This is a genomic window from Nocardia anocheti (assembly GCF_029675105.1).
Taxonomy (GTDB): domain Bacteria; phylum Actinomycetota; class Actinomycetes; order Mycobacteriales; family Mycobacteriaceae; genus Nocardia.
This window is the reverse complement of sequence record NZ_JAQQFV010000004.1, coordinates 456,587-571,929: the sequence shown is the minus strand read 5'-3', so window position 1 is coordinate 571,929 and position 115,343 is coordinate 456,587. Positions and strand designations below refer to the sequence as shown.

Genomic DNA, 115,343 nt, shown 5'->3' with positions numbered 1-115,343 from the left:
GGACGCTGATGCGGACGGGATCTCTGCTGCTGCGCGTGACGGTGGCCCTGGTGCTGACCGGGGTGGCGCTGGCCGGGGTGCTGCGGGTCATCGAGCGGCCCGTCGACGGCGAGACAGTCACCTACACCGCGCTGTTCACCGATGCCAACGGACTGCGCGGCGGCGATGACGTGCGGCTGTACGGGGTGCAGGTCGGCAAGGTGCTCGGCGTCGATCTCGACGGCGCGCTCGCGCGAGTGCGGTTCACGGTCACGCGGGACCGGGCGCTGTTCGACAACAGCAGGATCGCCCTGCGCTACCAGAACCTCACCGGCTTCCGATATCTCGACGTCCAGCAGCCCGAACAGCCTGCGGGCCGCCGTGATCCGGCGACGGTCTTCGGGACGAACGAGACGGTGCCGGACTTCGATATCACCCGACTGTTCAAGGGTCTACAGCCCGTGCTGGCGGAACTTTCGCCCGATGACCTCGATCGCTTCGCCACCAGCATGCTCGCCGTGATCCAGGGTGACGGCTCCGGTGTGGGCCAGGCACTGGCCGCCATCGACATCCTCGCCCGCTACGCCACCGACCGGCAGGCGGTGCTGTCGACATTGGCGGGCAACCTCGCCCAGGTCGCCGACCACCTGGGCGGCAGGTCGGGCAATGCCATGCGGCTGCTCACCAATCTGACCAACCTGTTCATCACCATCACCGAAAAGCTGCCCGGCCTGGTCGATTTCGCGAACGGCATCCCCGACGTGCTGAAGCCGCTGCGCAGCATGCTCACCGTGTTCGGGGTGACCGGTGCACCCGGACGCGATCTCGATGCCGCACTGCGCCAGGCGTTTCCCAGCCCCGCCGACGCGGTGGTCGTCTTCGACCGGCTGCCCGGCCTCATCCAGGCGATGAGCCGCGCCGTCCCGGCCAGTGGTCCCGGTCTCACCTGCACGCACGGCACCGCCGACGCTCCCGCACCGCTCCAGGTACTCGTCGCCGGTCAGGGGGTCGTGCTGTGTCATCGCTGATCGAACCCCGAGCCGCCGAAATACGCTGGGGGATAGGGGGAATCTGCGCCGCTGTGCTGCTGCTGGTGGCGATCGGCGTCGTGTCCGTCACCGGGACTTCCGCGCAGCGCACCTATGTCGCCGAGCTGAGTCAGGCGGGGTCGGTCCGTCCCGGTGACGATGTACGGCTGGCGGGGATCCCGGTCGGGAAGGTGCGGTCGCTGACCCTGCTGGCCGACCGGGTACGGATGGAGTTCACCGTCGACGCCGAGGCGTTCCTCGGTGACGCGACCACTCTCGACATCCGGATGCTCACCTTCGTCGGCGGCTACTACGTCGCCGTGCTCCCCGCGGGCGACGAGCCCTTGGACGCGAACGTGATTCCGCGTGAGCGGGTGATCGTGCCCTACAACCTGACCCAGGCGTTCCAGGATGCCGTCGACCCGGTCCGGCGCATCGACGGGACGGTGATCCGGCGGGATCTGGCCGCGCTGTCGGCCTCGCTCGAGCGGAGCCCGGACGCCGTGCGCTCGGCCGTGCGCGCCGCCGGTGACCTGGTGACGATCCTGGACCGACAGAGCGCCGACATCTCGCGCACGCTGACGCTGGCCGACGAATACCTCACCGCGCTGGAGGCGAACGCCCAGGTGCTGGCGAATCTGATCGTCACCCTGGGCACGCTCGAGCAGATCATCCAGACCAACAAGACACAGGTCGCCGATTCGCTCCGAGATCTCGCGGTGGTCCTGCGCGATCTCACGCCACTGGGTGTGGCCTGGGACGAATCGCTGAAACAGCGCGCGCGGCCGCTCGCGGATGCCGTTCCCGCGCTGGAAGACCTCGGCGGCAGGCTCGGCACGCTGCTGGACGCCGTGCGCGCGCTGCGACAGAAGCTGCTGCCGCTGCTGCCGCCCGAGGGCGGGGTGCGCGTCGATCAGTCCGGCGCGACGATCGAAGTGCCCGCCCTGTGCGTGCCGCTGCCGGGAGGTGGGTGCTGATGGGGAAGGCCGTGCTGGGTTCGCGTGCGTTCATGTCGGTGGCGGTGGTCGTCACGCTGGTGCTGGTCGGGGCGCTGGGGCTGCGGCTGAGCAGGCCGGACGCGCCGACGCGGGCCTACTGCGCCGAGCTGCCCGACGCCATCGGGCTGTACGAGGGCAGTGCGGTGACGGTGCTGGGCGTGCCGGTCGGCCGGGTCACCGGAATCCGCGTCGCCGGAGCCACCGCCCATGTCGAGTTCACGGTCCGCGCCGACCGGAAGCTGCCGCCCGATGTCGGCGCGGTGACGGTGAGCGACACCCTGGTCGCCGACCGCCGCCTCGCCCTGATCGGCGCCGAACCCACGGGCCCGGCATGGAACCCGGCGAGTTGCATCACCAGAACCCTGACCCCCAAGAGCCTCTCGCAGACCTTCGACGCGCTCGCCCGGCTGGCCGACCAGCTCAACGGCGCCGACTCCACCACGCGCGGCGAACTCGGCGCCGGAATCGACGCACTCGACCGTGCCACGGCGGGCACCGGCGGCCAGATCAACGACATCGTCCTGGCCCTGAGCCGGGCACTGTCCGCCCCGGACGCCGCCATCGGCCACTTCGGCGAACTCCTCGACGCCCTCGCCGCCCTGGCCCAGCGCGCCCGTGGCGGCTGGGGACAGGTGGAGACCACCGTCAGCGGGCTGCCACAGACCTTCGAGGACATCGTCGTCATCGCCTTCCCCCCGATCATCGAGATCGTCGACACCCTCTCGGACCTGCTACCCCAACTCAACGACGTGATCCTGATGTTCGGCGCTCCGGCCCTGCGCGCGGTGAACAGCGTCCCCGACCTCCCGCGCCTGATCGCGGCGGGCGTCGCCTCCCTGTCGGAGGTGATCGCGATGACCCCCACCATCGCCACCGCCCTCACCAGCGCCGTCGACCCCCACACCGGCGCCCTCACCATCGACTACTACCCACCGAAACTCGCCCTGTCCCACCAGGACAGCGACCGGTTCTGTACCGCCCTCGCCGCACTCACCGGCAAGGGCTGCGTGTTCGCCGAGGGCGGCGTGCCCACGATCCCGCCACTGCCCGTGCTGCTCGCGGGGGTGAGTGCCCGATGAGGCGGGCCCTGTTGGCGATGCTGGTCGCGGTGCTGGCCGGATGTGGGTTCGGGCCGGAGGACCTGCCCGTGCCGGGCGCCGGGGTGGACGGGCCGACCTATGCGCTGCGCATCGAATTCGCGAATGTGCTGAATCTTCCCCAGGGCGCGAAGGTGATCGCCTCGGGCGTGCGCGTGGGCAGCCTCACCGGGGTCACCCTGGTCGACCCGACCACCGCCACCGCTGACCACCCGGCCCGGCCGGGGTATGCCGTGGCCGAGGTCGCCATCGACCGGTCGGTGCGGCTGCGGCAGGGCACCACCGCCACCCTGCGTCAGGAGACCCCGCTCGGTGACGTGCACATCGCCCTGACCGAACCCGCTACGGCGACACCGGAACTCGCCCCGGACGCGACCATCCCGCTCACCGACACCACCCAGTCCCCACCGATCGAGGACATCCTCGCCGGACTGTCCACCTTCCTCGGCAGCGGCGCGGTGGGCGACTTCCAGCACATCGTGCGCACGATGAACGGCGTCTTCCCGGACGACCCCCGCGACACCGCCCGCATCGCCGAGATCCTGCGCGGTGACACCATCGACCTCGGCACCCACCTGGACGCCGTCGACGCGCTGCTCGACGGCATGGAGGACACCGTGGAAGACGGCCTCCGACACAATGTGGCGATCCTCGACGAGTTGCTCACCCCGTACGGCGTCGACCACACCACCGAGGCGGTGAACGCGCAGATCGGCGTCATCTTCGTGCTCACCGCCCTCGGCCCGGTCGCGCCCAGCGCGCAGTGGCTCGGCCCGCTGCTGTCCTCCCTCGACGACACCGCCAGGGCCCTGGTCCCGATGCTGCTGGGCCGCAGCCCCCTCGACACCGGCGCGCCCTCGAACATGAAGGCATTGCTCGACCTCATCGCGACGGATCTGGTTCCGTTCGCGCGCGCACCGAAGGTCGAGCTCGCGCTCACCCCGGACGAGCGCGGTGCGCGTGTCGTCGACACCCTGCGGATGATCGGGCTGGTGCGATGAATCTGCGGGCGACGATGTCCCTGACCGCCATCGCGGCCGTGCTGGTCTTCGGCGTGGCCTACATGTCGCTCGGGGTCCTGCGGCTGGGCCCGCGCCTCGGCTACCGCACCGCCGAGTTGGCCCTGGACGAGACGGGCGGGCTCGGCCCCCACGCGCCGGTGCTGCTGGCGGGCGTGCGGGTGGGCGAGGTCGAGTCGGTACGTCGACAGGCCGACGGGGTGCGGGTGCGCCTGCGCGTCGAGGACCGCTACCGCATCCCGCTGTCCGGCACGGTCCGCATCGAACAGCTCTCCGCCCTCGGCGAACCCTATGTCGCCTTCGCGCCGGAATCCGGCGACGGCCCCTATCTCGAAGACGGACAGGTGATTCCGGCCGATCGCGTCCACCCGCCGATGACCGTGACGGCGCTCTCGGCCCGGCTGGTGACGCTGCTCGACCAGCTCGACCCCGCAGCGATCGCCCGCCTGGTCGGCACCGTAGACCAGGCCCTGGCCGGAACCGACACGGCGGTGCGTACCCTGCGACGCTCCTCGACCCTGCTCGCGGCCACCCTGCTCAGCCGTACCGCCACCATCCGCCAGCTGCTGGCCGACATGCAGGCGCTCGGCGGGGACATGGCCTGGCTGGGTCCGTCGCTGGGGTCGGCGGGCCCGAACTTCGGCGAATTCGGCGTCACCCTGAGCGCCATCGTCGAATCCGGTTCGGCACTGGTCGAGAGCAGGCCCCTGGACGACTACTTCACCGGCGACGGCCTGGTGCCCTTCCTGGACCGGCTCACCACGCTGATCACCGAGATCGGCCCGAGCCTCGCGCCGCTGGAACAGGTGCTCGGCCCGGTCGTCGCCGACGCGGTGCGTCGGACACCGGTCATCGACATCAGCACGCTCATCACCCAAGCCCTGCAGAACGTCGACGCCGAGGGCACCGTGCACTTCCGGCTCGGCGTCAAATAGCCCGATCGAGGAACGCCCATGCCTGCTGCCACCACCCCGCGACCGCGCACCGTCTCCCTCCGGCTCTCGACCGTGCCGATCGTGATCGCGCTCGTCACGCTGACCCTCGCGACCGCCACCTTCGCCTGGCTCTACCTCGCGGCCAGGGGAACCATCGCCGAGCGCGACGCCCGCGCCGCCGACGACCGACACGTCACCCAGCTCGCCACCGACTACGCCGTGGGCGCCTCCACCATCGACTACCGCGAGGTGCCCGCCTGGCTGGGTCGTCTCAAGACCGGCACCACCGGACAGCTCGCGACAAAATTCGACGCCACCGCACCGCAATTGGAGCAGATCCTGCTGCCACTGCAATGGACCTCCACCGCCACTCCGCTCTCGGCCGCGGTGGTCTCGGAGTCCGGGGGCGTCTACCGGGTGAACGCCTATCTCGACGTCGTCTCCACCAGCGCGCAGACCCCTGAGGGCACCCGCGCCACGGTCGCGTACGCGCTGACCATCGACCGTGGGGCGGGCTGGCGGATCACCGAGGTCGGCGGACTGCAGAACACGCTGCCCACCAAATAGGGCTCAGTAGGCGATGAACAGGATCTCGTCGGGGGTGTAGTCGTGGCCGGGATGATTGGCGGCCAGGTGCTCCTGGGTCAGCGCGATGAGGTTCTCCTCGTCGGTGCCGCGGATCTGTTCGCCGCAGGGGCAGTTCAGGCGGGTCTTCATGCTGCTCTCCTTATTTCTGGACAGTAGTCCGGATTGTATTCCAGGTGGTGTGCTAGCGTCACCGCATGGGTGCTGTGGACGAGATCTCCGCCGAGGCCAGCGAGCTGTTCGCGTTCGCCGAGCGGGTCACCGGATTCATGCCCGCCGACGAAGGCCGCGCCCTCTACCGGGCGGCCCGCGACCACGCGGGTGACGGCCTCATCGTGGAGATCGGGACGTACTGCGGGAAGTCGACCGTCTACCTCGGCGCCGCCGCGCGCGAGACCGGCGCGGCCGTGATCACCGTCGACCACCACCGGGGCTCGGAGGAACACCAGCCGGGCTGGGAGTATCACGACGCGAGCCTGGTCGACCCGGAGACCGGCGTCTTCGACACCCTGACGGCCTTCCGGCGCACCATGATTCGCGCGGATCTCGGCGAGACCGTCACCGCGATCGTCGGCTCGTCCTCGGCCGCCGCGCGGATCTGGCGCACACCGATCCGCCTGCTGTTCATCGACGGCGGCCACACCGAGGACGCCGCCCAGCGCGACTACGACAACTGGGTGCACTGGATCGCCGGTGGGGGCCTGCTCGCCATTCATGATGTGTTCCCCGATCCCGCCGACGGTGGTCGTCCGCCCTTCCATATCTATCGTCGCGCACTCGACAGTGGCAAGTTCCGCGAAGTCTCGGTCACCGGGTCGTTGCGGATCCTGCAACGCGAAGCGGCCTGCGGCTGACCGGTCAGCGAGCGTCGCGGAAGATGCCGTTGCCCGCGCTGGTGCGCGAGAGGGCGTCGGCGGCCAGGACCACAGCGGCCGCGGTCCAGGTGGTGCGTTCGACCGGCCAGCGTTGGCCGTCGGTGAAAACCAGTCCGGTCCAATAGGACCCGTCGTCCTCACGTAGGTGCTGCATGGCGGTGAACAGCCGGGTGGCGTTGGCGGTGTCGCCGATGGCGTCCAGCGCGAGCACCAGTTCGCAGGTCTCCGCACCGGTCACCCACGGGGCGTCGGACACACAGCGGATGCCCAGGTCGGGGACCACGAAGGTGTCCCAGTGCTCGGCGAGCCGGTCGTGGGCGGCCGCGCCGCGCACCGCGCCGCCGAGCACCGGGTAGTACCAGTCCATCGAATAGCGGCTCTTGTCCAGGAACGCCTGGGGATGCTGGCGCAGCGCGTGTCCGAGCCGGGCTCGGGCCGCCGCCCAGTCGGGGCGGGGGTCGCCGACGAGTTCGGCCAGGGCGACCGCGCATCCGAGGCTGTGGAAGACGCTCGAACAGCCGGTCAGCAGGGCATCGCCGGTGGACCCGGATTCCCCGGCCGACCAGTGGATCTCGCCGCGCTCGGTCTGCCAGCCGAGCACGAAGTCGATTCCCGCGCGCACCGTCGGCCACAGCTCGACCGCGAAGTCGTGGTCGCCGGTGACGGCGAGCGCGTGCCGGATACCGGTGGCCAGGTAGGCGCAGAAGTTGGTGTCGGCGTCGTGGTTCTCGATCGTGCCCGCACGCAGCTGCGTCGGCCACGACCCGTCGTCACGCTGGGTCTTGGCCGACCAGATGTAGGCCGCGCGGGCGACATCCCAGTGGTCGGTGACCGTCAGCGCCATGGCCGACTCGATGTGGTCCCACGGGTCGGTGTGGCCGCCGGGGAACCAGGGCAGCGCGCCATCGGGTTCCTGTGCGGCGGCGATGGATTCGCCCGTGCGCCGGATCTCCCGCGCCGACAGGACACCGGGCAGGGCGGGGAGTTCAGCGGGCATCGGCGTGTTCCGGCTTGGTGAAGTACAGGGCGACGGACTTGCCGATCAGCGGGTTCAGCAGGCGTTCGGCGGTGCGGGTCAGGGTCGGCGCGGACATCATGTCCCACACCAGCATCCGGTGATAGGCGCGGACCAGGGGATGGTCGTCGTCGCGGACGCCGACCGCGCATTTGAGCCACCAGTACGGGGAATGCAGGGCGTGGGCGAAATCCTGGTCGCGGTAGCGCAGACCACGGGCGGTGACGGCGGCGCGGAGTTCGTCGGCGCGGTAGATGCGCACGTGCCCGCCCTCGTTGGCGTGGTACTCGTCGGACAGCGCCCAGCAGATGCGTTCGGGCAGCCAGCGTGGGACCGTGACCGCCAGGGCGCCACCGGGTTTGAGCACCCGTGCGAGTTCGGCGATGGCCCGCTCGTCCCGGGGGACGTGCTCGAGGATCTCCGAGGCGATGACCACATCGAATTCGCCGTCACCGTAGGGCAGGTCGAGCGCGTCACCGCGCACGGTCTCGGCCTTGGCGTAGTCCGGGACCTGGCCCTCGGCCGCCATGGCCTCGAACATCACCGCGACCTCGGCGAGGTCGTCGGCGTTCTGGTCGAAGGCGACGATGTCGGCGCCGCGCCGGTACGCCTCGAAGGCGTGTCGGCCCGCGCCGCACCCGACATCGATCACCCGGGTGCCGGGGCCTACGCCCAACTGGTCGAAGTCGACGGTCAGCACGATGCCTCCTGGAGACGGTGGTGACCGGCGATCGCCCGGTCGTAGACGGCGACGGTCTGCGCGGCGACCGCGGGCCAGCTGAACCGGGCCAGCGCGCGCGTCCGGCCCGCCGCGCTCAACCGCTCACGCTGGTCGGCGTCGCGCAGCAACTCGCCGAGGACCTCGGTCATCGCTGGCACGTCACCGGGGTCGACCAGCCGGGCGCAGTCGCCGACGACCTCGGGGAGCGCGCCCGCCCGGCTCGCGACCAGGGGCGTCCCGCTGGCCATGGCCTCCACGGCGGGCAGCGAAAACCCTTCGTACAGAGAAGGAATGCAGGCGATCTCGGCCGAGGCCAGCAGTTCGGCGAGCTGTTCGTCGCACAACCCGCTGACCGGCGTGACGATATCGGCCAGGCCCAGTTCGGCGATCAGTTTCTCGGTGGGCCCGTTGGGTTCGAGCTTGGCGACCAGCCGCAGTTCGACCTCGTGGGAATGCCGCAGTCGGGCAACGGCATCGAGCAGGTGCGCGATGCCCTTGAGTGGCTTGTCGGCACTGGCGACGGCCACGATCCGCCCCGGCACCCGGGGCGTCGCGCGCGGTCGGAACAGCGTGGTGTCGACGCCGAGTGGAACCGTGTGCAGCCGTGCGGGGTCCACGCCGAAGTCGGTGGCGATATCGGCGGCCGAGGACGCCGAGACTGTGATCAGTTCGGGAATCCGGCGGGCCACCCGCTGCTGCATGCCGAGGAAGCCGTACCAGCGCCGCACGAACAGCTTGCGCCGCCAGGGCGCGGCGGCGAGGTCGACCGCGCGGTCGCGGGTGATCGGGTGGTGCACCGTGGCCACCAGGGGGAATCGCCCGGCGATGTCGAGCAGGCCGGAGCCCAGGCACTGATTGTCGTGCACCACATCGAAATCCGCCGTGCGCGCGGCCAGCAGCCGGGCCACGCGCAGGCTGAAGGTACGCGGTTCGGGGAACCCGGCGGTCCACATGGTGGCCAGTTCCAGCAGGTCCACGCGGCCGCGCAGTTCGCTCGGACGCGGGGTGCGGAACGGGTCGTCGTCGCGGTAGAGGTCCAGGCTGGGCACCTTCGTCAACCGCACGCGGGGGTCGAGGTCCTCGGGATAGGGCTGGCCGGAGAACACCTCCACCCGGTGACCGAGGTCGGCCAGGCCCTGGCTCAGATACCGGACGTACACACCTTGACCACCGCAGTGCGCCTTGCTCCGATAGGACAGCAGCGCTATCCGCATCACGACCCCGTTCCGCTCGCGTAGTCGACCTGCCAGTGTTTGACGCCGTTGATCCAGCCCGACCGTAGCCGTTGCGGCTCGGCCAGCTGGGTCAGATCGGGCATCACCTCGGCCACGGCTTGCAAGATCAGGTCGATCTCGAGCCGGGCCAGATTCGCCCCGACGCAGAAGTGCGCGCCGGTCCCGCCGAAACCCAGGTGCGGATTGGGATCGCGCAGGATGTCGAAACGGAACGGCTCGTCGAAGGCGGCCTCGTCGAAATTGGCCGAACTGTAGAACAGGCCGAGGCGCTGGCCAGCGCGGATGTGCTGGCCGCCGAGTTCGGTGTCGGCGGTCGCGGTGCGCTGGAAGACCGTCACCGGGGTAGCCCAGCGCACGATCTCGTCGGGCGCGGTGCGCGGGCGCTGCCGCCGGTAGAGCTCCCACTGGTCCGGATGGTCGACGAACGCCTTCATGCCGTGGGTGATCGCGTTGCGGGTGGTCTCGTTGCCCGCCACCGCCAGCAGGATGACGAAGAAGCCGAACTCGTCGGAGCCGAGGGCCTCGCCGTCCAGGTCGGCGTGCACGAGCTTGCTGACGATGTCGCCGGTGGGTTCGGCGCGCCGCTGTTCGGCCAGGTTCCAGGCGTAGCCGAGGAGTTCGGCGCTGGCCTGGGTGGAGGCGTCGGTGGTGGTGGCGTCGCCGTATTCCGGGTCGTCGTAGTTGAGCATCTGATTGGACCAGTCGAACAGCGTGCGCCGGTCCTCCTGCGGCACCCCGAGGAGTTCGGCGATCGCCTGGAGCGGCAGCTCGCAGGCGACCTGTTCGACGAAGTCGCCGCCCCCGGTCTCGGCGGCGGCGCGCACGATCGCCGCCGCGCGCTCGGTCAGCGCCGCGCGCAACCCCTCGACCGCGCGCGGGGTGAAGCCCTGGGAGATGATCCGCCGGATCTTGGTGTGTCGGGGCGGGTCCATGTTCAGCAGCAGCGCGCCGGTGAGCTCGATCTGTTCGGGGGTCACCTCGCCGGGCAGCCGGATGACCGAGCCCTTGCGCCGGGAGGAGAACAGCGCGGCATCGCGGGAGACGGCTTTGATGTCGGCGTGGGTGGAGACCACCCAGTAGCCGCCGTCGCGGAATCCGCCGGACTGCGCGTCGGTCTGGGCGTTCCACCACACCGGGGCGGTGCGGCGCAGTTCGGCGAACTCCGCGACGGGATTGCGGGTGGCCCACAGGGCCGGGTCGGTGAAATCGAATCCGGGTGGGATCACGGCCTGGCTCCTCGCCGCGCTCAGCGCTGCCTGCGGCGGTAGCGCACCCGGCAGGGTTGCTGGAGCTGCACCACCATCTTGGAATGATCGTTGCGGTAGGTCTGCGGCGGCTGGGACAGCTCGAACTCCCAGTCCCGCAACAGGATCGAGAAGATCGCCTTGAGCTGCATGAGCGCGAACGGCGCGCCGACGCAGCGGTGTCGGCCCGCGCCGAAGGGAATCCAGGTCCAGCGGTTGACGATGTCGTCCTGGCGCGGATCGAGATAGCGGCCGGGATCGAAGGTGTCCGGATCGGGGAAGTCCTCGGGAATCCGGTTGGACACCGCGGGCGTGGCCGCCACCATGTCACCGGGGGCGATGCGGTGCCCGCACACCTCGAACTCGGCTCGCGCCACCCGCATCAGCACGATCAGCGGCGGGTGCAGCCGCAGCGTCTCCTTGAGCGCGGCCTCCAGCTTCGGGATCTGGCGCAGCGCGTGGTGACTCACGTCGGCGCCGTCGGCGTAGAGCTCGTCGAGTTCGGTCACCACCCCGGCCAGCGTCTCGGGATGACGCAGCAGTTCGATGATGGTCCACGCGGCGGTGCCGGAGGTGGTGTGGTGCCCGGCGAACATCATCGAGATGAAGATGCCGGTGATCTCACTGGCCGAGAAGCGCGGTACGCCCTGCTCGTCGGTGATCGACACCAGCACGTCGAGCATGTCCCGATCGTCTTTGCCCGCAGGGGGATTCGCGACGCGCTGGTCCATGATCGCCCGCACCAGCTCCACCAGGGCGGCCCGCGCGGCATCGCGGCGGGTGAAACTCTCGATGGGGGCGTAGGGGTCGACGTAGGCCAGCGCGTCGGTGCCCTGCTCGAGCTCGTGGTAGAGGTGGGCGAACCGGCCGTCGAGCTGATCGCGGAACTTGCGGCCGATCAGGCAGGCCGAGGAGGTGTAGATGGTCAGCTCGGCGAAGAACTCGAGCAGGTCGATCTCGCCCGCGTCGTCCCAGCCCGCGACCATCCGGTCCACCTCGGCGGCGATGGTGCCCGCGTGCCCGCGCATGTGGTCGGCGCGCAGGGCCTGGTTGTGCAGCATCTCCTTGCGGCGTTCCGGCGGCGCGTCGAACACCACGCCCTCGCCGAAGATCGGTTTCATGAACGGGTAGGCGGCGCCCTGATCCAGATCGTCGTCACCGGCCCGGAAGAAGAACTCGTTGGCCTCGGCGCCGGAGAGCAGCACCACGTCGCGACCGGCGAGCTCGAAGGTGCCGACATCGCCGCATTCCGCGCGTACTCGGCGCATGAGCGCGATCGGATCGGTGCGGAATTCGCCGAGGTGCCCGTGTTCGTCCGCGCCGCCGGACACGCGCCGAGGTTCGACCAGCGTCATGGGGAGATCCTTCCCGGAATACTGTCCAGATATGTGATGGACATGTGTCTGGACAGTACTACGGTTACCGGGTCCGCGACAAGGTTCGCGCGGTCAGTGCTCGCTGGACGGATCGGTCAGCAATCGCCGCGCGCACGCGGCGAGCAGGTCGGCGACCTGGGCATAGGAGAGCAGGCCCATGCCGCCCTGGAGCAGCGCGCCGGAGTACAGCAATTCGAGCGCGGCCAGGCGCTCGGGGTCGGGGCCGCCGAGGGCGTCGCCGAGTCTGCGCCGGATCTCCTTGCCGATGCGCAGGCGCAGGTGGCGCACATCGGGGTCGTCGCCGAGTAGCGCGCTGCTGACCGCGCCCGCCAGCGCGGGTTCGTCGGCGACCAGCATCGACACCTCGCGCAGGACCGCGACCACGCGCGTGGCCGGGTCGTCGGCGGTGTCCGTCGGGGTGGGCAGGGCTACCAGGCGACGCCAGTAGACCTCCGAGATGAGGTGTTCCTTGGAGGAGAAGTAGGTGTACGCGGTGGCGGTGCCGACCCCGGCCTCGGTGGCCACCAGCCGGATGGTGGTGCCCGAGTAGCCAGCCCTGGCCAGGACGCGCACCGCCGCGACGGTGAGCCGGTCGACGGTGTCGGCCTGCTTCTCGGTCAGCCGTCGCCGGGTCGCTTCGATGCCGGTCGGCGCGTTGTCGGACATGTGTCCGGATATTACTACAGTCAGTTGTACAGACAACGGTGGTCGTCATGGTCTATATTCCGAACACCTGTCCAGACACCGTATCGGAGTCTTGCTATGAACGGCCTCGTCCCCGCCGGAGGCACGCCCCTGCTGATCGGCGGCACGCTGATCCCGGGTGGGTCCGGCGTCTTCCCGACCGTCGATCCCGCCACCGAGGAGGTGCTCGGCTACGCCGCCGACGCCGCGCCCGCCGACATGGACGCCGCCATCGCCGCGGCCCGCACCGCCTTCGACGAGACGGACTGGTCGCGCGATCCGGCGCTGCGGGCCCGCTGCCTGCGTCAATTGCGCGAGGTCATGACCGCGCACCTGGAGCCGCTGCGCGAGCTCACCGTCGCCGAGGTCGGCACCCCGATCATGCTCACCAGCGGACCGCAGCTGGAGGGGCCGATCGCGGACCTGTCCTACGCGGCCGACCTGGCCGAGAGTTACGAGTGGGAGACCGATCTCGGCACCAGGGACCTGATGGGGGTGGCCAGCAGGCGGGTCATCCGGCGCGAGGCGGTCGGCGTGGTCGGCGCGATCACGCCGTGGAACTTCCCGCACCAGATCAATCTGGCCAAGATCGGTCCCGCGCTGGCCGCCGGGAACACCGTGGTGCTCAAGCCCGCGCCGGATACGCCGTGGTGCGCGGCAGTGCTCGGACCGCTCATCGCCGAGCACACCGACTTCCCGCCCGGGGTGCTCAATATCGTCACCTCCTCCGATCACGCGCTCGGCGCCCAACTGGTCACCGATCCGCGCGTCGACATGATCACCTTCACCGGCTCCACCCGCACCGGGCGAGCGGTGATGGCCAGCGCGGCGGCCACCCTCAAGCGCACCTTCCTCGAACTGGGCGGCAAGTCCGCGGCCATCGTGCTCGACGACGCCGATATCGCCGCGGCCGCCAGCTACACCGCGTTCACCGTGGCGGTGCACGCCGGTCAGGGCTGCGCGCTCACCACCCGGCTGCTGGTGCCGCGCGAGTCCTACGACCTCGCCGTGGCCGCGGCGGCGGGCGCGATGGCCGGACTCGCCGCCGACGACCCGCGCAAGCCCGGAACCGTCTGCGGTCCGGTGGTGTCCGCGCAGCAGCGCGCACGGGTCGAGCGCTATCTCGAGATCGCGAAGGCCGAAGGTGGACGCGTCGAGACCGGCGGCGGCAGGCCAGCGGGCCAGGATCGCGGGTTCTTCGTCGAGCCCACGGTGATCAGCGGGCTGGACAACTCCGCGACCGTCGCGCAGGAGGAGATCTTCGGCCCGGTGCTGGTGGTGATCGCCCACGACGGCGACGCCGACGCGGTCCGGCTGGCCAACGAATCACCGTACGGGCTCTCGGGTTCGGTGTGGGGCACCGATCCGGACCGGGTGAATGCCGTGGTCAGCGGCGTGCGCACCGGGACGATCAGCGTCAACGGCGGGCTCTGGTACCACGCCGACGCGCCCTTCGGCGGCTACAAGCAATCAGGGATCGGCCGGGAGATGGGCGTCGCCGGTTTCGAGGAATACCTCGAGACCAAGGTCGTCGCCACCCCCGCCTGACCCACTCGAAACACGCAGGAGCTGAACACCATGGCACGTTTCACCGGCCGCACCGCGATCGTCACCGGCGCCGCACAGGGGATCGGCGCGGTCTACGCCGAGGCGCTCGCCGCCGAAGGCGCGAATGTCGTCGTCGCCGACCTCAATGCCGAACGCGGGGAGGAGGTGGTGAAACGGATCGTGGCCGACGGCGGCAGTGCGGTCTTCCGGCGCGTCGATGTGGCCGATCCGGATTCGGCGGCCGCGCTGGCGGAGTTCACCGTCGCCGAGTTCGGGGCCATCCACCACCTGGTCAACAATGCCGCCATCTACGGCGAGATGAAGCTGGACCTGCTGCTCACCGTGCCGTGGGACTACTACAAGAAGTTCATGAGCGTGAACTTCGACGGCGCGCTCAATGTGACGCGGGCGGTGTGGCAGCCGATGATCGCGGCGGGCGGCGGGTCGATCGTCAACCAGTCGTCCACGGCGGCCTGGCTCTACTCCGGCTTCTACGGGCTGGCCAAGATCGGCGTCAACGGACTCACCCAGCAGTTGGCCACCGAGCTGGGCGGTTCGCGCATCCGGATCAACGCCATCGCGCCCGGACCCATCGACACCGAGGCCACCCAGACCGTCACGCCGGGAAACCTGGTGAAGGACATGGTCTCCCGCATTCCCATCAAGCGGATGGGCACGCCGCAGGACCTCGTCGGCGCGTGCCTGTATCTGCTCTCCGACGAGGCGAGCTGGGTCACCGGGCAGATCCTCAATGTCGACGGCGGGCAGATCATCCGATGAGCGAGGACACCGCCGACGTGCCGGTCGGATTCATCGGCCTGGGCAATATGGGCGCGCCGATCGCGCAGCGGCTGCTGGAGTGGCCGGGCGGGCTCACCGTCTGCGATGTGCGGTCCGAGGCCGTCGAACCGTTCGCCACGGCGGGGGCTCGGGTGGCCGCCGACCCGGCCGAGCTGGCCACACACGCGCGGGTCGTCTGTGTGACGGTGATCGACGACGCCCAGGTGCGCGAGGTCGTCACCGGACCGGCGGGAATCCTGCGAACCGCGATGCCGGGCACGGTGATCGCGGTGCACTCGACCATCAGCGACCGGACCGCCGGGGAACTGGCCGAACGCTGTGCCGAGCAGGGGGTGGAGTTCGTCGACGCGCCGGTCAGCGGGGGTGGGCCGGGGGCGACCAGCGGCAGGCTGGCGGTGATGATCGGCGGCAGCGCGGCGGCGCTCGCGCGGGTACGCGGGCCGTTCGGGTGCTTCGCCGATCTGGTCGTGCACGCCGGGGAGGTGGGCGCGGGCACACGAATGAAGCTGGCGCGCAATCTGTTGCACTTCGTCTCCTTCACCGCCGCTACTGAGGCACAACGGCTGGCCGAGGCGGCCGGACTGAGTCTCACCGCGCTGGGCAAGGTGGTGCGGCATTCCGACGCGGTCACCGGCGGACCCGGCGCGATCATGCTGCGCGACACCGCCGCTCCGGTCGAAGAAGACGACTTCTGGTTCCCGATCCTCGGCCACGTCCGCGACCTCGGCGAGAAGGATCTCTCGCTCGCCCTCGACCTCGGCGAGCGACTCGGCGTCGACCTGCCACTGACTCGGCGGGCCCGCGCCGACCTGGCCGCCGGACTCGGCGTCGCCCCACCCGCCCTCGACAAGGAGACACGATGAGCACCAACGGTTCCACGCCCGACGCGGCCAGGCAGCGCGGGCTGGACAAGATGAGCGAGGTCTACGGCTGGGAGTTCACCGACGGCCCCGGCGACTACTTCGCCGTCACCGCCGATCACCTCTTCGGCGAGATCTGGTCGCGCCCGGCGCTGACGGTGCGCGAACGGCGCCTGCTGCTGCTCGGCGCGCTGACCGCGCAGGGCCACCTCGATGTCGCCGAGATCCAGATCGGGGCGGCATTGCGCAACGGGGAGCTCTCCGAGGAGCAGTTGCGCGAGGTCGCGCTGTTCCTGTGCCACTACGTGGGCTGGCCCGCTGGCACGAAGCTCGACGGCGCGGTGGGCAGGGTCCTCGCGCAGGAGCGCAAGAAGAAGTAGCCGCGCACCGGACGTGGGTCACCGCCACGGGGGTGGGACAGAGTACCATCCGGACGCATGTCCGAAAGCGATTCCATCAATGTCGAAGCGACCCGGCGGCGGCTCAGCGGTAAACAGGCCGACACCGTCGACCGGCTCACCCGGGCCGCGCTGGTGGTGCTGGCGCGCGATGGGTTCGCCGGGATGACGATCCGGCTGGTCGCGGCCGAGGCGGGCGTGGCCACGGCGACGGCCTACACCTACTTCTCCTCCAAGGAACACCTGGTCGCCGAGATCTTCTGGCGGCGGCTGGTGGCCTCGCCCTCGCCGGTCAGCGAGGATCCCGACGCCACCGTGCGCGTGCTCGCCGAGCTTCGCAATATCGCACTGCTGGTGGCCGACGAAGAGGAACTCTCCGGCGCGGTCACCAGCGCGCTGCTGGGACATGATCCCGACGTCGAACACCTGCGCACCCGCATCGGTATCGAGATCCGCGCCCGGCTCGTGCGCGCGCTGGGTCCGGAGGCCGACGACGAGATCGTCGAACTCCTGGAGATCATCTACGCCGGTGCGCTGGTGCGGGCCGGGATGGGCTACGAGTCGTACTCGCAGATCGCCGACCGGATCGAACGGGCCGCGCTGCGTATCCTGCGCCCCGCCTGAACGATTCCGGTCTCAGGCCGGGGTGTCCGCGCGCCGGGCGCGCGTGCCGAGGGGGACGGCGTAGGCGGCGCCGTCGCGGATGCCGAATTCGAAGCGGCAGGGGAACAGCGAGGGCAGACCGGTCGCGCGCAGGTCGTAGTTCGCGGCCAGGGTCTGCATCGCCCAGTTCTGCAGGGAGTCCGGTAGTCGCAGGGTGGTGCCGTCGACGGTGCGGACATAGGCCTGCGTCCGTTCCCCGTCGACGGGCAGGGGATTGCGCAGACCCACCGCGCCGATCTCGAGGATCCGTCCGGCGGTGTGCGACGAAGCGACGCTCGGCAAATCCAACTCGATGTCGTCCATGCCGGAAACGGTAGCGCAGCAACTATTCAGGGAACATCGAAATCGCGTCCCCTTGACCGAAGTTCGCACACGCTGCGAAGGCCCCCGCCGCACCCCTTCGCCGTCACACCATCGCAAAGAACAGGCAAGGTTCCCGTTCCTGGACCTTCATCGGCGGGCCGTCGCGCCGTTCTCGGCACGCCATCGGACCGGGCGATGCTCGCTGCGAGCCTTCGAGGCGATCTTGCTCGAACCTGATGAGGGGAAGTATGAGAATCAACCGCTCCAACGGCGCGCGTGCGCTGGGCGCCACCGCGGCCGTCGCACTCGCACTCGGTGGTTTCGCCGCCGGTACCGCGGGCGCCGATGCCCACGTTCCGCTGCCGGACGGCCAGCGCGACGGTCCCGGCGTCACCATCACGCGCACCGGTGAGCACGCCGTGATCTCGCCGTCGCTGGCGGCCAACGGCGCGGGCCGGGTGGCCTGGGTCTCGGGCACCGTCACCGCCGATGTCACCGCCACCCCTGAGGGCGAGGTCGGCCCCTACAACGGTCCCGCGGGCAAGGAGGGCTCCAACAACTCCTCCACCCACGGTGCCTCCCAGCTCAACACCGGCTACATCATCGGCTGCCAGGTGGCCATCGGTGACGACGCCATCTCCGCGGGCATCTCCGGCGGCATCGACCTGTCCGGCGGCAGCCTCGGCGGCTCGGTCGGCCTCGACATCGGGCCCGGTGAAGTCAAGTTCGTGCAGATCGAGAAGAAGGACATCCTGAAGGCGGGCGTCTACTCGGTCGAGTACCAGGACGTCGAGATCGAGGTCCAGGGCTGCGGTGGTTACGCGCAGGCTCGCTCGTACTCCGTCGTGGAGATCATCGGCGACCACTACTCCAAGACCACGCTCTACGGTGCCCCGTTCAGCATCGGCTGAGCCCACCGACCCATCGATGACGAGGAATGACATACATGATCGACCGTAAGAATGTGGCGCGGCTGGCCGGTGTGGTCGGTGCCGCCGCCGTGACGTTCGGGCTGCTGTCCACCGGCGCCGCGAACGCCGACACCTTCGTCCCGTTGCCCGGTGGCGAGATCGTCAAGACGCTGTCCGACGGCACCGTCGTCACCGTGCGGCTGGTGGGCGAGTCGGCCAACATCAACCCGTCGATGGGCTCGACCCCGGTGCACCGCAACGTGTGGGTCTCCGGCAGCGCGCAGGTCGAGGTCGCGGGCGAGAACGCCGAGGGCGGCAAGATCTACCCCGGGTATGTGGTGGGCTGCCAGGTGAACATCGACGGCGGCGGCGTCGAGGGTGGCGTCGAGGGCGAATCCAGCTGGGACGGCGAGGATGTCAGCGTCGGGGCCAGCAGCGGTGCCGAACTGAGCCTGGGCCCCGGCCAGGCCACGTCGTTCTACGTGCTCGACATCGAGAAGGCCGACGACTACGGCAACGAGGACCACGGCACCAACAACAAGTTCAAGGGTGACTCCGGCTCGGTGACCTGGGCCGACTCCACCATCGGCCTGAGCGGCTGCGCGGGCTACGCCCAGGCGCGCGCGTTCGTGAAGGTGAAGGTCGAGACCGCCAACGTGAATTCGGTGGTCACGCTCTGGGGCCAGCCGTTCAGCATCGGCTGACCCGGTAGGGGACACAGCGGCCCGGCGCCACGTGCGCCGGGCCGCTGCCGTGTCCGGCGACACCCTCATCGTGCCTCGGCACCGGTAGAGGATGGCCAGCCATCATTGCGTCGGGCCGGGCGGCTGGTTTGCGATCTCGTGACGATCGGGGAGCAGAGCCGGGAGGGTGACGACGAAACGCGCGCCGCCGCCGGGACGTTCGGTGCACGACAGGCCGCCCTGATGTCCGGCGACGGTCTCGGCCACCAGGGCCAGGCCGATGCCGGTGCCCGCGGTGGTGCGCGAGGCGGTGACGAACCGGTGGAAGATCCGCTCCCGGTCCGCCAGCGGCACACCGGGCCCCGCGTCGTCGATGGTCACCCGCAGGTCGGCGCCGTCGCGGTCGACGGTGACGCCCACCAGCCCGCCGCCGTGGCGTTCGGCGTTGTCGAGCAGATTCACCAGGGCGCGTTCGAGTTCCATCCGTCGTCCACGTATCCGGTCCTCGGAACGCACCGTCAGCAGTTCGGGCGCGGTGCCGCGTCCGGCGAGCAGATGGGTGAGCAGTTCGGCGGGCGAGAGCGGCGCGACATCGGAGCGGTGGATGCCCGCCTCGGCGCGGGCCAGGGCGAGCATGTCGTCGAGCAGCCTGCGCAGGTAGGTCGTCTCCTCCACCAGCAGACCCAGTGCGGCGCGGGGCCGTTCGGAGAGTTCGTCGCGATGTCCGGCCAGGACGGTCGCGGTGGTGGTCAGTGTGGTCAGGGGCGTGCGCAGTTCGTGGCTGAGATCGGAGACCAGGCGTCGCTCGTGTTCGATGCGGCGCTGGAGCGAGTCGACCATGGCGTTGAACGAGTCGACGGTGGTGGACAGGTCGTCGTCGGCGGTGCGCGGCAGCCGCAGATCGTGTTCGCCCGAGGCGATCCGCGAGGCGGTGCCCGCGACCTGGCGCAGCGGGCGCAGCACGTGCTGGGCCGCCCAGGCCCCCAGCGCCGCGGCGACGGCCACGGCGACGATCGCGCAGGCCAGCACGATGGTGCGCAGCATCCGCATGGTCGAGACGAGTTCCTGCAGTGGCGCGTATTCGTAGAGCACGGCTCGGGTGTCCACGCGCGCGCCCGCTCGCAGGTAGGGCTGGCCGCCGACGCGGACCTCGGTGGCCTCGATCGGGTGTCGGCCGATCACCTCGGCCAGCGGCGGGGGCGCGACATCGCTGCCGACGATGGTCCACTCGTCGTCCCAGCGCAGCAGGGCCATGGTGCCGGTGGGCAGGTGCAGGGTCTGCAACGCCTGCTCCCCGGTGACACCGAGCTTGTCCAGCCGCAGCCGCAACAACTCCGCGTGCACACCGGCGGCCCGCTCGACGGTGCGAATACGCTGCGACTCCATGTAACTGGTGCTGATCCCGTACACCGACCCGGCCAGCACCACCGCGAGCAGACCGGCGCCGACCACGAACGCGGCCATGACGCGACCCCGCAGACCACGGAATCGCGAGGGTAATCGGCCGCGCGCGTCAGGGCCGGACATCGAGGCGGTAGCCGAGCCCGCGCACGGTGACGATCAGGCGCGGGTCGGCGGGATCGCGTTCGATCTTGGTGCGCAGGCGGCGCACGTGCACGTCGACGATGCGTTCGTCGCCGAAGAACCCACGGTCCCAGATCTTGTCGAGCAGCACCTGCCTGCTCAGCACCAGGCTGTCGTTGGCGGCCAGTTCGCACAGCAGCCGGAACTCGGTGAGCGTGAGGTGCACGTCGTGGCCGTCGAGCTGTACCGAGCCGCGCTCCTGGCTCAGTACCAGCCGCCGCTCGGCGTCGAGGACCAGTTCGGTGCTGTCGCGTTCGATCGCGGTGCGGGTGCGTCGGCGCAGCGCCCTGATCCGCGCGGTGAGCTCTTTGACCTCGAACGGCTTGGTGACGAAGTCGTCGGCGCCCGCCTCGAGCGCCGCGACCACGTCATGGGTGTCGTCGCGCGCGCTGACCACGATGATCGGCACGTCGTGATCGCGGCGGACCTCCCGGATACAGCTGTAACCGTCCATCCCGCCGCCGAGCATGAGGTCCACGATCATCACATCGGGCACCCCGTGTGCCCGGACCTGATCCAACGCGACCTCGGCGATCTCCGCCTCGGCGACGACGTACCCTTCGTCTTCCATCGCCAACCGCAGCGACGTCCGAACCCGGGTGTCGTCCTCCACGATCATCAACTGTGCGCTCATAACAAATGCCTCCGGTCCCGCATCCCCACCGTAGCGGGCGCGGGCGGCGGCCCGGTTACGCGATGGCGAAGCGCAGCAGGGCCTGGCGGTCGCCCTGCTTGATCTTGCCCTTGCGGTCGAGGACCTCGAGCTGCCAGACCGGGCCGTTGCGGAAGGCGCGGGCGATGGCGTTGGCGTTCTCCGCGCCGAGCAGCGAGGGCCAGATGTCGGCCACCGGCTGGCTGTCGGCGCCGGTGGCGTCGTAGATCTTGAACGAGACGTTGTTGGCCTTCTCGAAGGAGCTGCCCTTCTTGAACGCCGCGGCGACGAAGACGATGGAGTCGATGGGCGCGGGGACGTCGGCGAAGGTGACGTGCACGGTCTCGTCGTCGCCCGCGGCGGCGCCGGTCTGTTCGTCACCGCTGTGCAGTACCGCGCTGTTGCCGATGGGGTCGAGGGAGTCGAGTCCGGCGAAGCGCACCGGCTCGCCGCCCTGCAGCAGCACGGCGATCAGGTCCAGGTCCACCCCGCGCTTGCGCCGGGCGATGCCGAGCAGGCCGCCGCTGGAACCGGCCGACGGGTCCCAGCTCACCCCCACGCTCATCTTGGTGATGCCCGCGAGATCGGCCGCGCCGTCTTCTTTCTTGAGAGTGATCACGCTTCGAGGCTACCGACTTCCGGCGGTGACGGTGGCGGCCAAGGGAATTCACCACCACCCGAGAATCGGTCGCAGCGCGCGGCCCAATGCCCCGGCGAGCGACCGCGAATAGCTGGCGGTGAGGTGATGTTCGTCGTGGTAGATCAGGGTGTTGCCCTCGGCGACCGCGCACAGCGTGGGACGGCAGACCGCGTCGCTGAGGTCGATCGGGAACACGCTCGGAAAGCGCGAAGCCGGTTCCCGCTGTGGGCTGATCGGGCTGAGCGCGTCGATCCGGCGCATCCCGCAGCTCGCGCGGTCCCCACCGGCGGCCAGGCAGTCGGCGGCGCGATAGCGCACGGTGCCGCGCCGCAGCCACGGGGTGTCGCGCACGGTGATCACGTTGAGGCCCTTGGCCGACAGCGCCGACCAGACGTCGAGGTACTCGGCGGGGGTCTCGTCGCCGCCCTCGTCACGCGGGCGGGTGCCGATGGTGAACACCCAGTCCGGGCGGTCGGTGCCGAGCCGGTCGATGACCTCGCGCGACCAGTCCCGGCAGTCCGGAATCGGTTCGCCGACGGCGCTGGCGTCCTCGGCGACGGTGAGCGGGCAGCCCATCTTCAGATACACCTGGACGCGGAAGGAGTGCTCGGCCGCGAGCACCTGCAGTGCGGGCAGCCAGTGCTCGGCGTGCGAACTGCCCACCAGCGCGAGGGTGCGCTCGGCGTCGGGGTCACCGTAGACACAGGTGATCACCTCGCGGGTGTCCCAGTCCGCGATGCAACCGTCGACGGTCGGCGGTGGCAGATCGCTGGGCGCGTCCAGCACGCTCGGGCGCATCGGCTCGTCCGGGACCGGCGCACCGGCCGCCAGCGCCTCGGCGCCCGGATACGCCTCGATCGCGAGTTCGGCCGTGGTGACCGGGGTTTCGGAGCGCACCACGCCGTACTGCCACACCGAGGTGACGGCCAGCATGGCGACCAGCAGCACTGTCACCGTCGCGCCCGCCAGCTGCCGGGGCAGCGCGGCCCCGACGCCCGGCCTGCGCAGCGGTTCCTCGATCCACCGGTGGGTCAGCCAGGCCAGGCCCAGCGACACCGCGATCACCCCGCCGCCACCGAGCAGATCGATCTCGGCGTCGCCACGATCGGCGAGGAAGAAGATCAGGATCGGCCAGTGCCACAGGTACAGCGGATAGGCGATGTCGCCGAGCCACCGCGTCACCGGGTGGGCCAGCAGCCGGTTCGGGCCGGTCCACGCGGTGGCGGGCACCCCGTTGACCGACAGGATCACCGCCGCCGCCGCACCCACCGGCAGCAGCGCCCACGGCCCGGGAAAACGGTTGGCGCCGTCGGCGATCAGCCAGCCGCACAGCACCACCCCGGCCACCCCGAGCAGCGCGGCGATCCCGCGCAGCCAGCGCGGCAGCGACACCCACGGCGCCACCACGGCCAGCGCGGCACCGACGGCGAGTTCCCAACCGCGCGCGGCGGTGTCGTAGTAGTTCCAGCCCTGATGGGTCGCCGCGCCTGCCATCGCGTACTCGAACGACAGCACCGCCGCCGCCACCACGATCAAGCCAACCAGCGGCCGGATCGCGCCCGGCCGGGACAGTCCCGCGCACACCCGCGCCACCAGCGCGACCACCACCAGCGCCGCCAGATAGAACTGCCCCTGCACCGACATCGACCACAGGTGTTGCAGCGGGCTCACCGACGGATCGGCGGCCAGATAGTCCGCCCAGCTCAGCGCCAGTTCCCAATTCTGGTGGTAGAACAGCGAAGCCACCGTCTGCCCCGCGATGGCCGACCATTGCGTGTAGGGCAGCAGCAGCGTGGTGGCCACGACCACCGCCGCCAGCACCACCGCCATGGCGGGTACCAGCCGACGCACCGTGCGCCGCAGCACCGACCACTCCCACGCCGTCTCCCCGCGTTCGGCGCGGCGCAGCAGCAGCCCGGTGAAGAAGAAGCCCGACAGCACCAGGAACACGTCGACGCCGCCGGAGACCCGGCCCATCCACACGTGGAAGACCACCACCAGGGTGATGGCCAACCCGCGCAGTCCGTCCAGATCGGCGCGGTAGGAGTGCGTCGCCGCTGGGACCGCGGTGGCCGGACCGGACCCGGTGACCGTCACCGGCGCGAACACGACGCTGCGCCCCCGCCGACGGCAAGTGAACCGGCATTCCGGAGAACGGCGAGCGACAAAAGCATGTCGAATCTCCTACCACGCGCCGAACCCGGTGTCACATCGTCGGCGGCCGAGGGGGCTGGGCCACAGGGTTTCCGGCGGCCGGTCCGGAGTCGAGCGCGCGGATGGCGCCCTCCACCGCGCCGAGCCGGTCGGCGAGCAGCCCGAGCCCGCCGATCGCGCGGACGAGCGGATCGTCCGCGCTGCCACCCAGCGCCTGGTCGCGCAGGTAGGCGGCCTTGACCGCCGCCCAGCGCTGGGCCAGCGCCGGGGTGAGCCCGCCGCGCAGTTCCGCGAGCCGCAGCAGATTCGCCTCGGCGTCGGCGGCCAGGGTCTGGGCCTCCCCGCGATAGTGGTCGTCGATGAGCGCCTCGAGTTCCCGCTCGTTCATGACCGGGACGAGACGGCTGGTGAGCGCGTTCATGTCCCGGTAGGAGCCCTGCAATCGGAACGGCGGTTCGGTGCGCGCGGCGTCGGTGGTGGCGGCCGAGGCCAGGTAGGCCCGGTTCACCGCCATCACCACCTCGCGCACCCGCAGCACCTTGCCCAGCACCGAGGTGATGTCGGTGAGTTCGGCGGGGGAGTAGGGGTGGGCGAGTTGGTCGGCGCGCGCGGTGTCGTCGCCGTCGGCCAGGCGCAGCAGCAGGTCCAGCTCGTCGCGCTCACACGAAGCCAGTGGCGCGAGAACGGGATTGGTGGCCAGCGCGTTCTCCACATAGCTCAGCGCGAACAGGTCCTCGCGCCCGGACAGCACATCGCCGAGGTTCCACACATCGGCGCGGTTGGCGAGCATGTCCGGAATCCGGAACCGCCTGCCCTGCTCGGTGTACGGATTGCCCGCCATGCACACCGCGAACCGCTTGCCGCGCAAGTCGTAGGTGCGGGTCTGCCCGTTCCACACACCGTCGATGCGGCGCTGTCCGTCACACAGCGACAGGAACTTCTGCAGCAGTTCCGGTGACGTGTGCTGGATGTCGTCGAGGTAGAGCAGCACATTGTTGCCCAGCTCGAGCGCGAAGTCGATCTTCTCCACCTCCCGGCGCGCGGTCGCGTCGGGCGCGGCAGCCGGGTCCAGCGAGTGCACGAGGTTGCCGAGGGCGGGCCCGTCGACCTTGACGAAGATCAGCCCCAGCCGCGCGGCTACGTACTCCATCAGGGTGGTCTTGCCGTAGCCCGGCGGCGAGATCAGCAGCAGCAGACCGGATCGCACCGCCGCGGCGGCCGCGTCGGCGGTGCCGAGCTGACGGGCCAGATTGTCCCCGATCAACGGCAGGTAGACCTCGTCGAGCAACCGGTTGCGCACGAACCCGCTCAGCACGGCGGGCTGGTAGTCGTCCAGGCGCAACCGCGCGCGCTGGGCCGCGAGCAACTCGCCACGGCGGCGCAGATGCGCGCGGAACACCGGCATCTCCTCGGTGCGGAACCGGTGGGTCCGCGCGGTCAGCTCGGCCAGGCGCACCTCGAGCCTGCCACCGAGGACACGGGGATGGTCACCGAGCAATCCGTCGACGGTGATGTCCAGCGGTGTGGCACAGTCGAATCGGGTCACCGCCGCACCGCACAGGGCGATCGCGACCGCTTCCGGGAGGTGTTCGAGCTGGGCCGGATCGCCGGTGCTCTCGGCGTAGGCGGCCAGCCAGGTGGCGACCAGGTGATATCGCTCCGCCGGATCGGCGGCGAGACTGGCCGCCGCCGACTCGAATTCGGCATGGGCTGTGGGATGGGCGGCATCGAGCCTGCGGCGGAAACCATCCAGCAGCTCCCTGGCGACCGCCGCGGTGGCGAAACCCTCGGGCTCGGTGGCGATCTCGTGGAACAGGTAGCTCCCGGCGGCGGCCGCGTCCACGTCGTCGAGGCCGAGCAGCGCACCGAATTCCGCGATGGCGCCGGTGAGTTCGCCGACGACCCGGACCCGCGCGGTCGGCTCGGCGAAGATCGTCGCCGCCCTGGCGGTCGAGACGACGCGCGTCGTGAGTCGCGCGCGGCTCGCGTCGGTGAGGTCGGTGCCGAAGCACCACCACAGCTGGGCGGCGGCACGATCGACCGGCCGATAGCGCAACAGTTCGGCGCCCGAGTGCAATGCGAGCAGCGCGGTGAGGATCACCGTAGCGTCGTGGTCGTGCACGCCGAGCTGATAGCCCTCGTCGTAGCGCTGTCGCGCCACCTCCCGGACGATCCCGTCGAGCTTGCCCGCCGCCGCGGCCTCGTGCAGATCCTCCAGCCCGGCCGCCGCCTCCGCGTCGGCCAGGATCGAGGCGGCCAGATGCTCGCCCCGATACACGCGCGGCGTCTCCGAGACCACCAATTGCGACCACAGCTCCGCCGCCTCGGCACCGAAGTCGGTCTCGGCCCCCGGCTCGAGATAGTCGGTGCCGCCGATGCTGTAGACCAGCCCGCCCTCGTGCGGCACCAGCGCGAGATCCGCCCGCGCGCTGGTCACCGCGAACCGGTGCCTGCCCAGCCGGATCGTCTCGCCGCCGTCGGCGTAGAGATCCCGCCGGTCGCGCAGCGTTCGACCGGCCTCCTGCCGGGCCGTGGTGATCCGCCCGTCGAGTTCTTCGGCGGCCACCACCTCGCCCGCGCCGCGCAGGTCGGTGATCGCGGCGCGCAACCGCAGCACCATCGGATCGGCGGCGAAGTAGGCGTTCACCTCGTCGGCCGACGTCAGTGCGGCACCGCGCCGTTCGATGCTCGACAGCATCCTGTGCGCCGCCTCGACCAGGCGCCGCGAGCGCTGGGACCGTTCGTCGAGCAGGGCCTGGCGGCGGGTGGCGAACGCCTCGTAGAGGTCCTCGCGGGTGCCCGCGATCCGCTCGGCGAAATCGTCGATCCCGCCGAAGCGGGTCTCCAGGTCCTCGACCGTCCCCAGCAGGGTCGCGACCAGATCGTCGCAGGTCTGCGGGGTGTCGGCCCGCGCGAGCGCGCTGGTGACGGCCTGACCCAACAGCGCGTACTCGGCGGCGAACTCCGCGCGGCCCTCCGCGGCCGCCAGTTCGCTACGGCGGGCTTCCACGGTGGCCCCGGCCCGATTGGCCGCCGCCAGCACCGTCGAGACCCGCTCCAGGATGCCGGTGCGCAGAGTCGCGTCGCCCACCTCGAGGCCCGTGACCACCTCGACGACGGTCTGGAGCTCGGCGGTCCGCTCGGCCAGCCACTCCCGCAGCGGGAGGGCCTCGGCGACCGTCGACGCCGCGGCCGCACGCGTGCGAGTCTCCTCGATCGAGGACAGATAGTCCTCGAAAGCATCGGGGCCGCTGAGGAACTCGACGCAGGCACGGCCGGTGTCGGCCAGCGCCGTGGTCACCGAGGCCGCCAGTTCGTCCAGCCGGGCGAGGTCGACATAGCGCAGCTCGCGCAGCGACTCGACCCGTCCGGCGGCCCGGTGCAGCGCGGTGAGCTCTTCCACCCAGCCGCGCGCGGTCGTGTGCCCGCCGCCGGTACGGCGCAGCGTCGCGATCCGCTCGGCCGCCTCGGTGACGGCGGCGGCGGCCTGCTCGGTGCGGGCGGTGACCTTCGCGAACTCGTCCACCACCCGCTCGGCGGTGTCGCGCAGCGCGTTCAGCGGCGTGGCCAGCTCGCCGAACTCGGCCTCGGCGAGCCAGTGATGGTGATCGGCGGTGCGTCCGCAGGCCGCGATGACGGCCTCGAACACGGCGGTGGTCGGCGTCAGGTCCTCGACCATGCGGCTCACCGACAGGCAGTCCGCCAGCCCGCGCACCAGCTCGGCATTGCCCAGGCGGGCCAGCGGGCCGTCGCCGACGGGCTGCCGGGCGGCGTGGGTGTCGGAGACGAACGGCGTCTGCCACACCTGCATGGTGTGCACACGCGCCGGTTCCTCGGACACCGCGCGGAAGACCACCAGCGTGCCGTCCTCGAACAGCGAGTACCCGTGGCAGCTGATCGGCGTCGCCACCTGCTCGCGAATCATGTTGTAGGGCAACAGCAGTGTGCGCCCGCGCTCCCTGGCGTGGAACACGTAGAGTACGTCCTCGCCATTGGGCGCGCGCACCGTACGTTCGTAGACCAGATCGTCGACCTCGGTGTCGAAGGTCTTGTGCACCCCGGTCGCCAGGTAGTACCCGCCGGGGAACACGATGCCCTGGTCCTCGGGCAGCAGACGGCACGACCGGCCGATCCCGTCGAGACGGGTCACGGTGCGGGTCCTGGTGTCGAACACCAGGTGACGGTGGACCGTCTCCTTGTAGGGACGCACCCGCAGCAGGATCAGCGCGCCCACCTCGGCGTAGTGCACCTCGGCGTCGGCCAGGCTCTGCAACGGCTCGGCCACCGGCTCCGCGTAGACGCCGGTGCCGGTCTCGGTGTCGTTGTCCACCTTCACCGTCAGCGTGCCGCCGAGCGTGTCGACGAACACCTTGCCCAGGATCGACAGGTGCGGATGCCGCCCCGGCACCTGATCGTCGCGGGTGGCCTCGATCCAGGCGAACTCGTGCGGATCGGGGAACACGTGATCACGTTCGCCCCGGCTGTCGAGGTACTCGACCGTGCCGCCGGAATCCACGCCCCAGCGCAGCACCTTGATGTCATCGGTGCGCTGCCCGGTCTGGAACACCGCGAGCAGACGCCCGTCGACCCGGCGCAGCCGCGACAGCCGGGTCTGCGCGTAGTACCGGTACAGCTCGGCGAAATCGCGGCCGAAGCGCGGGTCATCCAGCAGTCCGGCCGGATCGGCGGCCGTGAAGCCGAAACCGTGCTCGTCCCGCTGGAACCGGTGTACGGCGAACACATCGCCCACCTCGGTGCTCGGCTTGAGCCCGATGAAGACGTTGTAGCCGAACAGCATCCGACCGTCGGCCAGGGCGACGATGTCACGCGGCACGCAGTGGTGCTCGGTGCGGATCTGCTCGGTGCCCACCAGCTTCAGTTCCACGCCACCGAAGTCGGCGACGCGGCGCGCGTCGAGTTCGGCACAGCGCGTGGCCAATTCACGCGCCTGCTCGCGCAGGCGGGTGCGCAGCACCTCGTAGGTGCCGCCGTCGAGGGCGGCACCCGCGGCCGGGGTGGTGGTGTCCACCCCGGCCGTGGCGTCCCGGTGCCGCGTCTGCGGCGCGCTCACTTGTCCAGCAGGATGTCGGGCGCGGCGCCGTTGCCCGGCGTGGCACCGTTGCGCGTGAGCAGCGAACCGACCATCGCGGTGGCGGCGGCACCGGTGTCGGAGTGCAGGATCCGGTCCAGGCCCTTACCGAGCCCGATCGAGCCGACCAGCCGGTCCAGGAACATCGATTCCCCGCCGACGATGTCGATCTTGGCATTGCCCAGCCCGGTGGCCAGCACCTCGGCCTGGGCCTGGGCCACGTCGACCTGGGCCCGCACGGTCGCCAGTTCGACCTCCTTCTCCAACTCGAGGCGCAGCCGGAATTCCTCGTGCTGACGGGTGGCGTCGTCGAGCACCGCCATGGCCGCGGCCTTCTCGTGCAGGCCCTCGGCCTCGCCCTTGAGCTTGTCGCGCAGCCCCTCGGCCTCCACCTGGTTGCGCTCGCGCAGCACCGCGGCCTCGGCCAGCCCGACCTTCTCGATCGCGTCGGCCTCGCGCTCGCGCACCTGGGCGGCACCGAGCCCGGGTGCGGCCGCCTCGGCCTGGGTGGCCTCGGCGAGCCGGATCTTGGCCTTGGCCTTGAGTTCGGCCGCCTCGACCTCGGCCTCGGCCAGCGTGATCGACTCCTTGGCCAGGAACTTCGCCGCCGCCTCGGCTGCCTCGGCGGCCTTGATGTCCTTGACCAGGTGCTCCTGCGCCTCGGCCTCGGCGCGGATGATGATGGCCTGCCGCTCGCGCTCGGCCGCCTCGGTCGCGCGCAGTCGGTTGATCTGCTCCTCCTGCTCGGCCACGGTCTTGTCCACCGCGACCCGCTCGCGCACCACCTCGGCCACGGTGCGCCGCTCGGTCTCCACCTCGCGCTCGTTGGCGATGTGGGCCAGCGACACCGCGCGGTCGCGGTCCGCCACCTCGAGCAGCCGGTCCTTCTCGATCCGCTCGGACTCGATGGCGATCACCCGTTCGCGGTTCTTCTCCGCCACGGCCACTTCGCGGTCCTTGTTCTGCGACTGCACGGCCAGGGCTTCCTCGGTGCGCAGGAACGCGGTCTGCGCCTTGAGCCGCTCCTCGGCCTGCACCCGCAGGATCTCGGCCTCCTCGCGCGCCCGCAGCGTCTCCACCTCGCGGCGCTGCCGGTTCTCGGCGTCGGCCTGCTGACGTTCCAGTTCCAGCACCGCTTCCCGCGCCTCCACGTTCTGGCGGGTGATCTCCTTCTCCTCGTGGCGGCGGAACTCGTTGGTGCGCACATGCTCGATCGCGGTGAGCTCGGTGATCTTGCGGATGCCCTGGGCATCGAGGATGTTCTGGCTGTCGAGCTGGATCAGCGGGGTCTGTTCGAGGTAGTCGATGGCGGCGTCCTCGAGGCTGTAGCCGTTGAGGTCGGTGCCGATCACCGCCATGATCCGGTCACGGAATTCATTGCGATGGGTGTAGAGGTCGACGAAGTCGAGGTGCTTGCCCACGGTCTTGAGCGCCTCGGAGAACTTGGCGCTGAACAGTTCCTGCAGCGTGGCCTGGTCGCTGGCGCGCTGGGTGCCGATGGCCTGGGCCACCTTGATCACATCCTCGACGGTCTTGTTGACCCGCACGAAGAAGGTGATCCGGATGTCGGCGCGGATGTTGTCGCGGCAGATCAGCCCGTCGCGCCCGAGCCGGGCCACCTCGATGGTCTTGACCGAGATGTCCATGTACTCGGCCTTGTGCAGCACCGGCAGCACGACCGCGCCGGTGAAGGTCACATCGACCTTGCGCATCTTGGAGATGATCAGCGCGCGCCCCTGGCTGACCTTCTTGAACAACCGGCTCACCAGGAACAACACGGCGAGTCCGGCGAGCAGGACCAGGGCGATGAGCACCCCGAGTCCGATGGCGATGGTTGACATCAGTTCCCCTCCCATGCGGCCACCCAGAACGTGCCGGAGGCCGGGTCGTAGTCGTAGACAACGGCGGAATCCCCCTGTGCCAGGGGAGCGGTCGCGGCGTGCAATGCGCTCTGCCGGACCTGGATGACCGCCGACGATCCGTCGGCGGCGGTGAGCTCGGCCTGACCGAACCCCTCGTCGACGCGGCCGGTGCGCACCCGACACATCCGGCCGACGAAATCCTGGTGCGAGGTTGCCGCGGCGGCCCCGAACACCCGGCGCAGCGGCAGCACCACCAGGCGCGTACCCGCCACGGCGACCGGCACCGCGACGATCAGCACCCCGCAGCGCGCGAGTGCCCCCGCGAGCCCGGACAGCCCGCCGACCGCCACGGTGCCCGCCAAGGTGGTGAACCAGGACAGCCCGACCAGCCCCGTCACGGCGACGGTCACCGGCACCCCGCCGAGCCCCAGCGCGTCGAGACCCTGTGTCGCGGAATCGGTCTCGACGGCGTCGGGCTCGGTACCCCCGACGAGCACCAGTAGCCAGAACCCGATGACGACGAGCAGCGCGAAGGTGAACAGCACCACCGGAAACGACAGTGCCACGTGAACGAACTCGAACAACCCCCACGATGCCATCGGATTTTCCCCTCGCCGAACGACCCCCGGGTCCGAGTGGAATCCGGGGATTGCCGACCAGACTTCCCGGCGCACCTGAGGTAAAGGTATCGTAAAGCCCGAGCTCCCGCAACCGAATTGCCTGATCGCCGTGGTGTTTCCGGACGGCACGAACTGCGCGGCCTTCGCCGTCCACTAGGGTTGTCCGCGTGGCCGACGACACCCCCGCTCCCGAGCGGCGCGCCGACTGTCTGGCCGTGGTGCGGGCCGGTCTCGGGCTCGGGCTGGACGACATCGTCGACCTGCGCGTGCAGAGCGGTGGTCTGTTCAACTACCTGCTCCGCGTCGAAACCCGCTCCGGGACCTACTTTTTCAAGCAGTACCTCGATGGCGTCGACAACCCGCTGTACTCCCCGCCGGAGATTCCCGCGATCCAGCGCGCGGAACTGGCCGAACGGGTGCAGCGACTGGCGGCGGACGGCAGCGCGGCGGTCCCCGAGATCATCGCCTTCGATCGCGAACGCCGCGCCTTCCTGATGACGGCGGCCGCCGGGGACCAGTCGCTCAACGACCAGCTCGCACGCGGTGACCTGCCCGCCGGATTCCTGACCAGGCTCCCGGCGGTCCTGGCCGGGCTGCATCAACGCACCTATCGGCGCTTCGCCCCGGACTCGATCTTCGCCAATGCCGCGTTCCGCGATTTCAAACTGGGCCTGCAATACGACGACATCACCGCCCGGCTCACCGCGACCGAAGCGGATCGCGTGCTGCGCTGTCGTCGCGAATACCAGCGGCGCACCGATTGCGTCACCCACGGCGATATCAACTCGCGCAATATCCTCGCCTCCGAGACCGCGCTCGGCGTCATCGATTTCGAGCAGTCACACCTCGGCACCCCCGCCTACGACCTGGCCTACATCCTGTGCGAGGTGCTCATCAGCCTGGAGGCTTGCGGCTCCGGTGATCGGGCGGCGTCGGTGATCGGGGAATTCCTCGATCGGTATTTCCGGGATTTCACCGCGGCGAGCCGGGATTCGGTGGAGACGGAACTGACCCAGCACCTGGCCGTGCAGACGCTGTACCGGTTCTGGGGGCCCAGCCGCGCGGCGTGGACCAGTTATGTCGACGAGGTCGACGGCGCCCGCGTCCTCGCGCGGGCCAGGGCGCTGCTGCTGGCGGACGGCCCGGTCACCACCCTGCTCGACGGCTAGCGCTCGCGATCGGCCGGGGTGTAGGGGATATTCGCGGCGCGATTCCGGTCGACGCGGATCGCCCGCCCCAGCTGCGGGAACGCGCGCTGCGCGCAGGCGGGTCGCTCACAGATCTTGCAGCCAGCGCCGATCGGCACGGCGGTGGTCTCGTCGTGGATCGGCAGCCCGTGTGAATACACCAGCTTCTCGGCATAGGCCAGATCGCAACCGAGTCCGATCGCGAAATCCCTTTTCGGGGAAAGGTATCCGGGCGTGCTCTCGTCGGTGGTGCGGGCCAGCCACAGGTATTTGCGGCCGTCGGGCATCTCGGCGATCTGGGTGCGGATGCGGCCGGGTGTGGTGAACGCCTCGTGGACCACCCACAGCGGGCAACTCCCGCCCACCCGCGAGAAATGGAAAGCGGTGGCGGACTGGCGTTTCGAGATATTTCCCGCGCGGTCGGTGCGCACGAAGAAGAACGGCACGCCACGCTGATTCGGCCGCTGCAAGGTCGAGAGCCGATGACACACCGTCTCGAAACCGACCTCGAACATCGACGACAGCAGATCGATGTCGTAGTGCAATTCCTCGGCGGCGTTGCGGAAGCGGGTGTAGGGCAGGATCAGCGCGCCAGCGAAGTAGTTGGCCAGGCCGATGCGCAGCAGATCGCGCGAGCCCGCGGGCATGGTCACCGCCGAGACCAGCGACTCGATGGTGTCGGCGTGGGTGAGGAAGGCCAGCTGGGTGGCCAACTGGAAGGCGCGCTGGCCGGGAGAGAGTCTGCGGGCCAAGACGATTCGGCGGGTGTCGGGATCGTAGACGCGTTTGGGGCCGGGATCGGTGGGGTCGTCGGTGCGGATGGTGACCCCGATGCCGTGGCGCTGGTGCAGCAGGCGGGTGAGCTGGAGATCGAGGCCGCCCAGGGTGAGCCGGTTGTCGGTGAACAGGTGCTCGGCGGCGTGGTCGAGTTCGGGGATGTGGTTGCGGCGGTCGTAGAAGAAATCGCGGACGTCCTCGTAGGGCGTGGCGGTGCCGGGCTCCACGGTGACGCCCTCGACGTCGGCGGAGAACTGCTCCATCTGCTGGGTCGCGCCGCGCAACCGGCGGTGCAGGCTCACCAGCAGGCGGGCGGCGGCGGGGGTGCGGGTCATCAGGTCGTCGAGTTCGGCGGTGGAGACCGCGGCCGCGTCGGGGTCCTCGGCGAAGACGTCCTGGAGATCGGCCAGTAGCCGCGCGTCGGTGTCGGCGGCGAAGAAACCCATGTCCAGATCGAAGGTGGCATTGAGCCGCAGCAGCACCTGCACGGTGAGCGGGCGCTGGTCGTTCTCGAGCTGGTTGACGTAACTCACCGATAGCCCGAGCACCTTGGCCATCCCCGATTGGGACAGCCCCCGTTGTTCGCGCAGCGTCCGCAGCCGGGCACCCGCGTACATCTTCTGCATTCCGCCAATGTAGCAGCACGACCTTTCACAACTTACACAAATTTGCTGGTCTACGTCCACAATATTTGGCATTTGCGGTGTATTTCGCGGTATTCACCGCGTGTGTAACGTGCGAAACAGATCAGTGAAATTCCCGCGTCTGGAGGCCGCCACCGTGAAGAACCATCTCGTCCGCACTCACCGCTCCGCTGAGGACTTCCCCCGCGAAGACCACCTCGCGTGGCGGATCGCCGAGGTTGCCGCCGACGCGGTCGAGGTGCCCGCCGATACCGAGGAGATGATCGTCAACCGGATCATCGACAACGCCTCGGTCGCGGCGGCCTCGATCACCCGCCGCCCGGTGGCCAACGCCCGCGCCCAGGCCCTGGCGCATCCGTACGGTCCCGGCGCCGCGGTGTTCGGTGTGCCCGGCCGGTTCTCCCCGGAGTGGGCCGCGTGGGCCAATGGTGTGGCGGTGCGTGAGCTCGACTTCCACGACACCTTCCTGGCCGCGGAGTACTCCCACCCCGGTGACAACATCCCCTCGATCCTGGCCGTGGCCCAGCACGCGGGCCGTACCGGTCGCGAGCTGATCCGCGGTCTGGCCACCGGCTACGAGATCCAGGTTGACTTGGTCCGGGCCATCTGCCTGCACGAACACAAGATCGACCACGTCGCTCACCTGGGCCCCTCGGCCGCCGCGGGCATCGGCACCCTGCTCGGCCTGGACACCGAGACGATCTACCAGGCCATCGGCCAGGCCCTGCACACCACCACCGCGACCCGTCAGTCCCGTAAGGGTGAGATCTCGAGTTGGAAGGCCTACGCTCCGGCTTTCGCCGGGAAGATGGCGGTGGAGTCGGTGGACCGCGCGTTGCGTGGGGAGGGTGCGCCGTCGCCGATCTGGGAGGGCGAGGACGGTGTGATCGCCTGGCTGCTCGGTGGTCCGAAGGCGGAGTACTCGGTGCCGCTGCCGGGTCCGGGTGAGGCCAAGCGCGGCATCCTCGACACCTACACCAAGGAGCACTCGGCCGAGTACCAGAGCCAGGCCCCGATCGACCTGGCCTTCCGCCTGCGCGAGCGCGTCGGTGATCTGGACCAGATCGCGACCGTCGTGCTGCACACCAGCCACCACACGCACTACGTGATCGGCACCGGCTCCAACGACCCGCAGAAGTTCGACCCGAAGGCGTCGCGCGAGACGCTGGATCACTCGATCATGTACATCTTCGCGGTCGCGTTGCAGGACGGCACCTGGCATCACGAGCGTTCCTACGCCCCCGAGCGTGCTCAGCGTCGGGACACCATCGAGTTGTGGAACAAGATCTCCACCGCCGAGGACGCGGAATGGACCCGCCGCTACCACTCCACCGACCCGAACGAGAAGGCCTTCGGTGCCCGCGCCGAGGTCACCCTCAAGAGCGGTGAGGTGATCGTCGACGAGCTGGCCGTGGCGGACGCGCACCCGCTGGGCGCTCGCCCGTTCGCCCGTGAGCAGTACATCGCCAAGTTCCGCACGCTGGCCGAGGGCGTGATCGACCCGGCCGAGCAGGACCGTTTCCTCGACGTCGCCCAGCGCACCCCGGAGCTGTCCGCCGAGGAACTGGGTCAGCTCAACTTCACCGTCTCCGACGAGGTGCTGGCGCGCGCGCCGAAGCTGCCGAAGGGTCTGTTCTGATGACCGGCCTGCTCGCCGCGGCGACCTCGGCCGCCGACAAGCGGATCGCGTTCCGGGCCGGGCTCGCCTCGGACAAGATCCAGCGGATTCCCGGCGCGTTCAATCCGCTGGTGGCCAAGCTGATCCAGGAGATCGGGTTCGAGGGCGTCTATGTCTCGGGCGCGGTGGTCTCGGCCGATCTGGCATTGCCCGACATCGGGCTGACCACGCTGAGCGAGGTCACCGAGCGCGGCAGGCAGATCGCGCGGGTCACCGATCTGCCGGTGCTCATCGACGCCGACACCGGTTTCGGTGAGCCGATGAGCGCGGCCCGCACGGTCACCTTCCTCGAGGACGCCGGAATCGCCGGTGCGCACTTCGAGGACCAGGTGAATCCGAAGCGCTGCGGTCATCTCGACGGCAAGGCGGTCGTGCCCGTCGAGGAGATGGTGCGCAGGCTGCGCGCGGCGGTGGCGGCGCGTCGCGACGAGAACTTCGTGATCTGCGCGCGTACCGACGCGGCCGGGATCGAGGGGATCGATGCCGCGATCGAGCGGGCCAAGGCCTACACCGAAGCGGGCGCCGACCTGATCTTCACCGAAGCCCTGCACACCCCGGCCGATTTCGAGAAGTTCCGCGCGGCGGTGGACACCCCGCTGCTGGCGAACATGACCGAGTTCGGCAAGTCCGAGCTGGTCCCGGCCGCCACCCTGGAGAAGATCGGCTACAACGCCGTCATCTACCCGGTGTCGACCTTGCGACTGGCCATGTTCGCCGCCGAGGCGGGGCTGCGCGAGATCTTCGCCGAGGGCACCCAGGCCGGTCTGCTGGATCGGATGCAGCACCGCTCCCGTCTCTACGAACTGCTGCAGTACGAGCGCTACAACGAATTCGATTCCGACATCTTCAATTTCGCGCTGCGAAAGGACCAGTGATGACCGACATCGCTGTACCCACCATCTACAAGGGCCTGGCCGGGGTCGTCGTCGACACCACCGCGATCTCGAAGGTGGTCCCGGAGACGAACTCGCTGACCTACCGCGGCTACGCCGTGCAGGACCTGGCCGCGCACTGCAGCTTCGAGGAGGTGGCCTACCTGCTGTGGAACGGGGAGCTGCCCGATCATCGTGAGCTGGAACGGTTCTGCCAGCAGGAACGGGCCTCGCGACGCGCGGACCGCTCGCTGCTGTCGCTGGTGGCCAAGATGCCCGACAACTGCCATCCGATGGACATCGTCCGCACCGCCATCAGCTACCTCGGCGCCGAGGACCCGGCCGAGGACGACAACTCCGCCAAGGCCAATCGCGCCAAGTCGCTGCGCATGCTGGCGGTGCTGCCGACCATCGTGGCCGCCGACCACCGGCGCCGCCACGGCCTGGACCCGATCCCGCCGCACTCGCACCTCGGGTACGCCGAGAACTTCCTGAACATGTGCTTCGGCAGCATTCCCTCGCGGGAGCTGGTGAAGGCGTTCGAGGTGTCGCTGATCCTCTATGCCGAGCACAGTTTCAACGCGTCCACCTTCGCGGCGCGCGTGGTCACCTCGACGCTGTCCGATATCTACAGTGCGGTCACCGCCGCCATCGGCGCGTTGAAGGGTCCGCTGCACGGCGGGGCCAACGAGGCGGTCATGCACGACATGCTCGAGATCGGTGATCCCGCGCTGGCCGAGCAGTGGTTGCGCAACAAGTTGGCGCACAAGGAAAAGGTGATGGGCTTCGGTCACCGGGTCTACAAGAACGGTGATTCCCGGGTGCCGACCATGAAGAAGGCGTTCCTGGATATCGCCGCGGCCACCGATGGTGGCAAGTGGGTCCAGATGTACGAGATCCTGGAACGGACCATGAACGAGGCCACCGGGATCAAGCCGAATCTCGATTTCCCGACCGGTCCCGCCTACTATCTGCTCGGTTTCGATATCGAGGTGTTCACCCCGATCTTCGTGATGAGTCGGATCACCGGGTGGACCGCGCACATCATCGAGCAGGGCGAATCCAATGCCCTGATCCGTCCGTTGAGCGAATACGTCGGCGTGCCGCAGCGCACGGTCGTCGCCTAGCTCGCGAAAGTCCAGTCCTCGGCGGTCCGCACCAACCGTGCGGGCCGCCGAGTCGTTCCCGGCGCACCCTCGCTGACGCCCCGACTCGACAAGGTCGATATGTTCTCCCGAATCCTGGTAGCCAATCGTGGCGAGATCGCCATCCGCGCTTTCCGCGCCGCGTACGAACTCGGCGCGAGCACGGTCGCGGTGTTCCCGCACGAGGACCGCAATTCCCCGCACCGGCACAAAGCCGATCAGTCCTTCCAGATCGGCGAGGAGGGGCATCCGGTCCGCGCGTACCTCTCGATCGACGCGATCATCGAGGCGGCGAAATCGGCCGGTGCCGATGCCGTCTATCCCGGCTACGGATTCCTGTCGGAGAATCCGGAACTGGCCGCGGCGTGCGCGCGCGAGGGCATCACCTTCGTCGGGCCCTCGGCTGAGGTGCTGGAAATGGCCGGGAACAAGGCGACCGCGATCGAGGCGGCGCGGGCGGCGGGCTTGCCGGTCCTGAAATCGAGTGAGCCCTCGGCCGATATCGAGGAATTGCTGGCGGCCTCGGCGGAACTCGAGTACCCGATCTTCGTGAAGGCGGTCGCCGGTGGTGGTGGTCGTGGCATGCGCCGGGTGGCGGAGCCGGAGGCTCTGCGGGAGTCGATCGAGGCGGCCTCGCGCGAGGCGGAGTCGGCCTTCGGCGATCCGACGGTGTTCCTCGAACAGGCTGTGGTGAATCCCCGCCACATCGAGGTGCAGATTCTCGCGGATCAGCACGGCACGGTGATGCACCTGTTCGAGCGGGACTGCTCGGTGCAGCGCAGGCATCAGAAGGTGATCGAGCTGGCGCCCGCGCCGAATCTGGATCCCGCGCTGCGCGAACGCATCTGCGCCGACGCGGTGGCCTTCGCCCGACAGATCGGGTACGTCAACGCGGGCACGGTGGAATTCCTGCTCGACGAGCGCGGCAATCACGTGTTCATCGAGATGAACCCGCGGATCCAGGTGGAGCACACGGTGACCGAGGAGATCACCGACGTCGACCTCGTGCAGGCCCAGCTGCGCATCGCGGCGGGGGAGTCGCTGGCCGATCTGGGGTTGAGCCAGGAGACGGTGGCGATTCGCGGCGCGGCCCTGCAGTGCCGCATCACCACCGAGGACCCCACCAACGGGTTCCGGCCCGATACGGGGCGGATCACCGCGTACCGGACGCCGGGTGGTGCGGGGGTGCGGCTCGACGGTGGCGCCACCGTCGGAGCCGAGATCGGCGCGCATTTCGATTCGCTGCTGGTGAAGCTCACCTGCCGCGGCCAGGATTTCCCGGCGGCGGTGGCACGGGCGCGGCGTGCCGTGACCGAGTTCCGTATTCGCGGCCTGGCTACGAATATCCCTTTCCTGCAGGCGGTTCTGGACGACCCGGATTTCCGGGCGGGGAAGGTGAACACCTCGTTCATCGACGCGCGACCGGATCTGGTGACGCGACGGGTGTCGGCGGATCGCGCGTCGAAGATCCTCGACTATCTGGCCGATGTGACCGTCAACAAGCCGCACGGCGAGCGACCGACCACGGTGTATCCGCACGACAAACTGCCCGCGATCGACTTGACCCTGCCGCCGCCGGACGGGTCGCGTCAGCGCCTGCTCACCCTCGGCCCCGACGGTTTCGCGCGGGCGCTGCGCGAGCAGAAGGCTCTGGCCGTCACCGACACGACTTTCCGTGACGCGCACCAATCGCTGCTGGCGACCCGCGTGCGTACCAGTGGTCTGCTGGGTGTGGCCGGACATGTCGCGCGACTCACACCGGAATTGCTGTCGATCGAGGCGTGGGGTGGCGCGACTTACGATGTGGCGCTGCGCTTCCTGCACGAAGACCCGTGGGAGCGATTGGCCGCGCTGCGGGAAGCCGTACCCAATATCTGTTTGCAGATGCTGTTGCGCGGGCGGAATACGGTGGGCTACACGCCCTATCCGGAACAGGTCACGCGGGCTTTCGTCTCCGAGGCCGCCGCCACCGGGATCGATATCTTCCGGATCTTCGACGCGCTCAACAATGTGGAGCAGATGCGGCCCGCTATCGACGCCGTGCGCGAAACCGGCAGTGCTGTGGCGGAAGTAGCGTTGAGTTACACCGGTGATCTGCTCGATCCGAACGAGTCGCTCTACACGCTCGATTACTACTTGAAGTTGGCCGAGCAGATCGTGGACGCGGGTGCGCATGTGCTCGCGATCAAGGACATGGCCGGTCTGCTGCGGGCGCCCTCGGCGGCGAAACTCGTTACCGCGCTGCGTAGTAACTTCGATCTGCCGGTGCATGTGCACACCCACGACACGCCGGGTGGTCAGCTCGCGACCTATCTGGCCGCGTGGCAAGCGGGTGCCGATGCTGTGGACGGGGCGTCGGCGGCGATGGCGGGAACCACCTCACAACCGGCCCTGTCCGCGATCGTCGCGGCCGCCGCACACAGCGAGCGTGATACCGGGCTGAATCTGCAGAACGTGTGTGATCTCGAGCCGTATTGGGAGGCGTTGCGGAAGGTGTACGCGCCGTTCGAGTCGGGTCTTCCGGCGCCGACGGGGCGTGTGTACACGCATGAGATTCCGGGTGGTCAGCTGTCGAATCTGCGTCAGCAGGCGATCGCGCTGGGTCTGGGTGACCGGTTCGAGGAGGTCGAGGCGAAGTACGCGGCGGCGGACCGGCTGCTGGGGCGCTTGATCAAGGTGACGCCCTCGTCCAAGGTCGTCGGTGACCTGGCATTGGCTTTGGTGGGCTCGGGTGTGGAGATCGAGGACTTCGCCGCTGACCCGGGCCGCTACGACATCCCGGATTCGGTGATCGGTTTCCTACGCGGGGAACTCGGCACTCCCGCCGGTGGCTGGCCCGAGCCGTTCCGGACCAAGGCGCTGGCCGGGCGCAACGAGCCCAAACCCGAAGTCGCGCTGACACCCACCGAGCAGGCCGGTCTGGACGGCTCCTCGGACGAGCGTCGCGACACCCTCAACCAGTTGCTGTTCCCCGGACCGACGGCCGAGTTCCGCGTGCACCGCGAAAAGTACGGTGACACAACGGGACTGTCGGAGAACCAGTTCTTCTACGGTCTGCGGCGCGGTGAGGAACATCGGGTGCAGTTGGAGAAGGGTGTCACCCTGCTCATCGGTCTGGAGGCGATCTCGGAGCCGGATGAGAAGGGGATGCGCACGGTCATGTGCATCATGAACGGGCAGTTGCGTCCGATCGCGGTGCGGGACCGGTCGATCGCCTCGGAGGTTCCGGTGGCGGAGAAGGCCGACAAGAACAATCCGGGCCACATCGCCGCACCCTTCGCCGGTGTCGTCACTCTCGCTGTCGCCGAAGGGGATTCGGTCTCGGCGGGCGATTCCATCGGCACGATCGAGGCAATGAAGATGGAAGCGGCCATCACCGCGCCGCGCGCCGGTATCGTCGAACGGGTCGCCACGGCGAAGGTGCAACAGGTCGAGGGCGGCGACCTACTAGTCGAACTGGGGGATGTCGATGACCGGTGAGGTAATCGAGACGCCGAGCACGCTGCGCACACGCACCCGGTCCGTGGCGCAGCGCCTGGCCGAGCATCCCGGACATCGGGTGCCGTTCTCGGTGGAGTTCAACCCGCCCCGTGACGCCGCCGGGGAATCCCGGCTGTGGCGCACGGTCCGCGAGTTCGAGCGCATGCACCCGGCCTTCGTCTCGATGACCTACGGGGCGGGCGGTTCCACCAAGGACCGCACCGTCCGCATCACCGGCGAACTCGCGACCGAGACCACCCTGCTTCCGGTCGCGCACCTCACCGCCGTCGGCCACAGCATCGCCGAACTGCGGTCGCTCATCGGCTCCTACGCCGACTCGGGCATCCGCAATCTGCTCGTCCTGCGCGGTGACCCGCCCGGCGACCCCCTCGGCGAATGGCGCAAACACCCCGGCGGCGTCGAATACGCCGACGAACTGGTGCGCATCGTGCGCGACCTCGGTGACTTCCACGTCGGCGTGGCCTCCTTCCCCCAAGGCCACCACCGCTCACCCGACCTCGACCACGACACCCGTCACCTGGCGGCGAAACTGCGTGCGGGCGCGGAGTATTCGATCACCCAGATGTTCTTCGACGTGGAGCACTACCTGCGGTTGCGGGATCGGGTGGTGGCGATGGACCCGATCGAGGGCGCCAAGCCGATCATTCCCGAGCTCATGCCGGTCACATCCCTGCGGACCGTCCAGCGCGCGGAGGAACTCTGCGGACGTTCCCTGCCGCGGTCGGTCATGGCACGTCTGGAGAAGGCCGCGGGCACCGGACCCGACGAGGACCGTGCCGCCGTGCGCGCCGTCGGCATCGAGATCGCCACCGAGATCGCCCAGCGTCTCATCGACGAAGGCGCCCCCTGCCTGCACTTCATCACCCTCAATTTCGCCAAGGCCACCAGCGAGGTCCTCACCAATCTCGGCTACGCCCGCCACGCCAGCACCCCCGCCGTCGCCTAGCCGCGCGTCGACCGGTAATTCACTCGACGCGCTGTCGAGCGGTTGTTAGCGTGGACGACATGCACTTGTTCTTCCTCTGAGTTTCTCGGGCCGCTGCCGCTTCGGCGGTGCGCTGACGGCCCCAACTTCGATGTTCCTTCGTGCGCCCGGCGCACGTTCATCGACATGGGCACCCTCCTTCTCCCTGTCCTGGGTGAGGTGTGCCCGGAGGAAGACATGACCAACCGAATTCGGCCTGCCCGCGCGCGGGCACAACTGACCTGTACCGATCTCCAGGTGCGCCGCGGCGACCGCGTGGTGCTCGACGGTGTCGACCTGACCGTGTCGCCCCGATCGCGGTGGGCGATCGTCAGCGAGAACGGGCGCGGCAAGTCCACCCTGCTGCACGTGCTCGCCGGGGAACTCACCCCCGACCAGGGCACGGTGCGGCGCGTCGGCACGCTGGCGCTGGCCACCCAGGAGATGCCCGACCACGACGACCGCACCGTGGGTGCCGTCATCGACGAGCACCTCGCCGCCGCCCGCGCGGCCATGCGCGCGCTCGACGCGGCGACCGACGCTCTGACCGAGGGCCGCCCCGGCGGCGACGACGACTACGCCGCCGCGCTCGACCTCGCCCAGCTGCTCGACGCCTGGGACGCCGACCGCCGCGTCGACATCGCGCTGGCTGGCCTGGGCGCCGTCAGCGATCGCGAGCGGCCGCTGGCCACCCTGTCGGTCGGGCAGCGCTACCGGGTGCGCCTGGCCGTGCTGCTCGCCGCCGGTGACGATTTCCTGCTGCTGGACGAACCGACCAACCACCTCGACCGCACCGCCCTCGATTTCCTCGCCGCCCAACTGCGCGGTTTCGCCGGTGGCGTCGTCGTGGTGAGCCACGACCGGGCCCTGCTCACCGACGTCGCCGAGACCTTCCTCGATCTCGACCCGACCCGCGACGGCAGACCGCGCGTCTACGGCGGGGGCTATGCGGGATACCGCGACGGCCGCATCGCCGAACGGGCGCGCTGGACCGAGGAATACGAGCAGCAGCGCGCCGAACGTGCCCGTCTCGCCGACGATCTGTCGGCGGCACAGAACCGCCTGGTCAGCGGCTGGCGGCCGGACAAGGGCACCGGCAAACACGCCCGCGCCACCCGCGCGGGCTCGGTGACGCGGGCGGTGCACCGGCGCCAGGACGAACTGGAACGCCACAGCGTCACCGCGCCCACGCCACCGCAGCGGTTCGGTATGCCCGAGCTGCCCGCGCGGGCCGGGGTCACCCTGGTGCGGGCGGAGGAGGTCACCGTGACCGGGCGGCTGACGGCACCGGTCGAGGTGGCGCTGGACTCGGGTGACCGGCTGGTGATCAGTGGCGTCAACGGGGCGGGCAAGTCCACGCTGCTCGGCGTGCTGAGCGGGACCATCGCACCGTCGACCGGGCAGTTCCATCGCGCCCGCAAGGCGCGAATCCACCTGCTGGGGCAGGAATCCCGGTGGCCGCTGCGCCGCCGGGCCCGCGAGGTGTACGAGACCCACGTCGCCGAGCTGGTCACGGCGGGAATGCTGGTCGACGGCGAACGGGTGGCGCTCAGCGCGCTCGGGCTGTTGTCCGCGCACGAGGCGAACAAGCCGATCGGTGAACTGTCCATGGGTCAGCAGCGCCGCCTCGACCTCGCCTGTGCCCTGGCCGCCCGGCCGCACGCCCTGCTGCTCGACGAACCGACCAACCACCTGTCCATCAGCCTGGTCGACGAACTCACCGAGGCTCTGCGGGCCACCGACGCCGCCGTCGTCGTGGCCACCCACGACCGACAGTTGCGCCGTGACCTGCGGGATTGGCCCCGGCTGGAGCTGGCGGCGCCGACGGTCGCGGTGTGCTGACCCGACTTCCGTCGGAGTGACGCAAAGGGTCGGCTCACTGCAACCCAGCTCCGCGCCGGAGTGAGCCGACCCCCGGACTCAGTGTCGGGCCGCGAGGGCGTCGACCTCGAACAGCATGTCGGGCAGGGCGAGCGCGGCGACGCCGAGCAGGGTCTGGGTCGGCGGCTCGTCGCCCCAGATCGCGGCGATCCGCTGACCGAGGATCGCCAGCTTGTCGAGATCGTGGTCCACGATGAAGGTGCGCAGTTGGGCGACATCGGCGTAGTCGAGCCCGGCCGAGCGCAACGCCGTGCCCAGATTGGCGAAGGCGCGCTCGACCTGACCGGCGAAATCGGTGGTGGTGGTGTGGCCTTCGGCGTCGGAGTCGTACTGACCGGCGATCAGCACCAGCTCACCGGTCACCCGGGCGACGTGGCTGTAGCCGAATCCGGTCGGATCGTGCAGCTCGGCCGGGTTGCTGATGTGCACAGACATGGAACTCTCCTGAGATCGATCGAATGGGTCCGCATCGGGGAGACGAAACACGCGGCCGGAGTGTGACAGGAGGGTCCGCCGAGACGGCGGCAATGGAGGCGACGATACTTGTCCGCAGGCGATCGACGCATCGCCGCGCAGTGCTCCATCCGAACCCGAGACAGCGGTACGAGAGGAATTCACATGAGCGGCATCCGATCGATCATGGCGGTGGTCGCCGCCGTCGGGCTCGGCGCCGGGGTGCTCGGTGCGGGGCCCGCGACAGCGGCGGACAAGCCGACCGTCGTGCTGGTGCACGGCGCCTTCGCCGACACCACCAGCTGGGACGGGGTCGCCGCGGACCTGCGGGCCGACGGGTACTCCGTGGTGGTCCCGGCCAATCCGCTGCGCGGCCCGGCCAACGACGCCGCGGCGGTCGAGCGGGCGATCGCGGGGATCGACGGGCCGATCGTGCTGGTCGGCCACTCCTACGGCGGCACCGTGATCACCAATGTGGACGATCCCGACGTCACCGCCCTGGTCTACATCGCCGCCTTCGCGCCGGTCGAGGGCGAACCGGCCCAGCTGGCACTCGACCCGATCCGGTTCCCCGGCAGCCGCCTGCTGCCGCCGGTGCTGCAACTCGCCGTCGTGGACGACAGCCAGGGCGTCAACGGCAAGAACCTCGACGCCTATGTCGACCCGGCCTCCTTCCACGAGGTGTTCGCCGGGGACGTCAGCGACGCCACCGCCGCCGACATGATCGCCCACCAGCGCTCCATCGCGGTCGCCGCGAACATCGAACCCTCCGGTCCGGCGGCGTGGACGCGGCTGCCGAGCTGGTACCTGGTCTCCGCCGACGACCTGGTCATCCCGCCCGCCTCGCAGCGCTACATGGCCCAGCGCAGCGGTGCGCGGACCTCGGAGATCCCGGCCTCGCACGCCTCGCTGGTCTCGCAGCCGGGGGCCGTCGCCGACGTCATCGAAGCGGCCGCCGCGGGCTGAGCGCGGCCACGGTCAGCGTGAAACCGCCAGCATCGCCGACATGGCCGCGCGCCAGTCGGCGAGCAGCTGGTCGCGGTGGTTGGTGCTGAGGATGGTCGTCAGGGCCAGGCCGCGGAAATAGGTGAGCGTCATCTCGAAGACGGTGTCGAAATGCGCGGGCAGGGGCTCGGGCAGCGGGCGCACGATCGAGGCGCGAATGGTGCTGTGCAGGTCGCGCTGGTGACGCAGCAGGGCCGCGCGAAGATCGGCGTCGGTCCGGGCGGCCACCCACAGTTCCAGGAGCGCGCCGAACAGGGGAGTGGCGAAACTGCGCCACAGCGCCGCCATCCAGTCATCTTCTCCCGCAGGCTGTTCGGCCGCGCGGATCTCGCTGATCTGCTGATCGGACAGGTGACGCACGGCGTCGACGAGCAGGTGCGCCTTGTTCGGGTACTGGTGCAGCAGCGCGCCGCGCGAGACACCCGCCCTGGCCTGGATGGCGCCGATGCTGGTGGCGGCGTAACCGTCCTCGATCAGGCTGGCGACGGCGGCGGCGAGAATGCGCTCACGCGTGTTCTGGCTGCGTGCGGCGTCGCTGCGCCGTCGGCCTTCGGTGGGGGGAGCCATGCGGAGTATCTTCGCAGGTCTTGACAGCAGTCCGATCGGACTGTTTCATTTTCCCATGACCACCCCCACCGTCCTGGTCGAGCGCGACGGCCCGCTCGTGCTGATCGGCATCAACCGGCCCGAGGCACGCAATGCCGTCGACGGTCCGACCGCCGCCGCGCTGGCGGCCGCCTTCCGCGACTTCGACGCCGATCCCGACGCGGCGGTGGCCATCCTGCACGGCGTCGGCGAAACCTTCTGCGCGGGCGCGGATCTCAAGGCCATCGGCACCGAGCGCGGCAATGTGGCGGCGGTCGAGGGCGACGGTCCGATGGGGCCGACCAGGATGCGGCTGAGCAAGCCGGTGATCGCCGCGATCTCCGGCTATGCCGTGGCGGGCGGGCTGGAGCTGGCGATCTGGGCCGACCTGCGGGTCGCCGACGAGGACGCCGTGCTCGGCGTGTTCTGCCGACGCTGGGGCGTCCCGCTGATCGACGGCGGCACGGTGCGACTGCCCCGCCTGATCGGCGAGAGCCACGCCATGGACCTGATCCTCACCGGCCGTCCCGTCGACGCCGCCGAGGCGCACCGGATCGGCCTGGTCAACCGCGTCGCCCCGCGCGGCCGGTCCTTGGCGACCGCCCGCGAGCTGGCCCTGGAACTGACCCGCTTCCCGCAGACCTGCCTGCGCCAGGACCGCCTGTCCCTGCTCGAACAAGCAGGTCGCACCGAAGACGACGCCCTGGCCAACGAATTCGCGCGGGGCATGACCTCGCTGCGCTCCGACACCCTCGACGGTGCCGCCCGTTTCGCCGCGGGCGCGGGACGGCATGGCGATTTCCGGACGCCGGGCGCGCCCGAATCGGCCTGAGGACCCGGCGGACGTCGCGCCCGGCTCAGCCGAGCAGTTTCGCCTTCGCCGCGGCGAATTCCGCGTCCGAGAGCGCCCCGGCGTCGCGTAGCTGACTCAGCTTCGTCAGCTCGCCGACGACGTCGGTGCCGCCCGGCGGGGGAGCCGGGGGTGGCGGCGGAGGCGGCGCGTAGGCCGGTTGCGGTGGGGGCGCCTGCTGTTCGGCGTAGGCCTGCTGTTCGGCGGAGCGCCTGCGAGCCCGATTGTTGACCGCGTTGGAGGTGGCCTGGGCGGTTCCCGCGACGACGGCGGTGCGCGCCACCGTGCCCAGCAGTCCCGGCCGCCCGACGCGGCCCATCCGAAGGGGCATCTCGATTCCTCTCTAGGCGGTGGCCGCGGCGACGGCGGCCTCGACCGCGTCGCGCGGCACCTGGACGTGCAGGGCCACTTCGCCGTCGGCGCCGCGGACCGCGGCGGCCAGGCGGGCGGCCCAGCTCTCCTCGAACACCACCACGACGGCGGTGGATTCCGGTGCCATCGACGCGCGGACCACGGCGAGGTCCTCGTCGCTGACCAGGTCGATATCGGCGGCGGTCAGGCCGGTCAGCCCCACCTGGTCGAGATCGTCGTCGATCTCGAGCTCGGTGACGGCGCCCGCGGCGTCCATCGACAGCACGATCAGATCGAGCAGCGTCACGGTGCCGTTGCCGACGACCTCGGCGAGCGCGTCGGTGACGGTCGCGTCGACGGTGGTGCCGGGAAAGGTCAGCACGACGAACTCGACCGGGCCGAGAACTGGAGTTTCTCCCATTCCCGCATCGTGCGCGGATCGGGCTCGACGCGCTTCACCCGAATCGGGTGAATCACGACCACGGTTCCCGAGTTCACCCGCCGTGGGTGAGGCGCGCGCGGGGACCCGCGACGAATACTGCGACAGGGATCGCCGCGGCCGTCGTGCCGGGACGGCCTTCCCCGCCTCCGTCGCCAGGAAGGGAAATCGATGACCGGCCAGAACAGTGCGACCGACAGTGTTCGATCGGCCAACGAGGAGCTGCTGCGACAGCTGCCGTTCGACGACGAACAGGATTTCGTCGACGCCGACCGCGGATTCGTCGCCGCCCTGACCCCGGGTGTGGTGAAGAACGAAGCCGGGCAGGTGATCTGGGACAGCGACGGCTACGCGTTCCTGGACGAGGACTGCCCCCCGACGGTGAACCCGAGCCTGTGGCGGCAGTCGAAACTGGTCGCCAAGCAGGGACTGTTCGAGGTCACCGACGGCATCTACCAGCTGCGCGGCCTGGACCTGTCGAACATGACGCTGGTCGAGGGGGAGACCGGCGTGATCGTCATCGACCCGCTCATCTCCGCCGAGACCGCCGCCGCGGGGCTCGGCCTGTACCGCGAGCATCGCGGTGACCGCCCGGTGACCGGGGTGATCTTCTCGCACTCGCACATCGACCATTTCGGCGGCGTGAAGGGCGTGACCACCGAGGACGACGTCGCCGCGGGCCGCTGCCCGATCATCGCGCCGGTCGGCTTCACCGAGCACGCCGTGGAGGAGAACGTCTACGCGGGCACCGCCATGGGCCGCCGCGCCGCCTACATGTACGGCGCCGCGCTGCCGCGGGGCCCGCTGGGCGCGGTCGGTGCCGGACTGGGCCCGACGACCTCGACCGGCACCCCGACGCTGATCTCGCCGACGGTCCACATCGACCACACCGGCCAGACGGTCACCCTCGACGGTGTCCAGATCGAATTCCAGATGACGCCCGGCACCGAGGCGCCCTCGGAGATGAACTTCTACTTCCCCGCCCGCCGGGCCCTGTGCATGGCCGAGAACGCCACCCACACCCTGCACAATCTGCTCACCCTGCGCGGCGCGCTGGTGCGCGACCCGCACGTGTGGGCGAAATGCCTCACCGAGTCGATCAACCGCTACGCCGCGCGCGCCGATGTCGTCTTCGCCTCGCACCACTGGCCCACCTGGGGCACCGAGCGGCTCACCGAATTCCTCTCGGTGCAGCGTGATCTCTACGGCTACCTGCACGACCAGACCCTGCGCGCGCTGAACAAGGGTGCCACCGGCATCGAGATCGCCGAGGACATCCAGCTGCCGCCCGCGATCGAGAAGACGTGGTCGACCCACGGCTACTACGGCTCGGTGAGTCACAACGTCAAGGCCATCTACCAGCGCTACATGGGCTGGTTCGACGGCAACCCGGCCACCCTGTGGCAGCATCCGCCCGTCGAGGCCGCCCGCCGCCACCTCGAGTACATGGGCGGCGCCGACGAGGTCCTGGTCAAGGCGCGAAAGTCCTACGCCGACGGCGATTTCCGCTGGGTCGCCCAGGTACTGAACTACGTGATCTTCGCCGATCCGAGCAATGCCGAGGCCAAGGCGCTGCAAGCCGATACCCTCGAACAGCTCGGCTTCGGTGCCGAGAACGGCACCTGGCGCAACTTCTTCCTGATGGGCGCTTACGAGCTGCGCCACGGCAATGTCGGCACCCCGACCGTGGCCGCCGCGCCCGACATCATGGCCGAGCTGTCGGTGGAGCAGGTGTTCGACGCGATCTCCCTGCGCGTGGACGGTCCCAAGGCGTGGTCGGCATCGATCGTCATCGACTGGAAGATCACCGACACCGCCGTCACGCACCGCACCCAGCTGCGCAACGGACTGCTCGTGCACTTCGACGTCGACACCGACCTGCCCGACCCCGACGCCACCTTCGCCCTCACCGCCGGGGATCTGCGCGCGGCCCTGCTGGGCGGCCAGGACCTGCGAGCGATGATCGCCGACGGCCGCGTGCAGGTCGACGGGGAGGCGGGCAAGCTGGCCGAACTGGTCGGCTACCTGGATGCCCCCGACCCGGATTTCGACATCGTGACTCCCTGAGTTCCCCGCTCCGGCCGGGCGATCCGGCGGCAGTTCGAAGGAGCCCACGATGCCCCCTCCGCCGACCGGTCGGCGCATGACGAAGGCCGATATCGGCGCGGGCGTACCCGGCGCCATCGCCGGTGTGCCCGACGGCATGGCGGCCGGGCTGCTCGCGGGCGTGAACCCGGTCCACGGGCTGTACGCGAGCATGGCGGGACGGTTCTTCGGCGGCTTCGGCACCAGCACCCGGCTGATGGTGGTCACCACCACCAGCGCCTCCGCGCTCGCCGCGGGCTCCACGCTGACCGAGATCGCGTCCGAGGACCGTTCCGCCGCCCTGGTCCTGCTCACCCTGGTCGCCGGGATCGCGATGATCGTCGCGGCGGTGCTGCGGCTGGGCCGCTACACGCGGTTCGTCTCGCACTCGGTGATGACCGGGTTCCTGCTCGGCATCGCGGCCAATATCGTCTTCGGGCAGTTGCCGGTGCTGCTCGGGGCGCCGTCGGAGGGCTCGGTGGCGGCGCTGAAGGCCCTGCACGTGCTGACCCATCCGGGCGGGATCGACTGGCGGTCGGCGGTCGTCGGGGTCACCGCGATCGTGCTGCTGGTGGTGCTGGGCCGGGGGCGGTTGCGCAGTGTCGCGTCGCTGGGCGCGCTGGTGGTGCCGACGGCGGTGGTGCTGACGTTCGGCTGGGACGAGGTCGCCACGGTCGCCGACGCCGGAGCGATCCCGACCGGCGTTCCGCTGCCGCATCTGCCGGAGCTGAGCGTGCTGTCGCCGACCCTGCTCGCGGGCGCGCTGGCGGTGACGGTGATCGTGCTGGTGCAGGGCGCCGGGGTCGCCGAATCGGCCCCGAATCCGGACGGTTCCCGGGCGCGGATCGATCGCGATTTCTGCGCGCAGGGCATCGGCAATGTCGCCGCCGGACTGTTCCGTGGGATGCCGGTGGGCGGCTCGCTGGGGCAGACGGCGATCAATGTGACCGCCGGTGCGCGCACCCGCTGGGCGGCGGTGTGGTCGGGGCTGTGGATCCTGGTGATCCTGGTGGCGCTGACCGGCCTGGTCGGCAAGGTGCCGATGCCGACGCTGGCCGCCATTCTCGTGGTGGCCGCCGCCGGGGCGTTCGACATCGACCGGCTGGTGGCGATCTGGGGCAGCGGGCCGATCTCGCGGACCGCGCTCGGGGTCACCTTCGTCGCCACCCTGCTGCTGCCGGTGACCGCCGCGGTCGGGGTCGGCGTCGGGCTCTCGCTGCTGCTGCAACTCAATCAGGAAGCGATGGACCTGAAGGTGGTGCGGTTGCGGGTGGAGGGCGACCGGCTGGTCGAGGGCACCCTGCCGAAACGGCTGTCCGACAACGAGATCGTCATCATGGACGTCTACGGCTCCCTCTTCTACGCCGGAGCGCGCACCCTGCAGACCCGGCTGCCCGACCCGACGGGCGCGCGCGATCCCGTCGTCATCCTGCGGTTGCGCGGGCGCACGAGCGTGAGCGCGACCTTCCTGCACGTGCTCGCCGACTACGCGCGCAGGCTCGACGCGGTCGGCGGTCGCCTGTGTCTGAGCGGTGTCGACCCGCGTGTGCGCGCGGTGTGGACCGACGAGCTGCTGGCGGGCCAGGGCATCGCGGTCGAGTTCTTCCCGGCGACACACACTCTCGGCGAATCGACGCTGGCGGCCTATGCCGAGGCCGAGATCCGGTTGCGTGCGGACGGAAGGGACTGACATGGGCGGATTGCTGTTGCTGCTGGTGCCGGAGATCGTCGGGTTGATGATCACTCCGGGCGCGGTGATCGGCTGTGTGCTGTTGCTGCGCTCGTGCTTCCCGGTGCGCAACGCGGCGGCGTTCGGCGCCGGGTTCCTCGTCGTCTACCTGCTGGTGGCACTGTCGGCCGTCCTCGGCGGCGCGTCCGACCCGGCGGCGACTCCGGCGCGGGTATCGCACGGTGCGGGGCTGGCGGTGGGTCTGCTGTTCCTCGCGTGCGGGTGCTGGATGTGGCTGCGCAAGCCGCGCACGGCCGCCGAGCGACCGCGGCTGCTCACCGAACTCGAGACCGCCGGGCCGCGCAAATCCTTCGCGATCGGGCTGGTGCTGGGGGTGCTGAACCCGAACCTGTTCATCATGATGTCGGGCATGAGCGTGATCTCGAGCTCGGCGGTGGCCATCGGGGCGGCCCTGGTGGCCACGGCGGCCCTGCTGCTCGCCGCGTCGGCCGACTTCCTGATCCCGATCGGCGCGTACCTGATCGCCGGTGACCGCGCCGACCGGGGTCTGGCCGTCGTCGAGGCGTGGATGTTGCGCAACAGTCGCACGCTGACCCTGTCGGTGCTCTTCGGCTTCGGCGCGCTGTTCACGGTGCGTGGCGTCGTCGATCTGTGGGGGTGAGCGATTCACCCGCAACGGGTGATTCACCGCGAGCCGCCGCGGCCTACCGTCGTCCGCATGATCGCGTATCTGGTGCCCGCCGACCAGCGCCGAACGCTCGACGAACTCACCGACAAGCTGGACCTGGCGGTCGGTGGGGTCACCGCCAAGCGGTCGGCGTTCTGGATCATGCTCGTGCTGTCGGCGGTGATCGCGATCTCGGGCGTGATCGGTGATTCCACGGCGACGGTGATCGGCGCGATGATCGTGGCGCCGCTGTCGATCCCGATCCTCGGGGTGGCACTCGGGGTGGTGACCGGCCGCGCGGGACTCGTCGGGCGCACCTCGCCGAAATTGATGGACCTGACCGCCGCGCTGGCGACCGGGCTGGTCGCCGCGGTGGCGATCACCCGCCGCGATGTCGGCGACGTGTTGCCCGGTGTCGCGATCGCGATCTCGCTGGTCCCGCCACTGGGCGTGGTCGGGGTCTGTCTCGGCTCGCACGCGCCCGCGCTGGCCCTCGGCGCGTTCGTGCTGTTCGCCTCCAACATGCTGGCCATGATCATCACGACGACGGCGGTGCTGTTGCTGGCCGGATACGCGCACGAGGCCGGGTCGTCGACGGCGCGAAGAGGGCGGGCCTACCTGGTGCTCGGGGCGGCGCTGCTGCTGGTCGCGGTGCCGATGGTGGTCAATTCGCTCTCGACGCTGTGGGCCGGGCAGATCTCCGAGGCCGCCCGCGACTGGTTGCGTGAGGATCCCGGGGCGCAGGGGATCGACGTCGAGGTGCACGGTGACACCGCCACGGTCTCGGTGCTCGGTCCCGAGCAGTTACCACCGGTGGAGCGGTTGCAGCAGCGCGTCGACGATCTGGTGCCGTGGCATCCGGATGTCGTCATCGTCCACACGGTGGGTGCGCGACTGGAACCGGGGCGCTGAGCGAGGGTGCGCACAGAACAGTCCCCGGTAGTCTCCATCGAATCCAGGATTCCTAGTCGTCGCTGGGAATTCCGGTACTCGACTGGCTTGCCGGGGGCCTGGGCCAGATCCTGGAAAACAGTCACTCGATGGGCAAACGTCTTTGTCTACCGTGTGGTTCTCTTCCGGTGCTCTGGTGTATATCCAGTGTGCTCCGGATTTGCCAGGAGTCAATACCCAATCCGGACAAATCTCCGAAAGGTCCCGGAATCGGCTGGACGGGACGGTCGTCTCGGTGACGCGGGAGAGGTGACCGCGGTGGTCGAGGTTCGACGCGCCAGAGCTCCGCGCGCGCACCGCAAACCTCACGGGTGGGGGTCGGGGGTGGGAGAGGGGGTTGTTACGTGGGGTGCGGGTCGAGGTGATCCTCGCGCAACAGGGTCTGCCTACGGTTCCGGATTGCCGTAAGTGCGGTGATGGGGAAGCGGTGCGAACGGCCGTGTCCTGGGCTGAGGAAGTGGGGTTTCATGGGTGTCGACCGCCTTCCCGCGCCATCCGCAGCTCCGCCACATAAACTGGTCGGTGTGTCGAATCTGCGGATCAGTGAAGTAGCGGCTCTCATGGGTGTCAGTGACGACACTGTCCGGCGCTATATCGACCTGGGCAAACTCGCCTCGATCCAGCTCGACAACGGTCGTAAGGGTGTCGAGGGGCGCGAGCTCGCCGAGTTCCTGCGGCGGGAGAACGAGGCCGTTCCGCCCGGTGCCGCTGTCGCCACCTCGGCGCGCAACCGGATGCGGGGCATCGTCACCCGGGTCCTCAAGGACACCGTGATGGCCCAGGTCGAGATGCAGGCGGGCCCGTTCCGGCTGGTGTCGCTGATGAGTCGCGAATCCGTCGACGAACTCGGGCTCGAGGTCGGCAGCATCGCCGTCGCTTCGGTGAAGTCCACCCATGTGGTTGTCGAAATTCCGGAAAGTTGATGAGGGAGAACATGATTCGCACACTTCGCGCGGCGGCGATCGCCGGTGTGATCGCCGTGGCCGCGGTCGGCTGTGGCAACGACACCGAGGCGGCGCCCTCGGGTGATCAGGTCGGCGGCACCGTCACGGTGTTCGCGGCGGCCTCGCTGACCGAGACCTTCACCGAGTTGGGCAAGCAGTTCGAGGCCGCGCACCCGGGCACCAAGGTGGTGTTCAATTTCGGTGCCAGCTCGGCCCTGGCCGAGCAGATCAAGCAGGGCGCCCCGGCCGACGTGTTCGCCTCGGCGGCCCCGAAGAACATGCAGCAGGTGGTCGACGCGGGCGAGATCACCGCCGCGCCGACGGTGTTCGTGCGCAACCGGCTCGAGATCGCCGTGCCCAAGGGCAATCCGAGCCAGATCACCGGTCTGGCCGATTTCGCGAACCCGGACGAGAAGATCGCGCTGTGCGCCGTGCAGGTGCCCTGCGGCGCGGCGGCCGAGAAGGTGTTCGAGACGGCCGGGATCACCCCGCAGCCCGACACCCGCGAGTCCGACGTGAAGGCGGTGCTCACCAAGGTCACCCTCGGTGAGGTCGACGCGGCGCTGGTCTACCGCACCGATGTGCGGGCCGCGGGCGACAAGGTCGACGGGATCGACTTCCCGGAGTCGACCAAGGCGGTCAACGACTACCCGATCGCCCCGTTGGCCGAGGCGCCCAACAGCAAGGCCGCCGCGGCCTTCGTCGAGTTCATCGGGTCGGACAAGGCGCGTGCGGAATTCGCCCAGGCGGGCTTCGACACCCCGTGACGGACAACGCGCGGCGGCGGGCGGTCCGGGGTCGGCGACCGCTGATCCTGGTGCTGCCCGCCGTCTGCGCGCTGGCTTTCCTGATCCTGCCCATGATCGGCCTGCTGGTGCGGGCGCCCTGGCGCACCCTGCCGGAACGGCTGATGAGCGCCGAGGTCGGGCAGGCCCTGCGGCTGTCGCTGGTCTGCGCCACCTCGGCCACGGCCGTGTGTCTCGTACTCGGCATCCCCCTGGCCTGGCTGCTGGCCCGGGGCGACCTGCCGGGGCTGGGCATCGTGCGCGCCCTGGTGACGGTCCCGCTGGTCCTGCCACCGGTGGTCGGCGGGGTGGCGCTGCTGCTCGTGCTCGGCAGGCGCGGGCTGGTCGGCAGCTATCTCTACGACTGGTTCGGTTTCTCGCTGCCGTTCACCACCGCCGGGGTGATCGTGGCCGAGGCGTTCGTGGCGATGCCGTTCCTGGTCATCTCGGTCGAGGGCGCGCTGCGCGCGAGCGACCCGCGCTACGAGGAGGCCGCCGCGACCCTGGGCGCCTCGCGCTGGCTGACCTTCCGCCGCGTCACCCTGCCCGCCGTCATGCCCGGTGTGGTCGCCGGAGCCGTGCTGTGCTGGGCCCGCGCGCTCGGCGAATTCGGCGCCACCATCACCTTCGCCGGAAGTTTCCCCGGCACCACCACGACCATGCCGCTGGCGGTCTACCTCGCCCTGGAGACCGATCCCGCCGACGCCATCGTGCTGAGCCTGGTGCTGCTCGCGGTCTCGGTCGCCGTGCTGGCCGCCCTGCGCGACCGCTGGACCCGAGGACCGCTGTGAGCCTGGACGCCGAACTGCGCATCGCCCAGGGCGATTTCACCCTCGACATCGCCTTCACCGTGGCCCCGGGCGAGGTGGTCGCGCTCCTGGGCCCCAACGGCGCGGGCAAGACCACCGCACTGCGCGCCCTGGCCGGGCTCACCCCGCTCACCGGCGGCCGGATCCGGCTCGACGAGCGGATCTGGGACGAACCGCCAGCCCGTTTCGTGCCCGCCGAGCACCGCGCGGTCGGCGTGGTCTTCCAGGACTATCTGCTGTTCGCGACCATGAACGCCCTGGACAATGTGGCCTTCGGCCTGCGGGCGCGGGGGATGCCACGCAAACTCGCCCGACAGCGCGCGGCGGGCTGGCTCGACCGGGTCGGGCTGGCGAAGCACACGGCCGCCAAACCGCGTTCGCTGTCCGGGGGACAGGCCCAGCGCGTCGCCCTGGCCCGCGCTCTCGCGACCGACCCCGCGCTGCTGCTGCTCGATGAGCCCTTGGCGGCTCTGGACGCGAGCACCCGTCTCCAGGTCCGCGCCGAACTCGGCCACCACCTCGGCGATTTCACCGGACACACCGTGTTGGTGACCCACGATCCGCTCGACGCCATGGTCCTGGCGGATCGGCTCGTCATCATCGAGCACGGCCGGGTCGTGCAGGAGGGGCCGCCCGCCGAGGTGGCGCAGCGGCCGCGCACCGACTACGTGGCGAATCTGGTCGGGCTGAATCTGTATCGCGGCGTCGCCGAGGGGAATTCGGTGACGCTGGCCGACGGTGGTTCGCTCACCGTCGCCGAACCCGCCACCGGCCCGGTCTATCTCGCCTTCCCGCCGAGCGCGGTCGCGCTGTATCCGCAACCGCCGGTGGGCAGTCCGCGCAACACCTGGGAGACCACGGTCGCCGGGATCGAACAGCACGCGCACCTGACCCGCGTCCGCCTGGCGGGCAGCCCGCCGGTGCTGGCCGAGGTCACCCCCGCCACGGTCGCGGATCTGCGGGTGCAGAGCGGCATGCGGCTGTGGGCCTCGGTCAAGGCGACCGAGATCCGCACCTACCCGGCCTGATCGAGCCCGGCCGCCAGCACGTACACCCACGCGTCGGCACCGGACCGCAGCGGCAGCAGGACGCGCGTGTAGTCCTCGACCTCGTACTCGTCGGCGGCGACCAGATCGTCCGCGTCGACCTCGAAGACCGTGCCCGGCACCCCGACCTCCGGCTCGGCGGGCACCAGCACGGGGTGCACCGCCGATCCGCTGGTGGCGATCACGTGCGGATCGGTGATGGTGACCTCGGCCAGCGCGTACCCGGCGATGTCGTCGGCGCGCCCGCGCAGCACCCGTCCGAACACGGCCCGCTGGACCTCGGGCTGCCGCAGGGTTCCGTAGGAGAACAGCAAGGACTCGGTCATACCGGCGACTCAACGGCACCGACCGCGCGCACCGCAAGGTGATCTATCCCTCAGCGGCTCGTCGGTCGCCGTGACACCGGTCGACGCCAACGCGCGCAGTCGACCGGATCCTGCCTGTGAACTGGGGTTTCCAGTCGAAATCCGCAGTGTCGACCCGGCGTGCTCCGTGATCGCACAATTCACCGCAACTGCGGGTGAGGTCTCGGTGATCATTCGGCAATTGCGGAGACACTGCGGGGCAATAACCGAAAATGAGGATACTTTCATGGCTGGAGGTGGTGGGTTGACCGAGATCGTGCCCGGTGCTGTGGAGGTCGCACCGGCGGTGCCGTCGGCCGTCTATGTCTCGGTCCTGAGCCTGCCGCGCATCCTGCGTCGTGGCCTCGCGCCGCTGACCCCGGTGACCCGCGTGCTGGCCGACGCGGTCGGTGCCACGCTGGCCGCCCCGCTGGTCGCGACCACGGCCGAACCCGCGATGGACGCCGCCGCCCTGGACGGATACGCGGTCAGCGGTCCCGGACCGTGGTGGACCGTGCGCCCCGAACGCGTGCACCCCCGGATGGCCGCGCTCACCGACGGCGAGTCGGCCCGCATCGCGCACGGCACACCGACCCCGAGGGGCACGACCGCCGTCCTGCGCGCCGAGGACGTCATGTTCTCCCGGGTGTCGGGCCGCGTGGTGCTCATGCGCGCCCAGCACGCGCCGCTGCGTGACGACACCCGCGTGCGCGGCGAACAGTGGCACGCGGGCACCGTGCTCGCCGCGGCGGGCAGTCGGGTCGGACCCGCGGTGATCTCGGTGGGCTCGAGCGCCGAGATCGTCACCGCCACGGTGCGCGGTCCGGTGTCGGCGGACGTGCTGGTCACCGGCAACCGATTGACCACCGGCCCGCGCGAGGACGCGGTGACCCCGGTCGTCGCCAGTTTCCTGGCCGCCGGGGACATCCGCTGCCGCAAGGTCTGGCAGATCGCCGACGGGGAACTGCTGCGCGCCTGGTTCGCCATGCCCGCCGGGACCGAGCTGGTGATCGTGGTCGGCGCGCTCGACGAGATGCGGTGCCTGCTCACCGAGATCGGCGCCGACATCGTCGTCGACGGCGTGATGATCCGCCCCGGCGGTGAGCAGATGATCGCGCGCCTGCCCGACGGCCGCACCCTGATCGTGGTGCCCGCCAACCCGTTCGAGGCGATCACCGCGCTCATGGTCACCGGCCGCTGTGTGGTCGACGCGCTGACCGATCGGGCTCCCGGCAAGCTCCGTGGCAGGTTGGTCGACCGGTCCTCGCCGCCGGGACAGACCACCGACATCGTGCCGGTCACCCAGGTCGAGGGTGGGGTGTGGCGGGCCACTGGTGCGGTCGGCATCCCGCACCTGGCCCACCTGGTCACCGCCCAGGCGCTGGCGCTGCTCCCCCCGGGCAGCGCGCGCGGCACCCTGGCCGAGCTGATCCTGCTGCCGCGATGAGCGGCACCGAGACCGTGCGGACGGTCTGCTCCTACTGCGGGGTCGGCTGCGGCATCGCCCTCGAGGTCGACACCGGCGCCGACGGTGGCCGCACCGTGCGCAAGGCGCCGGGCGACAAGGCGCACCCGGCCAACGGCGGACGCCTGTGCACCAAGGGCGGCAGCCACGCCGACCTGCTGAAGGTGAGCGAGGGCAGGCTCGGCACCGCCCTGGTCCGCGCCGAACGCGGCACCGAACCGATCGCCACCGCCGTCGACAAGGCCATCGCCGATACCGCGTCCCGGCTGCGCGCCATCATCGACGAGCACGGCCCCGACGCCGTGTCGTTCTACGTCTCGGGCCAGATGACCCTGGAAGCGCAGTATCTGGCGAACAAGCTGGCCAAAGGATTCGTCGGCACCAATCAGATCGAATCGAACTCGCGCCTGTGCATGGCCAGCGCGGGCAGCGGCTACAAGCTCTCCCTCGGCGCCGACGGCCCGCCCGGCTCCTACGAGGACTTCGACCACGCCGACGTCTTCTTCGTCATCGGCGCGAACATGGCCGACTGCCACCCGATCCTGTTCCTGCGCATGATGGATCGGGTCAAGGCCGGGGCCAAGCTGATCGTGGTCGACCCGCGCCGCACCGCCACCGCCGAGAAGGCCGACCTCTACCTCCAGATCACCCCGGGCACCGACCTGGCCCTGCTCAACGGGCTGCTGCACCTGCTGGTGGAGGGCGGTCACGTCGACAGCGAGTTCGTCGCCGAGTTCACCGAGGGCTACGACGGCCTGCCCGAATTCCTCGCCGACTACGACCCGGCGACGGTAGCCGCGCTGACCGGCCTCGCCGTGGAGGACCTGCGCGCGGCCGCCGAACTGATCGGCACGGCGCGGGAGTGGATGAGCTGCTGGACGATGGGCCTCAACCAGTCCACCCACGGCACCTGGAACACCAACGCGCTGGTCAACCTGCATCTGGCCACCGGCGCGATCTGTCGTCCCGGCAGCGGCCCGTTCTCGCTCACCGGTCAGCCCAATGCCATGGGCGGGCGCGAGATGGGCTACATGGGCCCCGGTCTGCCCGGCCAGCGCGCGGTGCTCGCCGACGCCGACCGGGCCTTCGTGGAGGAGCGCTGGAACCTCGCGCCGGGCACGCTGCGCACCGAGGTCGGCACCGGCACCATCGACATGTTCTCGCGCATGGCCGAGGGACAGATCAAGGCGTGCTGGATCATCTGCACCAATCCCGTTGCCACCGTGGCCAATCGCAAGACCGTGCTGGCCGGGCTGGAGGCGGCCGAGTTGGTGATCACCCAGGACGTGTTCGCCGACACCGAGACCAACGCCTACGCCGATGTGATCCTGCCCGGCACCCTGTGGATCGAGCACGAGGGGGTGATGATCAACTCCGAACGCAATCTCACGCTGGTCCAGCAGGTCATCGACCCGCCCGGCGACGCCCTGCCGGACTGGCGGATCATCGCCCGGATCGCCTGCGCCATGGGCTATGCCGAGGCGTTCACCTACGACAGCGCCGAGCAGATCTTCGAGGAGATCAAAGGTTTCTGGAACCCGCGCACCGGCTACGACCTGCGCGGCGCCACCTACGAACGGCTGCGCGAAGGCCCGCTGCAATGGCCTGTCGCCCCGGACGGCCCCGCCCGCAACCCGATCCGCTACCGCAACGACGGCGTCAGCCAGGACCTGCGCACCCGCGAGGACGGCACCACCCCGCGCCTGTGGTTCCCGACCGCCTCCGGCCGCGCGGTGTTCTTCGCCCGCCCGCACCTGGAACCGGCCGAACTCCCCGACGACGACTACCCGTTCCTGCTCAATACCGGTCGCGTGCAACACCAATGGCACACCCTCACCAAGACCGGCCGGATCGCCAAACTCAACAAACTCAATCCCGGCCCGTTCGCCGAGATCCATCCCGAGGACGCGGCCCGCCTGTCGGTGGCCGAGGGGGACTGGCTCGAGATCGCCTCGCGGCGCGGCCGAGCCGTGCTGCCCGCGGTGGTCACCGACCGGGTGCGGGTGGGTGACGTGTTCGCGCCGTTCCACTGGAACGACCTGTTCGGCGAGTACAAGGCCGTCAACGCCGTCACCAACGACGCGATCGACCCGATCTCGCAGCAGCCGGAGTTCAAGGTGTGCGCGGTGCGGCTGAGCAAGGTGCCCGCGCCGATCGTCATCGAGCCGCAGGAGCCCCGCGCGACCGAGCCGCCGCCGTCGTCGCAGGCGAACGCTTTACCACCGGTCGAGGTCACCGGATCGGCGCCCGCGTCGCGACCGGCGGTTCCCGGCCTGGTCCACACCGCGGCCGACCTGCTCGGCATCGACGACCTGACCACGCCGGAACTCTCGGCCACCGAACAGGGCTATCTGGCCGGATTCCTGGCCGGTGTCGCCCGGCACGAGACGGCCGTGGTGCCGGTGCTGCCACCCGGCAATCCGCTGCACCCCGCCAAGGCGGCCTGGGTCGAGGGCATGCTCGCCGGTGTCTTCGGCGCCCATCACCAGCTCCCCGAACGCGCGGCCCCCGCCGTCACCGTGGCCACGGCCGCCAGCGAGCCGCCGGAATCCGCCGCGGCGCCCGCGGTCCGGCCCCTGTTCGTGCTGTGGGCCTCGCAGACGGGCAATGCCGAGGACTTCGTCACCGGCACGGTCGTCGCCGCGATCGGCGCGGGCGGCCGCGAACCGGTCGTCCGCGCCATGGACGACATCACCGTCGCCGACATCCCCGCCGCCGCCGACCTCGTGGTCGTATCGAGTACCTTCGGTGACGGTGACGCGCCCGACAACGGCGCCGCCTTCTGGAACTCGCTGACCACCGCACGTGAATCCGCCCTGACCGGAAGACGTTTCGCGGTCCTGGCCTTCGGTGACTCGAACTACGACGCCTTCTGCGGTCACGGCCGCCGCCTCGACGAGCGCCTGGCCGAACTCGGTGCGCGGCGGATGATTCCTCGGGTCGACTGTGAACCGGACTTCGAGGAGGCGGCCGGGAGCTGGCTCACCGCACTGCTGGCCGCGCTGACCGCCGAACATCCCGATCCGGGCACCGGGACCGAGGACGCCGCCGCCCCTGACTCGACAGTCGAGCAGCCAGCCCCGACCATGTCCACCGCCACATCGGGGAACCGAACCGACTCCGCCGCAGCGGGATGCGCGACCACGGCGGTGCGCGCCGAGACCCCCACCGGACGACTCGTCGGCAACCGGCTGCTGAGTCTGCCCGGCGCGCAGAAGGAAGTCCGCCAGTTCACCTACGACCTGTCCGGCTCCGAGCTCACCTACGAGGTCGGTGACGCGCTCGGGGTGCGTCCGGCCAACGATCTGGGCCTGGTGTGGGAATTCCTCGCCGTCACCGGCATGGACCCGGCCACCACTGTGGAGGTGCCCAAGGCGGGCGCCATGCCGCTGTCGATCGCGCTCGAGGCCTACCTCGACCTGACCAGGACCACCACCGAGCTGCTGCGTTTCGTCGCCGAGCACACCGGTGACCGCACCGTCAAAACCCTGCTGCGTCCGGACAACAAGGGCGAACTCGCCAAGTGGCTGTGGGGTCGTCAGCCCGCCGACATCGCCGCCGAATTCGCGCTCACCGCCGAGCCGAGGGAATGGGTCGGGCTGTTCAAACGACTCCAGCCCCGGCTGTACTCGATCTCGTCCAGTCCGCTGGTCGACCCGACGCGGGTGTGCACCACCGTCTCGGTGATCCGCTACGAGAGCGTCACCGGACGCGCGCGCGGCGGCCTGTGCTCGTCGTATCTGGCCGACGCCGAACTCGAACAGCCGCTGGTCCTGCACGTGCAGCCCGCCCCGCACTTCCGGCCACCCGACGACCCGACCGTCGCGGCGATCATGATCGGGCCCGGCACCGGCGTGGCCCCGTTCGTCGGCTTCCTCGAACACCGCCGCGCGCGTGGCGATCAGGCCGCCAACTGGCTGTTCTTCGGCGAACAGCACGAGGCCACCGACTTCTACTACCGCGACGAACTCGAGCAGCTCCAGCGCGACGGCGTGCTGTCCCGGCTGGACGTGGCGTTCTCCCGCGACCAGCGCGCGAAGATCTACGTCCAGGACCGCATGCGCGAACACGGTGCGCAACTGTGGAAGTGGCTCGAGGACGGCGCCCACTTCTACGTCTGCGGCGACGCCTCGCGCATGGCCAAGGACGTCGACGCCGCATTGCGCGAGATTGTCGCCCACCACGGCGACATGGCCGAGGACGATGCCGACGCCTACGTCAAGAAGCTGTCCACCGACAAGCGCTACGTGCGCGACGTCTACTGAAACGCGCGCGGCCCGTGCCCTCCCCGCCGAGGGCACGGGCCGCGCGTGGGCCCTACGCCGCCTCGACCACCTCGCGCTTGGGCGCGGTCTTGTAGTGGGTCAGGTAGATCATCAGGCCGGTGAAGAACAGCCCGCCGACGATATTGCCGAGCACCGTCGGGATCTCGTTCCAGAGCAGGTAGTCACCCCAGGTGAAGTCCGCGCCCAGCAGGATGCCGACCGGGAACAGGAACATGTTGACCACCGAGTGCTCGAAGCCCATGGCGAAGAACAGCATGATCGGCAACCACATCACCGCGATCTTGCCCAGCACGTCCTTGGCCAAGAACGCGCCGACCACCCCGGTCGAGACCATCCAGTTGCACAGCACGCCGCGCACGAACACCGTGATCCAGCCCGCCACACCGTGATCGGCGTAGCCGAGGGTCCGGTCCGAACCGATGTGCGACAGCTTCTGCCCGTAGGCCGCGAAAGCGTTGGCCGCGTCGGTGATCGGGGTGTCGAAGCAGTAGGTCACATAGATCGCGGTCAGCAGCGCGACGGTGAAGGCCCCGGCGAAATTGCCGAGGAACACCAGCCCCCAGTTGCGCGCGATGCCGCGCAGCGTGACACCGGGCCGCTTGGCCAGATACGCCAGCGGGGTGAGCACGAAGACACCGGTCAGCAGGTCGTAACCGAGCAGATACAGCAGACAGAAGCCCACCGGGAACAGCAGCGCGCCGATGATCGGCTGGCCGGTGTCCACGGTCATCTTCACCGCGAACGCGGCGGCCAGGGTCAGCAGCGCTCCGGCCATGTACGCGCGGATCACGGTGTCCCTGGTCGACATGAAGATCTTCGACTCACCCGCGTCGATCAGCGCGCGCGCCAGCTCCGACGGTTTCACATAGGTCAACGGTGCCTCCTACGACAGCGGTCACCGTCGCGGTGACCGCTGAACAACGTAGAGAGCGGGTGTTTCGCCGGTGCGAACGGAAAAGTGTGCCCGGTTAAGGACTGCTCGCAGACCGGCGTCCGGCGGCGGTGAGGTGCGCGCGGCTCACTTGCCGAAGCGACGCTGCCGTCCGGCGTAGGAGCGCAGCGCGCGCAGGAAATCGATGCGCCGGAAGGCGGGCCAGTAGCAGTCCAGCCACTGCATCTCCGCGTACGCCGACTGCCACAGCAGGAATCCGGACAGGCGCTGTTCGCCCGAGGTGCGGATGATGAAGTCGGTGTTCTCGCCCGCGGGGGAGTAGAGGTGGCGGGAGATGTCGTCGACGTCGAACTTGTCGATCAGGTCCAGCGGGTCGCCGCCCGCCCCGATGTGCTGGCGGAAGGCACGTTTGACCGCGTCCACGATCTCGCGCCTGCCGCCGTAGCCGACCGCCACGTCGACCTTGGTGCCGCCGCGCCCGGTCGTCTCGGCGGCGGCCTCCTTGAGCACGCGCGCGGTGTCACCGGGGAGCAGATCCAGCGAACCGATGACCTGCACCTCCCACGGGCGACCCACCGCGGAGATGTCGCGCACGGTCGCCTCGATGATCTCGATCAGCGGCTCGAGCTGCTCGGCCGGACGGCCGAGATTGTCGTCGGAGAGCATGAACAGCGTCACGTGCGCGATATCGGCGGCCGTGCACCACTCCAGGAACTCCACGACCTTGGCGCCACCGGCCTTGTAGCCCTCGCGCACGTCGTCGTGCCCGGCCTCGCGCGCCCAGCGCCGATTGCCGTCGAGCATGATCCCGATGTGCTGGGGTCGCGGCAGCCCGACCAGGGTCGTGGCCAGGCGACGCTCGTAGACCGTCTCCATCGGCTGACGCAAGAACAAGGGCAGAAGCTTCATTCAACTCTTCTTAATGTCGCGGTTTTCCTGACAGCACCTCGAATCGGGGCAGTATAACGAGGTTCGGGTCAGGCGAAGAGTCGGGCGTCCGCCCCGCCGGTTCAGGGCAGGACGTTGGGGATGAGCTGCGGCGCCTGCTGCGCCAGCGCGGTGCCGATCATCGCCCCGGCGTAATACCCGGCGTAGGTCCCCGCGACGCCACCGACGATGCCTCCGGTGACCGCGCCGACCGGCACGGCCAGACCGCCGGTCGGGACAGCCAGGGGAGTGGCCAGCGCGGTGCCGCCGAGGACGCCGAGGGTGGCGCCGGTGAGGCCGCCGATGACCTGTCCGGCGGTGGAGCCGAGGTAGGTGGCGTTCTCGATCGGGGAGGCGATCGGGGCGGCCGCGGCGATGGGGGTGGCGTGCGGGGTGGTCGGGTCAGCCTGCGGGGGCGTCTCCGGCTGGGGAGTGGTGTCCGGTTGGGGCGTGGTGGGTTCGGGTTGAGTTGGTGTCGGTGTGGTTTCTGGTTGGGGTGTGGGTTCGGATGTGATGTCCGGCTGGGTCAGGGTGGGTGGGAATGTGAACGCGATATCCGGTTGCGGTGCGGTCACCTCGGCTTCGGCCTCGGCTTCTGGCGCGGTCGCAGCCTCGGGCGCGGCCTCGGCTCGGGGCGCGGTCGGTGCGGCCTCGGGCTGAGTGTCGGCCGCGAGGTCGCGCGTCACGGCGATCAGCTGGGTGAAACGGTATTCCGTCGCGGCGTCCACGGGGACCGGCGTGGTGGACGGATGCTGCGCGGTGACCACGGGCGCGTCGGTGGGGACCCGCGACGGCTCGGCGAGCTGCTGGGATTCCGGCGCCGCCGGAAGATCCGGGAGATCGGCGCCGTCGGTGACCGTCTGGACCTGCGCGGCCTGCGCTGCCTCCGGCCCCATGCCGAACGCGATGGCCGCGGGCAGCGCCACGGCCGCGGGCAGCCCCCGCAGCGCCTTGCGCTGCTTGCTCACCGCGCGGTGTCGTCCAGCCATGTCCCAGTCCTTCCGAAGTCCGGTCTGTCGCCCGGCTAATCGCCGCGCGCTCGCCCGGCGCTACCGGGTGTGACTCGTTTCGCCCGCGCGCCGCCCGGCTATGACACCGCGCCACCGTTCCATTCGTCCAAGCCCCGACATCACCCCCGCTCCTAGCGTTGATCCATGACGACCACCACCACCGGCACCGCCCTGCTGAAAGTCCTCGACGACTGGCAGGCCGCGATCGTCGCCAACGACGCCGACGCCATCGCCACCTTCATGACCGACGACTGGATCATCGTCTCCGAAACCGGCATCACCCCCGCCGCCCGCTTCCTCGACCTGGTCCGTTCCGGCGCCCTCACCCACTCCGCGATGCAACGCTTCGGCGAACCCCACATCCGCCACCACGGCGACACGGCCCTGCTGACCACCCGCGTCACCAACACCGCCCACTTCCAAGGCCGACGCTTCGACGCCGACGAATGGACCACCGACGTCTTCCTCCGCACCGACAACCACTGGCGCTGCGCCCTCACCCACATCACCACCCGCAAGCCGGACTGAACAGCTACGCCCGAAGCTCTGCGTGACCGGCGGAACACGTTGCGAGCACGAGGAATTGGGCGCCGCAGAGTAGGCTCGGACTGCTCGTCCCCGCACTCCGCGAGCCGAGCGGCACGGGGGTGTGTGATGGTCATGTCGGGGCGGAAGCTCAGCGAACAACCAGTGGACTGCACGGAACCGATCGCGCAGACCCGCTTCGACGGTTGGCCCGTCTTCGCGACGATCACAGCCCTGCTGGGGGTGATGACCCTGGCGGTCCTGGCCAGCGCCGGCTGGGACACCGACGGCTACCGGCTGCTCATCCGCTCAACCGCCAGAACCTCCCTGGCCCTGTTCCTGTCCGCCTTCCTGGCCCTTGCGTTGCACACGCTCCGACCCTCCGAACCGACACGCTGGCTGGTGCGAAACCGTCGCTACCTGGGCTTGTCCTTCGCCATGTCACACGGCATCCACCTCGCCGCGATCATCGCCCTCGCCACCACCGACTCGCCCACCTTCTGGACCCTGGCCTCCGCCCTGTCGATCATCGTCGGCGGCCTCGGCTACCTCGCCATCGTGTTCCTCGTCGCGACATCGTTCGACCGGGTCACATCCTGGTTCCGCACGGACCGCTGGCACTCCGTCGTCGGCGCCGGAACCTGGCTCATCTGGTTCCTCTTCGTCTACATCAACGCCGGCCGCATCTCCGGAAACCTCTGGTACACAATCCCTGTCGCGACCCTGATCGCCGCCCTCGTGGTGCGTGTCGCCGGACGGCGATCATCCGGCGACAAGCCCGGTGTAACCGTGTGAACGATCGCCGATCGGAAATCTAGCAGCGCTAGACATGACGGTGAACGAGTGTTACCGTTGCTTCAGATTCTAGCGACGCTAGAATTCGGAGAAGGGAAACCGAAATGCTCATCATCACCGGCCAGATCGTCGCCGTCGCCGCTGTTCTCGCCAATGCCGTCGTCTACGGCACCGATGTCTGTGGGGCCGTGATCACCCGGTCCGTCTACCGCAAGCTCGATGACGCGACCGTCACCCTGAGTGCGGGGTGGGGGCACTACTACGGCGACAAGCGGATGCCGGTGGTCGGTGCGGGCGGCGTGGTCGCCGCGGTGCTCACCGTGGTGATCGCGCTGGCGGCCGGGCAGATCGGTGCCGCGGTGGCGGCGGGGATCGCGGTGGCGGCGCTGCTCGCCTGGCTCGCCTTCTATGTGCGCGTGGCCAAGCCGATCAACACCCGTCAGACAGCCGCCGCCCAGAGCGGCATCATTCCGCCGGATGCCCGTGCGCTGCAGGACAAGTGGGACAGCATCCTGAAATACCGCGTCGCCCTCCAGTTCATCGCCCTCGCCGGACTCTGCGCCGCGCTCATCCTCTTCTGACCCCGACCCCACATCCCTCCGAGGAGTACCCGACATGACCTTCACCGCCAATGAGCAGCAGTTCCTCGCCGAGGCCGGAATCGGCCGGCTGGCCACGGTGTCACCCGACGGGATCGTGCAGAACAACCCGACCAACTACCGGGTGAACGCCGACGGCACCGTCGACATCGGCGGCATGCGGATGCGCGCCAGCCTGAAGTTCCGCAATGTCGAAGCGGGCAGTCGCGTCTCGTTCGTCATCGACCAGCAGGTCTCCCTGGACCCCTACGTGATTCGCGGCATCGAGATCCGCGGCACCGCCGAAACCCTCGACGACGAAGAGCCCCCGTTCCCGCCGCAGGAACGCACGATCATCCGCATCCACCCCGAACGCATCATCTCCTGGGGCGTCGACGGCGGATCCTTCGACTTCATCGGCCGCGACGCGGGGTAACCGCGCGAATCGCCCCCATCGGAGCATCACGACCGAGGGTGCCGCGTGCAGCAGGAAGCGGCTGTCGGCACCGCCGGCCGTCAGAACTCGGCGCCGCGATCGCCGAATCGGCGGCGGAGCTTTTGATGTGTCCGCCCGGCGCCACGTCGGTGCGGTGTCGCCGCGCTCCGCAGGACTCCCGATGCGCGACACATATGGTCGCTGGTTGGTTGCCAATGGCAGTTTCGGTCTCTGTTCGATGTCAGGTCGACCAATCGTCCATGTCTGTGACTTACCGTCTTCTTACCGGTTTCGGATGCGCTGATCAGCACGGATGCGGAAGGGGTCGGAAGTGGACGAAGTGGGATCGTTTCATTCGCCAGGGAGATGCCAGCATGCCGTCCGGGTGCGGTCACAGCGGCCTCTGGGTGTGGTGGAGCTGGTGACCGGAGCGATGTTGCTCACCGCGGCCGGTGCCGGGATGCTCGGCCCGTTGATCGCCGCGATCCTGATCCACCGCAGTGGCGCCACCGAGGACGGCACCGCCGTCGGAGCTTCGCTGACGCTGGCGATCCTCGCCGTGGCGGTGACCCTCGCTGTCGCCGCGGCACTGTTCGTCGTCGCGTGGCAGCGCCGTCGCGTGACGCCGAGCCCCGCGGACGCCGAGCTGTCGCCGCATGTATCCGCGGAGGAAGTCGCTGTCTCGCCGAGGAGTCCTCGTTCTGCCCTGCTGACGCGGGTGGGATACCCGGCGGGTGTGGCGAGGCCGGCCGTCGTGCGGGTATGGCGATGACCGATTTCCGGCGCAGGCGACCAGGGCCGGCCCGGGTCGCGACGGCAGCGGGTTTGTCGGTGCCTCTCGGTAGTCTGCCCGCGACGAGAGGACGTGCGGGCGAGCATGGGGGCCAAAGAGAATTGGATCGCGGTGCGGGGGAGGTCCGCCGAGGTGGTCTTCGCGGAGATGGGACTGCGGCCCACCGGGGAACGCTCGGAGTTTCCGGATGTCGGAACCTGCGCGGCGGCAATGCTGCCGGGCGGGTGGTTGCTCATCGCGCAGGGACACGACAGTCAGGAACTCTTGGCGGCAACCGATCTCCCGCAGCTCTCGCGCGGGTGTGACCTGGTCACGTGTTCGCTGCTCGAGAATGTCGCGTGGAGCAAAGCCACCGGATGGTCGGACGGCCGCCAGACCTGGTCGATCACCTACGATCCCGAATCGACGGGCGCGATGGCCGAGGGCGAGGGCGACCTTCCCCCGGGCTTCCCGGCGATCTGCGAACGACGGTGGCCGACCGATTTCGCCGCCGACACAGCGATCCCCGGAGTGCGCGCGTGCGTGGTCGCAGACCGACCGTTCCACGACTACGGCCGGATACTGGTCGACGGTGGTCTCGAACTAGTTGCTCCGGAAGTCGGACAGGTACTGGCCACTATGCCTGCCGAAGTGTGGGGCGGCTCCCCGGCGCCCGACGCACTTCAGGGCCGTCTCGACACCGTGCGCCTGGCGCTTTTCGACACCGCCACATGGGCCGATGGTGGCGGCTTCGAGCCGGCCGCCTTCGTCGCCACAGCAACCGGCGACGCGGCCGCGGAATGGCTACGCACAGGAGCGGACCCGGCCCGACTCGCCGCCCGAGCGCGTCACCGAGGCACCGCAGATCTCTTACGCGCGGTCGTCGTGCTGGACCTGCTGAACGGCCGCACCGAGCACGCGCGCGTCGATGCGCTGGTACCGATGGCGCGGCTTGCTCCGTTTCTCCGACACCCGCGTCCAGCTCAAAACCTTCGACCGCGCCCTACGACAACGCTTCCCCGACTACGCCACCCGCCGGTGAGCCGTCGCCGAGGAACCGGCCCCGTCATTCGGGATCGGGTGCCCAGCCGAGCTGGCAGAGACGCTCCATCGCGGCATCGAGCACGCCACGGCCCGGCGAACCCTCTCGCCCCAAACCGACCACATGCCGCATCCCGCTCGCGATCCACCGACCGGACCAGCCTGCCGCGCAAGCGGTTCCCACGGCACCGGAATTGCTGGGGCTATAACGAGAATCAGCTGCCCGGCAGGCCGGTTCGGCGGATCGCCGCCAGGGGATACGGGGTCTGTCTGCTCTCGAAGCGGAACTCGCGGTAGTAGTCGGTCATCACCGCGGCGATCGGGGCGTGGCGGAGGAGGATCGCGGCGATCGGCGCCGGAATCCCCTGCGGCGGTTCCCCGCTGGCGCAGGCGCGCACGAACGCGACGCGCTCGTCGCGCCCGTACCCGTACAGCGCGGTGGCGAGCCACTGGACTAGGTGGGTGCGGGTGTAGGCGTGGTCGTAGGACCGGTGTGCCGTGAAGAAGCCGGACTCCTGCTTCGACAGGGCGAACCGGGAGGAGATCGCGAGTCCGTAATCGGTGAAGAACAGCCGCTCACCATCGGTGAGAATGTTCTGGAAGTGGGCGTCGAAATGCAGCAACCCGCGGGCGTTCATGAACGAGACTCCGGCCTGGAGCTCCCTTTCCACCATCGTGCACGCCCGCACGGCCGTCTCTTCACCGGCCTTCACCCGGGTGTCCAGCCAGTCGTGCAGGTTCTGCGGGATGTACTCGAGGAACAGGGCGATGCACGCCGAGGAGTCCCGCATCGCCTCGAGCCGGTGACGCACCTCTGAGCCGCCGCCCCAGTAGGCGACGACGTCGTCCACGTCGGCCAGTTCCTCGGGCAGCGTCGGCCCGGCATGCGGCAACACCCGCCAGTGATACATCAGGGGAAAGCCCGCATGATCCTGCGCGAGCGCCCAATTCGTCGTCATGGTGTGCACAGCCAGTTCGCGCCACGCTCCCCAACCCGGGCTGCCGGGAACTCCGAGACCGAAGTGCACAAAGTCTGGTAGATCGAAGAGATTCGCGGTGGACCCGATGTTGTCCGGCTGCCGCTCCAGATCGGTCAGCGGCAACCGCTTGACGAAGACGGGGGTTCGGTCGACCTCCAGCAGTTCCGAAGTCCCGCCGATACCGGAACCCAACGGCGTGGCGGTCTCGAGCAGGTCGCCCAGCTCGCGGTCACCGCACCGCGCCAGCGCGGACGAGACGGCACGGTAGGTAGTCGAGCGCGCATGAGGTGACGTGCCGAAGCCCGGAGCCGCCGCGGTCAACTGTGCTCGTCCCACTCCAGGCCCAGGCGAAATGCTTGGAGATCCGCGGTGGTGGGTGACATCCAAGCGCGGAAACGCAATTGACGACCCGGATGGGTGACGCCACCGGCGCGCACCGCTGCCTTGGTGTCGGCGGCGATCTCGAGCCCGGAGTTCCGGGCGTGGGGATACATCCGGGCGCGTAGTTCGCCGTCCTCCCGGATCTCCAGACGGTGTGCGGCGTAGGCGCAGAACCAGCCCTGCACGAGCCAGTCCGGGCGATCGGGGATGGTCAGCTGCCAAATGACATACGTCGCATGGGGATACAGCAGGGGGAGGTCCCAGTTCAAGGAGTCGAACAGGGCATCGAGATCCGACTCGAACCGGGCGAGGTCGGCCGTCGTCGGCTCCTTGGCGCCGATGACTCCGACGTCGTAGCGGCGCGACTCGTCCGGCCATGCCAGCCAGCGGCAGTACGGCTCCCACGTTCCGTGCCAGGACGCCGCGTGGTCGGCTTCATCACGGGCCGCCGTCGGCTCGATGGTCACCTGCACCGAGCTCGGGTCGAACCTGCGATACAGGACGACGGTTCGCCCGTCGCGGCGCCAGATGGCCCTGGCCTCCGGGCCACCCACCAGGTCCGGGGCGCCGAGTAGCTCGACGCAAGCGCTGAGAGCGCCGATGAACATCGAATCCCGCTGCTCGTGCGGACAGGTGAAAGTCAGTTCCAGACTACGGAACTCACCGAATCCGAACTCCTCGTCGGCGCTGTCTGCCTTGATGGCGGTGAGTCGCGCATCGGCGGCCTCCGCCAGGAGATCTCCGGAATCCGTGACGGTGGGCGACCCGACGACGGTCATCGGCTTTTCCATGTCGGTTCGCGACCAACGACCGAAGTCCGCTCGGAGCAGAGTGGGAAGGATGTCGGCGAGTGATCCGAGGTCGACGGGTCGGCCCCAGTTGTCCGCCCACCACGCGGCGAGCTCCCGCTCCGCCGACTCGCGTTCTGCCCCAACCGGATTCACTGGATCGCCCACGGGCTGCAGCCTACCGGTCCCGATCAGACGACTTTCCGTCTCGACCGAGTTCGGTCGGCCTTCGGCTCGGCCGGGTCGATACGTGTTGCCGTACAACACATTTGCGCGCAGGCATCGTGCTGCTTCACCGAGGGGCCGGTGTATTGGGCCAGGCCCTCCGCGGCTGATAATCTCCGGTCGGCCCGCGATCGGCGGGAGTGTGTGTGAGGGGGATGCCCGATGCGGGCTGTGTACTGGCTGCTGGTCGGTGTGGCGATCGCGATCGGCGGTCTCGTGAACGGATTCGACAAACTGACCGAGACCACCGTGTCGTGCGGCTACGAGCAGATGAGCCGCGGCGACCGCTGCCAGGAGATCGGCTCCTCGGTGCAGGTGCGCAGCTACGCCGAGCAGCGATCGGTCAATCAGAACGAAGGTCTGGTCTCGCTGGTCGTCGGCTTCGTCGCGGCGGTGGGATGCCTGATCTTCCTGGCCATCGTGATCAGCCAGTACCTCGAGTCCCGTCGCAGGACCTGACGCGATCCGCTCGGCGAGGGACACCTCATCCGCGAGACAACCGTGGACGTGCCCCTACATGCGGTGGGAAGCTCGAAGGAGTGGATCCCTAGACCCGAGGGAGCGTGCGACATGGTGGAGCGGACGAACGGGGCGCGGCGACCGGAGAGCATCCGGAATGTGGCGCTGGTCGGCAGCAGCGGTGCGGGGAAGACGACGCTGGTGGAGGCGCTGGCGTTGGCGACCGGGACGGTGAACCGGGCCGGCCGGGTGGAGGACGGGACGTCGCTGTCGGATTACGACGAGGTCGAGCGGCGGCAGCACCGGTCCGTGCAGGTGTCGGTGGTGCCGGTGCTGTGGGGCGGGGTGAAGATCAATCTGATCGATACGCCGGGATGCCCGGATTTCGTCGGCGAACTGCGGGCCGGATTGCGGGCGGCGGACGCGGCGCTGTTCCTGGTGTCGGCCGCCGACGGCGTCGAGGGCGTGGCGGGGGCGACGCGGGAACTGTGGGCCGAGTGCGCGCGGGTGGGGATGCCGCGGGCGATCGTGATGACACACCTGGACACGGCCAGGGCGGAGTACGCGGACCTGGTCCAGACCTGTCAGGCGCTGCTGACCGACTCGGCGGGCGACACCGTGCTGCCCCTGCACCTGCCGGTCTACGGGCCGAAGAGCGCCGACGGGCACCGACCCGCGATCGGACTGCTGGAACTGCTCGAGCGCCGGGTCGCCGACTATCGCGGCGGCACGCGGGAGCGCACCGAACCGTCCGCCGAACAGCTCACTGAAATCGACCCGGCCCGCGACCGGCTGATCGAGGCGATCATCGCCGAGAGCGAAGACGAAACGCTGATGGACCGGTACCTCGACGGCGAGTCCGTCGAACTCGCCACCCTGGTCGGCGACCTGGAACGCGCCGTGGCGCGCGGCAGCTTCCACCCGGTGCTGTTCGCGGCCCCGGCGACCGAGGACGCGGAACAGGGACTCGGCACACTCGAACTCCTCGAACTGATCACCGGCGGGTTCCCGACCCCGATCGAACACCCGCTCTCGGCCGTATCGGGCGGCAACGGCGCCCCGCCCACCGCGCTGCGCTGCGATCCGGACGGCGAACTCGCCGCGGAGGTCATCCGAACCTCGTCCGACCAGTACGTGGGACGGATCTCGCTGGTGCGGGTCTTCTCCGGCACCCTGCACAGCGAGGACACCGTCCACGTCCGCGGACCCGGGCACGACGCCGACGACCGGGTCGGCGGAATCAGCGCGCCGTCGGGCAAACAGCAGCGGACCCTGGGCGAGGCCGTCGCCGGCGATATCGCGTTCGTGAGCAAACTCGGCCACGCGGAGACCGGCGACACGCTCTCGGGCACGGGGCAGACCCTGCTGATCGAACCGTGGCAACTGCCGGAACCGCTCCTGCCCGTGGCGATCCGGGCGCAGGGCAAGGCCGACGAGGACAAGCTCTCACAGAGCCTGACCCGGCTCGTCGCCGAGGACCCGACACTGCGGCTGGAGAACAACGAGCACACCCACCAGCTGGTGCTGTGGTGTCTGGGGGAGGCGCACCGGGACGTCGCGCTGGAGCGGTTGCGCGGGCGGTTCGGGGTGCGCGTGGACGTGGAACCGTTCCGGGTGGCGTTGCGCGAGACCCTGTCCGCGGCCGCCGAGGGCAACGGCAGGCTGGTGAAACAGTCCGGCGGGCACGGGCAGTACGCGGTGTGCCGGATCCGGGTGGAACCGCTGCCGCAGGGGACGGGCTTCGAGTTCGTCGACCGGGTGGTCGGTGGTGTGGTGCCGCGCCAGTTCATCGGATCGGTCGAGAAAGGCGCGAGGGCGCAGGCCGCGCGCGGGGTCACGACCGGCTGTCCGCTGGTGGATGTGCGGGTGACCCTGGTCGAGGGCAAGGCGCACTCGGTGGACTCCTCCGATGCCGCCTTCCAGACCGCGGGTGCCCTGGCCCTGCGCGACGCGGCCGAGGCGGCGGGCACCCGACTGCTCGAACCGGTCGCCGCGGTGCGCGTCACCGTGCCCGACGACCACCTGGGCGCCGTCCTCGGCGACCTGTCCACCCGCCGCGGCCGCATCCTGGGCACCGAACCGGCCGACACCGGCCGCACCCACATTCGCGCCGAGGTCCCCGAACTCGAACTGAGCGGGTATGTCATCGACCTGCGGTCCCTCACCCACGGATCGGGATCGTTCACCCGCGGCTACCTGCGACACGAGCCGATGCCGGCCGCCGCCGCGGAACGGGCGCGCCGGCAAGGTGCCGAGGCGCCCGTCTGACCAACCTCGCCGATCACGCGGCAGGGTGAATCAGCCCAGGTCCGGGTGGCCGACCCACTCGACGATCGTCCAGCCCTTCTGCGGGCTTCCTCGGAGCACGACGCGGCCGTCGTTGCGCATCGGGTCGGTGCCGAGTTTGTTCTTGTCGGCGTTGCCCGCGTTCATCATCGACCAGAACATGATGGTGCCGCCGTGCGAGAAGATCACCGGGTTGGCGCAGCCTCGGCGCTGGACATCGAGCAGTGCCTGGTCGACGCGGCCGTCGAACTCGTTGCCGTCGATGGAGCCCGGAATCCGGGCGTTCAGGTCACCGGAGAGCCACTCGACGGGCGCCTGCAGGTACCCGGACAGCGCGTCGGCCTCCGGGGTGCCCTCGTACTCGCCCGCCTCGATCTCGCGGAAACCCGGCTGAATGCCGAGGTTCAGGCCCTGCTCGGCGACGGTCGGTGCCGCGGTCTGTTCGGTACGCACCATGGTGGACGCGAAGGCGCAGTCGTAGTCCTTGTCGGCCAGCTGAACGGCCAGATTGCCTGCCTGTGTCCGGCCGCGAGCGGTCAGATCCGGCCCGGGCACCTTGGTGTCGATCAAGCCGGAGGTGTTGCCGAGGGACTCGGCATGGCGCACCAGGGTGATGACCATGTCACCGCTGCCGCCGGAACTGCCGAAATCGATATCGGCGGACGCTACGCCGGTGGCGGCGGTAGTGGCCGCGACAGCCAGCACCGCAAGGGACAATCGAAGACAACGGATTCGCATGGGTGGGAGTGAAGCGGGTACTCCCCGAATCGAATACCGCACTTCCCGGTCATCGGGATCTTTCGCGCACGGGACCACGGAGATGCCGGCGTGCTCCGTGCGGCCCGAAGCCGACGTTCGCCGACCGGCTCTGCCTGACCGACCGCTTACGGATCGGCTTCTCCGGGTTCGGACGCCCAGCCAAGCCGGTACAGGCGATGCATCCCGGCGTCCAGCACGGCACGACCCAGCGAATCCTCCCGCCACCACACCGACCAGTTGATGTCGATAGAGAGCGAGATGGTCGCGTAGTGGCAGTAGCCGAATGAAGTGCCGGAAACGCCGCTGTCCCGTTGGACGAGGACCGAGATCGGTGTCCAGAATCCGAGGCCGGGGCTGCCGACCCATGCTCCCCCGGATCGTCGCCGCACGGGAATGCGCAGGTCGCGGCACTTGTTGTCGACGTCGTCGACGATGAACTCGTCACCGGTCGGCACCAAGGAGTCGGGCAGCCGGGCGAGAGTGTCGTAGATGTGGATTTCGCTCCAACCCGGCCATCGGTGTGTAGACCGCTCGTGCGGTTCCGTGAGGAGATCGTCGACCATCCGCATCATGGTCTGCTCGTCGATGGTCGCGACATCGAAGACAACCGGGTTCACGTAGGCGGGCTGCGGTTCCCTGTCCGGCGTGTTCAGGTACCAGTAGTCGCCTTCGTCTGGCGTGCTGGTCAGCCATGCTCCGTCGACATCCCTGGTCATGCACCGCAGCACCCCGAACTCCAGTGGAAGGAACAGATCGCGCGACAAGGCCAGGATCGCCGTCACCGCGTGCCGCGCCGCGATCCGCTCGCGGTCGACCGGAGAGGTGGGTGAGTCGCGCGGCCACTCGAGTTCGAGGAACACCCGAGCCGGTCCGAAGCCCGCCTTGTAGATGTCATGTCCGGAGTTCGCTGGCTGCACAGCGGCCAGACTGCCGCCGCCGGGCTACGAACGCAATCGAGATCCGGTCAGTGCCGGAGACCTCGTGCGCTGAACCAGGGCGTTGTTGAGTTGCTCGCCGAGTGGTGTCAAGGAGTACTCGACGCGGGGCGGCACTTCGTCGTACACCTCGCGATGGACGATGCCGTCGGCCTCCAGTTCACGCAGACGGCGCACGTCATGTCAGCGATGTTCGACCTGCTGCGCCGAAGGAAACGCGGAGCCGGCCGATGGGGTCCAGCGTGTTCTCAGGCGAACGCCGCGTGACTTCGACTCCTATGCGGCGGCCGCTGCAGCAGCAGGCGCGTGGGCATAAGGGGTGCCCGGCGTCGAGCAGATCCAGCGTTGCCGAGATCAAGTCCCCATCGGGGGTGTGCCGAGTGATCGCCGTCGGTCGGGCGGTCGTGCCGCGGAGTCCGCCACTTCCACAATTCTTGATTGATCGATTAAAATTCTGAGCATGCAATCAATGCGTGCGGAGCCCAGCTTCATCGAGTTGGCGCGCCGACGCCAGCTGGTGGATGCCGCGATCGAGGCAATCGCGGAGGTAGGACTGGCGAAGGCATCGAACGCCGCGATAGCGGCGCGCGCGCAGGTGAGCCCGGGCCTGATCAACTATCACTTCGGGTCTCGACAGGGGCTGATCGATCAGATGCGCGCGACGATCCAGCAGCGAGTCGACGAGGCGATGCAGCCCGTCGAGGTGGATGAAAGCTATGTCGCGGCGCTGGAGGAAATGCTGCGGAGGTTCGCCACCTACTGCCTCGACAACTTGCCGGCCATGCTCGTGCTGACGCAGTTCACCCGCCACGACGAGGCAGGTGGGGCGACCGAGGACGCCGAGCGGGGCAAGGGCATGGCGGAATTGTGCTCGTTCATCACCGAAGGACAAGACCGCGGCCAGTTCCGGCCGGCAGACGCCCGGCTCGTCGCCTCGGTACTGATGAACGCGATGACGGACCTGCCACGGGAGATTCGCGATCGCGGCGATGCCGACCGCGCGGTGTTCGAACGCGACTGGCCGTCGCTATTCGTCGGCGGTGTCGCCGGGACAGGAAGGGGGAACGATCATGGTGGCAGGTAGTGCCCGGTCCACGGGTCAGCGCTCTCCCGCGTCAGCGGCGACGGCATCGCCGGTCGCGGTGCTGTTCGTGCTGTCACCGCTGATCGGCGAAATCATCGGGGCGGCATTTCGATTCAGCTATCTCGCCCAACCGCTGCGAGCCGTCGCGATCCTGTACTACTACGGTGCGGGCGTACTGCTGATCCGGGAAGTAGTGCAACGCCGGGGCCTCAACGGGTGGGGGCTGCTGTTGCTCGCCCTCGCCTTCGCAGTCCTCGAGGAAGGGCTCGGGCTGCAGACGATCTTCAATCCGCGAGGCATGGACGGCGAGACCGTCTACGGTCGCGCCTTCGAAGTGAACTGGCTGTGGGCGGTCGTTGTCACCGGATACCACGCGGTGTGGAGCATCGTCATACCGATCGTGCTGACGCACCTGATCTTTCCGGCCCAGCGACACACCGCCTGGCTGTCGCGGTCGATGCTGAACGTCTTCGCGGGTGTGTTCGTCCTCGGATTCGCCGTGTTCGTGTTCATCTCGCTGGTCCGGTCCGATTTCCGCCTGTCCGCCGCGCAGATCATCGGCGGTGCCGCGGTGGCGATCCTACTGGTGTGGTCGGCCGGAAGGTGCCGACGACCGTGGGCCACCACCTCGACGAAGCGGTGCCCTGGACCCGCGACCGTCGGCTGGGCCGGATTCGGTGCGGGACTGGCGTGGCTGATGCTGTATCTGGTCGCCTTCATCGGCACCCCGGCACCGTTCGTGGTGTGGACGCTGGCCACACTGCTATTCGCCGCGGCACTCGCCGCGATCCTGCGCCGCTGGGTGGCGCGACCGGGCTGGAGCCGACGGCATCAACTCAACGGCTGCCTCGGCGCTGTGCTGGCCTTGTGGCTGTTCGGCCTGTTCCTCGTCGCCAACGGTGGACGGACCGACGACATCGTTTTCCACTTCATCGTTCTCACCACCGTGATCGTCGGCTACCTGCGGCTGCGCAGGCGAACCTGACCCCCAAGTCACACTGCCTAGCGCAGTACGACAATCGGACCCGAGAGTCGAGATTTCAGCCGCGGTAATCGAGTAGCTCAAGTAGTGGGCGCGGTCCTGCTCGTCGAAGTCACGCAGCGCACCGGCGAGCTTGAACCCGAGGTTGTCCGCATCTGGATCCTCGTTCGCTTTCATCGGCACGAGCATGCACTCGAGTCAGTGCAGTACTCGAAAGCCAGGAATCTGTGCGCGAGAGGGGACTTGAGCCGTCAGTGCGGCAGATCTACCGATTCGGTGTGTTCGATCGCGTCGAACGGTAGACGATGTCGATCGAGAGGATCAAGCGCTGGTATGAAATCCGACGACGGCTCAATACCCGTGACAGTTCACCGCACCGAGTAGGCCGCGCTTGATCGTGTCGCAACACCGAGACGGGACTCGGCACGATGATGCTGGGCGACCACGATCACCGCACTGCGGTGGCCAGGCGATCAAAGGAGACAAGACCGCCTGACCGACAGATCGGTCAGGCGGCGACGCGAAGCGCAAGGGTCGGTAGCGACGGCCTTCTACGCCGTCTCCCGGGTCGGTTCCCCGGTGTGCGTGACAGATCAGTAGGTGTAGTGCTTCCACAGCACCTGGCCGTTGTACACGCCGCCCTGGCACACCCCGCGAGAACCCTTCGGGATGTAAGTCGTCTGAACGACGATGTGTCCTCCGCCCTTCACACAGAGCATGCTGTTGGAGTCCGCCTGGGCTGGACTTGCGGAGATGGTCAGGACGGCGGCGGCGCCGATGGTGACGGCAACGGCAAGCTTGGTGTATCGCATGGGATTCCCCCGTGTCGGATCCGTGATCGCTCTTCTTCGGCGCGCAAGCCTTGCAGCCTGGCGGCGAAGAGCGAAATGAGCAGTGCAACATATCAGTTCGCGGGTTGGTACACCATATCGAACCTGGAAATGACCTTGAACCCGCTTGATCTCCACTCCGCACGGTCCGCACGCACTGGTCGACCCGTGTGAACAGCAGAAGATCGGTGGGCGCATTAGTTGAGCCTGGTGGGCGCGATTTGGAGTATGGTGTTGTCGGCGCGAGGTGTTCACCGATCCAGGCGCGCACGCACCACCGCACCAGCGCGAACGCCGACGGTCAGAATACCGCGCTCGGGCAGCGCTGAATCTCCGGCCAACCCCGTGCTGAAGACGAGTACGAGCTGCATGGACGGTACGTCCGACGAGTACTGGACACGCCGATGATCGCTAGTCCCGTTCAACAGCAACAGAATCCGCAGACAGCACCGAACAGTACTCCGCCAATCGACAGCACTGCCTCGGTCGGGGCCTTCAGTCAACGGTCGCTTTCCGGACACCGTCCGCAAGGAGCGCGGCGCCGCTCAGCGACAAGCGCAGTCTGCGGCCATTGAGAACGGATGCGCTGCCTCTGGCCGCAGACACCCCGCAGGCCATAACTGCGATCACCCAACAGAGCACACCCGACGACGAGTACGGCGCCAGCGGCGGCGCGCCCAGCCATGGTCACTGTGGCGCCGTCGTGGCCCTTCTTCCGGGGCAGGACGACTGCCCCCAGCTCGCAGATGACTGCCCACGCTGTGAGTAGGCAGATGACCAGGACGACGACAGACGCTGGCAGGTTCATGCCGCCACCCGCCTCGTTGAACGCGCCGCCGACACCCAGGGCGCCCTGATCGAGACCGAGCACCGCCGCCGCACCCACTATCGAGCGGCGTCCGGTCATGTTAGGCGTGGATCTTTCGATTCGAACGGTTAGCGTAGGCCTTCCAACGCTCGGCCGCAGGTACCGATCGGGATAGACCGTGCTGCTTCAAGTCCTTCCCCTGCCCGGACCGTCCAACCGCCGCCACGGGCTCGTGAGCAGACCAATCGAATACCGTTGCCAGGTGGGTAAAAGATTGGCAAGGACGGCGCTGCTGGTCGCCTTCATGGCGTGCGGTGTCGCTGGGTGCGCAGACAAACCGACGGTTACGGCAGGTGGTGAGATGTCGTGCACCGATTTTCTCGCTGCGAGTTCGGATGAGCGCAGCAAAGTGCTCAAAGACTTGCTCACGGAATCGGAGCAGTCGCCGGCCGCCACGAGCCCGACGGTGAACAGCGTCCTCCAGTTCTGCTACACAGTCGGCAACCGCGAGGGCAGCAAGATCCGCGACTTGATCGCGTTCGAGGCAGTGTGGTCACCCGATGTGCTGGACGAGGCAGCGGTGGAGCAAGGGGTGAGCGGCATCCTCACGGATTCGTACGGTATGCAGGGTGTTTCAAACGTCGAGTGCCCGGCCAACGTACGTGTCGAATCGGGTCGGACGTTCATGTGCTCGGTCGTTATCAGCGACAAGCAGCGGTCAGTGCCGGTCAAGATCACCGACAGTGAAGGGACCTACGAGGTGGGCAGGCCAGAGTAGCTGGTTACAGCGTCGCCTCGGAGATGAACGCCTCGATCCCGCAGAATGGAACCGCTGCGCGGCCGGGTCGGCACCGGCGCGCCGAGGCGACGTAGCCCTATCAGTGTCGGCGTGAATTGCGCATCCGGTGGCCTGTGTGGGTCTGGCGGTGCCAGCACCGATGCTGGCCAAACCCGGACCGCCCCGCGGCCGCCCGCAGGCTGGGCCATTAACTGAACTAGCGCCGTAGTTATTGGAGGTCAGCGCAATTCTCTGATAGCTTCTGCCGCCATGCGCGATGGCGAGCGGCCCAGAGACCTCGAAGTGTTGGTGCTGCCTGCGGTCGGCCGGTTGGAGCGGACGGAATCGGTGTGAGAGCCGTACCGCCTACTGGGTGCGGATGGTGAAGTGGTGCCTTCTGCCGCGCGATTCTTCGCGGAGTTACAGGCGTCGGATCGCTCGGTGTCGACGATCCGTTCCAATGGGTTAGATCTGTTGCGGTGGTGGCGTTTCCTGACCGTGCTGGGGGTGGAATGGGACCGCGCGATGCCAGCCGATGGGCGCGATTTTGCGCGGTGGATGAAGATCGCCGACAAGCCGGTACGCCCACATTGGCGGCATCGCGGTGCTGAAGCGGCGGAGGCTGGCCGGGGCGAGAAGGCTACGGAGATGACAGCGTTGGCTGTCCTGATTCCGGTCACCGGCAAGCCTGCCCAGGGCGTGAAATTGGGACTGCTGCACGATCGGGTGACAGCGGTTACACAATTCGAAGAGCCGGTGTGGCCATGATGGCCTCGTACTCGATCGGGGTCAATTTGCCGAGTCTGACTTGACGCCGACGTCGGTGGTAGGTCCGTTCGATCCAGGTGACGATCGGGATCCGAAGCTCCTCACGAGTCGCCCAGGACCGCTGGTCGAGGATGTTGCGCTGCAGCAGCACTGCGACCGCTGTTCGTCCCCAACAGTCCCACCGGTGTCGACCTCGAGCGGATCTCCTGGGTCACGATCTTCGGAGTGGTTACCTGCCCGGAACGGTGCCCCCGACCTTCCATGAACGCTGCCTCCGGGTTGGTGGCGTGCGCACACCTAGCGGTCGGCTACGGTCACGACGCACGACGGCGACACTGGAAGGAAAGGTAGATGACATCGCAGCAGCCGAACGACGCGTTCTCGGTCACGCCGGAGCATGTCCAGAACGCCGGTGTCTATATCCAGCAGACCGCGCAATCACTGCTGACCGGGGTGCGTTCCACCGACAGTGACGTCGACGATCTCCTGGCGGGCTGGCGAGGTCCGGCCTCGGAGTCGTTTCGGACCGGGTGGACCGAGGTATGCACCGGCGTAATCGGTGTCCTCGAAGCATTGGACGGGATGGCCGATGCCCTCGGAGTGACCGGCGTGACACTGTCCGACCAGGACCGCGATTGGGCGGTCGACCTGTCTGTAGGGTCCTCTCTCGACTTGCCCTGACGACATCCCGGGCACCGAACGCGACACGGAGGGGGAGATGTGCGGTATCGGGTGAATCTGACCGAGCTGGATGACGCGGTGGTCCAGATCGAGGCGTTGAGGGCCTTCCTCGCAGAATCGTTGATCGAGATCGACGAGCGAGTGAACGCGATGCGTGCGGAGTGGAGCGGTGCGGCTTCCGCGGCCTATGACACCGCGCATGCCGAGTGGATCACCTCGGCGCGGACCGCCGCCGACGGTATCGAGAAGATGCGGGCCGCGGCCCGTACCGCGCACGACTCCTATACCGCGACCATCGCCGCGAACAGGGCCATGCTCGGGCGCGACGGCGGATCGAGCACCGTGGACGAGAGCCGGTCGTGACCGTCGTCGACGTCGACACCGAGACCTATTACACCGCGGGTAGGGCACTGTGTACCGCGGCCGAGTCGTGGTGGACCGTCATCGACGGCCAATGGGCTGCCTTTGCCGAGTGCGGCAGCATGTGCGGCTCCTATGAGGAAGCCACCACGTGGGCCGAAGAGTACGACACCAAAGCCAACGAGCTGATCAATTCGGTGCGTCAGGTCGCCACCGCCGCCGACGCCTACGGCCGAGTACTCATGGATCTCGGCTACAACCACGAACTCGGCGACTACTTCGCCACCACGGAGTTCGGTGCCGCGCTACCGGCGAAGCCGCAGATGCCGGCCGAACTGATGGCGGTGTGCAGGGTGCCGTTGCCCTCGGCGGGCGGGCCAGGCAGCGGATTGTCGGAGGCGATCGGGCTGGCCTCCGAGGTCGGTATCACTGTTCCCGATGGTGATACCGGGAAGCTCGCCAACGCGGCGACCCTGTGGAAGAACCTGTCGACGAACGAGGCGGTGACCGGGTTCGTCACCGAACTCCACCGGATCGCTGGTCTGTTCGCCGAGATCACCGCGGAGGACTACGACTCCATCGACGAGGACATCCGGGCGCTGAAGGCCGCCGCTGACGATGTCGTGTCCGGGTTCGCCGAAGTCGGCGCCAGCGTCGACGAGCATCGCAGCGCGTTGGTCACGATGCGCGAGGCCATCGAGCAGTTCCTCATCGACATGGCCAAAGACATCGCGGTGGAGATGGTGGTCACCGCGACCATCACGGTCATGTCCTCGGTGGTCACGTTCGGTCTCGCCGCCGCCGGTGGTGCTGTGATCCTCGCGGCGCGGGTCGCTCACATCGTGGCCAGGTACGCCCCGAAGATCCGGCCGTTGATCGCGGTGTTCAAGAACACCGGGTTGGTCCGCCGATTCACCAACGTGCCCGATTGGGCCAATCACAAGAAGGAGATGCAGCGACTGCTCGATCTGCGCGCCAAGAACGGTCCGGCCCGTCGAAACGGACTGGCCCCCGACACCCTGGACCCGAAAGGCCGCGAAGTCCTCGCGCGTGGGCCGTCCGATTCCCGCGGCACCGACCTCAACGGTGTGCTGCGCCGCGGCGACACCCCGACTCCCGAACAGCAACGCCAGATCGACGACCTGAACAACGAGCTGGCGAAGCTGCCCAAACACGAGGGCCCGGTGGTGCGGCACATCAACATGACCCCGGAAGAACTCGCCGGGCTCGAACCGGGCAAACCGTGGACCGAACCCGGGTTCATGTCCACCTCGAACAAGCCCGATGGTGTGTCCGATGTCTTCGCGAACAATCGGAACGTGGAGATGCAGATCGTGTCCAAGAACGGGCGGACCTACTCCGACCCGGACACGGGCATGCCCTTCGGTACCGACGACGAAGTACTGTTCCCGTCGAACACGCAATTCGTCGTGCACAACAAGTTCTACGATCCCGAGACCGGTCGGGTCGTGGTCCAGATGGTCGAGAGGTAACCGAGCGTCATGACGATCCCCCACGACGAAGAGTACGAACGCGCGGCGCGGCAACTGGCCGCGTTCGAGGAAATGCGCGCCGGTGTCCGGCGGCGCGCGCTCGATCCCACCGCCCCCCGCAACGTCACCCATATCAAGGACGACAGCTGGTCGGGCACCGAGCGGGAGAACTGGACGGTTTCCCCTGACGGCAGTGAATGGCGCGACGCGAACGGCGCGCTGGTCTACCTGCGCGACAGCGAAGGCTTCTGGCTCGCCCCCGACGGGCACCGCGTGTTCGACCCCGTCGGTAACCCGATCACGTCGTGACCGGGTGGAGGTGGCGCCGAAGCCGGACGGTCAGCCGCGAGCAACTGATGCGCGATTCGCTCGACGGACTGTCGGTGGGCGATGCGCTGGGCGCGCAGTTCTTCATCATGGGCCGTTCCCTGCCCGGTCTGCGCGCGGGCAATCCGCCACCGGGACCGTGGGACTGGACCGATGACACCGAGATGGCGTGCGGCGTGGTCGCCGAACTCCGCCGCCACCAGCGCATCGATCAGGATCGGTTGGCCGTGGGGTTCGCGCGCCGGTTCTCGCCGGAACGTGACTATGGGCACGCGACGGTTACGACCCTTCGGCGTATCCGCGACGGGAAGCACTGGCGTGAGACCGCCACGGCCGCGTTCGACGGTCAGGGTTCTTGCGGTAACGGCGCGGCCATGAGAGTCGCTCCGCTAGGGGCGTACTACGTGGATGATCCACAACGGGCGGTCACCGAAGCGATCCGGACCGCGCAGGTCACGCACACTCATTCTGACGGGGTGGTCGGGGCGGTCGCGGTGGCCCTCGCCGCACAACAGGCCGCTCACGCCCGCCGAACCCGTAATCTGCCCACCCCGACAGCGTTCCTCGCCGCGGTCACGGATCCTCTCGAACCCAGCCAGACGACATCCGGTGTCCGCCGCGCACGCGACCTGCTCGGCGCAACCCTCGCCGAGGCCGTCCGTGAGCTCGGTAATGGATCCAGGGTGACCGCCCAGGACACGGTGCCGTTCGCGTTGTGGGCCGCGGCAACGCATCTCGACGATTACCCGGCCGCGATCGCTGCCTGTATCGAAGCCGACGGTGACATCGATACCACCTGCGCGATCGTCGGGGGAGTCGTGGCGACCTACACCGGGACCGCATCCGGCACCGGCGTACCCGAGGCTTGGCTGACTGCCCGTGAACCGCTACCGCGCTGGCTCGACTGACCTCGGTGGCGACAAGCTGCAACCCGGCATCGAGACCGGGTCCCTTTGTGAGTCGCAGGTTCGTGCCCTCGGCAGGACACGCAGAACATGGGCAACTGAGAAGCGTCTAGTCATGGGTTTATATTCGATCTGATGTTCCCGGCCCGCCAGTGCGATCACTGAGGTGTTGCTGGACCGCGTCGGGATTCGGTCCGGGGACGCAGGGCTTTCGACCCGTTCGTCACCTATTCGTCGGTGATCCATGCGGTGGAGTCGGCGGCGGAGGTCACCGGCGCGCGCGACTTCGGGCGGCGGCTGGCGCAGCAGCAGGCTACCGAGATCCTCGGGTCGATCGGGGGTGGCCGCGCGAACCGCCCCGCACGGTCGCCGCGGCGTCAAGCATCTTTGAGCAGTGCTGGCCGCCTACTGCTGTTTGGCATGCTCGACTCGTATTGTCCAGCTGTCCGACGAGCCTTGCGTATCCGGACCAGCTCGCTGCCCACGCTTTCAGCGGTCGCGCAGATGGGCGCGCATCGCCCGGCGAATGACGCTATGTGCCTGCCGAATCGGCAGGCGTGAACGCCACGACGGCTGGCCGTCGGTATCGGACGAGTCCAGCCACTGTCCGAATTCAGTGAGGGCGCGATTGGGCTCTACGTCGAGGTTCTCTTCGCGCCACTCGCAGGCAAGATCGGCTTCGAGTGACGGCCCGATCATTTGTTCGTCAAAGGTATGGGTTGGGATGATTACCCGGGTGTTGTGGTATACCCACCGCTGCATCAAGAGATTGACTCCGAATGCTGAGAGGATCGCAATCCTGGTGCTGGTCTCGATTTGCTTGCTGGGGGTGATTGACAGATCCGTGAACCTGGCGACATGAAACGTTTCTGGCAATAATTCGGGGAGTGGCATCAGCTTTGGTGATTCTTTATGCCAGTCCGATCGCGGTTTTCCGGACGCCTCGACAACTCGAACGGTCATCAGATTCGGAAGAAGCTCCACACCGTTGCGGAGCGCGCAAGGGTGCTGAACGAGTATCGCCCGTGAGGCATCCGGAAACTCCAAAATATCGCCGGTGAAATATGGTCGAAACTCTGTGACATCGGTTGAGCGCATTTCATACAGATCAGTGTGACGATCCGGGGTTTCGAGCGTTTTCACGGTCACGCGCACGCCTCAGTTCTTCGGTCTGATTCCTGCTATTCCATCCTCGGCAACGAAGACCTCGAATCCGTCATCGGTCCGTGTGTTTCGCCATTCTGGGTCGAAAGCGTCGAATGCCTGCTCAATCGCGCGGGTGTCCGTGAAGTCGCTTGCCAGTTCCAATACGAGTTCGGCACGGCCCCCAATCAGCAGATCGAGTGGCCTCAGCGCGACTTCGGACCGAAGCCTCATTTCCAGCCACGAGACCGGTTCCTCGATCATGCGGTCACGCAGCATGGCGACCAACGCGAGCAACTCGGCCAGGCGCCGCCTGCTCGGTTCACTTACACCTTCGCCGCGGCGCCACTTGGTGACGGAGGCAACGCTGACCTGTGTGATCCGTGCGATGTCACGCCATGCAAACCCAAAGTCGGACAGCTCATCGAGAATAGTTGTGGGCGATTTGCGAGACTCGGCGTTGCGCCTGTCCTCCAACGCATCGAGAAGGGACTCTTGTCGGAACTGACCGGTTGCACCGTGCAGTTCGCGTACCTGACGGTGCAATATATCGGCATCGCTGGCGACTTCGGCACCGGTTCGCGTTCTGGCGATTTCTGGCAGCTCGTAGAGATAGCCGCCGGTGCCTGGCGATGGATCCCTACTCATCGTCGAACACCTTCCTGAGATCATCGGTGATCAATGACTCGAACAGGTCTTTGATTGGCGCGTGGATCCGGTCGCATTCGGCGATCAGCTCATCGACCCGAAACTCGGGGATGCCACCTGAAGCGTCGCTCCACGCACCGTCGGTGTCGATCAAGAAGAACTCGTCGGCGGGGGTCGCCGATGCCCGGATCAGGTCACTGTTCGATTGAAACATCTGTCCGGTACCCGAGCCGTATCGCAGGGTGTACGAGCGATTCGGGTCAGCGTTGTAGTTGTACTGAATGGTGCACTGCTGTTGCCGCGTTGATAGTCCGGCTGCTGTGGACTGGTCACTTGGTCCTAGCAGAGACCGGGAGATCCAGCGTGACCAGTCGACCGGGCTCGCATCCGGCACGCGGACCTCATCGATGTAGCGGAGTCCGATTCGCTCCACCCCGTCGACAGGTGCGACTTGCTTGAGCACCGCAGCAACATCGCGCACCAACGTCCGGAAGTGTTGCCAGCCGCGATAGTGGGTTGTTTCGATAGTGAACGAATCTGATTTGAACGACACATTGGTGCGCTTGTCGCGGGCGACCAGCTTGGGAAAGCTGGTGACGCGCCTGCTCCCAGCGGGCAACTCGACTTCGACCACCTCGCTTGTCTTGAGAATCGGGGCGTGATTCGACAGGGCGGACTTGAGCGCTCGGGTGGCGTCGGCATCCAGTTCAGGCGCATGAGGATGCCTGACCTCGAGGACGACCAACGCCAGCGGCGCGCGTGGGTAGGGCGGTCGGTCCGTCATGGTGAGATGATACCTAAACTGCAACCTGAACAGCTACTGGGTTTGGCGTGTCTACTGGCTCGCGGTAGTTCGTAGTGATGGCTGGCTGTGCGAGGGGCGGAAACCGCGGAGCCGAACGGTAGGGCTGCTGGGTAGGTGCCACTGTCACCCGATCCCGCAGCAGCCCCCCATCGGGGATCGGGTCTGGCCCCGGCGTCTTCGGCTGTGGGCTACGGATCGGTTGTTCGAGTGGCGCATGGGGAAACTGTGGGCAACCACCACCACCGCCGCCCCGGCTTGTGCCGCGTTCACAGTCCGGCCGGGTCGGGGATGGATCCTGGCAGATCTGCCAGGAGTTCGTGCAGGTGGGAGCGCATTTCCCAGGTCACCTCCGTGTGTTCGAGTGCGCTCGAACACACGGCACGTGAATGCGGCATATCTACCGTGAATCTGTGCGCGAGAGGGGACTTGAACCCCTACGTCCGTGGACACCAGAACCTAAATCTGGCGCGTCTGCCAATTTCGCCACTCGCGCTTGGATGTGTACGACCGTCCAAACTCTACCGGGCAAAACCGGCTACGCGAAGCGTCGCGGCGGCGTGGCGTACCGGTGGGTAACACTACCTGGGGTTATAACGATTCGGTAAAGGTCAATGTGAGGGGCGCTCATGTTTCCGGATGGTGGCGAGGGGTCTCACCTGCGGGTTCAAACATGAGGCGGGGTCATGTTTCAGATTGAAGTGGTACGGGCGTGCGAAAAATACTCGGGGGTAGCTGCTGTGGCGGGGGGAAACGTGAGGCTTTCCTCATGATTTTGTGCGATCGTGGCTCCCAATAGGCCCGAAGGGCTGCCGGATACGTGTGCGTGCCGTCGCGGGCGGAGCGCCAGGAGAAGGAAGTCGAGCGTCTTGACGATCAACGAGAGCGCCGAGCTCGGAACAGGATCCGGGCAGGTCTTGGGTGCCCGGGTGTCGCTGCTGGAACAGCTGCGCAACGGAGTGGGATACGCGCTGGCGTTCGGTGGACAGGGCGCGCGGTGGCTCGCGGAGCTCGAGGAGATCGGTCGCGACAGTGCGCTCGAGCCGGAGCTGACCGCGCTGGTGCGCGAGGCCGCGGCGCTGATCGAGCCGGTCGCCGCGCAGTTGCTGGTGGTGCGTCCCAGCGGCTTCGATCCCATGGGGTGGGTACTGGAGAGCGAGCTCGACGAACCGGACGAGCCGTCCTCGGCGCCCGCGGACGCGGTGCTGCGCTCGGCGGCGGTCTCCATGCCCGGCGTGCTGCTGGCCCAGCTCGCGGCCACGCGCGCGCTGCGGTTGCAGGGGCTTGACCCGGCCGAGACGGCGCCCCTCGCGGTGATCGGGCATTCGCAGGGGCTGTTCGCGGCCGCGGCGGTCGAGGCGGCCGGTGCGCGTGACGCGGAGCTGCTGGCGATCGCCCAGCTCGTCGGCGCGGCGGCCGGGCTGGTCGCGCGGCGGCGCGGGCTGATGCCGGTGGGGGAGCGTTCGCCCATGGTGGCGGTGTCGAACGTCGATCCGGAGGAATTGCGCGCGATCGTCGCCGAGGTGGCCGAGGGTGTCGACCCCGCGATCGCGGCGGTGCTGTCGATCCGCAACGGGCGTCGGCGCGTGGTGCTCTCGGGTGCCCCCGCGCAGCTCGACCGGGTGCGGGCGCGGTGCGCGCAGCGCGCCGAGGAGCAGACGCGTGAGCGCGAGGCCAAGGTGCGTGGCGGTGCGGTGTTCGCGCCGGTGTTCGAGGACGTGCCGGTCGACGTGGCGTTCCATCATCCGGCGCTGGCCGAGACGGTCGACCTGGTCGCGGGCTGGGCCCGGCAGTGCGAACTCGACGCCGAGTTCGCCGCCGCCCTCGCCCAGCAGGTGCTGGTGGACCCGATCGACTGGGTCGGCACGGTCGACGCCGTCGTCGAGGCGGGCGCGCGGTGGATTCTGGAGCTGGGCCCCGGCGACCTGCTGTCGCGGGTGACCGGCGGTTCGCTCAAGGGCACCGGGGTCGGCGTGATCGCCGCCGCCACCCGCCCCGGGCTGCGCAGCCTGCTCACCCCGGGCGCCGCGCCCGCGCCGTCGACGCCGTGGTCGGCGTTCGCGCCGAAGCCGGTGCGGCTGCCCAACGGGCGGGTGGTCGTGGAGACCGCGTTCACCAAGCTCACCGGGCGGTCGCCGATCCTGCTGGCGGGCATGACCCCCACCACCGTCGACGCGAAGATCGTGGCCGCGGCGGCCAACGCCGGGCACTGGGCCGAGCTGGCCGGTGGCGGACAGGTCACCGAGCAGATCTTCGCCGACCGGATGACCGAGCTGCGCACGCTGCTGCAGCCGGGTCGGGCGGTGCAGTTCAACTCGCTGTTCCTGGATCCGTATCTGTGGAAGCTGCAGCTGGGCGGCAAGCGACTGGTGCAGAAGGCGCGCGCGGCGGGCGCCCCGCTCGACGGCGTGATCGTCACCGCGGGCATTCCCGAACTCGACGAGGCCGTGGCGCTGATCGGTGAGCTGAGCGAGGCGGGCATCAGCCACGTCGCGTTCAAGCCGGGCACCGTCGCGCAGATCCGCGCGGTGCTGCGCATCGCCGACGCGGTGCCGGACTACCCGGTGATCATGCACATCGAAGGCGGCAAGGCCGGTGGTCACCACTCCTGGGAAGACCTCGACGACCTGCTGCTGGCCACCTACGCCGAGCTGCGCGAACACACCAATGTGGTGGTCTGCGTGGGCGGTGGCATCGGCACGCCCGAGCGCGCCACCGACTACCTCACCGGCGGCTGGGCCACCCGGCACGGCTACCCGGCCATGCCGCTGGACGGCGTGCTCGTCGGCACCGCGGCCATGGCGACGCTCGAGGCGACCACCGCGCCCGAGGTGAAGCAGCTGCTCGTCGACACCCCCGGCACCCCGGACTGGGTCGGCGCGGGCACCGCGCGCGGCGGGATGGCCTCGGGCCGCAGCCAACTCGGCGCCGACATCCACGAGATCGACAACGCCGCCTCGCGCACCGGCCGCCTGCTCGACGAGGTCGCCGGGGACGCCGAGGCCGTGGCGCGCCGCCGCGCGGAGATCATCGCCGCGCTCGACGCCACCGCCAAGCCGTACTTCGGTGACGTGGCCACCATGACCTACCAGCAGTGGCTGGAACGGTATGTGTCCCTGGCGGTGTCGAGTGAGGTGCCGATCTCCTTCGACTGCGGCAGCGACATCGGCGAGGCGATCCTCGACGCCACCCGCTCGGACTGGCTCGACATCAGCTGGCGCGATCGCTTCGCGGAGATGATGCGCCGCACCGAATCCCGGCTGCACCCGGCCGACAGCGGCGAGATCGAGACCCTCTTCGCCGACGACGACGCCTTCGAGCACCCGGTGCAGGCGCTGTGCGCGCTCAAGAAGCAGTACCCGGCGGTCGCCGACACCGTGCTGCACCCGGCCGACGTGCCGTTCTTCGTGTCGCTGTGCAAGACGCCGGGCAAGCCGGTGAACTTCGTGCCGGTGGTCGACGCCGACGTGCGGCGCTGGTGGCGTTCGGATTCGCTGTGGCAGGCCCACGATCCGCGCTACTCGGCCGATCAGGTGTGCGTCATCCCGGGCACCGTCGCGGTCGCGGGCATCACCCGTGTCGACGAGCCGGTGGGCGAGCTGCTCGACCGGTTCGAGCGCGACACCGCTCAGGCGCTGGTCGCCGAGGGCGCGACCCCCGCGCCGGTCGACGCGCGCCGTGTGGCCGGAGTGGTCGCTGGTCCGATCGACACCGTGCTGGCCGCGCCCGACGTGCAGTGGGCCGGGCGCACCACCGTCAACCCGGTGCACCGCCTCGGTGACCTGACCGAGTGGGTCGTGGAGCAGGACAGCGCCGTGCATCCGCGCACCGGCGCCACGCTGACCGAAACCACCGGTCCCGAAGCGGAATTCAGCTATGTCGAGCTGGCGGTGCCGCTGCTGGGCCGCGACGCGGTGACCATCCGGATCACCGTGCCGGTGAGCGTGTACTCCGGTGGCGCGCCGGTGATCACCGAAGCCGATGCCGAGGCCGCCATGTCGGCGCTGCTCGGGGTGGCCGCCGGGCAGGCGCTGCCCGAGGTGAAAGCCGGTGCGGCGCACCTGAACCTGGCCTGGACGCCGGATCTGGTGGCCGACCACGCCGGAGTCACCGGCTCGGGTCTGCCCGCCACGCTGAGCACCCTCGGCCGCACGGCGCCCGACGTGCTCGTCGGCGCGTGCTGGCCCGCGGTGTTCGCGGTGCTCGGCGCGGCTCGCACCCCGGCGGGCGGCTCGGTGATCGAGGGCATGCTCGACCTGGTGCACCTGGATCATCAGATCGAGCTGCTGAACGAACTGCCCTCCGAGACCAGCATTCTCGTGGTGCGGGCCGAGGGTGGCGACGTGGTCGACACCGATATGGGCCGCGTGGTCGAGGTGGCCGTCTCGGTCGGGCTGATCCTGGACCAGGGTCTCGAGCCGACCCCGCTGGCTCGGTTGGTGGAGCGCTTCGCGATTCGCGGACGCAACGGCGCCGGTGAACTCACCGATCCGCCGCGCGCGGCCGGTGCGGTCTCCGACAAGGCCACCGACACGCCCCGGCGGCGCCGTCGCGACGTCACCATGGCCGCCCCGCGCGCCATGCACGCCTTCGCCGCGGTCTCCGGTGACCACAATCCGATCCACACCTCCGAGGCCGCCGCCAAGCTGGCCGGACTCGGCAGCCCGATCGTGCACGGCATGTGGCTCTCGGCCGCCGCCCAGCACGCGGTCGTCGCGGTGGATCCCGAAAGCTCCGTTCCCGCACGCACTCTCATGGCCTGGACCACCCGGTTCCTGGGCATGGTCCGCCCCGGCGCGACCGTGGACGTGCGGGTGGAGCGGATCGCGGTGGACGCGGGCAGCGAGATCGTGGAGGTCTCCTGCCGCGTCGAAGGTGACCTGGTCATGACCGCGACCGGGCGCACCGCCGCCCCGAAGACCGTCTACGCCTTCCCGGGCCAGGGCATCCAGCGCAAGGGGATGGGTCTGGACGCGCTGACCCGCTCGAAGGCGGCCAAGAAAGTCTGGGAGCGTGCCGACGCGCACACCCGCGCGGCCCTCGGGTTCTCGATCCTGGCGGTGGTGCGCGACAACCCGACCTACCTCAAGGCCCGTGGTGTCGAGCACCGGCACCCGGACGGCGTGCTGCACCTGACCCAGTTCACCCAGGTCGCCATGGCGACCCTCGGTGTCGCGCAGGTGGCCGAGTTGCGCGAGGCCGGTGCCTTCGTCGAGGGCGCCATGCTGGCCGGACACTCGGTCGGTGAGTACAACGCGCTGGCCGCCGTGGCCGGGGTGCTGCCGCTGGAGGCCGTGCTCGAGGTGGTGTTCCAGCGTGGTTCGGCCATGCACGAGCTGGTCCCGCGTGACGCGCAGGGCCGCAGCGACTACCGGATGGCCGCCATCCGGCCCTCGCAGATCGGGCTGCCCGACGCCGAGGTGATCGAGTTCGTCGCCGAGGTCGGGCGGGCCGCCGGGGAGTTCCTCGAGGTGGTCAACCTGAATCTGCGCGGCTCGCAGTACGCGATCGCGGGCACGGTCGCGGGGCTGGAGGCGTTGGAGACCGAGATCGACCGGCGCCGTGCGGAATTCGGTGGCAAGCGTGCCTTCATCCTGGTGCCCGGTATCGACGTGCCGTTCCACTCCTCGGTGCTGCGCGACGGCGTCCCGGAGTTCCGGCACAAGCTCGAGCAGCTGCTGCCGACCGAGATCGACCCCGAGGTGCTGGTCGGGCGCTACATCCCGAACCTGGTGCCGCGCCCGTTCTCGCTGACCCGCGAATTCCTCACCGAGATCGCCGAACTCGTGCCCTCGGAGCCGCTGGCCGCCGTGCTGGCCGACTTCGACAGCTGGGCCCAGCGCGGTGCCGAACTGTGCCGGGTGGTGCTGATCGAGCTGCTGGCCTGGCAGTTCGCCAGCCCGGTGCGCTGGATCGAGACCCAGGACCTGCTCTTCGGCGACCCCGCGCACGGTGGGCTCGGCGTGGAGCGGTTCGTCGAGATCGGTCTGGGTGCCACTCCGACCGTGGCGAACCTGGCCTCGCAGACGCTGAAGCTGCCCGCCTTCGGGGCGGCCACGGTCGAGGTGGTCAATGTCGAGCGCGACGCCGCGGTCGTCTACGCCACCGACACCGATCCCGCGCCGGTCGAGGAGATCGACGAGACCCCCGCCACCGAGGCCGCCGCACCCGCCGCTGCCCCGGTCGCCGCGGCCGCGCCGGTCGCCACCGGTGGCCCGCGTCCCGACGACATCGCCTTCACCGCCGCCGACGCCACCCGCGTGCTCATCGCGCTGTGGACCAAGCTGCGGCTGGACCAGATCGGCCCGGTCGACACCATCGAGGGCCTGTGCGACGGTGTGTCCTCGCGGCGCAACCAGCTGCTCGTCGACCTCGGCGCCGAGCTGTCGCTGGGTGCCATCGACGGTGCCGCCGACGCCGACATGGGCGCGCTCGCGGGCACCGTCGAGCGGTTGGCCCGTACGTACAAGCCGTTCGGCACCGTCCTCACCGACGCGATCGGCGATCACCTGCGCAAGGTCTTCGGCCCCTCCGGCAAGCGGCCCGCCGCCATCGCCGAGCGGGTCAAGAAGACCTGGGAACTGGGTGACGGCTGGGCCAGCCACGTCACCGCCGAGGTCTCGCTCGGCACCCGGGAGGGCGCCAGCGTGCGCGGTGGTGACCTCGGCGGACTCGCCGGTGGCGCGCTGAGCGACGCCGCCTCGGTCGACGCCGCCATCGACGCGGCCGTGCAGGCCGTGGCGGCCCGGCGCGGGGTCGCGGTCTCGCTGCCCGCCGCCGGAGGTGGTGCCGGTGGCACCGTCGACGCGGCCGCGCTCGGCGAGTTCACCGAGCAGATCACCGGACGCGACGGCGTGCTCGCCACCGCGGCCAGGGTCGTGCTCGAACAGCTCGGCCTCAGCGAGCAGGTGAGCGCGCCGGAGGCCACGCCCGATACCCTCGTCGACCTGGTCTCGGCCGAACTCGGCACGGACTGGCCGCGATTGGTCGCCCCGGCGTTCGACGCCCGCAAGGCCGTGCTCATCGACGACCGCTGGGCCACCGCCCGCGAGGACCTCGCCAACCTGTGGCTCGGCGACGACGCCACCACCGCCGAACTGCCGATCACCGGCTATGTGGGCGCGGGCGAAGCCGTGGCCGCGCAGGCGGGCTGGTGGCGTCAGCGGGCCATGCACGAGGCCCGCTCGGTGCTGGCCGGGGTCTACGGTCAGATCGCCGAAGCCGCGCTCGACACCTCCGAGCCCGGCGTGTGGTCCACCGATATCGCCGTGATCACCGGGGCCAGCAAGGGTTCCATCGCCGCGGCCGTCACCGGCAAGCTGCTCGGTGGTGGTGCCACGGTGATCGTCACCACCTCGCGCCTGGACGACGAGCGGCTGCGGTTCTACCGCTCGCTCTACCGCGCCAACGCCCGCCACGGCGCGGCGCTGTGGGTGGTCCCGGCGAACATGGCCTCCTACGGCGACCTCGACGCGCTGATCGAGTGGGTCGGCACCGAGCAGGTCGACAACGCGGGCGGCGCCAAGATCAAGACCAAGGAGGCCATGACCCCCACGCTGCTGCTGCCGTTCGCGGCGCCGCGCGTGGCCGGTGACCTCAACGACGCGGGCGCCCGGGCCGAGATGGAGATGCGGGTCCTGCTCTGGTCGGTGGAACGGCTGATCGGTGGCCTCTCGGCCCTCGGTGCCGACCACGATGTGGACGCGAAACTGCATGTGGTGCTGCCGGGTTCGCCCAACCGTGGCCTGTTCGGCGGCGACGGCGCCTACGGCGAGTCCAAGGCCGCCCTGGACGCGGTGGTCACCAAGTGGCGGGCCGAGAAGTCCTGGGCCGACCGGGTGACGCTGGTGCACGCGCTGATCGGCTGGGTGCGCGGCACCGGGCTGATGGGCCACAACGATCCGATGGTCGAGGCCGTGGAGAAGGCCGGGGTGCACACCTGGTCGACCACCGAGATGGCCGCCGAACTGCTCAAGTGGTGCACCGCGCGGGCCCGTCAGGTGACCGCCGCCGGACCGCAGCAGATCGACCTCACCGGTGGCCTGGCCCGGGTCAAGCTGGACCTGCCCGCGCTGGCCAAGCAGGCGCAGGAGGCTGCGGCCGCGAGCGAGGAAGAGGCGGTCGCCGCCGCCACCATCGCCGCGCTGCCCGCCCCGCCGACCATGAGTTCGGCGCTGCCGGTGCCGGAATGGGGTGAGGTGACCGCCGAGCTCAGCGAGATGGTCGTCATCGTCGGCGCGGCCGAACTCGGCCCGTACGGGTCCTCGCGGACCCGGTTCGAGATGGAGGTCGAGGACAAGCTCTCGGCCGCCGGTGTGCTCGAACTGGCCTGGACCACCGGGCTGATCCGCTGGGAGAACGATCCCAAGCCGGGCTGGTACGACGTCGAATCCGGGGATTTCGTGCCCGAGGCGGAGCTGGCCGAGCGCTACCACGACACCGTCGTCGAACGCTGCGGTGTGCGCCGCTACGAGGACGACGGCGCCATGCTCGACAACGCCGCTCCGCTGCTCACCTCGGTGTTCCTCGACCAGGACCTGAGCTTCACCGTCGCCAACGAGGCCGAGGCGCGCGCGTTCCACAGCGCCGACCCCGAGCACACCGTGATCACGCCCGTGGCCGATTCCGGCGACTGGACCGTGACGCGCAAGGCGGGCACCGAGATCCGCGTGCCGCGCAAGGCGAAGCTGTCGCGCGTGGTCGGCGGTCAGATCCCGACCGGCTGGGACCCCACCATCTGGGGTGTCTCCGCCGACATGGCCGCCTCGGTGGACCGGGTCGCGCTGTGGAACATCGTCTGCACCGTGGACGCGTTCGTCGGCGCGGGCTTCAGCCCCGAAGAGCTGATGAGCTGGGTGCACCCGAGCCTGGTGGCCAACACCCAGGGCACCGGCATGGGTGGCATGTCTTCGATGCGCTCGCTCTACGTCGACAACCTGCTCGGCGAGCCGCGCCCGAACGACATCCTCCAGGAGGCGCTGCCCAACGTGGCGCTGGCGCACGTGGTGCAGTCCTACGTCGGCAGCTACGGCGCCATGGTGCATCCGGTCGCGGCGTGCGCCACGGCGGCGGTGTCGGTGGAGGAGGCCGTCGACAAGATCCGGCTCGGCAAGGCCGAGGTCGTGGTCGCCGGTGGCTACGACGACCTGGGCATCGAGGGCATCGTCGGGTTCGGTGACATGTCGGCCACCGCGGACTCGGCGGCCATGCGCGCCAAGGGCATCAGCGACCGGTACTTCTCCCGCGCCAACGACCGCCGTCGCGGTGGGTTCGTGGAATCGCAGGGTGGCGGCACCGTGCTGCTGGCCCGCGGTGACGTGGCCGTGGAGATGGGCCTGCCGGTACTCGGCGTGCTCGCCTTCGCGCAGTCCTTCGCCGACGGCGTGCACACCTCCATCCCGGCACCGGGCCTGGGCGCGCTGGGCGCGGGTCGCGGCGGTCGCGAATCGCGGCTGGCGGCCGAACTGCGCAAGCTCGGCGTGACCCCCGACGACATCGCGGTGATCTCCAAGCACGACACCTCCACCGCCGCCAACGATCCCAACGAGTCCGAGCTGCACGAGCGGCTCGCGGGCGCGCTGGGGCGCAGCGAGGGCGCGCCGCTGTTCGTGGTCTCGCAGAAGAGCCTGACCGGTCACGCCAAGGGCGGCGCGGCGGCCTTCCAGCTCATCGGCCTGTGCCAGGTGCTGGAAAACGGTGTGGTGCCGCCGAACCGGAGCCTGGACTGCGTCGACGAGAAGATGCAGGCCTACCCGCACCTGGTGTGGGCGCGCGAGCCGCTGCGCTTCGGCGAGAAGTTCGGGCTCAAGGCCGGTCTGGTGACCTCGCTGGGCTTCGGACACGTCTCCGGGCTGCTGGCGGTGGTGCATCCGCGGGCGTTCCTGGCCGCCATCGCCCCGGCGGCGCGGGCGGAATACCAGGAGCGGGCGCAGGCGCGTCAGCTCGCCGGGCGGCAGCGCTTCGCCGAGGCGATGTGCGGTGGCGCGGCCCTCTACGAGAAGCCCGCGGATCGTCGTCTGGGTGCCGACGGCACTCCGGCCCAGCAGGTTCGGCAGCGCGAGGCCGACATGCTGCTGGCGCCGCAGGCCCGGCTCGACGAGGAAGGCGTGTACCGGGTCGGTTCGGCTCCGCAGCCCAGCGAAGCGCCGTAGGCTGCCGCTTCGTGACGATTCTCGGAATCGGTTTGGACTTGGTGACCATCTCCGAGTTCGCCGAGCAGCTGCAACGGTCGGGGACGACGATGCTCAGGGAGAGCTTCACCGCTGGTGAACGCCGCTACTGCCAGAGCAAACAGACCGACCCGGCCCGCAGCTTCGCGGCACGCTGGGCCGCGAAGGAGGCGGTGCTCAAAGCCTGGGCATCGTCTCGCTTCGCGCGCAGCCCGCAGATCGGGGACAACCCGTATCCGCTGATCGAAGTCGTCAACGACGCGTGGGGCAGGCCGAGCATCAAACTGCACGGCCTGGCCGCGGAATTCCTCCCGCGCGTGCGGGTGCACCTGTCGCTGACCCACGACGGCGACACCGCCGCAGCCATGGTGGTCTTGGAAGACCCGGGTGAACTCGCCGACCTCATCGAAGGTCGTGTGAGCCCCGCACGCGACAACTGATTTCGACAGCACAGGGGTGACTCGCCGGGAACGCCCAGAACCCGGCGAGTTACCTATCGCATGCCCGAATGCCGACCGGTGCCGCTCTCAGTCGTCGGCAGAATCCTCGGGGAGGCGAGACTGCCGCGATTCCTTTTCCGCCACCAGCAGATACGCGACCATCAGTCGCTTGAGTTCGGCGACGGCGTCGGCGTTGGACTGTTCGTCCTGGACCGAGAAGTTCAGCATCGAGTAGACGACGTGCACCAGCACCTCGGCCATCATCGTGCGCCGGGCGCGCGGGGTGCGCGGGGTCAGTGGCCGCAGCATCTGCGAGACCACCTCGGCGAATTCCTTCTCGTGCAGCGCGCCGGTGGCCCGGGTCGACGGGGTCGACTGCATGGCCAGCCACACCTCGCGCCGCGAGGGATCGGTGGTCCACAGGTTGGCCAGGTGATCGACGAACTGGTTCATGTGCCGCAGCCAGTCCAGCGAGGGCACCTCGCCGTGGAAGTCGGCCAGCTCCCGCGAGACCGCGACGAGGTCCTGGCGGTTGAGCTCGCAGACGATCACGTACTTGTTGGCGAAGAACTGGTAGAGGGTGCCGATGGGCACCTCGGCGCGCTGGGCGACCTCTTCACAGGTGAACGACTCGAAACCCACCTCGACCAGCAGTTCCCGGGAGGATTGCAGCAGGGCGTCGAACTTGCGCTTGCTGCGCTCCTGGGTCGGCCGCTTGCGCGGCATCAGCTCCTGGGGGTCGTCCTGCAAGTCCAGCGCAGGGTCCGGACGGCTCTGCTTGGACCGGGCCCGCGCGTGTACTTCCACCCATCCAGGCTAGCGGTACCTCGACCTTCCCGACACGCGCATACCGACAGCGTGTCAACAACGTGTCGCCGATCGCGTGAAATTCGACCCATCCGCCCTGTGACCGGTGACGAATCATCAGATGAGCGTGCGTGCATCCGCGCGGGCCCTGTGCGGCCCCGGTCCGCACCGATTCGCACAGTTTCGCAGGGGAAGGCAAGACTTGTGGCAGCAGGATCTGTGGTAACCCTCGGCGTCAGCACCGAGCGAGGAGCCGTGCACGCGGTCGCGTTCGCGGAGTCGGGCGGAACCCTCACCGACCGGATGGTGTTGCGCCGCACCATGCGTGCCGGGGGCGACGGCAAGGCCGAGGTCGCCGCGGCGGTGCACACCGCCCTCGACGCGCTGGCCGCCGAACTCGACGACGACTGCGAGATCGCCGGAGCGGCAGTGAGTTACCGCGACGCCGCCGAGCGCCGCGCGATCGTCACCCGGCTGGCGACCAGCGACTGGAACACCGCCTCGCTGGTCTCGGCGAAATCGGCGCACCTGTTCGTGGCGGGCGCGATGACCTGGCTCGACGAGTTCGACAACCTGCTGGTCTACGAGGCGGTGCCCGGCTACCAGGCCATGACGCTGGTCGACCCGGGCCGTCAGCGGGTGCTCGCCGCCTACGCGCAGACCGGCGCGCCCACGCCCGATGCCCTGCGCGCGGGCGTGTCCGCCGCCTGGGACCAGTTCGACGCCGCCTCGGTGAAGCCCGGCGCGGTGGTGCTGGTCGGCTCCTCGGCCGACGCGCCCGCGGTGCGCGAGGCGGTCGCCGGGTTCGGGGTGCCCGTGTTGCCGTGTCGGTTGGCGCCGTTCGCGCCCGCGGCCGGGGCCGCGCTGGTGGCGCTCGGTGACGCCACCGAGGTGCCGGTCGCCGTCGCGCCGCGCTCCAAGCGCGGGACCGCGCTGGTCGCGGCGGCCGCGAGCGTGCTGGCGGGTGGTCTCGTCGCGGGCGGGTCGTACGCGGTGATGAACACCGGGACGACCGCGGTGGACAACACGGCGGTGTCCTCGGAGCCCGGCGCCGCTCCGGCCGGGCCGGTCGTGCCGAAGGTCGCCGACATCCAGCAGACCGTCGACTCCGGGTCGGCGGAGACCGGCGCGGTGCCGCCGGTGCCCGAGCAGCAGGACACCTCGCAGTACGAGACGGTGTCGCCGAACCCGCAGCTGGTCGACCCGGCCGAATTCCCGCTCGACTACCCCACCCAGCTCTACGGCGACGCGCCGCAGGAGGACCCGCTGCCGCTCGAGCCCGCGGTGCCGATCGTGCCGCAGGTCCCGGCGGCCGCGCCGACCGTGCCCGGCACCGGCATCCCGATGAGCATGCAACCCGCGCAGTCGGTCACCCCGGAGGGGCCACAGTCCCAATCCGCCGACTGAGACCGCCCGAGGGCCCGCGCACGACGCGGGCCCTCGGCGTGTGTCAGGACCTGGTGCGGCGACGGAACAGCACACCGGCGCCGAGGTATCCGGCCAGGGCGATACCCGCGCACCAGAGCACGGCGAGCAGGGCGCTGGTGCCGATGGGCGTGCCCATGAGCAGCCCGCGCATGGTCTCGATCACCGGCGTCACCGGCTGGTGCTGGGCGAATCCGTGCAGCCAGGTCGGCATCGACTCGGTGGGCACGAACGCGCTGCTCACATAGGGCAGGAACATGAACACGAAGGTGAAGCCGTTGGCCGCCTCGGGATTTCGGGCGAGCAGACCGAGGGCGGCCGCGAGCCAGGACAGCGCGAAGATGAACAGGGCGAGCAACCCGATGACGCCGAGCCAGCGCAGCGGATCGGCGGTCGGCCGGAAGCCGATCAGCATCGCCACGCCGATCACCAGCCCCGAGGTGATCAGGTTGCGCAGCACGCTCTCCACGACGTGTCCGGTGAGCACCGCCGAGCGGGCGATGGCCATGGCCCGGAACCGGTCGACGATGCCTTCGGCGAGGTCGGTGGACAGCGCCACGGCGGTGGTGGACGCACCGAAACCCGCGCACAGCAGGATGATTCCGGGCACCACGTAGTCGACGTAGGCACCCCGGCCCATACTCATCGCGCCACCGAAGACGTAGATGAACATGAGCAGGATGATCACCGGCAGCGCGATCGTCATGATCATCATGTCGGGGCTGCGCAGGGTGTGGCGGATATTGCGGTCGAGCATGGTGGCGGAGTCGCGCAGGGCGTTCATGGCGTTCTCGTTTCGTTCGGTGCTCAGGCCGCGGCCGCGGTGGCGCGGGGCTGACCGGTCAGGGCGAAGAAGACGTCGTCGAGGTCGGGGGTGTGCACGGTCAGCTGTTCGACGGCGATGTCGAGGTCGGCGAAGCGGTCGAGCAGGTGCTTCATCTGGGCGGCGCTGCCGTCGGAGGGCACCTGCAGGGTCAGCTGATCCGGGTCGGCGTGGCTGCCCGGCGCGACCGAGGCCGCCGCGGTGAGCAGTCGGTGCTCGGCGAATCGCAGCCGCAGGTGTCCGCCGGGGATCAGGCGTTTGAGCTCGTCGGCGGTGCCGTCGGCGACGAGATGTCCGTGGTCGAGCACCGCGATCCGGTCGGCCAGTTGGTCGGCCTCCTCCAGGTACTGGGTGGTGAGGAAGATCGTCGTGCCGCTCGCGGCGAGCTCACGGATAGCGGTCCACAGGTCGCGGCGGCTGCGCGGGTCGAGGCCGGTGGTCGGTTCGTCCAGGAAGACCATGCGCGGGCGGCCCATCAGGCTCATCGCCAGGTCGAGGCGGCGGCGCATCCCGCCGGAGTAGGTGTCGACGGGCCGGTCCGCGGCGTCGACGAGGTCGAAGCGATCGAGCAGTTCGGCGGTGCGGTCGCGGATCTCGCGGGCGTCCAGGTGCAGGAGTCTGCCGACCAGGCGCAGGTTCTCGGTGCCGGTGAGGACGCCGTCGACGGCGGCGTACTGGCCGGTGACGCCGATCAGCCGCCGGACCTCGTCCGCGTCGGCGACCGGGTCGTGGCCGAAGACGTCGAGCTGTCCGCCGTCCGGCCGGATGAGTGTGGCCAGGATGCGGACCAGCGTGGTCTTGCCCGCGCCGTTCGGGCCGAGCAGGGCGAAGACTGTGCCCGCGGCGACGGTGAGGTCGAGACCGTCGAGCACGACGTGGTCGCCGAAGGTTTTGCGCAGGCCGGTGATGGTGAGGGCGGGTGCGGTGGACATGAGTTCTCCGATCGAGAAACTGTTTATGTGATAAACCTCGTTTATAGAGTAAGCAGTTCCAGGACGCAAGGGAGGTCACCGCTAGAGTCGAGGCGAGCGGAGGAGGTAGGAGTCGATGACGACGTCCGGCGACACGGCGTTACCCAAGGCGGTCGAGCTGATGTGGGGGCTCGGGCAGTCCGGCGCGCGCGGCCCCCGGCGCGGGCTCACCCTCGATCAGATCCTGGACGCGGCCGTCGAGGTGGCCGACGCGGAGGGGTTCGCGGCGCTGTCGATGAACCGGGTCGCCAAGCAACTCGGCTTCACCGCGATGTCGCTGTACCGCTATGTCGACAGCAAGAACACCCTGATCGACCTGCTGATGGACCGGATGGTCGGGCAGCCGCCGGTCATCGCGCCGGGGACGTCGTGGCGGGCGGGGCTGGAGCAGTGGGCGCTGGCCGAGTTCGATCGGATCGGGCGGCATCCGTGGTGGATGGACATCCCGATGTACCGGCCGCCGATGGGCCCGAACAACATGGCCTGGCTCGAGACGGCGCTGGGCGTGCTGGACGGGGCCGCGGTGCCCATGCCGGTGAAGTTGCAGCTGGTGATGAACGTGTCGATGTTCGTGGTCAGCAAGCGGCGGTTCCTGCGCGACCTGGAGGTGGACGAGGGCGACGACTACGCCACGGTGATGGCCAGGGTGCTCGACCCGCGGCGCTTCCCGGCGGTCTCGGCCGCCCTCGCCTCCTCCGCCTTCGACGACGATGACGACATCGACTGGGAGCGGGCCGATTTCGAATTCGGACTGGCCCGCCTGCTCGATGGCTACGAGGTGTACATCGCCGGTTTCGGCGACTGACTACACCGACAGGTCGCGGCGCAGTTTGGCGACGTGGCCGGTGGCGCGCACGTTGTACTGGGCCACCTCGACCACGCCCTTCTCGTCGATGAGGAAGGTCGAGCGGATGACGCCGGTGACGGTCTTGCCGTACATCGTCTTCTCGCCGAACGCGCCCCATTCCTTGAGCACGTCACGCTCGGGATCGGACAGCAGCGGGAAGGTCAGGCCCTCGGTGTCGCGGAACTTGGCCAGCTTGGCGGGCTTGTCCGGGGAGATGCCGACGACGTCGATCCCGGCGCCGCCGAGCTCGGCGAGATTGTCACGGAAGTCGCAGGCCTGCTTGGTGCAGCCGGGGGTGCTGGCGGCCGGGTAGAAGTAGACGATCACCTTGCGGCCGCGATAATCCGACAGTGAGACGTCCTTGCCGTCGGCGTCGGGCAGCGTGAAATCGGGGGCGGGGTCTCCGGGGGAGAGGCGATGGTTGTCGGTCACCACCGCACGGTAACCGACCGGCCCGGTCGGGGGCATGGATAGACTCGTCGGCGAGCAGCAGACATTTACCTGGAGGTGACGGTGGCCAAGGACGACACCGACCGGATCGAGCGCGAGATCGAGATCGCGCGCGCCCGGTTGGCGACCACGCTCGACGAACTGGCGGTGCGCGCCGATCCGCAGCGGATCGCGGACGACACCAAGGCGATGGTGGTCGCCAAGTTCAACGAGCCCAAGGTCAAATACACGGTGATCGGCGCGGGCGCCCTGGTGGCGGGCCTGCTCCTGATCAAGATCTTCCGCCGCTGACAATGCGGTGAACAAAAGAACACCCGATGCGGCCAAGCCACATCGGGTGTTCTTTTTACGCAATCACCACAGGTTTTCGGCCGCCTCGCCCCCGAGCGGCGAGACGTAACGCCGAAGGCGGAGTATCGCCGCTCGGGGGCGAGGCCCAAGGGGCCGAAAACCTCGAGGCGCCAGCCTCCAATGTCACTGCGTGGGGCAGGCCAGGCCGTCGCCGTCGGGGTCGAGGTGGGGGGAGTAGCCCGCTTCGCCGCGGAACAGGGGCGCGCGCCCGGCCGCGATGGCGTCGTCGCAGCTGCGGAAGGCGCCGCCCGCCGAGCCGGACTGGACCAGGTTGGCCGAGCCGGTGGCACCGAGCAGGGAGTCGAAGCTGGAAGAGCCGGTGCCCGCGGAGCCCGACACCACGTCGGCGTTGGCGACGGGGGTGACGAGCAGGCCGAGGCCTACGGCGGCGAGGCTGACGGTGAGCCGACGAACGTTCATGAATTCCTCTATGTCTGCTGCGGTTCGGATGTGGGCCCGGACACGTGGAATGGCGGGCGGCCCCGTCCACAATTGTGACGGGGCCGCCCGTTGTCAACCGCGCCGCCGCTCGGGTTCGCCGCGACCCTCGGTCGGTTATTCGCCCAGTCGGCGACCGGTGAGGTGTTCGGCCGGAATGGTGCCCATGCGACCGGCCTGGAAGTCCTCCATGGCCTCGATGATCTCTTCCTTGGTATTCATCACGAACGGCCCGTATTGGACCACCGGTTCCCGCAGCGGGGTGCCGCCCAGCAGCAGCACCTCGAAATCGCCGGTGGTGGTGTGCTGTTCGGTGTCGGCGGTGAGCGAGATCGCATCGCCCGCGCCGAACACGACCAGCTGTCCGGCGCTGATCGGCCGGTGGTCGGCGCCGACGGTGCCGCTGCCCGAGAGCACATAGGCCATCGCCGTGAAGTGTTGCGGCCACGGGGTTTCCAGCTGCGCGCCGGGGCTGATCGAGGCGTGCGCGTAGGCGATCGGTGTCTGGGTGGAGCCGGGGCCGGTGAAGCCCGCGATCTCGCCCGCGATCAGGCGCAGCAGGGCGCCGCCGTCGTGCGAGCTCACCAGCGTCAGCTCGCTGCCGCGCAGGTCCTGGTAGCGCGGCGTGGCGAACTTCTTGGCGCGCGGCAGGTTCACCCACAGCTGGATGCCGTGGAAGGTGCCGCCGGAGATGACGAGTTTCTCGTCGGGCAGTTCGTCGTGCAGCATGCCCGAGCCCGCGGTCATCCACTGTGTGTCGCCTTCGCCGATGACACCGCCGCCGCCGTGCGAGTCGTGGTGGACCATGATGCCGTCGAGCATGTAGGTCACCGTCTCGAAGCCGCGGTGCGGATGCCACGGCGCGCCCTTGGCCTCGTAGGGCTCGTAGGCGACCGGGCCCATCTGGTCGAGCAGGATGAACGGGTCGGCCGAGCGCAGGTCCACGCTCGGGAACGGGCGGGTGACCTCGAAGCCCGCGCCTTCGCGCTGGCGGTGCGCGCCGGTGATCCGGCGGACCGGTCGCTGGGTTTCGGTGACGTCCGGGCGGGGGAGCCGCGGCAGCACCATGATGTCGTCGACGGTGATCGCTGGCATGGGGAACGCCTCCTGGAGTGGATGCACGGTATCTTGGTTTCCATGTCAACCATAAGCGTTCTAGGATCATTCCCGTGACGAGATGGCTCTCCGAGGCGGAGCAACAGACCTGGCAGGCGTTCATCAAGATGCGCCAGCGTCTGGACGGCGCGCTCAGCGCGGGACTGAGCGAACACGGCCTGTCGATGGCCGACTACGAACTCATGGTGCCGCTCTCGGCCGCGCCCAACGGCTGCCTGCGCGCCAAGGAACTGGTGGCCGAGGTGCGCTGGGACAAGTCGCGGCTGTCCAAGCAGCTGGCCAGGATGGCCGCGCGCGGGCTGGTCGACCGGACGCCCGCCGCCGACGACGCGCGCGGGGTGGTGGTCTCGCTCACCGAACGCGGTCGCGAGGTGCTGCGCCAGGCCGCGCCCGAGCACGTGGAACTGGTGCGGGACCTGTTCGTGGACAAGCTGACCGAGCAGGAGAGCGCCGCGCTGCGCTCGCTGTCGGCGAAGGTGATCGCGGCGGCGGACCGGACCTGTTCGCCGAGTTAACGAGTTCGGCCGCGACGACGATGCACAGACGTCGGGGTTCGAGTGTTCGGACGAAGGGGCGGCCATGCGGATCGGTAGCAGCGGGGTCTTGATCGGCGCGGCGTGTGCCCTGGTGTTGACCGGGTGCGCGGAATCGAAGCCGCTGGACTACCCCGGTTCGACCTTCCTGCCGAGCACGTCGGCCGGACCGAATGCCGGTGGGACGCCTGGCACCGCGGCGCCGACCGGGGGCGGTACTCCAGCCCCGGCCACGGCACCGACCGGTGGCGGCGCGGGATCGACCGGTGGTGCCACCTCGGCTCCGAACACCGCGCCCAGCCCGGGGCCCGCCACCGCCGTGGTGACGGTGATCGCGGTCGACGCCACAAAGCAGCCCCGTGACGGCTTCACGCTGGCCAGCTCCGACCCCGTCGGCACGCTGAGCTGTGAAGACGCCGTCCCCAGCCGCTCGGCGACCACGGCGGGCATCTACCACTGCGGCCCGTCGGCGGCGTCGGCCGATGTCTGCTGGCCGACCCAGGACAACGTCACCCTGCTCTGCGCCTCGGACCCCTGGGAACGCACCCTGCGCAAGTACACTGTCGACCCGCCGCTGACCCCGATCGGCCGCACCGACTCCCCGGAACCCTGGGCCCTCGAACTCGCCGACGGCCGCCAGTGCCGCATCCGCGTCGGCGGCGCCTGGGGCGGTCGCTCCGACGGCCTGGTCGGCGCCTACTCCTGCTCCGGCGGCCACGACGTCGTCCTGCAACCGTCGGACGCCCGCACCGCCATCGACACGTCCTCGGACACCTGGCGGGTCGCCGTCGGCCCCCTCGGCTCCGGCAACCCCGACTTCCCACCGCCACCGAAGATCGAAGTCCGTACGGCCTACTTCGCCGCCACCAGCTCCTCGTGAGCAGTGCCGCGGGACGGTGGGATACGGCTCAGTGGGGTTTGCGGTGGGTCGGGATCAGGTGGCGGGCGTGGGCGATGGCGGCGCCGGTGTCGGGGAAGACGCTGTCCGCGCCGCCGGAGGGCAGCGCGCCCATGGTGCTCAGGCGGCGGTGGTGGTCGGGGCGCAGGCCCGAGAACAGGACCGTGATGTGGCGGTGTTCGAGTTTGCGGACGGCGTCGGTGAGGACCAGGGCGCCGGTGGTGTCGAGGGCGGTGATGCGCGACATGCGCAGGATCACCACCCGCACGTCGGTGACCTCGGCCAGTTCCAGCAGGAAGCGGTGGGCGGCGGCGAAGAACAGCGGGCCGTCGATGCGATAGGCGACGATGTGGTCGCGCAGCAGCGCGTGCTCCTCGCCGAGATGGTCGGACTCGTCGAGCGGGACCTGGTGCAGCCCGGCCTCTTTCGCGATCGCGCGCACGGCGAGGACCAGGGCGAAGCCGATGCCTATCACCACCGCGGTGACCAGGTCGAAGGCCACCGTGACGACGAAGGTGATCGCCATGACCACCGCGTCCCCGCGCGAGGCACGGGCGATGGCGGCCAGCGAGGCGGCCTCGACCATGCGCACCGTGGTCGCCAGCAGGACTCCGGCCAGCGCCGCGATCGGGATATCGGCGACCAGGCCCGCCGCCCCGTAGACGATCCCGGCCAGGATCGCCGCGTGGGTGAGCGCGGCCAGCGGCGTGCGCGCGCCGGAGCGCACATTCACCGCCGTCCGCGCGATGGCGCCGGTCGCGGGCACCCCACCGAACAGCGGCGCCGCGATATTGGCCAGGCCCTGCCCGAACAGTTCGCGATCGGGATCGTGGCGGGTGCCCACCGCCATGGCGTCGGCGGCCGTGGCCGAGAGCAGTGACTCCAGCGCGGCCAGCGCGGCGACCGCCAGCGCGGGCAGCAGCAGGGTGGTCAGCTCGTCGAGTCGCAGGAATTCCAGCGACGGCGCGGGCAGCCCGGCCGGGATCGCGCCGATGCGCGCGAGATCCAGATCGAACAGACCCGCGCACACCGTCGCCAGCACAACCGTGACCAGGGCGAACGGCAACCTCGGCAGGTAGCGGCCGCCGATCAGGATCACCACCGCCACCGCCAGCGCGGTCACCGGCGCGGTGAGGTGCGGGTCGGCGACGAAGCGGCGCACCGCGTCGAAGGCCGACTGCCAGACCTTCTCGCCCTCGGCGCCCGACACCCCCAGCGCGCCGGGGAACTGCTGGAGCGCGATCACCACCGCGATGCCCGCGGTGAACCCCTCGATCACCGGGGCGGGCATGAACCGCACCGCCCGGCCGACCCCGGCGAAGGCCAGCCCGACCAGCAGCACCCCGGCCATCAACCCGACGGTCAGCACGCCGGACGCGCCGTGCTCGGCCACGATCGGCACCAGCACCACCGTCATGGCGCCGGTCGGTCCGGAGACCTGGAAGCGCGAACCACCGAAGACCGCGGCGACCGCACCGGCCACGATGGCCGTCGCCAACCCGGCGGCGGCTCCGAGCCCGGAACTGATGCCGAATCCCAGCGCCAGTGGCAAGGCCACCAGCGCCACGATCAGCCCCGACAACAGATCCGAGCCCGGCGCCCGGAAGGCGGGCTGCCACGCCGACCAGGTCGGCAGCAGGGCCCGCATGGTCAGCGGTTGCCGAGCAGACGCGACTTCAGCGCGGCGAGCTGCTCGCGCAGCTGGTCGGGTAACCGGTTGCCACCGATCCCGGCGAACCACTCGTCGATGGACCGGGTCTCGGCCACCCACTCGTCGGTGTCGACGGCCAGGGCCCGCTCGACCAGGGCGCGATCGGCCTCGCTCAGCCCGGACAGGTCCAGCGCGTCGGCGGTGGGGACGTACCCGATGGGCGTCCACCGCGCCTCGGCACCGCCGTCGAGGCGTTCGAGCGCCCACTTCAGCACGCGGACGTTGTCACCGAAGCCGGGCCACAGGAAGGTGCCGTCGGCATCGCGCCGGAACCAGTTGACCTGGAAGATCTTCGGCAGTTTCGCCGGATCGGCGGCCGCGCCCAGCTTCAGCCAGTGCGCGAAGTAGTCACCGACGTGGTAGCCGAGGAACGGCAGCATGGCCATCGGATCGCGGCGCACCACACCGACCGCGCCCGCCGCCGCGGCGGTGGTCTCCGAGGACAGCACCGAGGCCGTGAACACCCCGTGCGCCCAGTCGAAGGTCTCGGCCACCAGCGGCACCGTGTTCGCCCGGCGTCCGCCGAAGAAGATCGCCGAGATCGGCACGCCGGTGGGGTCGTTCCACTCCGGCGCCACCGAGGGGCACTGCTCGATCGGCGTGCAGTAGCGCGAGTTCGGATGCGCGGCAGGGGTTCCCGACTCCGGGGCCCAGTCGTCGCCACGCCAGTCGGTGAGGTGGGCGGGTGGCTGTTTCGTCAGCCCCTCCCACCACACGTCGCCCTGGTCGGTGAGCGCGGTGTTGGTGAAGATCGAGTTGCCGCGCGCGATGGTGGCGACGGCATTGGGGTTGGTGTGCTCGCCGGTGCCCGGCGCGACGCCGAAGAAACCGGCCTCGGGGTTCACCGCGTAGAGCCTGCCGTCGGCGCCGAAGCGCATCCAGGCGATGTCGTCACCGATGGTCTCGGCCCGCCAGCCGGGCAGCGCCGGTTCCAGCATGGCCAGATTCGTCTTGCCGCACGAGGACGGGAACGCGGCCGCCACGTAGTGCGTCTTCCCCTGCGGCGAGGTGAGTTTCAGGATGAGCATGTGCTCGGCCAGCCAGCCCTCGTCGCGACCGAGCACCGAGGCGATGCGCAGCGCGAAGCACTTCTTGCCCAGCAGCGCGTTGCCGCCGTAGCCGGAGCCGTAGCTCCAGATGGTGCGCGATTCGGGGAAGTGCGCGATGTATTTGGTGTGGTCGCACGGCCACGGCACATCGGCCTGTCCGGCGGCCAGCGGGGCGCCGACCGAGTGCAGGCACCGCACGAAATCGGTGTCGGCGCCGAGCTTTTCCCAGACCGGGGTGCCCGAGCGGGTCATGATCTGCATCGACACGGCCACATACGCCGAGTCGGTGATCTGCACGCCGAACTTCGGTTCGGCGGCGTCGAGCGGGCCCATGCAGAACGCGATCACGTACAGGGTGCGGCCGGTCATGGCGCCGCGGTAGTGCTCGGTGAGCACGGTGCGCATGTCGACGGGGTCGACCCAGTTGTTGGTGGGGCCCGCGTCGGCGGGGTCCTCGGAGCAGAGGAAGGTGCGGTCCTCGACGCGGGCGACGTCCTCGGGGTCGGAGACGCACCAGAAGGAGTTGGGCTTGGCGTCGAGGCGCACGAAGGTGCCCTTGTCGACCAGGTCGGTGGTCAGCCGGTCCCATTCGGCATGCGAACCGTCGCACCAGACGATGGCGTCGGGGGTGGTCAGCGCGGCGATCTCGTCGACCCAGCGCAGGACGGCCGGATGCGCGGTGGGGACCGTCGCGGGCACGGAGCTCGCGGTCACGATGTTCTCCTTCTCACCTTGCTAGGTGTCTAGTTTAGAAAATACGCAATCAGTGGGGGACGGGTCGGCCCGGTTCGGCGGCGCCGGATCAGGCGACGGTGGACTCGGGAGGATTGTCGAGCAGTTCCGCCTGACCGGCGACGACGCCGGTCAGGATGGCGCGAGCCACGATCAGCAGCTCTTTCACCCGGGGCGAGGTGAGCTCGTAGGTCACCGACAGGCCCTCGCGGCGGGCGGTCACCAGCCCCGCGCGACGCAGGATCGCCAGCTGTTGAGACAGGTTCGCCGCCTCGACGCCGACTTCCGGCAGCATCTCCGAGACGGCGTGTTCGCGCTCGCTGAGCAGCTCCAGCACCCGGATCCGCACCGGATGGCCGAGGGTTTTGAAGAAGTCGGCCTTCATCTGATAGAGCGGCCTGCTCAGTCCTGGCACCGTGCTGCGTCCCGTCCTGCCGTCGGAGGTAAGGTGTTTTCTAACTTTAGCAAACAGGCTAACAGGAGTGATATGCCCCTCGTCCCGCTCAACGGCATCCAGATCAACTACGAGGTCACCGGATCCGGTCCGCTGGTCCTGCTCGTGATGGGCAGCGGCAGCCCCGGTCGCGTCTGGCGGACCTATCAGGTTCCCGCCCTGGTCAAGGCCGGATTCCGGGTGGCGACGATGGACAATCGCGGAATCGCGCCGTCCACCGAGTCGGCCGCGGGCATCACCATGACCGATCTCGTCGGCGACACCGCCGCGCTCATCGAGCACCTCGGCGCGCCCGCGCACGTCGTCGGCACCTCGATGGGGTCGCGGGTGGTCGCCGAACTGGCGCTGGCCCGACCCGAGCTGCTGGGCAAGGCGGTGCTCTTCGCGGCCACCGCCCGCCCGCATCCGGTGACGAGCACGCTGAGCCGGGGCGAGCAGGCCCTCTTCGACAAGGGCATCCAGCTGCCGCCGGAGTACGCGGCCGCGGTCAAGGCGATGCTGAACCTGTCCCCGCACACCCTGGCCGACCCGGCCAAGGCCCAGGAATGGCTCGACATCTTCGAGTTCACCGCGGGCAAGGCCACCGCGGGCACCCGCGCGCAGGCGGGCATGGACCGCTCACAGGACCGCCGCGAGGCCTATCGCGGGATCACCGTCCCCAGCCTGGTGGTCGGCTTCGCCGACGACCAGATGGTCCCGCCCCGCTTCGGCCGCGAGGTCGCCGAGGTCATCCCGGGCGCCACCTACACCGAGATCGACCGATGCGGCCACTACGGCTACCTCGAACGCCCCGACGAGATCAACCGCGTCCTGATCGACTTCCTCGGTTAGTCCCAGGGCTGCACGGGTGGTTTGACCCACAGCAGTTTCTCGTCGGCGTGGGCGCGCACTGCGGCCGGGTGGTCGGGGTTGCGGGTGGCCCAGGCGTCTTTCTGGTCGAGCAGGTCGGCGACGACCCGCCAGGTCTCGTCGGTGCTGGGTGGGTTGGTCGCCGCGGCGCGGGCTAGTTTGCGCAGGGTGGGCGCGGGGAGGGTGGTCAGTTCGGTGCTGTCGATATCGCGGGCCCAGATGTAGGCGGCCAGGCGGCGGGCCTTGACGACGCGGCTGGCGGTCGCCGCGTCGGAATGCGCGTGATCGGGTGCCTGATCGGCGCTGTCTGGCACGTCGGCGATTCTACGACGAACGCCCGCGCCCCGGTCGACGATGACCGGGGCGCGGGCGTTCAGTGCGTCAGCAGCTGTCAGTACGCGCTGTTGACGTTGTCCATCGAGCCGTAGCGCGAGGCCGCGTAGTTGCAGGCCGCGACGATGTTGGAGACCGGGTTCCAGACGTCGAAGGGGGTGCCCTCGACGTGGTACGCGGCGAAGGTGGGGTCGATCACCTGGAGCAGGCCCTTGGAGGGGATGCCGTTGATCGCGTTGATGTCCCACAGGTTGATCGCCTGGGGGTTACCCGTCGACTCGCGCATGATGTTGCGGTGGATGCCCTCGTAGCTGCCGGGGATGCCCTTGGCGGCCATGATGTCGAGGGCCTCACGGATCCAGCCGTCGAGGTTGTTCTCGTAGGTCTTGGGGGCCGGTTCCGGCATCGGGGCCGGAGCGGCCTCGGGAGCGGGAGCCGGAGCGGCCTCGGGGGCCGGGGCCGGGGCGGCCTGCAGGGCCGGGGCCGCGGGAGCGGGGATGTTCTCCGCCTGCTCGACGACCATCGCAGCACGCTCGGGAACGCTGTCGTCGGCGAAGGAGACGGCGGAGGACGCGGCTACGGCGACCAGGCCGACCGCGGCGACCGCCACGGTGAACGCCTCACGACGCGAACGACGGCCGATAACGGTGCTGAGCTTGTCTTTGTTGAGCATTGCTGTTCTGTTCCTTCATCTCTGTCTGGCGAGCACCGGCCCGGTGTGGAGTACGGTGGATCGCGGCAGCGCACGCAGCGGCGCACGCCGGTCAGGCGATGTGTTGTTTCTTGTCTGTATGGGGAAGGTGCGACGCTGTCAGGGAGTGGGACGCTCGAGGCTGTCCATCGCGTCGCACGGTGCTCCACAGCTGGCTGCGGGGAGACCACGCGCTGTTTGGAACTTCCGGAAGTTGGGTACTCCCGCTCTAACCAAACCGCAGGTCCGTTTGTGACCTGATTGCAGAATGGTCACGGTAGGTGAACGCAGGGTGAACGAGACCTGAACGGCAAACGATGCCGATCTTGGTCGGTTCCCGCGGGGGATGCGGAATCGTTATGTATGCAGGGGGTTTGCTCCTGTTACCGCAGTGGTGGGCGTCACAGAAAAAGTTTGCCCGAATCGGGTTTCAGGAGTGTTTGCGCAGCTCGAAGCTGTCCGAATTGGTGTGCGAGTGGCATCAGTGGCCCGACTCCATGGCCGTTCGATAACGAGATCGTGACCGTTGTCCGACGTTCGCGCGGACGCAGAAAGACCGCATCCCGGCAGTTGTGATAACTGCCGGGATGCGGTCTGTTGTGCGCCATCAGGGACTCGAACCCCGAACCCGCTGATTAAGAGTCAGCTGCTCTGCCAATTGAGCTAATGGCGCTTGGTTTGCTGTGGATCGCGGCTCCGGGAGTGTCTCCCTTGCCCCGCTCTCCGGTGCGGAACAAACATTAACAGGCCGGGGGGCGAAACGTGAAATCGGGCTCTGACCAGCGGCGACGCGAAGATCTTCGCGTTGTTAACGGCGGCGGCCCTCGGACGTATCTAACGATTGTGAACTGGTCGTGTCGCGGGGGCTTTCCCGTTGGTCCGGGCCGGGCGGGCTGGCAGAATGACGGGACGACGATCTCGAACGCCCCGCCGACGCGGTTGGCACGAACGATTCAGTCGGTGGGATCTGCGACGCGGCGGTTATCGCGTCGGTACGGAAACGGGGTTGACATGGGTAAGAAGCGGGGGCGACCTCGGTCGCTACGGACGTTCGTTCCGGTCGTGCTGGTCGCGGTGCTCGCACTGGGCGTCTCGGCCTGCTCGTCGGCGGAGGGCTCGGGGGTGGAGGCGGCGATCGATCGCAATCCCATCACCGAGCTGATGAAGCCGAAGCTGGTCTCGGCGATCAAGGACGGCCAGGTCGGCGTCTCGCCGGGTATGCCGCTGGGCTTCCAGGTGGAGGACGGCACCTTCACCGAGGTGGCGCTGACCAACCCGCAGGGCACCCCCGTCGCGGGCAAGCTCGCCGCCGACGGCCGCTCCTGGGAGACCACCGAGGTGCTCGGCTACGGCAAGACCTACACGCTGACCGCGCAGGCGATCGGGCTGGGCGGGGCCAACTCCACCCGACTCTCGTTCACCACCAGTTCCCCCGGTAACCAGACCAAGCCCTACCTGCTGCCCGGCGAGGGCGAGGTGGTCGGCATCGGTCAGCCGGTGGCGATCCAGTTCGACGAGAACATCCCCGATCGTCGCGCCGCGCAGGACGCCATCAAGATCACCACCGAACCCGCGGTCGAGGGCGCCTTCTACTGGGTGAACAACCGGGAGGTGCGCTGGCGGCCGGAGAACTTCTGGGCGCCGGGCACCAAGGTGACCATCGAGGTGAACGTCTACGGCAAGGACCTGGGCAAGGGGCTCTACGGCCAGGACAACATCCAGTCGTTCTTCACCGTCGGCGACGCGCAGATCTTCACCGCCGACGACAACACCAAGCAGGTGGTCGTCGAACGCAACGGCCAGGTCGTGATGACCATGCCGACCTCGATGGGCAAGGACAGCACGCCCACCGACAACGGCGTCTACATCGTCGGCGACAAGTTCGAGCACATCAT

Annotated in this window: 102 protein-coding genes, 2 tRNA genes and 2 pseudogenes (2 of these 106 running past the window's edge); 59 read left to right on the top strand and 47 right to left on the bottom strand. The window is 69.2% G+C overall.

The features are described from left to right. The 7 genes in view from QC180_RS13695 to QC180_RS13665 are tightly spaced (at most 53 nt apart) and all read left to right on the top strand, a layout consistent with a single transcriptional unit that may run on beyond the window. Positions 1-9: the 3' portion of an MlaD family protein gene (locus QC180_RS13695; protein WP_278263073.1), read on the top strand. It extends 1,035 nt beyond the left edge of the window; 9 of the gene's 1,044 nt are visible here — the last part of the coding sequence; its start codon lies off the left edge, out of view; the stop codon is at positions 7-9. Then, the gene (locus tag QC180_RS13690) at positions 9-1,007 is read left to right on the top strand and encodes an MlaD family protein (protein WP_278263072.1); all 999 of its coding nucleotides are present in this window, start codon (positions 9-11) and stop codon (positions 1,005-1,007) included. Before QC180_RS13695 ends, QC180_RS13690 begins: the two co-directional genes overlap by 1 nt. A 53-nt stretch (positions 1,008-1,060) precedes the next feature. Beyond that, the gene (locus QC180_RS13685) at positions 1,061-1,984 is read left to right on the top strand and encodes an MlaD family protein (RefSeq protein WP_278263071.1); all 924 of its coding nucleotides are present in this window, start codon (positions 1,061-1,063) and stop codon (positions 1,982-1,984) included. Further along, on the top strand, positions 1,984-3,084 hold the full coding sequence (locus QC180_RS13680) for an MlaD family protein (protein WP_278263070.1): 1,101 nt from the start codon (positions 1,984-1,986) through the stop codon (positions 3,082-3,084). The genes QC180_RS13685 and QC180_RS13680 overlap by 1 nt, the downstream gene beginning before the upstream one ends. Continuing rightward, positions 3,081-4,103: an MlaD family protein gene (locus QC180_RS13675; RefSeq protein ID WP_278263069.1), complete on the top strand. Its 1,023-nt coding sequence runs from the start codon at positions 3,081-3,083 to the stop codon at positions 4,101-4,103. The genes QC180_RS13680 and QC180_RS13675 overlap by 4 nt, the downstream gene beginning before the upstream one ends. Positions 4,104-4,117: 14 nt before the next feature. Beyond that, positions 4,118-5,056 (top strand): MlaD family protein, encoded by a 939-nt coding sequence (locus QC180_RS13670; protein WP_278263068.1) that lies wholly within the window; start codon positions 4,118-4,120, stop codon positions 5,054-5,056. Between the two features lie 18 nt (positions 5,057-5,074). Continuing rightward, a complete protein-coding gene (locus tag QC180_RS13665; RefSeq protein WP_278263067.1) occupies positions 5,075-5,623 on the top strand; it encodes a hypothetical protein in 549 nt (182 codons plus the stop codon). A 3-nt stretch (positions 5,624-5,626) separates the two neighbouring features. Here the strand turns inward: QC180_RS13665 and QC180_RS13660 are convergent, their stop codons facing one another. Then, a complete protein-coding gene (locus tag QC180_RS13660) occupies positions 5,627-5,773 on the bottom strand; it encodes a DUF1059 domain-containing protein (protein WP_278263066.1) in 147 nt (48 codons plus the stop codon). A 65-nt stretch (positions 5,774-5,838) separates the two neighbouring features. Between QC180_RS13660 and QC180_RS13655 the strand changes: the two genes are divergently transcribed. Then, on the top strand, positions 5,839-6,495 hold the full coding sequence (locus QC180_RS13655; RefSeq protein WP_278263065.1) for a class I SAM-dependent methyltransferase: 657 nt from the start codon (positions 5,839-5,841) through the stop codon (positions 6,493-6,495). A 4-nt stretch (positions 6,496-6,499) separates the two neighbouring features. Here QC180_RS13655 and QC180_RS13650 read toward each other — a convergent pair whose 3' ends face one another. From QC180_RS13650 to QC180_RS13625, 6 genes are all read right to left on the bottom strand, one after another. Next, positions 6,500-7,513, bottom strand: coding sequence for a prenyltransferase (locus tag QC180_RS13650; protein WP_278263064.1), 1,014 nt, complete (start codon positions 7,511-7,513; stop codon positions 6,500-6,502). Beyond that, the gene (locus QC180_RS13645) at positions 7,503-8,231 is read right to left on the bottom strand and encodes a class I SAM-dependent methyltransferase (protein WP_278263063.1); all 729 of its coding nucleotides are present in this window, start codon (positions 8,229-8,231) and stop codon (positions 7,503-7,505) included. The genes QC180_RS13650 and QC180_RS13645 overlap by 11 nt, the downstream gene beginning before the upstream one ends. Beyond that, entirely contained in the window at positions 8,225-9,466 is a 1,242-nt protein-coding gene (locus QC180_RS13640; protein ID WP_278263062.1) for a glycosyltransferase family 4 protein, read from the bottom strand. The genes QC180_RS13645 and QC180_RS13640 overlap by 7 nt, the downstream gene beginning before the upstream one ends. Continuing rightward, positions 9,466-10,713, bottom strand: coding sequence for a cytochrome P450 (locus QC180_RS13635; RefSeq protein WP_278263061.1), 1,248 nt, complete (start codon positions 10,711-10,713; stop codon positions 9,466-9,468). The genes QC180_RS13640 and QC180_RS13635 overlap by 1 nt, the downstream gene beginning before the upstream one ends. 20 nt (positions 10,714-10,733) lie before the next feature. Next, a complete protein-coding gene (locus QC180_RS13630) occupies positions 10,734-12,086 on the bottom strand; it encodes a cytochrome P450 (RefSeq protein ID WP_278263060.1) in 1,353 nt (450 codons plus the stop codon). A 93-nt stretch (positions 12,087-12,179) separates the two neighbouring features. Further along, entirely contained in the window at positions 12,180-12,773 is a 594-nt protein-coding gene (locus tag QC180_RS13625; protein WP_278263059.1) for a TetR/AcrR family transcriptional regulator, read from the bottom strand. 96 nt (positions 12,774-12,869) lie between these two features. On the opposite strand from QC180_RS13625, the gene QC180_RS13620 reads away from it, so the two are divergent. The 5 genes from QC180_RS13620 to QC180_RS13600 are packed head-to-tail and all read left to right on the top strand — an operon-like array spanning position 12,870 to position 17,022. Further along, positions 12,870-14,339: an aldehyde dehydrogenase gene (locus QC180_RS13620; RefSeq protein ID WP_278263058.1), complete on the top strand. Its 1,470-nt coding sequence runs from the start codon at positions 12,870-12,872 to the stop codon at positions 14,337-14,339. Between the two features lie 30 nt (positions 14,340-14,369). Beyond that, complete coding sequence (locus QC180_RS13615; RefSeq protein ID WP_278263057.1) at positions 14,370-15,119, top strand: SDR family oxidoreductase; 750 nt, start codon at positions 14,370-14,372, stop codon at positions 15,117-15,119. Then, on the top strand, positions 15,116-16,003 hold the full coding sequence (locus tag QC180_RS13610) for an NAD(P)-dependent oxidoreductase (protein WP_278263056.1): 888 nt from the start codon (positions 15,116-15,118) through the stop codon (positions 16,001-16,003). The genes QC180_RS13615 and QC180_RS13610 overlap by 4 nt, the downstream gene beginning before the upstream one ends. After that, positions 16,000-16,380, top strand: coding sequence for a carboxymuconolactone decarboxylase family protein (locus tag QC180_RS13605; protein ID WP_278263055.1), 381 nt, complete (start codon positions 16,000-16,002; stop codon positions 16,378-16,380). The genes QC180_RS13610 and QC180_RS13605 overlap by 4 nt, the downstream gene beginning before the upstream one ends. A 57-nt stretch (positions 16,381-16,437) precedes the next feature. Next, positions 16,438-17,022 (top strand): TetR/AcrR family transcriptional regulator, encoded by a 585-nt coding sequence (locus QC180_RS13600; protein ID WP_278263054.1) that lies wholly within the window; start codon positions 16,438-16,440, stop codon positions 17,020-17,022. Positions 17,023-17,034: 12 nt separating this feature from the next. Here QC180_RS13600 and QC180_RS13595 read toward each other — a convergent pair whose 3' ends face one another. Continuing rightward, positions 17,035-17,364, bottom strand: a complete 330-nt coding sequence (locus tag QC180_RS13595; RefSeq protein WP_278263053.1) for a hypothetical protein — start codon at positions 17,362-17,364, stop codon at positions 17,035-17,037. A gap of 248 nt (positions 17,365-17,612) precedes the next feature. Between QC180_RS13595 and QC180_RS13590 the strand changes: the two genes are divergently transcribed. Then, positions 17,613-18,275 (top strand): MspA family porin, encoded by a 663-nt coding sequence (locus tag QC180_RS13590; RefSeq protein WP_278263052.1) that lies wholly within the window; start codon positions 17,613-17,615, stop codon positions 18,273-18,275. A gap of 35 nt (positions 18,276-18,310) precedes the next feature. After that, a complete protein-coding gene (locus QC180_RS13585) occupies positions 18,311-18,979 on the top strand; it encodes an MspA family porin (RefSeq protein WP_278263051.1) in 669 nt (222 codons plus the stop codon). A gap of 102 nt (positions 18,980-19,081) precedes the next feature. Here QC180_RS13585 and QC180_RS13580 read toward each other — a convergent pair whose 3' ends face one another. The 7 genes from QC180_RS13580 to QC180_RS13550 all read right to left on the bottom strand — a co-directional run bounded on the left by QC180_RS13580 (position 19,082) and on the right by QC180_RS13550 (position 31,538). Further along, complete coding sequence (locus tag QC180_RS13580; protein WP_278263050.1) at positions 19,082-20,422, bottom strand: sensor histidine kinase; 1,341 nt, start codon at positions 20,420-20,422, stop codon at positions 19,082-19,084. Positions 20,423-20,471: 49 nt separating this feature from the next. Next, entirely contained in the window at positions 20,472-21,176 is a 705-nt protein-coding gene (locus QC180_RS13575; protein WP_278263049.1) for a response regulator transcription factor, read from the bottom strand. Positions 21,177-21,231: 55 nt separating this feature from the next. Next, a complete protein-coding gene (locus QC180_RS13570; RefSeq protein WP_278263048.1) occupies positions 21,232-21,813 on the bottom strand; it encodes a TerD family protein in 582 nt (193 codons plus the stop codon). Between the two features lie 48 nt (positions 21,814-21,861). Continuing rightward, entirely contained in the window at positions 21,862-23,931 is a 2,070-nt protein-coding gene (locus QC180_RS13565) for an acyltransferase family protein (RefSeq protein WP_278263047.1), read from the bottom strand. A gap of 109 nt (positions 23,932-24,040) precedes the next feature. Continuing rightward, positions 24,041-29,059, bottom strand: a complete 5,019-nt coding sequence (locus QC180_RS13560) for a DNA repair ATPase (RefSeq protein ID WP_278263046.1) — start codon at positions 29,057-29,059, stop codon at positions 24,041-24,043. Next, positions 29,056-30,918, bottom strand: coding sequence for an SPFH domain-containing protein (locus QC180_RS13555; protein WP_278263045.1), 1,863 nt, complete (start codon positions 30,916-30,918; stop codon positions 29,056-29,058). Before QC180_RS13555 ends, QC180_RS13560 begins: the two co-directional genes overlap by 4 nt. Beyond that, the gene (locus QC180_RS13550) at positions 30,918-31,538 is read right to left on the bottom strand and encodes a hypothetical protein (RefSeq protein WP_278263044.1); all 621 of its coding nucleotides are present in this window, start codon (positions 31,536-31,538) and stop codon (positions 30,918-30,920) included. The genes QC180_RS13555 and QC180_RS13550 overlap by 1 nt, the downstream gene beginning before the upstream one ends. 188 nt (positions 31,539-31,726) lie before the next feature. Between QC180_RS13550 and QC180_RS13545 the strand changes: the two genes are divergently transcribed. Beyond that, positions 31,727-32,728, top strand: coding sequence for a phosphotransferase (locus QC180_RS13545; protein ID WP_278263043.1), 1,002 nt, complete (start codon positions 31,727-31,729; stop codon positions 32,726-32,728). On the opposite strand, the gene QC180_RS13540 is transcribed toward QC180_RS13545, so the two are convergent. Beyond that, positions 32,725-34,149 (bottom strand): short-chain fatty acyl-CoA regulator family protein, encoded by a 1,425-nt coding sequence (locus tag QC180_RS13540; protein ID WP_278263042.1) that lies wholly within the window; start codon positions 34,147-34,149, stop codon positions 32,725-32,727. The genes QC180_RS13545 and QC180_RS13540 overlap by 4 nt on opposite strands. Before the next feature lie 154 nt (positions 34,150-34,303). Here QC180_RS13540 and prpD point away from each other — a divergent pair, with 154 nt between their 5' ends. The 6 genes from prpD to QC180_RS13510 all read left to right on the top strand — a co-directional run bounded on the left by prpD (position 34,304) and on the right by QC180_RS13510 (position 44,169). Further along, positions 34,304-35,806 carry a 2-methylcitrate dehydratase PrpD gene (gene prpD / locus QC180_RS13535; protein ID WP_278263152.1) on the top strand — a complete coding sequence of 501 codons (1,503 nt, stop codon included), beginning with the start codon at positions 34,304-34,306 and terminating at the stop codon, positions 35,804-35,806. Beyond that, positions 35,806-36,720 (top strand): methylisocitrate lyase, encoded by a 915-nt coding sequence (gene prpB / locus QC180_RS13530; protein WP_278263041.1) that lies wholly within the window; start codon positions 35,806-35,808, stop codon positions 36,718-36,720. Before prpD ends, prpB begins: the two co-directional genes overlap by 1 nt. Further along, a complete protein-coding gene (locus QC180_RS13525; protein ID WP_278263040.1) occupies positions 36,720-37,844 on the top strand; it encodes a bifunctional 2-methylcitrate synthase/citrate synthase in 1,125 nt (374 codons plus the stop codon). Before prpB ends, QC180_RS13525 begins: the two co-directional genes overlap by 1 nt. A 99-nt stretch (positions 37,845-37,943) precedes the next feature. Next, the gene (locus QC180_RS13520; protein ID WP_278263039.1) at positions 37,944-41,342 is read left to right on the top strand and encodes a pyruvate carboxylase; all 3,399 of its coding nucleotides are present in this window, start codon (positions 37,944-37,946) and stop codon (positions 41,340-41,342) included. Further along, on the top strand, positions 41,332-42,309 hold the full coding sequence (locus tag QC180_RS13515) for a methylenetetrahydrofolate reductase (RefSeq protein WP_278263038.1): 978 nt from the start codon (positions 41,332-41,334) through the stop codon (positions 42,307-42,309). Before QC180_RS13520 ends, QC180_RS13515 begins: the two co-directional genes overlap by 11 nt. Before the next feature lie 216 nt (positions 42,310-42,525). Then, positions 42,526-44,169 (top strand): ABC-F family ATP-binding cassette domain-containing protein, encoded by a 1,644-nt coding sequence (locus QC180_RS13510; RefSeq protein WP_278263037.1) that lies wholly within the window; start codon positions 42,526-42,528, stop codon positions 44,167-44,169. A gap of 78 nt (positions 44,170-44,247) precedes the next feature. Here the strand turns inward: QC180_RS13510 and QC180_RS13505 are convergent, their stop codons facing one another. After that, entirely contained in the window at positions 44,248-44,643 is a 396-nt protein-coding gene (locus QC180_RS13505; RefSeq protein ID WP_278263036.1) for a RidA family protein, read from the bottom strand. Between the two features lie 204 nt (positions 44,644-44,847). On the opposite strand from QC180_RS13505, the gene QC180_RS13500 reads away from it, so the two are divergent. Beyond that, positions 44,848-45,627 carry an alpha/beta fold hydrolase gene (locus QC180_RS13500; protein WP_474646443.1) on the top strand — a complete coding sequence of 260 codons (780 nt, stop codon included), beginning with the start codon at positions 44,848-44,850 and terminating at the stop codon, positions 45,625-45,627. A gap of 12 nt (positions 45,628-45,639) precedes the next feature. Here QC180_RS13500 and QC180_RS13495 read toward each other — a convergent pair whose 3' ends face one another. Continuing rightward, entirely contained in the window at positions 45,640-46,233 is a 594-nt protein-coding gene (locus QC180_RS13495) for a TetR/AcrR family transcriptional regulator (protein ID WP_278263034.1), read from the bottom strand. A gap of 55 nt (positions 46,234-46,288) precedes the next feature. Between QC180_RS13495 and QC180_RS13490 the strand changes: the two genes are divergently transcribed. Then, positions 46,289-47,083 (top strand): crotonase/enoyl-CoA hydratase family protein, encoded by a 795-nt coding sequence (locus QC180_RS13490; RefSeq protein WP_278263033.1) that lies wholly within the window; start codon positions 46,289-46,291, stop codon positions 47,081-47,083. Positions 47,084-47,108: 25 nt separating this feature from the next. Here the strand turns inward: QC180_RS13490 and QC180_RS13485 are convergent, their stop codons facing one another. Beyond that, the gene (locus QC180_RS13485; protein ID WP_278263032.1) at positions 47,109-47,432 is read right to left on the bottom strand and encodes an SHOCT domain-containing protein; all 324 of its coding nucleotides are present in this window, start codon (positions 47,430-47,432) and stop codon (positions 47,109-47,111) included. A 12-nt stretch (positions 47,433-47,444) separates the two neighbouring features. Beyond that, positions 47,445-47,873 (bottom strand): DUF6325 family protein, encoded by a 429-nt coding sequence (locus QC180_RS13480; RefSeq protein WP_278263031.1) that lies wholly within the window; start codon positions 47,871-47,873, stop codon positions 47,445-47,447. Positions 47,874-48,062: 189 nt separating this feature from the next. Here QC180_RS13480 and QC180_RS13475 point away from each other — a divergent pair, with 189 nt between their 5' ends. From QC180_RS13475 to QC180_RS13440, 8 genes are all read left to right on the top strand, one after another. Then, a complete protein-coding gene (locus QC180_RS13475; protein ID WP_278263030.1) occupies positions 48,063-49,958 on the top strand; it encodes an alkyl/aryl-sulfatase in 1,896 nt (631 codons plus the stop codon). Positions 49,959-50,007: 49 nt separating this feature from the next. Then, a complete protein-coding gene (locus QC180_RS13470; RefSeq protein WP_278263029.1) occupies positions 50,008-51,666 on the top strand; it encodes a SulP family inorganic anion transporter in 1,659 nt (552 codons plus the stop codon). A 1-nt stretch (position 51,667) separates the two neighbouring features. Continuing rightward, positions 51,668-52,327, top strand: a complete 660-nt coding sequence (locus QC180_RS13465) for a GAP family protein (RefSeq protein WP_278263028.1) — start codon at positions 51,668-51,670, stop codon at positions 52,325-52,327. Positions 52,328-52,384: 57 nt separating this feature from the next. Then, positions 52,385-53,245 (top strand): DUF389 domain-containing protein, encoded by an 861-nt coding sequence (locus QC180_RS13460; protein ID WP_278263027.1) that lies wholly within the window; start codon positions 52,385-52,387, stop codon positions 53,243-53,245. A 563-nt stretch (positions 53,246-53,808) separates the two neighbouring features. Then, positions 53,809-54,207 carry a TOBE domain-containing protein gene (locus QC180_RS13455; RefSeq protein WP_278263026.1) on the top strand — a complete coding sequence of 133 codons (399 nt, stop codon included), beginning with the start codon at positions 53,809-53,811 and terminating at the stop codon, positions 54,205-54,207. A gap of 11 nt (positions 54,208-54,218) precedes the next feature. After that, complete coding sequence (modA, locus tag QC180_RS13450) at positions 54,219-54,995, top strand: molybdate ABC transporter substrate-binding protein (RefSeq protein WP_278263025.1); 777 nt, start codon at positions 54,219-54,221, stop codon at positions 54,993-54,995. Further along, positions 54,992-55,804, top strand: coding sequence for a molybdate ABC transporter permease subunit (gene modB / locus QC180_RS13445; RefSeq protein ID WP_278263024.1), 813 nt, complete (start codon positions 54,992-54,994; stop codon positions 55,802-55,804). The genes modA and modB overlap by 4 nt, the downstream gene beginning before the upstream one ends. Next, complete coding sequence (locus QC180_RS13440; RefSeq protein WP_278263023.1) at positions 55,801-56,850, top strand: ABC transporter ATP-binding protein; 1,050 nt, start codon at positions 55,801-55,803, stop codon at positions 56,848-56,850. The genes modB and QC180_RS13440 overlap by 4 nt, the downstream gene beginning before the upstream one ends. Here the strand turns inward: QC180_RS13440 and QC180_RS13435 are convergent. Further along, positions 56,838-57,194, bottom strand: a complete 357-nt coding sequence (locus QC180_RS13435; RefSeq protein ID WP_278263022.1) for a gamma-glutamylcyclotransferase family protein — start codon at positions 57,192-57,194, stop codon at positions 56,838-56,840. The genes QC180_RS13440 and QC180_RS13435 overlap by 13 nt on opposite strands. A 265-nt stretch (positions 57,195-57,459) precedes the next feature. Between QC180_RS13435 and QC180_RS13430 the strand changes: the two genes are divergently transcribed. Next, positions 57,460-58,659 (top strand): MoeA family protein, encoded by a 1,200-nt coding sequence (locus QC180_RS13430; protein WP_278263021.1) that lies wholly within the window; start codon positions 57,460-57,462, stop codon positions 58,657-58,659. Further along, positions 58,656-62,942 (top strand): bifunctional nitrate reductase/sulfite reductase flavoprotein subunit alpha, encoded by a 4,287-nt coding sequence (locus QC180_RS13425; RefSeq protein ID WP_278263020.1) that lies wholly within the window; start codon positions 58,656-58,658, stop codon positions 62,940-62,942. The genes QC180_RS13430 and QC180_RS13425 overlap by 4 nt, the downstream gene beginning before the upstream one ends. Positions 62,943-62,994: 52 nt before the next feature. Here QC180_RS13425 and QC180_RS13420 read toward each other — a convergent pair whose 3' ends face one another. From QC180_RS13420 to QC180_RS13410, 3 genes are all read right to left on the bottom strand, one after another. After that, positions 62,995-63,837: a formate/nitrite transporter family protein gene (locus QC180_RS13420; RefSeq protein ID WP_278263019.1), complete on the bottom strand. Its 843-nt coding sequence runs from the start codon at positions 63,835-63,837 to the stop codon at positions 62,995-62,997. A gap of 144 nt (positions 63,838-63,981) precedes the next feature. Further along, positions 63,982-64,764 (bottom strand): isoprenyl transferase, encoded by a 783-nt coding sequence (locus tag QC180_RS13415; protein ID WP_278263018.1) that lies wholly within the window; start codon positions 64,762-64,764, stop codon positions 63,982-63,984. Between the two features lie 101 nt (positions 64,765-64,865). Beyond that, the gene (locus QC180_RS13410) at positions 64,866-65,771 is read right to left on the bottom strand and encodes a hypothetical protein (protein ID WP_278263017.1); all 906 of its coding nucleotides are present in this window, start codon (positions 65,769-65,771) and stop codon (positions 64,866-64,868) included. Positions 65,772-65,936: 165 nt separating this feature from the next. Here QC180_RS13410 and QC180_RS13405 point away from each other — a divergent pair, with 165 nt between their 5' ends. From QC180_RS13405 to QC180_RS13385, 5 genes are all read left to right on the top strand, one after another. Continuing rightward, on the top strand, positions 65,937-66,320 hold the full coding sequence (locus QC180_RS13405) for a nuclear transport factor 2 family protein (protein ID WP_278263016.1): 384 nt from the start codon (positions 65,937-65,939) through the stop codon (positions 66,318-66,320). A 243-nt stretch (positions 66,321-66,563) separates the two neighbouring features. Then, complete coding sequence (locus tag QC180_RS13400) at positions 66,564-67,112, top strand: hypothetical protein (protein ID WP_278263015.1); 549 nt, start codon at positions 66,564-66,566, stop codon at positions 67,110-67,112. A 104-nt stretch (positions 67,113-67,216) separates the two neighbouring features. Next, a complete protein-coding gene (locus tag QC180_RS13395; RefSeq protein WP_278263014.1) occupies positions 67,217-67,693 on the top strand; it encodes a DUF1772 domain-containing protein in 477 nt (158 codons plus the stop codon). A gap of 34 nt (positions 67,694-67,727) precedes the next feature. Further along, positions 67,728-68,126 (top strand): PPOX class F420-dependent oxidoreductase, encoded by a 399-nt coding sequence (locus QC180_RS13390; RefSeq protein WP_278263013.1) that lies wholly within the window; start codon positions 67,728-67,730, stop codon positions 68,124-68,126. Between the two features lie 421 nt (positions 68,127-68,547). After that, positions 68,548-68,898: a hypothetical protein gene (locus tag QC180_RS13385; RefSeq protein WP_278263012.1), complete on the top strand. Its 351-nt coding sequence runs from the start codon at positions 68,548-68,550 to the stop codon at positions 68,896-68,898. A 1,256-nt stretch (positions 68,899-70,154) separates the two neighbouring features. On the opposite strand, the gene QC180_RS13380 is transcribed toward QC180_RS13385, so the two are convergent. Next, positions 70,155-71,240 carry a protein kinase family protein gene (locus QC180_RS13380; RefSeq protein WP_278263011.1) on the bottom strand — a complete coding sequence of 362 codons (1,086 nt, stop codon included), beginning with the start codon at positions 71,238-71,240 and terminating at the stop codon, positions 70,155-70,157. Continuing rightward, positions 71,237-72,079, bottom strand: a complete 843-nt coding sequence (locus QC180_RS13375) for a hypothetical protein (RefSeq protein WP_278263010.1) — start codon at positions 72,077-72,079, stop codon at positions 71,237-71,239. Before QC180_RS13375 ends, QC180_RS13380 begins: the two co-directional genes overlap by 4 nt. 396 nt (positions 72,080-72,475) lie before the next feature. On the opposite strand from QC180_RS13375, the gene QC180_RS13370 reads away from it, so the two are divergent. Then, on the top strand, positions 72,476-72,772 hold the full coding sequence (locus tag QC180_RS13370) for a hypothetical protein (protein WP_278263009.1): 297 nt from the start codon (positions 72,476-72,478) through the stop codon (positions 72,770-72,772). Positions 72,773-72,883: 111 nt separating this feature from the next. Then, a complete protein-coding gene (locus tag QC180_RS13365; protein ID WP_278263008.1) occupies positions 72,884-75,040 on the top strand; it encodes an elongation factor G-like protein EF-G2 in 2,157 nt (718 codons plus the stop codon). Positions 75,041-75,070: 30 nt separating this feature from the next. Here the strand turns inward: QC180_RS13365 and QC180_RS13360 are convergent, their stop codons facing one another. The 3 genes and pseudogenes from QC180_RS13360 to QC180_RS13350 all read right to left on the bottom strand — a co-directional run. Then, entirely contained in the window at positions 75,071-75,796 is a 726-nt protein-coding gene (locus QC180_RS13360) for a histidine phosphatase family protein (RefSeq protein ID WP_474646434.1), read from the bottom strand. A gap of 146 nt (positions 75,797-75,942) precedes the next feature. After that, on the bottom strand, positions 75,943-76,734 hold the full coding sequence (locus tag QC180_RS13355; RefSeq protein WP_278263006.1) for a hypothetical protein: 792 nt from the start codon (positions 76,732-76,734) through the stop codon (positions 75,943-75,945). 24 nt (positions 76,735-76,758) lie between these two features. Then, positions 76,759-76,920, bottom strand: a pseudogene (locus tag QC180_RS13350) (winged helix-turn-helix transcriptional regulator); the annotation flags it as partial. Positions 76,921-77,212: 292 nt separating this feature from the next. On the opposite strand from QC180_RS13350, the gene QC180_RS13345 reads away from it, so the two are divergent. Then, positions 77,213-77,836 (top strand): TetR/AcrR family transcriptional regulator, encoded by a 624-nt coding sequence (locus QC180_RS13345; protein ID WP_278263005.1) that lies wholly within the window; start codon positions 77,213-77,215, stop codon positions 77,834-77,836. Beyond that, positions 77,823-78,821, top strand: a complete 999-nt coding sequence (locus QC180_RS13340) for a hypothetical protein (RefSeq protein ID WP_278263004.1) — start codon at positions 77,823-77,825, stop codon at positions 78,819-78,821. The genes QC180_RS13345 and QC180_RS13340 overlap by 14 nt, the downstream gene beginning before the upstream one ends. A 590-nt stretch (positions 78,822-79,411) precedes the next feature. Here the strand turns inward: QC180_RS13340 and QC180_RS13335 are convergent. After that, positions 79,412-79,630 (bottom strand): hypothetical protein, encoded by a 219-nt coding sequence (locus QC180_RS13335; protein WP_278263003.1) that lies wholly within the window; start codon positions 79,628-79,630, stop codon positions 79,412-79,414. 1,088 nt (positions 79,631-80,718) lie between these two features. On the opposite strand from QC180_RS13335, the gene QC180_RS13330 reads away from it, so the two are divergent. Then, the gene (locus tag QC180_RS13330) at positions 80,719-81,234 is read left to right on the top strand and encodes a DUF4333 domain-containing protein (RefSeq protein ID WP_278263002.1); all 516 of its coding nucleotides are present in this window, start codon (positions 80,719-80,721) and stop codon (positions 81,232-81,234) included. Between the two features lie 390 nt (positions 81,235-81,624). Further along, a complete protein-coding gene (locus tag QC180_RS13325; RefSeq protein ID WP_278263001.1) occupies positions 81,625-82,002 on the top strand; it encodes a hypothetical protein in 378 nt (125 codons plus the stop codon). On the opposite strand, the pseudogene QC180_RS13320 reads toward QC180_RS13325, so the two are convergent. Then, a pseudogene (locus QC180_RS13320) lies at positions 81,971-82,150 on the bottom strand (hypothetical protein); the annotation flags it as partial. The gene QC180_RS13325 and the pseudogene QC180_RS13320 overlap by 32 nt on opposite strands. A gap of 203 nt (positions 82,151-82,353) precedes the next feature. Between QC180_RS13320 and QC180_RS13315 the strand changes: the two are divergent. Genes QC180_RS13315 through QC180_RS13295 form a run of 5 tightly spaced genes read left to right on the top strand, consistent with a single transcriptional unit; the run spans position 82,354 to position 85,771 of the window. Further along, on the top strand, positions 82,354-82,683 hold the full coding sequence (locus tag QC180_RS13315; RefSeq protein WP_278263000.1) for a WXG100 family type VII secretion target: 330 nt from the start codon (positions 82,354-82,356) through the stop codon (positions 82,681-82,683). 39 nt (positions 82,684-82,722) lie between these two features. Then, positions 82,723-83,046 carry a WXG100 family type VII secretion target gene (locus QC180_RS13310; RefSeq protein ID WP_278262999.1) on the top strand — a complete coding sequence of 108 codons (324 nt, stop codon included), beginning with the start codon at positions 82,723-82,725 and terminating at the stop codon, positions 83,044-83,046. Beyond that, the gene (locus QC180_RS13305) at positions 83,043-84,536 is read left to right on the top strand and encodes an ADP-ribosyltransferase family protein (protein ID WP_278262998.1); all 1,494 of its coding nucleotides are present in this window, start codon (positions 83,043-83,045) and stop codon (positions 84,534-84,536) included. Before QC180_RS13310 ends, QC180_RS13305 begins: the two co-directional genes overlap by 4 nt. A gap of 9 nt (positions 84,537-84,545) precedes the next feature. Continuing rightward, a complete protein-coding gene (locus QC180_RS13300; RefSeq protein WP_278262997.1) occupies positions 84,546-84,845 on the top strand; it encodes a hypothetical protein in 300 nt (99 codons plus the stop codon). A 47-nt stretch (positions 84,846-84,892) separates the two neighbouring features. Next, a complete protein-coding gene (locus QC180_RS13295; RefSeq protein ID WP_278262996.1) occupies positions 84,893-85,771 on the top strand; it encodes an ADP-ribosylglycohydrolase family protein in 879 nt (292 codons plus the stop codon). Between the two features lie 486 nt (positions 85,772-86,257). Here QC180_RS13295 and QC180_RS13290 read toward each other — a convergent pair whose 3' ends face one another. The 4 genes from QC180_RS13290 to QC180_RS13275 form a co-directional block, all read right to left on the bottom strand. Then, complete coding sequence (locus QC180_RS13290; protein WP_278262995.1) at positions 86,258-86,917, bottom strand: hypothetical protein; 660 nt, start codon at positions 86,915-86,917, stop codon at positions 86,258-86,260. Positions 86,918-86,926: 9 nt separating this feature from the next. Then, positions 86,927-87,559, bottom strand: coding sequence for a transcriptional regulator (locus QC180_RS13285; RefSeq protein ID WP_278262994.1), 633 nt, complete (start codon positions 87,557-87,559; stop codon positions 86,927-86,929). Next, complete coding sequence (locus tag QC180_RS13280) at positions 87,552-88,343, bottom strand: TIGR04255 family protein (protein WP_278262993.1); 792 nt, start codon at positions 88,341-88,343, stop codon at positions 87,552-87,554. Before QC180_RS13280 ends, QC180_RS13285 begins: the two co-directional genes overlap by 8 nt. 432 nt (positions 88,344-88,775) lie before the next feature. Beyond that, a tRNA-Leu gene (locus QC180_RS13275) sits at positions 88,776-88,857 on the bottom strand. 373 nt (positions 88,858-89,230) lie between these two features. Here QC180_RS13275 and QC180_RS13270 point away from each other — a divergent pair. Together QC180_RS13270 and acpS are read left to right on the top strand one after the other, a co-directional pair. Continuing rightward, entirely contained in the window at positions 89,231-98,512 is a 9,282-nt protein-coding gene (locus tag QC180_RS13270) for a fatty acid synthase subunit beta domain-containing protein (protein WP_474646433.1), read from the top strand. An 11-nt stretch (positions 98,513-98,523) separates the two neighbouring features. Further along, a complete protein-coding gene (gene acpS / locus QC180_RS13265) occupies positions 98,524-98,970 on the top strand; it encodes a holo-ACP synthase AcpS (RefSeq protein WP_278262992.1) in 447 nt (148 codons plus the stop codon). 87 nt (positions 98,971-99,057) lie between these two features. Here acpS and QC180_RS13260 read toward each other — a convergent pair whose 3' ends face one another. Then, complete coding sequence (locus QC180_RS13260) at positions 99,058-99,696, bottom strand: TetR/AcrR family transcriptional regulator (protein WP_278263150.1); 639 nt, start codon at positions 99,694-99,696, stop codon at positions 99,058-99,060. Between the two features lie 285 nt (positions 99,697-99,981). Here QC180_RS13260 and QC180_RS13255 point away from each other — a divergent pair, with 285 nt between their 5' ends. Continuing rightward, positions 99,982-101,184 (top strand): hypothetical protein, encoded by a 1,203-nt coding sequence (locus tag QC180_RS13255; protein ID WP_278262991.1) that lies wholly within the window; start codon positions 99,982-99,984, stop codon positions 101,182-101,184. Between the two features lie 43 nt (positions 101,185-101,227). Here QC180_RS13255 and QC180_RS13250 read toward each other — a convergent pair whose 3' ends face one another. Next, positions 101,228-101,986 carry an ABC transporter permease gene (locus tag QC180_RS13250; protein WP_278262990.1) on the bottom strand — a complete coding sequence of 253 codons (759 nt, stop codon included), beginning with the start codon at positions 101,984-101,986 and terminating at the stop codon, positions 101,228-101,230. 23 nt (positions 101,987-102,009) lie between these two features. Continuing rightward, on the bottom strand, positions 102,010-102,957 hold the full coding sequence (locus tag QC180_RS13245) for an ATP-binding cassette domain-containing protein (protein WP_278262989.1): 948 nt from the start codon (positions 102,955-102,957) through the stop codon (positions 102,010-102,012). A gap of 115 nt (positions 102,958-103,072) precedes the next feature. Between QC180_RS13245 and QC180_RS13240 the strand changes: the two genes are divergently transcribed. After that, entirely contained in the window at positions 103,073-103,801 is a 729-nt protein-coding gene (locus QC180_RS13240; RefSeq protein WP_278262988.1) for a TetR/AcrR family transcriptional regulator, read from the top strand. Here QC180_RS13240 and bcp read toward each other — a convergent pair whose 3' ends face one another. Further along, positions 103,802-104,275: a thioredoxin-dependent thiol peroxidase gene (bcp, locus tag QC180_RS13235; RefSeq protein ID WP_278262987.1), complete on the bottom strand. Its 474-nt coding sequence runs from the start codon at positions 104,273-104,275 to the stop codon at positions 103,802-103,804. A 75-nt stretch (positions 104,276-104,350) separates the two neighbouring features. On the opposite strand from bcp, the gene QC180_RS13230 reads away from it, so the two are divergent. Then, positions 104,351-104,584: a DUF3618 domain-containing protein gene (locus QC180_RS13230; RefSeq protein ID WP_375936923.1), complete on the top strand. Its 234-nt coding sequence runs from the start codon at positions 104,351-104,353 to the stop codon at positions 104,582-104,584. 183 nt (positions 104,585-104,767) lie between these two features. Here the strand turns inward: QC180_RS13230 and QC180_RS13225 are convergent, their stop codons facing one another. Both QC180_RS13225 and QC180_RS13220 read right to left on the bottom strand, forming a co-directional pair. Beyond that, positions 104,768-105,064 (bottom strand): excalibur calcium-binding domain-containing protein, encoded by a 297-nt coding sequence (locus QC180_RS13225; RefSeq protein WP_278262985.1) that lies wholly within the window; start codon positions 105,062-105,064, stop codon positions 104,768-104,770. 135 nt (positions 105,065-105,199) lie between these two features. After that, positions 105,200-106,177 (bottom strand): pirin family protein, encoded by a 978-nt coding sequence (locus QC180_RS13220; RefSeq protein ID WP_278262984.1) that lies wholly within the window; start codon positions 106,175-106,177, stop codon positions 105,200-105,202. A gap of 74 nt (positions 106,178-106,251) precedes the next feature. On the opposite strand from QC180_RS13220, the gene QC180_RS13215 reads away from it, so the two are divergent. Both QC180_RS13215 and QC180_RS13210 read left to right on the top strand, forming a co-directional pair. Continuing rightward, positions 106,252-106,713 carry a MarR family winged helix-turn-helix transcriptional regulator gene (locus QC180_RS13215; protein WP_278262983.1) on the top strand — a complete coding sequence of 154 codons (462 nt, stop codon included), beginning with the start codon at positions 106,252-106,254 and terminating at the stop codon, positions 106,711-106,713. A 64-nt stretch (positions 106,714-106,777) separates the two neighbouring features. Continuing rightward, a complete protein-coding gene (locus QC180_RS13210) occupies positions 106,778-107,611 on the top strand; it encodes a hypothetical protein (RefSeq protein WP_278262982.1) in 834 nt (277 codons plus the stop codon). Between the two features lie 28 nt (positions 107,612-107,639). Here the strand turns inward: QC180_RS13210 and QC180_RS13205 are convergent, their stop codons facing one another. The 3 genes from QC180_RS13205 to QC180_RS13195 all read right to left on the bottom strand — a co-directional run bounded on the left by QC180_RS13205 (position 107,640) and on the right by QC180_RS13195 (position 111,506). Continuing rightward, the gene (locus QC180_RS13205; RefSeq protein WP_278262981.1) at positions 107,640-109,277 is read right to left on the bottom strand and encodes a SulP family inorganic anion transporter; all 1,638 of its coding nucleotides are present in this window, start codon (positions 109,275-109,277) and stop codon (positions 107,640-107,642) included. A 2-nt stretch (positions 109,278-109,279) separates the two neighbouring features. Further along, complete coding sequence (locus tag QC180_RS13200) at positions 109,280-111,103, bottom strand: phosphoenolpyruvate carboxykinase (GTP) (RefSeq protein WP_278262980.1); 1,824 nt, start codon at positions 111,101-111,103, stop codon at positions 109,280-109,282. An 88-nt stretch (positions 111,104-111,191) separates the two neighbouring features. Continuing rightward, on the bottom strand, positions 111,192-111,506 hold the full coding sequence (locus QC180_RS13195; RefSeq protein ID WP_278263149.1) for an ArsR/SmtB family transcription factor: 315 nt from the start codon (positions 111,504-111,506) through the stop codon (positions 111,192-111,194). A 102-nt stretch (positions 111,507-111,608) separates the two neighbouring features. On the opposite strand from QC180_RS13195, the gene QC180_RS13190 reads away from it, so the two are divergent. Further along, entirely contained in the window at positions 111,609-112,406 is a 798-nt protein-coding gene (locus tag QC180_RS13190; protein ID WP_278262979.1) for an alpha/beta fold hydrolase, read from the top strand. On the opposite strand, the gene QC180_RS13185 is transcribed toward QC180_RS13190, so the two are convergent. The 3 genes from QC180_RS13185 to QC180_RS13175 all read right to left on the bottom strand — a co-directional run bounded on the left by QC180_RS13185 (position 112,403) and on the right by QC180_RS13175 (position 114,121). After that, the gene (locus QC180_RS13185; protein ID WP_278262978.1) at positions 112,403-112,738 is read right to left on the bottom strand and encodes a hypothetical protein; all 336 of its coding nucleotides are present in this window, start codon (positions 112,736-112,738) and stop codon (positions 112,403-112,405) included. The two genes, QC180_RS13190 and QC180_RS13185, sit on opposite strands and share 4 nt — an antisense overlap. A 77-nt stretch (positions 112,739-112,815) precedes the next feature. Continuing rightward, positions 112,816-113,430 (bottom strand): transglycosylase SLT domain-containing protein, encoded by a 615-nt coding sequence (locus QC180_RS13180; protein WP_278262977.1) that lies wholly within the window; start codon positions 113,428-113,430, stop codon positions 112,816-112,818. 618 nt (positions 113,431-114,048) lie between these two features. Next, positions 114,049-114,121, bottom strand: a tRNA-Lys gene (locus tag QC180_RS13175). Positions 114,122-114,459: 338 nt separating this feature from the next. Between QC180_RS13175 and QC180_RS13170 the strand changes: the two genes are divergently transcribed. After that, a protein-coding gene (locus QC180_RS13170) for a L,D-transpeptidase (protein ID WP_278262976.1) crosses the window boundary here: on the top strand, positions 114,460-115,343 show its 5' portion. The gene runs 325 nt beyond the window's last position; the window shows 884 of its 1,209 coding nt (coding positions 1-884); the start codon lies at positions 114,460-114,462; its stop codon lies beyond the right edge, outside the window.

Excerpts from the sequence above, each read along its gene's own strand:
- QC180_RS13600 (WP_278263054.1), top strand. The coding sequence starts at position 16,438 with ATGTCCGAAAGCGATTCCATCAATGTCGAAGCGACCCGGCGGCGGCTC.
- QC180_RS13630 (WP_278263060.1), bottom strand. The coding sequence starts at position 12,086 with ATGACGCTGGTCGAACCTCGGCGCGTGTCCGGCGGCGCGGACGAACAC.
- QC180_RS13605 (WP_278263055.1), top strand. The coding sequence starts at position 16,000 with ATGAGCACCAACGGTTCCACGCCCGACGCGGCCAGGCAGCGCGGGCTG.
- QC180_RS13650 (WP_278263064.1), bottom strand. The coding sequence starts at position 7,513 with ATGCCCGCTGAACTCCCCGCCCTGCCCGGTGTCCTGTCGGCGCGGGAG.
- QC180_RS13375 (WP_278263010.1), bottom strand. The coding sequence starts at position 72,079 with ATGACCGTCGTCGGGTCGCCCACCGTCACGGATTCCGGAGATCTCCTG.
- QC180_RS13690 (WP_278263072.1), top strand. The coding sequence starts at position 9 with ATGCGGACGGGATCTCTGCTGCTGCGCGTGACGGTGGCCCTGGTGCTG.
- QC180_RS13430 (WP_278263021.1), top strand. The coding sequence starts at position 57,460 with ATGGCTGGAGGTGGTGGGTTGACCGAGATCGTGCCCGGTGCTGTGGAG.
- QC180_RS13295 (WP_278262996.1), top strand. The coding sequence starts at position 84,893 with ATGCGCGATTCGCTCGACGGACTGTCGGTGGGCGATGCGCTGGGCGCG.
- QC180_RS13675 (WP_278263069.1), top strand. The coding sequence starts at position 3,081 with ATGAGGCGGGCCCTGTTGGCGATGCTGGTCGCGGTGCTGGCCGGATGT.
- QC180_RS13615 (WP_278263057.1), top strand. The coding sequence starts at position 14,370 with ATGGCACGTTTCACCGGCCGCACCGCGATCGTCACCGGCGCCGCACAG.
- QC180_RS13245 (WP_278262989.1), bottom strand. The coding sequence starts at position 102,957 with ATGTCCACCGCACCCGCCCTCACCATCACCGGCCTGCGCAAAACCTTC.
- QC180_RS13465 (WP_278263028.1), top strand. The coding sequence starts at position 51,668 with ATGGGCGGATTGCTGTTGCTGCTGGTGCCGGAGATCGTCGGGTTGATG.
- QC180_RS13575 (WP_278263049.1), bottom strand. The coding sequence starts at position 21,176 with ATGAGCGCACAGTTGATGATCGTGGAGGACGACACCCGGGTTCGGACG.
- QC180_RS13505 (WP_278263036.1), bottom strand. The coding sequence starts at position 44,643 with ATGTCTGTGCACATCAGCAACCCGGCCGAGCTGCACGATCCGACCGGA.
- QC180_RS13680 (WP_278263070.1), top strand. The coding sequence starts at position 1,984 with ATGGGGAAGGCCGTGCTGGGTTCGCGTGCGTTCATGTCGGTGGCGGTG.
- QC180_RS13260 (WP_278263150.1), bottom strand. The coding sequence starts at position 99,696 with ATGCCGCGCAAGCGGCCGACCCAGGAGCGCAGCAAGCGCAAGTTCGAC.
- QC180_RS13220 (WP_278262984.1), bottom strand. The coding sequence starts at position 106,177 with ATGCCAGCGATCACCGTCGACGACATCATGGTGCTGCCGCGGCTCCCC.
- QC180_RS13665 (WP_278263067.1), top strand. The coding sequence starts at position 5,075 with ATGCCTGCTGCCACCACCCCGCGACCGCGCACCGTCTCCCTCCGGCTC.
- QC180_RS13345 (WP_278263005.1), top strand. The coding sequence starts at position 77,213 with ATGCAATCAATGCGTGCGGAGCCCAGCTTCATCGAGTTGGCGCGCCGA.
- QC180_RS13620 (WP_278263058.1), top strand. The coding sequence starts at position 12,870 with ATGAACGGCCTCGTCCCCGCCGGAGGCACGCCCCTGCTGATCGGCGGC.
- QC180_RS13390 (WP_278263013.1), top strand. The coding sequence starts at position 67,728 with ATGACCTTCACCGCCAATGAGCAGCAGTTCCTCGCCGAGGCCGGAATC.
- QC180_RS13225 (WP_278262985.1), bottom strand. The coding sequence starts at position 105,064 with ATGAACGTTCGTCGGCTCACCGTCAGCCTCGCCGCCGTAGGCCTCGGC.
- QC180_RS13395 (WP_278263014.1), top strand. The coding sequence starts at position 67,217 with ATGCTCATCATCACCGGCCAGATCGTCGCCGTCGCCGCTGTTCTCGCC.
- QC180_RS13595 (WP_278263053.1), bottom strand. The coding sequence starts at position 17,364 with ATGGACGACATCGAGTTGGATTTGCCGAGCGTCGCTTCGTCGCACACC.
- QC180_RS13335 (WP_278263003.1), bottom strand. The coding sequence starts at position 79,630 with ATGCGATACACCAAGCTTGCCGTTGCCGTCACCATCGGCGCCGCCGCC.
- QC180_RS13280 (WP_278262993.1), bottom strand. The coding sequence starts at position 88,343 with ATGACGGACCGACCGCCCTACCCACGCGCGCCGCTGGCGTTGGTCGTC.
- QC180_RS13435 (WP_278263022.1), bottom strand. The coding sequence starts at position 57,194 with ATGACCGAGTCCTTGCTGTTCTCCTACGGAACCCTGCGGCAGCCCGAG.
- QC180_RS13180 (WP_278262977.1), bottom strand. The coding sequence starts at position 113,430 with ATGCTCAACAAAGACAAGCTCAGCACCGTTATCGGCCGTCGTTCGCGT.
- QC180_RS13240 (WP_278262988.1), top strand. The coding sequence starts at position 103,073 with ATGACGACGTCCGGCGACACGGCGTTACCCAAGGCGGTCGAGCTGATG.
- QC180_RS13670 (WP_278263068.1), top strand. The coding sequence starts at position 4,118 with ATGTCCCTGACCGCCATCGCGGCCGTGCTGGTCTTCGGCGTGGCCTAC.
- QC180_RS13515 (WP_278263038.1), top strand. The coding sequence starts at position 41,332 with ATGACCGGTGAGGTAATCGAGACGCCGAGCACGCTGCGCACACGCACC.
- QC180_RS13490 (WP_278263033.1), top strand. The coding sequence starts at position 46,289 with ATGACCACCCCCACCGTCCTGGTCGAGCGCGACGGCCCGCTCGTGCTG.
- QC180_RS13610 (WP_278263056.1), top strand. The coding sequence starts at position 15,116 with ATGAGCGAGGACACCGCCGACGTGCCGGTCGGATTCATCGGCCTGGGC.
- QC180_RS13205 (WP_278262981.1), bottom strand. The coding sequence starts at position 109,277 with ATGCGGGCCCTGCTGCCGACCTGGTCGGCGTGGCAGCCCGCCTTCCGG.
- QC180_RS13540 (WP_278263042.1), bottom strand. The coding sequence starts at position 34,149 with ATGCAGAAGATGTACGCGGGTGCCCGGCTGCGGACGCTGCGCGAACAA.
- QC180_RS13470 (WP_278263029.1), top strand. The coding sequence starts at position 50,008 with ATGCCCCCTCCGCCGACCGGTCGGCGCATGACGAAGGCCGATATCGGC.
- QC180_RS13415 (WP_278263018.1), bottom strand. The coding sequence starts at position 64,764 with ATGAAGCTTCTGCCCTTGTTCTTGCGTCAGCCGATGGAGACGGTCTAC.
- QC180_RS13425 (WP_278263020.1), top strand. The coding sequence starts at position 58,656 with ATGAGCGGCACCGAGACCGTGCGGACGGTCTGCTCCTACTGCGGGGTC.
- QC180_RS13580 (WP_278263050.1), bottom strand. The coding sequence starts at position 20,422 with ATGGCCGCGTTCGTGGTCGGCGCCGGTCTGCTCGCGGTGGTGCTGGCC.
- QC180_RS13590 (WP_278263052.1), top strand. The coding sequence starts at position 17,613 with ATGAGAATCAACCGCTCCAACGGCGCGCGTGCGCTGGGCGCCACCGCG.
- QC180_RS13585 (WP_278263051.1), top strand. The coding sequence starts at position 18,311 with ATGATCGACCGTAAGAATGTGGCGCGGCTGGCCGGTGTGGTCGGTGCC.
- QC180_RS13400 (WP_278263015.1), top strand. The coding sequence starts at position 66,564 with ATGACCCTGGCGGTCCTGGCCAGCGCCGGCTGGGACACCGACGGCTAC.
- QC180_RS13525 (WP_278263040.1), top strand. The coding sequence starts at position 36,720 with ATGACCGACATCGCTGTACCCACCATCTACAAGGGCCTGGCCGGGGTC.
- QC180_RS13640 (WP_278263062.1), bottom strand. The coding sequence starts at position 9,466 with ATGCGGATAGCGCTGCTGTCCTATCGGAGCAAGGCGCACTGCGGTGGT.
- QC180_RS13410 (WP_278263017.1), bottom strand. The coding sequence starts at position 65,771 with ATGGCTGGACGACACCGCGCGGTGAGCAAGCAGCGCAAGGCGCTGCGG.
- QC180_RS13195 (WP_278263149.1), bottom strand. The coding sequence starts at position 111,506 with ATGAAGGCCGACTTCTTCAAAACCCTCGGCCATCCGGTGCGGATCCGG.
- QC180_RS13315 (WP_278263000.1), top strand. The coding sequence starts at position 82,354 with ATGACATCGCAGCAGCCGAACGACGCGTTCTCGGTCACGCCGGAGCAT.
- QC180_RS13340 (WP_278263004.1), top strand. The coding sequence starts at position 77,823 with ATGGTGGCAGGTAGTGCCCGGTCCACGGGTCAGCGCTCTCCCGCGTCA.
- QC180_RS13480 (WP_278263031.1), bottom strand. The coding sequence starts at position 47,873 with ATGGGAGAAACTCCAGTTCTCGGCCCGGTCGAGTTCGTCGTGCTGACC.
- QC180_RS13210 (WP_278262982.1), top strand. The coding sequence starts at position 106,778 with ATGCGGATCGGTAGCAGCGGGGTCTTGATCGGCGCGGCGTGTGCCCTG.
- QC180_RS13625 (WP_278263059.1), bottom strand. The coding sequence starts at position 12,773 with ATGTCCGACAACGCGCCGACCGGCATCGAAGCGACCCGGCGACGGCTG.
- QC180_RS13495 (WP_278263034.1), bottom strand. The coding sequence starts at position 46,233 with ATGGCTCCCCCCACCGAAGGCCGACGGCGCAGCGACGCCGCACGCAGC.
- QC180_RS13655 (WP_278263065.1), top strand. The coding sequence starts at position 5,839 with ATGGGTGCTGTGGACGAGATCTCCGCCGAGGCCAGCGAGCTGTTCGCG.
- modA (WP_278263025.1), top strand. The coding sequence starts at position 54,219 with ATGATTCGCACACTTCGCGCGGCGGCGATCGCCGGTGTGATCGCCGTG.
- QC180_RS13250 (WP_278262990.1), bottom strand. The coding sequence starts at position 101,986 with ATGAACGCCCTGCGCGACTCCGCCACCATGCTCGACCGCAATATCCGC.
- QC180_RS13360 (WP_474646434.1), bottom strand. The coding sequence starts at position 75,796 with ATGCGAATCCGTTGTCTTCGATTGTCCCTTGCGGTGCTGGCTGTCGCG.
- QC180_RS13370 (WP_278263009.1), top strand. The coding sequence starts at position 72,476 with ATGCGGGCTGTGTACTGGCTGCTGGTCGGTGTGGCGATCGCGATCGGC.
- QC180_RS13550 (WP_278263044.1), bottom strand. The coding sequence starts at position 31,538 with ATGGCATCGTGGGGGTTGTTCGAGTTCGTTCACGTGGCACTGTCGTTT.
- QC180_RS13660 (WP_278263066.1), bottom strand. The coding sequence starts at position 5,773 with ATGAAGACCCGCCTGAACTGCCCCTGCGGCGAACAGATCCGCGGCACC.
- QC180_RS13555 (WP_278263045.1), bottom strand. The coding sequence starts at position 30,918 with ATGTCAACCATCGCCATCGGACTCGGGGTGCTCATCGCCCTGGTCCTG.
- QC180_RS13405 (WP_278263016.1), top strand. The coding sequence starts at position 65,937 with ATGACGACCACCACCACCGGCACCGCCCTGCTGAAAGTCCTCGACGAC.
- QC180_RS13285 (WP_278262994.1), bottom strand. The coding sequence starts at position 87,559 with ATGAGTAGGGATCCATCGCCAGGCACCGGCGGCTATCTCTACGAGCTG.
- QC180_RS13190 (WP_278262979.1), top strand. The coding sequence starts at position 111,609 with ATGCCCCTCGTCCCGCTCAACGGCATCCAGATCAACTACGAGGTCACC.
- QC180_RS13510 (WP_278263037.1), top strand. The coding sequence starts at position 42,526 with ATGACCAACCGAATTCGGCCTGCCCGCGCGCGGGCACAACTGACCTGT.
- QC180_RS13300 (WP_278262997.1), top strand. The coding sequence starts at position 84,546 with ATGACGATCCCCCACGACGAAGAGTACGAACGCGCGGCGCGGCAACTG.
- QC180_RS13500 (WP_474646443.1), top strand. The coding sequence starts at position 44,848 with ATGGCGGTGGTCGCCGCCGTCGGGCTCGGCGCCGGGGTGCTCGGTGCG.
- QC180_RS13485 (WP_278263032.1), bottom strand. The coding sequence starts at position 47,432 with ATGCCCCTTCGGATGGGCCGCGTCGGGCGGCCGGGACTGCTGGGCACG.
- QC180_RS13365 (WP_278263008.1), top strand. The coding sequence starts at position 72,884 with ATGGTGGAGCGGACGAACGGGGCGCGGCGACCGGAGAGCATCCGGAAT.
- QC180_RS13520 (WP_278263039.1), top strand. The coding sequence starts at position 37,944 with ATGTTCTCCCGAATCCTGGTAGCCAATCGTGGCGAGATCGCCATCCGC.
- prpB (WP_278263041.1), top strand. The coding sequence starts at position 35,806 with ATGACCGGCCTGCTCGCCGCGGCGACCTCGGCCGCCGACAAGCGGATC.
- QC180_RS13460 (WP_278263027.1), top strand. The coding sequence starts at position 52,385 with ATGATCGCGTATCTGGTGCCCGCCGACCAGCGCCGAACGCTCGACGAA.
- QC180_RS13475 (WP_278263030.1), top strand. The coding sequence starts at position 48,063 with ATGACCGGCCAGAACAGTGCGACCGACAGTGTTCGATCGGCCAACGAG.